General features: G+C 66.4%; 103 protein-coding genes and 1 tRNA gene (2 of these 104 cut by a window edge). 47 read left to right on the forward strand and 57 right to left on the reverse strand.

The annotated features are described in order from the left end of the window. Both WDM86_04820 and prfB read left to right on the forward strand, forming a co-directional pair. Positions 1-578, forward strand: partial view of a ParA family protein gene (locus WDM86_04820; protein ID MEI9989342.1) — the 3' portion only. It extends 475 nt beyond the left edge of the window; only the last 578 of its 1053 coding nucleotides appear in the window; its start codon lies beyond the left edge, outside the window; the stop codon is at positions 576-578. Between the two features lie 115 nt (positions 579-693). Then, positions 694-1825 (forward strand): peptide chain release factor 2 gene (gene prfB / locus WDM86_04825; GenBank protein MEI9989343.1). Its coding sequence is split into 2 segments (ribosomal slippage): positions 694-762 and positions 764-1825, totalling 1131 coding nucleotides; the frame shifts between segments, so codons are not numbered across the junction. Between the two features lie 28 nt (positions 1826-1853). Here prfB and WDM86_04830 read toward each other — a convergent pair. The 4 genes from WDM86_04830 to WDM86_04845 form a co-directional block, all read right to left on the reverse strand. Further along, complete coding sequence (locus WDM86_04830; protein MEI9989344.1) at positions 1854-2954, reverse strand: hypothetical protein; 1101 nt, start codon at positions 2952-2954, stop codon at positions 1854-1856. Between the two features lie 281 nt (positions 2955-3235). Further along, a complete protein-coding gene (locus tag WDM86_04835; protein MEI9989345.1) occupies positions 3236-3775 on the reverse strand; it encodes a polymer-forming cytoskeletal protein in 540 nt (179 codons plus the stop codon). Continuing rightward, positions 3762-5201, reverse strand: coding sequence for a peptidoglycan DD-metalloendopeptidase family protein (locus WDM86_04840; GenBank protein ID MEI9989346.1), 1440 nt, complete (start codon positions 5199-5201; stop codon positions 3762-3764). The genes WDM86_04835 and WDM86_04840 overlap by 14 nt, the downstream gene beginning before the upstream one ends. Positions 5202-5347: 146 nt before the next feature. After that, positions 5348-5815: a peroxiredoxin gene (locus WDM86_04845; protein ID MEI9989347.1), complete on the reverse strand. Its 468-nt coding sequence runs from the start codon at positions 5813-5815 to the stop codon at positions 5348-5350. Positions 5816-5948: 133 nt separating this feature from the next. Here WDM86_04845 and WDM86_04850 point away from each other — a divergent pair, with 133 nt between their 5' ends. After that, complete coding sequence (locus WDM86_04850; GenBank protein MEI9989348.1) at positions 5949-9416, forward strand: AsmA-like C-terminal domain-containing protein; 3468 nt, start codon at positions 5949-5951, stop codon at positions 9414-9416. A gap of 191 nt (positions 9417-9607) precedes the next feature. Here the strand turns inward: WDM86_04850 and tyrS are convergent, their stop codons facing one another. Further along, entirely contained in the window at positions 9608-10867 is a 1260-nt protein-coding gene (tyrS, locus tag WDM86_04855; protein ID MEI9989349.1) for a tyrosine--tRNA ligase, read from the reverse strand. 144 nt (positions 10868-11011) lie between these two features. Between tyrS and WDM86_04860 the strand changes: the two genes are divergently transcribed. Next, positions 11012-12130: an anhydro-N-acetylmuramic acid kinase gene (locus tag WDM86_04860; GenBank protein MEI9989350.1), complete on the forward strand. Its 1119-nt coding sequence runs from the start codon at positions 11012-11014 to the stop codon at positions 12128-12130. Positions 12131-12222: 92 nt separating this feature from the next. Here the strand turns inward: WDM86_04860 and WDM86_04865 are convergent, their stop codons facing one another. Both WDM86_04865 and WDM86_04870 read right to left on the reverse strand, forming a co-directional pair. Then, positions 12223-13005, reverse strand: a complete 783-nt coding sequence (locus WDM86_04865) for a tetratricopeptide repeat protein (GenBank protein ID MEI9989351.1) — start codon at positions 13003-13005, stop codon at positions 12223-12225. Positions 13006-13029: 24 nt separating this feature from the next. Continuing rightward, positions 13030-13686, reverse strand: coding sequence for an alpha/beta hydrolase (locus tag WDM86_04870; protein ID MEI9989352.1), 657 nt, complete (start codon positions 13684-13686; stop codon positions 13030-13032). A 244-nt stretch (positions 13687-13930) separates the two neighbouring features. Here WDM86_04870 and WDM86_04875 point away from each other — a divergent pair, with 244 nt between their 5' ends. From WDM86_04875 to WDM86_04920, 10 genes are all read left to right on the forward strand, one after another. Next, the gene (locus WDM86_04875) at positions 13931-14410 is read left to right on the forward strand and encodes an Rrf2 family transcriptional regulator (GenBank protein ID MEI9989353.1); all 480 of its coding nucleotides are present in this window, start codon (positions 13931-13933) and stop codon (positions 14408-14410) included. A gap of 10 nt (positions 14411-14420) precedes the next feature. Further along, positions 14421-15569, forward strand: a complete 1149-nt coding sequence (locus WDM86_04880) for an aminotransferase class V-fold PLP-dependent enzyme (GenBank protein ID MEI9989354.1) — start codon at positions 14421-14423, stop codon at positions 15567-15569. Next, a complete protein-coding gene (gene sufB, locus WDM86_04885) occupies positions 15569-17020 on the forward strand; it encodes a Fe-S cluster assembly protein SufB (GenBank protein ID MEI9989355.1) in 1452 nt (483 codons plus the stop codon). The genes WDM86_04880 and sufB overlap by 1 nt, the downstream gene beginning before the upstream one ends. 153 nt (positions 17021-17173) lie before the next feature. Then, positions 17174-17923 (forward strand): Fe-S cluster assembly ATPase SufC, encoded by a 750-nt coding sequence (gene sufC / locus WDM86_04890; GenBank protein ID MEI9989356.1) that lies wholly within the window; start codon positions 17174-17176, stop codon positions 17921-17923. Next, complete coding sequence (gene sufD, locus WDM86_04895; protein ID MEI9989357.1) at positions 17920-19038, forward strand: Fe-S cluster assembly protein SufD; 1119 nt, start codon at positions 17920-17922, stop codon at positions 19036-19038. Before sufC ends, sufD begins: the two co-directional genes overlap by 4 nt. Continuing rightward, positions 19035-20279, forward strand: a complete 1245-nt coding sequence (locus tag WDM86_04900) for a cysteine desulfurase (protein MEI9989358.1) — start codon at positions 19035-19037, stop codon at positions 20277-20279. The genes sufD and WDM86_04900 overlap by 4 nt, the downstream gene beginning before the upstream one ends. Before the next feature lie 3 nt (positions 20280-20282). Further along, positions 20283-20738 (forward strand): SUF system NifU family Fe-S cluster assembly protein, encoded by a 456-nt coding sequence (locus tag WDM86_04905; GenBank protein ID MEI9989359.1) that lies wholly within the window; start codon positions 20283-20285, stop codon positions 20736-20738. After that, positions 20735-21097 carry an SUF system Fe-S cluster assembly protein gene (locus WDM86_04910; protein ID MEI9989360.1) on the forward strand — a complete coding sequence of 121 codons (363 nt, stop codon included), beginning with the start codon at positions 20735-20737 and terminating at the stop codon, positions 21095-21097. Before WDM86_04905 ends, WDM86_04910 begins: the two co-directional genes overlap by 4 nt. Positions 21098-21099: 2 nt before the next feature. After that, a complete protein-coding gene (locus WDM86_04915) occupies positions 21100-21495 on the forward strand; it encodes an iron-sulfur cluster assembly accessory protein (GenBank protein MEI9989361.1) in 396 nt (131 codons plus the stop codon). 25 nt (positions 21496-21520) lie between these two features. Continuing rightward, positions 21521-21898, forward strand: coding sequence for a TfoX/Sxy family protein (locus tag WDM86_04920; protein ID MEI9989362.1), 378 nt, complete (start codon positions 21521-21523; stop codon positions 21896-21898). Positions 21899-21908: 10 nt separating this feature from the next. Here the strand turns inward: WDM86_04920 and WDM86_04925 are convergent, their stop codons facing one another. From WDM86_04925 to WDM86_04945, 5 genes are all read right to left on the reverse strand, one after another. Then, on the reverse strand, positions 21909-23951 hold the full coding sequence (locus tag WDM86_04925; protein MEI9989363.1) for a M13 family metallopeptidase: 2043 nt from the start codon (positions 23949-23951) through the stop codon (positions 21909-21911). Between the two features lie 25 nt (positions 23952-23976). Next, complete coding sequence (locus WDM86_04930) at positions 23977-26013, reverse strand: M13 family metallopeptidase (GenBank protein MEI9989364.1); 2037 nt, start codon at positions 26011-26013, stop codon at positions 23977-23979. Positions 26014-26076: 63 nt separating this feature from the next. Then, positions 26077-28128: a M13 family metallopeptidase gene (locus WDM86_04935; GenBank protein MEI9989365.1), complete on the reverse strand. Its 2052-nt coding sequence runs from the start codon at positions 28126-28128 to the stop codon at positions 26077-26079. A 133-nt stretch (positions 28129-28261) separates the two neighbouring features. After that, positions 28262-29047, reverse strand: a complete 786-nt coding sequence (locus WDM86_04940) for an enoyl-CoA hydratase/isomerase (GenBank protein ID MEI9989366.1) — start codon at positions 29045-29047, stop codon at positions 28262-28264. Positions 29048-29131: 84 nt separating this feature from the next. Continuing rightward, the gene (locus WDM86_04945) at positions 29132-30181 is read right to left on the reverse strand and encodes a GGDEF domain-containing protein (GenBank protein MEI9989367.1); all 1050 of its coding nucleotides are present in this window, start codon (positions 30179-30181) and stop codon (positions 29132-29134) included. 149 nt (positions 30182-30330) lie between these two features. On the opposite strand from WDM86_04945, the gene WDM86_04950 reads away from it, so the two are divergent. Then, the gene (locus WDM86_04950; GenBank protein ID MEI9989368.1) at positions 30331-31776 is read left to right on the forward strand and encodes a coniferyl aldehyde dehydrogenase; all 1446 of its coding nucleotides are present in this window, start codon (positions 30331-30333) and stop codon (positions 31774-31776) included. Positions 31777-31808: 32 nt separating this feature from the next. On the opposite strand, the gene WDM86_04955 is transcribed toward WDM86_04950, so the two are convergent. The 5 genes from WDM86_04955 to WDM86_04975 form a co-directional block, all read right to left on the reverse strand. Then, positions 31809-32594 (reverse strand): 3-hydroxybutyrate dehydrogenase, encoded by a 786-nt coding sequence (locus tag WDM86_04955; protein ID MEI9989369.1) that lies wholly within the window; start codon positions 32592-32594, stop codon positions 31809-31811. A gap of 12 nt (positions 32595-32606) precedes the next feature. Continuing rightward, positions 32607-33350 (reverse strand): acetoacetate decarboxylase, encoded by a 744-nt coding sequence (locus tag WDM86_04960; protein MEI9989370.1) that lies wholly within the window; start codon positions 33348-33350, stop codon positions 32607-32609. Continuing rightward, on the reverse strand, positions 33347-34483 hold the full coding sequence (locus tag WDM86_04965; GenBank protein MEI9989371.1) for a patatin-like phospholipase family protein: 1137 nt from the start codon (positions 34481-34483) through the stop codon (positions 33347-33349). The genes WDM86_04960 and WDM86_04965 overlap by 4 nt, the downstream gene beginning before the upstream one ends. Before the next feature lie 85 nt (positions 34484-34568). Continuing rightward, positions 34569-35405 carry an aminoglycoside phosphotransferase family protein gene (locus WDM86_04970; GenBank protein ID MEI9989372.1) on the reverse strand — a complete coding sequence of 279 codons (837 nt, stop codon included), beginning with the start codon at positions 35403-35405 and terminating at the stop codon, positions 34569-34571. A gap of 6 nt (positions 35406-35411) precedes the next feature. After that, a complete protein-coding gene (locus WDM86_04975; protein ID MEI9989373.1) occupies positions 35412-36962 on the reverse strand; it encodes a DEAD/DEAH box helicase in 1551 nt (516 codons plus the stop codon). 256 nt (positions 36963-37218) lie between these two features. Between WDM86_04975 and WDM86_04980 the strand changes: the two genes are divergently transcribed. Continuing rightward, on the forward strand, positions 37219-38061 hold the full coding sequence (locus tag WDM86_04980) for a sterol desaturase family protein (GenBank protein ID MEI9989374.1): 843 nt from the start codon (positions 37219-37221) through the stop codon (positions 38059-38061). 50 nt (positions 38062-38111) lie between these two features. After that, a complete protein-coding gene (locus tag WDM86_04985) occupies positions 38112-40400 on the forward strand; it encodes a M20/M25/M40 family metallo-hydrolase (GenBank protein ID MEI9989375.1) in 2289 nt (762 codons plus the stop codon). Between the two features lie 9 nt (positions 40401-40409). On the opposite strand, the gene parE is transcribed toward WDM86_04985, so the two are convergent. Then, positions 40410-42377, reverse strand: a complete 1968-nt coding sequence (parE, locus tag WDM86_04990; GenBank protein MEI9989376.1) for a DNA topoisomerase IV subunit B — start codon at positions 42375-42377, stop codon at positions 40410-40412. A 165-nt stretch (positions 42378-42542) separates the two neighbouring features. Here parE and WDM86_04995 point away from each other — a divergent pair, with 165 nt between their 5' ends. Together WDM86_04995 and WDM86_05000 are read left to right on the forward strand one after the other, a co-directional pair. Beyond that, entirely contained in the window at positions 42543-43949 is a 1407-nt protein-coding gene (locus WDM86_04995) for an ATP-binding protein (GenBank protein MEI9989377.1), read from the forward strand. Positions 43950-44077: 128 nt separating this feature from the next. Further along, complete coding sequence (locus tag WDM86_05000) at positions 44078-45481, forward strand: HAMP domain-containing sensor histidine kinase (GenBank protein ID MEI9989378.1); 1404 nt, start codon at positions 44078-44080, stop codon at positions 45479-45481. 77 nt (positions 45482-45558) lie between these two features. Here WDM86_05000 and glnA read toward each other — a convergent pair whose 3' ends face one another. From glnA to WDM86_05015, 3 genes are all read right to left on the reverse strand, one after another. Continuing rightward, complete coding sequence (gene glnA, locus WDM86_05005) at positions 45559-46971, reverse strand: type I glutamate--ammonia ligase (protein ID MEI9989379.1); 1413 nt, start codon at positions 46969-46971, stop codon at positions 45559-45561. 51 nt (positions 46972-47022) lie between these two features. Then, a complete protein-coding gene (locus tag WDM86_05010; protein ID MEI9989380.1) occupies positions 47023-47361 on the reverse strand; it encodes a P-II family nitrogen regulator in 339 nt (112 codons plus the stop codon). Between the two features lie 167 nt (positions 47362-47528). Continuing rightward, positions 47529-47771, reverse strand: a complete 243-nt coding sequence (locus tag WDM86_05015; GenBank protein MEI9989381.1) for a hypothetical protein — start codon at positions 47769-47771, stop codon at positions 47529-47531. Positions 47772-47916: 145 nt separating this feature from the next. Between WDM86_05015 and WDM86_05020 the strand changes: the two genes are divergently transcribed. The 3 genes from WDM86_05020 to WDM86_05030 are packed head-to-tail and all read left to right on the forward strand — an operon-like array spanning position 47917 to position 49754. Next, on the forward strand, positions 47917-48336 hold the full coding sequence (locus WDM86_05020; protein MEI9989382.1) for a putative toxin-antitoxin system toxin component, PIN family: 420 nt from the start codon (positions 47917-47919) through the stop codon (positions 48334-48336). Further along, positions 48333-48581: a hypothetical protein gene (locus tag WDM86_05025; protein ID MEI9989383.1), complete on the forward strand. Its 249-nt coding sequence runs from the start codon at positions 48333-48335 to the stop codon at positions 48579-48581. Before WDM86_05020 ends, WDM86_05025 begins: the two co-directional genes overlap by 4 nt. Further along, positions 48582-49754: an aminotransferase gene (locus WDM86_05030; GenBank protein ID MEI9989384.1), complete on the forward strand. Its 1173-nt coding sequence runs from the start codon at positions 48582-48584 to the stop codon at positions 49752-49754. A gap of 10 nt (positions 49755-49764) precedes the next feature. Here WDM86_05030 and WDM86_05035 read toward each other — a convergent pair whose 3' ends face one another. The 9 genes from WDM86_05035 to WDM86_05075 all read right to left on the reverse strand — a co-directional run bounded on the left by WDM86_05035 (position 49765) and on the right by WDM86_05075 (position 60158). Next, positions 49765-51129 (reverse strand): SH3 domain-containing protein, encoded by a 1365-nt coding sequence (locus tag WDM86_05035; GenBank protein MEI9989385.1) that lies wholly within the window; start codon positions 51127-51129, stop codon positions 49765-49767. A 108-nt stretch (positions 51130-51237) separates the two neighbouring features. Then, positions 51238-53694 carry a DNA topoisomerase (ATP-hydrolyzing) subunit B gene (gene gyrB, locus WDM86_05040; GenBank protein MEI9989386.1) on the reverse strand — a complete coding sequence of 819 codons (2457 nt, stop codon included), beginning with the start codon at positions 53692-53694 and terminating at the stop codon, positions 51238-51240. A 45-nt stretch (positions 53695-53739) separates the two neighbouring features. After that, positions 53740-54942 (reverse strand): DNA replication/repair protein RecF, encoded by a 1203-nt coding sequence (gene recF / locus WDM86_05045; protein ID MEI9989387.1) that lies wholly within the window; start codon positions 54940-54942, stop codon positions 53740-53742. A 2-nt stretch (positions 54943-54944) separates the two neighbouring features. Beyond that, on the reverse strand, positions 54945-56066 hold the full coding sequence (gene dnaN, locus WDM86_05050; protein ID MEI9989388.1) for a DNA polymerase III subunit beta: 1122 nt from the start codon (positions 56064-56066) through the stop codon (positions 54945-54947). A gap of 282 nt (positions 56067-56348) precedes the next feature. Beyond that, the gene (dnaA, locus tag WDM86_05055; protein MEI9989389.1) at positions 56349-57761 is read right to left on the reverse strand and encodes a chromosomal replication initiator protein DnaA; all 1413 of its coding nucleotides are present in this window, start codon (positions 57759-57761) and stop codon (positions 56349-56351) included. Positions 57762-57915: 154 nt separating this feature from the next. Beyond that, positions 57916-58347 (reverse strand): rhodanese-like domain-containing protein, encoded by a 432-nt coding sequence (locus tag WDM86_05060; protein MEI9989390.1) that lies wholly within the window; start codon positions 58345-58347, stop codon positions 57916-57918. A gap of 445 nt (positions 58348-58792) precedes the next feature. Further along, the gene (rpsT, locus tag WDM86_05065) at positions 58793-59059 is read right to left on the reverse strand and encodes a 30S ribosomal protein S20 (GenBank protein ID MEI9989391.1); all 267 of its coding nucleotides are present in this window, start codon (positions 59057-59059) and stop codon (positions 58793-58795) included. Positions 59060-59122: 63 nt separating this feature from the next. After that, on the reverse strand, positions 59123-59902 hold the full coding sequence (locus WDM86_05070) for an enoyl-CoA hydratase (GenBank protein ID MEI9989392.1): 780 nt from the start codon (positions 59900-59902) through the stop codon (positions 59123-59125). A 10-nt stretch (positions 59903-59912) separates the two neighbouring features. Further along, a complete protein-coding gene (locus WDM86_05075) occupies positions 59913-60158 on the reverse strand; it encodes a helix-turn-helix domain-containing protein (GenBank protein MEI9989393.1) in 246 nt (81 codons plus the stop codon). Between the two features lie 193 nt (positions 60159-60351). Here WDM86_05075 and WDM86_05080 point away from each other — a divergent pair, with 193 nt between their 5' ends. Next, positions 60352-61983, forward strand: coding sequence for a SulP family inorganic anion transporter (locus tag WDM86_05080; GenBank protein ID MEI9989394.1), 1632 nt, complete (start codon positions 60352-60354; stop codon positions 61981-61983). Here WDM86_05080 and WDM86_05085 read toward each other — a convergent pair. Then, positions 61980-62561: a GNAT family protein gene (locus tag WDM86_05085; protein ID MEI9989395.1), complete on the reverse strand. Its 582-nt coding sequence runs from the start codon at positions 62559-62561 to the stop codon at positions 61980-61982. The genes WDM86_05080 and WDM86_05085 overlap by 4 nt on opposite strands. A gap of 168 nt (positions 62562-62729) precedes the next feature. After that, positions 62730-63599: a bifunctional DNA-formamidopyrimidine glycosylase/DNA-(apurinic or apyrimidinic site) lyase gene (mutM, locus tag WDM86_05090; GenBank protein ID MEI9989396.1), complete on the reverse strand. Its 870-nt coding sequence runs from the start codon at positions 63597-63599 to the stop codon at positions 62730-62732. 125 nt (positions 63600-63724) lie between these two features. On the opposite strand from mutM, the gene ubiE reads away from it, so the two are divergent. Genes ubiE through WDM86_05110 form a run of 4 tightly spaced genes read left to right on the forward strand, consistent with a single transcriptional unit; the run spans position 63725 to position 66660 of the window. Continuing rightward, positions 63725-64483, forward strand: coding sequence for a bifunctional demethylmenaquinone methyltransferase/2-methoxy-6-polyprenyl-1,4-benzoquinol methylase UbiE (gene ubiE, locus WDM86_05095; GenBank protein ID MEI9989397.1), 759 nt, complete (start codon positions 63725-63727; stop codon positions 64481-64483). Continuing rightward, complete coding sequence (gene ubiB, locus WDM86_05100) at positions 64480-66045, forward strand: 2-polyprenylphenol 6-hydroxylase (protein MEI9989398.1); 1566 nt, start codon at positions 64480-64482, stop codon at positions 66043-66045. The genes ubiE and ubiB overlap by 4 nt, the downstream gene beginning before the upstream one ends. A gap of 37 nt (positions 66046-66082) precedes the next feature. Next, a complete protein-coding gene (locus WDM86_05105; GenBank protein ID MEI9989399.1) occupies positions 66083-66301 on the forward strand; it encodes a CopG family transcriptional regulator in 219 nt (72 codons plus the stop codon). Then, positions 66295-66660, forward strand: a complete 366-nt coding sequence (locus WDM86_05110) for a type II toxin-antitoxin system VapC family toxin (protein MEI9989400.1) — start codon at positions 66295-66297, stop codon at positions 66658-66660. The genes WDM86_05105 and WDM86_05110 overlap by 7 nt, the downstream gene beginning before the upstream one ends. Here WDM86_05110 and WDM86_05115 read toward each other — a convergent pair whose 3' ends face one another. The 6 genes from WDM86_05115 to WDM86_05140 form a co-directional block, all read right to left on the reverse strand. Then, entirely contained in the window at positions 66661-67092 is a 432-nt protein-coding gene (locus tag WDM86_05115; protein MEI9989401.1) for a hypothetical protein, read from the reverse strand. Between the two features lie 120 nt (positions 67093-67212). Continuing rightward, entirely contained in the window at positions 67213-68619 is a 1407-nt protein-coding gene (locus WDM86_05120) for an MATE family efflux transporter (protein MEI9989402.1), read from the reverse strand. 368 nt (positions 68620-68987) lie between these two features. After that, positions 68988-69440 carry a hypothetical protein gene (locus WDM86_05125; GenBank protein MEI9989403.1) on the reverse strand — a complete coding sequence of 151 codons (453 nt, stop codon included), beginning with the start codon at positions 69438-69440 and terminating at the stop codon, positions 68988-68990. Positions 69441-69642: 202 nt separating this feature from the next. Further along, positions 69643-70968: a TROVE domain-containing protein gene (locus tag WDM86_05130; GenBank protein ID MEI9989404.1), complete on the reverse strand. Its 1326-nt coding sequence runs from the start codon at positions 70966-70968 to the stop codon at positions 69643-69645. Between the two features lie 153 nt (positions 70969-71121). Further along, positions 71122-71198: transfer RNA gene (locus tag WDM86_05135), tRNA-OTHER, on the reverse strand. Positions 71199-72346: 1148 nt separating this feature from the next. Then, positions 72347-73588, reverse strand: coding sequence for an MFS transporter (locus WDM86_05140; protein ID MEI9989405.1), 1242 nt, complete (start codon positions 73586-73588; stop codon positions 72347-72349). Positions 73589-73897: 309 nt separating this feature from the next. Here WDM86_05140 and WDM86_05145 point away from each other — a divergent pair, with 309 nt between their 5' ends. The 6 genes from WDM86_05145 (at position 73898) to WDM86_05170 (ending at position 78821) form a co-directional block, all read left to right on the forward strand. Further along, positions 73898-74392 (forward strand): PAS domain-containing protein, encoded by a 495-nt coding sequence (locus WDM86_05145; protein ID MEI9989406.1) that lies wholly within the window; start codon positions 73898-73900, stop codon positions 74390-74392. A gap of 87 nt (positions 74393-74479) precedes the next feature. Further along, positions 74480-75751: an acyl-CoA dehydrogenase family protein gene (locus tag WDM86_05150; protein MEI9989407.1), complete on the forward strand. Its 1272-nt coding sequence runs from the start codon at positions 74480-74482 to the stop codon at positions 75749-75751. A 64-nt stretch (positions 75752-75815) separates the two neighbouring features. Continuing rightward, positions 75816-76316: a PAS domain-containing protein gene (locus tag WDM86_05155; protein MEI9989408.1), complete on the forward strand. Its 501-nt coding sequence runs from the start codon at positions 75816-75818 to the stop codon at positions 76314-76316. Positions 76317-76343: 27 nt separating this feature from the next. Beyond that, positions 76344-77282 (forward strand): glycerophosphodiester phosphodiesterase family protein, encoded by a 939-nt coding sequence (locus WDM86_05160; protein ID MEI9989409.1) that lies wholly within the window; start codon positions 76344-76346, stop codon positions 77280-77282. 31 nt (positions 77283-77313) lie between these two features. Next, positions 77314-78399: an NADH:flavin oxidoreductase/NADH oxidase gene (locus tag WDM86_05165; GenBank protein MEI9989410.1), complete on the forward strand. Its 1086-nt coding sequence runs from the start codon at positions 77314-77316 to the stop codon at positions 78397-78399. Continuing rightward, complete coding sequence (locus WDM86_05170; protein MEI9989411.1) at positions 78396-78821, forward strand: GNAT family N-acetyltransferase; 426 nt, start codon at positions 78396-78398, stop codon at positions 78819-78821. The genes WDM86_05165 and WDM86_05170 overlap by 4 nt, the downstream gene beginning before the upstream one ends. Before the next feature lie 10 nt (positions 78822-78831). On the opposite strand, the gene cysK is transcribed toward WDM86_05170, so the two are convergent. The 4 genes from cysK to coaBC form a co-directional block, all read right to left on the reverse strand. Then, positions 78832-79794, reverse strand: a complete 963-nt coding sequence (gene cysK, locus WDM86_05175) for a cysteine synthase A (GenBank protein MEI9989412.1) — start codon at positions 79792-79794, stop codon at positions 78832-78834. Between the two features lie 10 nt (positions 79795-79804). Beyond that, the gene (locus tag WDM86_05180) at positions 79805-80257 is read right to left on the reverse strand and encodes an Rrf2 family transcriptional regulator (protein ID MEI9989413.1); all 453 of its coding nucleotides are present in this window, start codon (positions 80255-80257) and stop codon (positions 79805-79807) included. A gap of 2 nt (positions 80258-80259) precedes the next feature. After that, positions 80260-80718 (reverse strand): dUTP diphosphatase, encoded by a 459-nt coding sequence (gene dut / locus WDM86_05185; protein MEI9989414.1) that lies wholly within the window; start codon positions 80716-80718, stop codon positions 80260-80262. 223 nt (positions 80719-80941) lie between these two features. Beyond that, positions 80942-82144 (reverse strand): bifunctional phosphopantothenoylcysteine decarboxylase/phosphopantothenate--cysteine ligase CoaBC, encoded by a 1203-nt coding sequence (gene coaBC, locus WDM86_05190; protein ID MEI9989415.1) that lies wholly within the window; start codon positions 82142-82144, stop codon positions 80942-80944. 104 nt (positions 82145-82248) lie between these two features. Between coaBC and WDM86_05195 the strand changes: the two genes are divergently transcribed. The 4 genes from WDM86_05195 (at position 82249) to WDM86_05210 (ending at position 86510) form a co-directional block, all read left to right on the forward strand. Continuing rightward, complete coding sequence (locus tag WDM86_05195; protein ID MEI9989416.1) at positions 82249-84120, forward strand: AMP-binding protein; 1872 nt, start codon at positions 82249-82251, stop codon at positions 84118-84120. Positions 84121-84269: 149 nt separating this feature from the next. Further along, on the forward strand, positions 84270-84494 hold the full coding sequence (locus WDM86_05200) for a hypothetical protein (protein ID MEI9989417.1): 225 nt from the start codon (positions 84270-84272) through the stop codon (positions 84492-84494). A 97-nt stretch (positions 84495-84591) separates the two neighbouring features. Beyond that, positions 84592-85530, forward strand: a complete 939-nt coding sequence (locus WDM86_05205; protein ID MEI9989418.1) for an alpha/beta hydrolase — start codon at positions 84592-84594, stop codon at positions 85528-85530. Between the two features lie 32 nt (positions 85531-85562). Beyond that, positions 85563-86510: an alpha/beta hydrolase gene (locus WDM86_05210; GenBank protein ID MEI9989419.1), complete on the forward strand. Its 948-nt coding sequence runs from the start codon at positions 85563-85565 to the stop codon at positions 86508-86510. Between the two features lie 145 nt (positions 86511-86655). Here WDM86_05210 and WDM86_05215 read toward each other — a convergent pair whose 3' ends face one another. From WDM86_05215 to WDM86_05225, 3 genes are all read right to left on the reverse strand, one after another. Further along, on the reverse strand, positions 86656-88329 hold the full coding sequence (locus WDM86_05215; GenBank protein MEI9989420.1) for an FAD-binding oxidoreductase: 1674 nt from the start codon (positions 88327-88329) through the stop codon (positions 86656-86658). 160 nt (positions 88330-88489) lie between these two features. Continuing rightward, positions 88490-89428 (reverse strand): diacylglycerol kinase family protein, encoded by a 939-nt coding sequence (locus WDM86_05220; GenBank protein MEI9989421.1) that lies wholly within the window; start codon positions 89426-89428, stop codon positions 88490-88492. Then, positions 89425-91053, reverse strand: coding sequence for a glycerol-3-phosphate dehydrogenase/oxidase (locus WDM86_05225; GenBank protein ID MEI9989422.1), 1629 nt, complete (start codon positions 91051-91053; stop codon positions 89425-89427). Before WDM86_05225 ends, WDM86_05220 begins: the two co-directional genes overlap by 4 nt. A 181-nt stretch (positions 91054-91234) precedes the next feature. Between WDM86_05225 and WDM86_05230 the strand changes: the two genes are divergently transcribed. After that, positions 91235-91633, forward strand: coding sequence for a VOC family protein (locus WDM86_05230; protein ID MEI9989423.1), 399 nt, complete (start codon positions 91235-91237; stop codon positions 91631-91633). A 104-nt stretch (positions 91634-91737) separates the two neighbouring features. Here the strand turns inward: WDM86_05230 and rpmG are convergent, their stop codons facing one another. From rpmG to topA, 5 genes are all read right to left on the reverse strand, one after another. Continuing rightward, positions 91738-91905, reverse strand: coding sequence for a 50S ribosomal protein L33 (gene rpmG / locus WDM86_05235; protein ID MEI9989424.1), 168 nt, complete (start codon positions 91903-91905; stop codon positions 91738-91740). A 57-nt stretch (positions 91906-91962) separates the two neighbouring features. After that, positions 91963-93108, reverse strand: a complete 1146-nt coding sequence (locus WDM86_05240) for an MFS transporter (GenBank protein ID MEI9989425.1) — start codon at positions 93106-93108, stop codon at positions 91963-91965. 45 nt (positions 93109-93153) lie between these two features. Then, entirely contained in the window at positions 93154-93846 is a 693-nt protein-coding gene (locus WDM86_05245; GenBank protein ID MEI9989426.1) for a hypothetical protein, read from the reverse strand. 170 nt (positions 93847-94016) lie between these two features. After that, positions 94017-96233 carry a ribonuclease R gene (gene rnr / locus WDM86_05250; GenBank protein MEI9989427.1) on the reverse strand — a complete coding sequence of 739 codons (2217 nt, stop codon included), beginning with the start codon at positions 96231-96233 and terminating at the stop codon, positions 94017-94019. 3 nt (positions 96234-96236) lie between these two features. Next, positions 96237-98873 carry a type I DNA topoisomerase gene (gene topA / locus WDM86_05255; GenBank protein ID MEI9989428.1) on the reverse strand — a complete coding sequence of 879 codons (2637 nt, stop codon included), beginning with the start codon at positions 98871-98873 and terminating at the stop codon, positions 96237-96239. Between the two features lie 253 nt (positions 98874-99126). Here topA and WDM86_05260 point away from each other — a divergent pair, with 253 nt between their 5' ends. Beyond that, positions 99127-99321: a hypothetical protein gene (locus WDM86_05260; GenBank protein MEI9989429.1), complete on the forward strand. Its 195-nt coding sequence runs from the start codon at positions 99127-99129 to the stop codon at positions 99319-99321. On the opposite strand, the gene dprA is transcribed toward WDM86_05260, so the two are convergent. From dprA to WDM86_05290, 6 genes are all read right to left on the reverse strand, one after another. Then, the gene (dprA, locus tag WDM86_05265; protein MEI9989430.1) at positions 99303-100403 is read right to left on the reverse strand and encodes a DNA-processing protein DprA; all 1101 of its coding nucleotides are present in this window, start codon (positions 100401-100403) and stop codon (positions 99303-99305) included. The genes WDM86_05260 and dprA overlap by 19 nt on opposite strands. Beyond that, positions 100400-101020: a glycerol-3-phosphate 1-O-acyltransferase PlsY gene (plsY, locus tag WDM86_05270; protein ID MEI9989431.1), complete on the reverse strand. Its 621-nt coding sequence runs from the start codon at positions 101018-101020 to the stop codon at positions 100400-100402. The genes dprA and plsY overlap by 4 nt, the downstream gene beginning before the upstream one ends. Before the next feature lie 221 nt (positions 101021-101241). Beyond that, positions 101242-102537, reverse strand: coding sequence for a dihydroorotase (gene pyrC, locus WDM86_05275; GenBank protein MEI9989432.1), 1296 nt, complete (start codon positions 102535-102537; stop codon positions 101242-101244). After that, a complete protein-coding gene (locus WDM86_05280; GenBank protein MEI9989433.1) occupies positions 102534-103505 on the reverse strand; it encodes an aspartate carbamoyltransferase catalytic subunit in 972 nt (323 codons plus the stop codon). The genes pyrC and WDM86_05280 overlap by 4 nt, the downstream gene beginning before the upstream one ends. A 256-nt stretch (positions 103506-103761) precedes the next feature. Beyond that, positions 103762-104226 (reverse strand): Holliday junction resolvase RuvX, encoded by a 465-nt coding sequence (gene ruvX / locus WDM86_05285; protein ID MEI9989434.1) that lies wholly within the window; start codon positions 104224-104226, stop codon positions 103762-103764. A 148-nt stretch (positions 104227-104374) separates the two neighbouring features. Further along, on the reverse strand, positions 104375-104767 hold the full coding sequence (locus WDM86_05290) for a VOC family protein (GenBank protein MEI9989435.1): 393 nt from the start codon (positions 104765-104767) through the stop codon (positions 104375-104377). 95 nt (positions 104768-104862) lie between these two features. Here WDM86_05290 and gatC point away from each other — a divergent pair, with 95 nt between their 5' ends. The 5 genes from gatC to WDM86_05315 all read left to right on the forward strand — a co-directional run bounded on the left by gatC (position 104863) and on the right by WDM86_05315 (position 109723). Then, positions 104863-105150 carry an Asp-tRNA(Asn)/Glu-tRNA(Gln) amidotransferase subunit GatC gene (gatC, locus tag WDM86_05295; protein ID MEI9989436.1) on the forward strand — a complete coding sequence of 96 codons (288 nt, stop codon included), beginning with the start codon at positions 104863-104865 and terminating at the stop codon, positions 105148-105150. Between the two features lie 3 nt (positions 105151-105153). Further along, positions 105154-105633: a GNAT family N-acetyltransferase gene (locus WDM86_05300; protein MEI9989437.1), complete on the forward strand. Its 480-nt coding sequence runs from the start codon at positions 105154-105156 to the stop codon at positions 105631-105633. Then, positions 105630-107117, forward strand: a complete 1488-nt coding sequence (gene gatA, locus WDM86_05305) for an Asp-tRNA(Asn)/Glu-tRNA(Gln) amidotransferase subunit GatA (GenBank protein ID MEI9989438.1) — start codon at positions 105630-105632, stop codon at positions 107115-107117. The genes WDM86_05300 and gatA overlap by 4 nt, the downstream gene beginning before the upstream one ends. After that, complete coding sequence (gene gatB, locus WDM86_05310; GenBank protein ID MEI9989439.1) at positions 107114-108607, forward strand: Asp-tRNA(Asn)/Glu-tRNA(Gln) amidotransferase subunit GatB; 1494 nt, start codon at positions 107114-107116, stop codon at positions 108605-108607. Before gatA ends, gatB begins: the two co-directional genes overlap by 4 nt. Before the next feature lie 843 nt (positions 108608-109450). Beyond that, positions 109451-109723 (forward strand): hypothetical protein, encoded by a 273-nt coding sequence (locus WDM86_05315; GenBank protein ID MEI9989440.1) that lies wholly within the window; start codon positions 109451-109453, stop codon positions 109721-109723. A gap of 116 nt (positions 109724-109839) precedes the next feature. Here the strand turns inward: WDM86_05315 and WDM86_05320 are convergent, their stop codons facing one another. Next, positions 109840-111966 carry a lytic transglycosylase domain-containing protein gene (locus WDM86_05320; protein ID MEI9989441.1) on the reverse strand — a complete coding sequence of 709 codons (2127 nt, stop codon included), beginning with the start codon at positions 111964-111966 and terminating at the stop codon, positions 109840-109842. A 176-nt stretch (positions 111967-112142) separates the two neighbouring features. Here WDM86_05320 and dapA point away from each other — a divergent pair, with 176 nt between their 5' ends. From dapA to WDM86_05335, 3 genes are all read left to right on the forward strand, one after another. After that, positions 112143-113036, forward strand: a complete 894-nt coding sequence (gene dapA, locus WDM86_05325; GenBank protein ID MEI9989442.1) for a 4-hydroxy-tetrahydrodipicolinate synthase — start codon at positions 112143-112145, stop codon at positions 113034-113036. 166 nt (positions 113037-113202) lie between these two features. Next, a complete protein-coding gene (gene smpB, locus WDM86_05330) occupies positions 113203-113676 on the forward strand; it encodes an SsrA-binding protein SmpB (GenBank protein ID MEI9989443.1) in 474 nt (157 codons plus the stop codon). A 134-nt stretch (positions 113677-113810) separates the two neighbouring features. Continuing rightward, positions 113811-114332, forward strand: the 5' portion of a protein-coding gene (locus WDM86_05335) for a sulfite oxidase-like oxidoreductase (GenBank protein MEI9989444.1). The gene runs 147 nt beyond the window's last position; 522 of the gene's 669 nt are visible here — the first part of the coding sequence; it begins with the start codon at positions 113811-113813; its stop codon lies beyond the right edge, outside the window.

Below are 114332 nucleotides of genomic sequence, written 5' to 3' on the forward strand. Positions count from 1 at the left end.
ACACCGTATTTTTCGACTGCAATCCGAGCTTTACGATCTACACAGAGCTTGCGATGTCGGCATCCGATCGCTTGATAGTCCCATTCACGGCAGATGGATCGTCAAAGCGAGCGGTGCGCGCATTGTTGGCGCTACTTTATGGAGTTAGAAGAAATCCTGGTGTTCAGCAGTCTCAATTCTTCATAAACTCAAATAATTCGCGAATGACGATACCCGGTATTTACTCCTACGTTGGCAACAGGCTCACACAAAACTTGGGTCCGGCAAGTGCATTTCGAACTGTGGTGAACGAGATTGGCAGCGAAATTTTTCAAATATGGCAGGCGAACCCGAACCGATTTGTGATACATCCGAGCGGGTCGCCGCCGCCGCGTTCTCCGCAGGAATTTCGCCGTATGTTTCAAGCAGAAATCAATGACGCCAACACGGCATCAGTGGTGTCTGGAGCGCTCGGAATCCCGATTCGCGGTCTTGTAGCCGGCCCGAAGGACCTTGCTGGTAGATCCGTCATGGTCAATCAAACTCAATTGGATCGGCTGGTCCCAAATCTTGCGGACTTTGTTCAAACTATTGAATAGATTCTAGGTGCTTTTGGAACGCGGGGTTGTGTCAGTCGGCAAGCATTCCCTGTGGACTTGACGCTACTTTACGAATTCGGTCGCGATCCCTATATCCCGTCCCCGGAGAATCCCCATGCGCCCCGAGATCACCTGTACCGTCGAAGACATCCAGCAGGCCATCGCCCTGCTGAGGAGGCATCTTTGACTGGGATAACGCGCTGCGTCGCCTCGACGAGCTGAACGCCAAGGCCGAAGACCCTTCCATCTGGAACACCCCCCAGGCCGCGCAGAAGATGATGCGTGAGCGCCAGAAGCTCGACGCCTCGATCGGCGCCGTGCGGGCGCTCGACAATGAGCTCGCCGACGCACTCGGTCTGCTCGAGATGGCGGAGGGCGAGAACGACGCCGCCATGGTCGCCGACGCCGAGAAGACCATCCAGGCCCTGGCGACCCGCGCCGAGCAGCAGCGGCTGCAATCGATGCTCTCGGGCGAGGCCGACGGCAACGACACCTATCTGGAAATCCACGCCGGCGCGGGCGGGACGGAGAGCCAGGACTGGGCCGCGATGCTCGAGCGCATGTACACGCGCTGGGCCGAGAAGCACGGCTACAAAGTCGAATATCTGGAAGAGAGCGAAGGCGAGGGCGCCGGCATCAAATCGGCGACGCTGATGATCAAGGGCGATAACGCCTATGGCTGGCTGAAGTCGGAGGCCGGCGTGCACCGCCTGGTGCGCATCTCGCCCTTCGACTCCAACGCCCGGCGTCACACCAGCTTTTCCTCGGTCACCGTCTATCCAGTGATCGACCAGTCGATCGAGATCGACATCCCGGAGAAGGACGTGCGCATCGACGTCTATCGCGCCTCGGGCGCCGGCGGCCAGCATGTCAACAAGACGGAGAGCGCGGTGCGCATCACGCATCTGCCGACCGGCATCGCGGTCGCCTGCCAGACCGAGCGGTCGCAGCACCAGAACCGCGCCAATTGCTGGGAAATGCTGAAGTCGCGGCTCTACGAGATCGAGCTCAAGAAGAAACAGGACGAGACCGGCGCCTTCATCGGCGAGAAATCGGATATCGGCTGGGGCCACCAGATACGCTCTTATGTTCTGCAGCCCTATCAGCTCGTGAAGGACCTGCGCACCGGCGTCGAAAGCCGCACGCCGTCCGACGTGCTGGACGGCGACATCGACCCCTTCATGGCCGCCGCCCTTGCGCAGGCCGTCGGCGGCAAGCCGAAAGAGAAGATCGAAGACCTGGAATAACCTCTCCCGCAGAGCGGGAGAGGGACAATCAAAACCGCGTCTCGCTCACCCGCGTCCCCGGTAGCAGTCCCGCCTCGCGGTCGTCTTCCCAGCGCGCCGACACGGATGCCGCCACCGCGACCACCGCGCCGAACAGGAGCGCCAACGCCGTCCACAGGCTCGCATAGGCCGCCGCCTTGCGGGCCGTCTCCGCCGCCGCGACTTCGTCGTCATGGATGCGCCGCGTGACGTCCTCGACCCGCCGCTCGGCCGCCGGCCGCGACAGGCCGGTGTTGCTGGCGACCAGCATCGCGAGCTGTGCGCGATCCTCGCCGGAAAGCTGTTCGCCGTTCGCCATGCCGACCGTCAGGATGCGGCCCGCTTCCGCCTTGTCGGCGCCGAGCGGACGCAAGGTCGCCAGCGGTGCGGTCGCCACCGGCGTGACCGGAGCGCTCGAGGGTCCGGCGCCGAGGAAGACGGGATTGGCGCTGCTTCTGTCGGGCTCGGGCGGCGGCGCCGTCTGCGTGTCGATGGGTGTCATGGTCGTCGTATCGCTCGCCGGCGGCATGTCGGTCGTCGTGCCGTTGTCGGCCTGCGCGTATTGCCGCCAAGCCAGAGACGCCGATTGCGCCGTCGCCGGACGAAACAGTTTGTCGACCCAGTAGGAGGTGGTTGTGGGCTGCGCGTTGTCGCCGCGCGCACCGTTCGCCGAGGCGAGCGCGCCGTTTACCGCGCCATTGGCCGTCGCCGAACCGGCGGCCAGGGCGGACAAGGCGACGATCGTCGCCGTCGCCACCACCGCGATCGCCCAGGAAACCAGGCCGTGCGACCCGGCGCGGAAATCCTCTTCGCGACTGGTTTCGATCGCCGGCCCGATCAGGCGGCCGACGATGTGTCCGCCCGCGGCGAATCCGAAGGCCTGCGCCACGAGGAAATAGATCGCGCCCAGCGTCAGGAACGTGGTCGCGCCGCCGGTTGTCGCATGTCGCACGGTGACGAGCGACAGTCCGACGCCGGACCCGAGCGTCACGAGCAGGAACGTCACGCCCGCCGCGACGAAGGCGCCGGCAAAGGCGGCGCTCCAGGAAAACCGGCGCGGCGCCTCGCTGACGATGGTGGCGCCTTCGTCGACGATTGTGGTGACAGACATGGGTGTTCCCCGCGGGTGACAGCGCTCCAACGTCCGGGCGAGGAACCTGTTCCTTCGCTGCCGCGCGAATGAGCAGGCGGAACTCAAGGGAGCCTCGGGGATTACCTCGCCGATCTCATTCGGGGACCTGCATGCGCTCATTGATCCTGTGGCTGATCGGCATTCCGATTCCGATCATCATCATCCTGTGGCTGGTCATCGGCCACGCTTGACGGCCTGCAAACGAAAACCCCGCCTCGATCGCTCGAAGCGGGGTTCGTCTTGATCGAAAAGTCCGGCGCTTAGGGCTTGGCGGTCGCCAGGCCGGCGGCGGCCGGGGCATTGGTCATCGGACGCGACACCATCGAGGAGATGGCGGACGGCGCGCTCGCGGGGGCGGCCGGCGCGGCACGGAATTCGCTCGGCTTCTTGGCGACGGCGTCATCGGCCAAAGGATTGTCGGCGTGACGGCAATTGCCTTCGAAGAAGGCGCCGGTCTCGACCGCGAAGGCCTCGTGCAGGATGTTGCCTTCGACATGGCTGGTGGCGCAGAGCAGCACCTTGCGGGCGCGGATCGAACCCTGGACCCGGCCGCGGATGGTCAGTTCCTCGGCGAGGATCTCGCCATGGATGAACGCCTTGTCGCCGATCACCAAGCCGGCGGAGCGCACATCGCCCTCGACGCGGCCGTCGATCTGGATGTCGCCCGTCGAGATCAGCGTGCCGTTCACAACGAGATCGGCGCTGATGATGGAGGGTGCCGAGGAGCGGGCCGCGCGCTTGGCGGGCGGAACGTTCGCGGGCGGGGGCGGTGGGGCGGTGTCCTTCTTACTCGAAAACATGTCGGCCTGCCTCGATAAAGGTGCTCGGGTTTCTCATCACGTTGTCGTACCAGACCTCATAATGGACATGCGGTCCGGTACTGCGCCCCGTCGATCCGAGTCTGCCGATGGGCGATCCTTTGCCTACTCTAGCGCCGACATGGACGAGAATCGATGACATATGGCCGTAGCGCGTATGGATTCCGAAACCATGGTCAATTTCAACCATGTTCCCATATCCGCCGCGGTCGCCGGCGAATACGACCGTGCCGGGCGCCGTCGACTCGATGATCGAGCCCCAGGGTCCGGCGAAATCGACGCCGGGATGGAAGGAATAGCGTCCGGTGAACGGATCGATGCGGGCGCCGAAGCCGCTGGTGCGCTCGAATTGCGGGCCGGCGACCGGCGTGGTCAGCGGGATATGGCGCATCGCGCCGAGCAGCGAATTCATCTGGTCGAGCACGGCCGAGGCGCGCAGATAGGCGTTGGTGAAGGCCTGGTCGGCGATGCCGTCGACGCGCACGTCGGAGAGCGGCATTTCGGGTCCGCCGACACCTTCCACCGCGGCGAGGCGGCGGGTGTAGTCGTCGGGATTGATGCCGGTGTGGCGGATGACGTTCTGGATACGGGAGACGCCCTCGGCGACCTCGCTCTGCGTCCGCGACATCAGCTGGGTTTCGACGAGGCCGATCTGCGCCACGCGGGTGGTCTGCTCGGCGAGCACGCGCAGGGCCGGATGCTGGGCGAAGGCGGCGGCCGAAGGCGCCGCCTGGCTGGCCGGTCTGGAACCGAACAGAAGCCCGGTGATGTGGTCCATGGCGCCGCCGAAATCCAGGAAGCTCGCCTTGGTCGGCTTGGCGGTGCGCGGCTGCGGCGCCGGCGGCTGCGGCAGGACGGAGAGCTCGGAGGAGCCGCCGGCGTCGATCGGAGCGGCGTCGGCGGGCGGCGGCGAGTTGTCGATGCTGTCGCTCGGCGCGCCCGTATCGCCTGTGTCGGCGGGCGCCGGGCCGCCGGTCCGGATGCCGGTATTGGCGAGGCCGGCGATCGTGGAATCGACCTGCCGGCGGCGGTCGAGGAATTTCTGGATCGTGTTCTGCTTGATCTGCAGCTCGTCGGCGGTCGCCTTGAAGCGGTCCTCGGCGCTGACCAGCGCGCCGTTCAACTCGTCGTAGGAGAGCTGAAGGTCGGCGACGCGGTTCTCATAGGCCGAGGTGAGCTGCTGGGTGCGCCGGTCCTTCGCCGCGATGATCCGGTCCTTGAAGATGACGTTGACGGTGGCGAACGCCACCCAGCCGAGAAAGATCAGGGAGAGGCCGGCGAGGGTGGCCTGGAGCGTCGGCCCGAAGGTGAAGAACTGAACCCGCCCGTCGCTGCGGATATAGACCTGCCGCTCCGGAAACGTTTCATGGAGCCAAGCCCAGACGCGCTCGACGAGCGTCCCCGCCATGCCGACATTTCCCTTGTTTGCGTCTTTTTCACCAAACCCAACGGGGCGCATTTCACTTAAGTGGCGGCGTCGAATCAAGCTCTTACCCCAGAAAAACGACCTTGAGGTTAACCTTGGGCCGATCCCCCGGCGCGGTTGGTGCGGTTTCATACGAGCTTTTTCGCCTCGGCCAGTACATCCTCGACGTGTCCGGCCACCTTCACCTTGCGCCAGATATGGCGGATGACGCCCTTGGCATCGATCAGGAAGGTCGACCGCTCCATGCCCATGTATTTGCGGCCATACATGCTTTTCTCCACCCAAACCCCGTAATCCGCCGCCGTCTGGGTCTCCGGATCGGAGGCCAGGGCGATCTTGAGCTTGTATTTGGCCTTGAACCGGTCGTGGCTCGCCACCGTGTCCTTCGATGCGCCGATCACGGCGACGCCCAACGCCTCGAACTTCTTGAGGCTGTCGGAAAATCCGACCGCTTCCTTGGTGCAGCCCGTCGTGTCGTCCTTGGGATAGAAATAGAGGACGAAGGGTTTTCCTTTCAGAGCGGCGGTCGAAACCTCCCCGCCGGTGTCGCTCGCAAGACGGAACTTCGGTGCCTTGTCGCCCGGTTTAAGGTCCATGATGTCCCGTCGGTGAGATGAGGCGTTTACCCGGCCCTTAACTATGGGCCATAAGCTGATACCTGAATCGAGATCGCGGGCCAAGCGCCGGTCCGCTTTATCCGCGTTCTTCCGGGGGTTAGAGGAAGGTCCGTTGACCCAAGACCGCCCCGTCAGCGCCGATCGAGCCGCTGTCCGCACGACCCTGGCCGAGGCCTGGAACGCGTCCTTTGTGGGCCGCTACGTGAAGTCGCACCACATCAGCCGCACCGCGCTGATCGTGAGCGCGCTGGGTGTTGCCGTTCTGTTCTTCGCGGTGGGTGCGGCACTGCGGCTTTTGGTCGGCCCGATCTCGCTGGGGCCCCTCTCGGGACAGATTTCCGACGCCCTGGCCCAGGCGCTGCCCGGCATCACGGTCAAATACGACCAGGCCGCCGTCGAATGGTCGCGCGACCAGGGCCGGGTCAACCTCGTCGTGCTGGGGGCCAGGGTGTTCGATTCCAAGGGCCGCATCATCGCCCAGGCGCCGCAGGCCGACATCGACCTCGCGGCCCAGCCCTTTTTGCGGGGCGATGTCGTCGTCACCCGCATCACGCTGGTCGGCGTGCAGCTCACCATGGTGCGCAACGCCGACGGCACGCTGCGCCTGGGCGTCGAGCACGACGACAGCCAGAAGGACATCATCAGCCGCATCACCGACGCCATCAACAAGAGCAGCTCCAGCGCCTCCTCGCTCGAGGCCTTCGCGGTGCGCGACGCGCGCGTCGCCTTCCTCGACGAGACCACCGGGCTCTTCCTGGTGGCGCCCAAGGCCGATGTCCGCATCGCCAATTCGGGACCCGACCTCGTCGCCTCGATCGAGGCCGACATCGAGGTCAGCGGCCGCGCCGCGCATATCGCGGGCGAGCTGCGCCTGCCGCCGCGCACCGGGCCGGTCAAGGGCCATATCGAGGTCCATCATCTCGACGTCGCGGCCCTCGGCCGCAACGCCAAGATGTTCGCCTTCCTGCAGAGCGTCGCGATGACGGCGGACTTCTCGTCCGACTTCGCGGTTTCGGGCTCGCATCTGCTGAACGCCGATTTCTCGCTCGACGGCGCGGGCACCGCCGCGCTGGTCGGCCTGCGCAACCCGGTGCGCGTGTCCTCGCTGCACCTGTCCGGCCGCTACGACCGCACCACGGCGCGCCTGACGCTGGCGGACGCCTCGCTCGTGTCGGACCGGCTGCGCGCCCATGTCGTGGGCGGCATGGACCTGGTCTACGATCCAAGCGGCGCGATCGCGCGGCTCGGCGTCGATCTCACCGCCGACAAGACCGCGCTCCAGGTGCCCGGCACCTTCGCGCAACCGGTCTTCGTGCCGCTGGCGCAGTTCAAGGGCAGCTATGTGCCGGCGACGCACGACATCCTGATCGACAGGCTGAGCACGACGGGCGGCGCCCTGGTGCTCGCCGCCTCGGGCCGGATCACGCTGGTGGACAAGCAATCGCCGGTGATGGACCTGACCGGCCGCATCGAGCCGCTCGCCATTCGCGACATGCTGCACTACTGGCCGCTCGACATCGGCGGCGGCGCCCGCGACTGGATCGCGAGCAACATCTTCGCCGGCACGCTCGGCCCCGTCGTGTTCGAGACCCATCTGCCGGCCGGCGCGCTCGACCTTCCGGTCGTGCCGGATGGCGCGCTGCTGATGACCTTTCCGATCACCAATGCCGAGCTGAGCTATATGGAGGGCCTGACGCATATGACGGGCGTCACCGCCAATGCGAAGCTGACGGGAAACTCCTTCGGCGCGGACATCCTGCGCGCTCGCATCGGCCCGCTGGTGCTGTCGAAAGGCCGCGCCGTCATCCCCGATCTCAGCGCGCCGAGTTCGCCCGGCGACATCGCGGCCCATATCGACGGCTCGATGACCGATCTGCTCAAGCTGACCGATCTGAAGCCGCTGAACTACGCCACCCGCTTCGGCATCGATCCCAACGCGACGGCGGGCAAGGCGGCGATCGATCTCACCGTCCATCTGCCGATGCGCAAGAATCTGAGCATCGACGACATCGCGATCGCGATCAAAGCCGTTTCCACCGGCTTCGGCATATCGCTCGGCAAGAACACGCGGCTGAGCGACGGCGCGGTGACCTTCGATGTCGACAACACCCATCTGCACGCCTATGGCAGCACCAATCTGGCGACCTCGCGCCTCGCCATCGACTGGGTGGAGGACTTCAAGTCCACCGGCGCCGTCACCACCGTGGTCGGCATCAAGGGACCGCTCGACCAGGCCGGCCGCGAGGCGCTCGGCTTCCATGCGACGGACTATCTGAAGGGGCCGATCGGCGTCTCCGGCACGCTGACCGGCAAGCGCGGACAGCTTATCGCCGGCGATCTCGCGCTCGACCTCACGCCCGCGACGCTTTCGCTCGACCTCGTCGGCATCAGCAAGCCGATGGGCTTTCCGGCCTCGGCGCACGCGCTCCTGACCTTCGGGCCGGGTAGCCTGCTGCGCGGCGCCAATGTCACCATCGCGGGGCCGAGTCTGCAGGCCGCGATGACCGCCGTCTTCGACGACAATGGCCGGCTGGTATCGCTGAACGCGCCGTCGGTCAAATCGGGCGCCGCCAACGATTTCGCCTTCAGCCTGACGCGCAATGCCGCCGGCGTCGATATCGCCGTGCACGGCCGTTCCCTCGACGGCACCCAGATCGCCCGCCGCGGCAGCAGCAGCGGCGCCGGCGCCAAGGACGCGGCGGCCGCGAGCAACGCCACCTTCGCCGAGCCTTTCCATATCAATGCCAAGCTCGACCGCCTCGCGCTGCGCAACGGCATCGCCATCGCGCCCTTTGCGCTCGATGTCAGCGGCACGGCGGAGCGTCCGGCGGCGATGACGCTATCGGGCCGGCTCGGCAAGACCGGCACGCTTTCGGGCAGCATCGCGCCCGCCGGCAACGACCGCCGCCTGACGCTCCAGACCAACGATTTCGGAACGCTGGCCCACGGTCTGTTCGGCTTCGCGAGCATCAAGGGCGGCAAGCTCGATCTTCAGGCGACGCTGCACGGCCCCGCCGCCGCGCCGCCCACGACGGTGGTCGACCCCGCCAACGACTATGAGGGCACGGTGCGCCTCAAGGATTTCCGCCTCCTCAACCAGCCCTTCCTGGCGCGGCTGTTCAGTGCCGGCTCGCTGGTCGGCTTCGGCAATCTGATGCAGGGCGGCGGCATCGAGGTCGACGACTTGAAAGTGCCGTTCACCGCCAAGAACGGCGTCCTGGGCATCCTCAACGCGCGCGCCAGCGGCCCGGCGATCGGCGTCAGCGCCGAAGGCTATATCGACCGGCCCAAGAACGAGATCGCGCTCAAGGGCACGTTGGTGCCGCTGTTCGGCATCAACAGCGCGCTCGGTTACATCCCGCTGCTCGGCGACATTCTCGTCTCCAAGCCGGGCGAGGGCATCATCGGCATGGTCTACAGCGTCGAGGGCAACGCCGACGAGCCGCAGGTCAGCATCAATCCCTTGTCGATGGTGACACCCGGCTTCTTCCGCCGCATCTTCGAGGGCAACATGCCCAGCGCCGCGAACGCCCCGTCGAACGCGGCGCCGGCCGCACCGACAAACGCTCCGAAGCCTTAAACCTAAGACATGCTGTCATCCCCGGCGAGCCGTGCGCGCAAAGCGCGCACGGCGAGGGAAGGGGACCCAGGCGGTGAAACCCGGAAAGCTCTCGCAGAATTATCGCAAACAGTTGCCGATAGCGAACGCGCCGCATCGCCTGGATCCCCTTCCCCTCGCATCGCTTCGCGATGCTCGGCCGGGGATGACAGCTATGATTTTGGTCTCACCAACATATGTTTTTTTCGTCCAATTGAGAGCTTCACGACGCCGTCTCGAAAGTCCCCCTTTTCTATCTTGTGAGCCGGGTCCGTAATCACAACGTCATTCACCCGGAACCCTCCGCCTTGGATGAATCGACGAGCCTCGCTTAGTGAGGACACAAGGCCGCTCTCCTTCGCGAACTCGACGGCTGCTTTTCCATATCGGAAGTCCCACGGTGTTATGTGTGTGGGAAGTCCTTCTGCTACTTCGCCTTCCTCGAAGGTGCGCCGCGCCGTCTCCGCCGCCGCATCGGCCGCCGCGCGGCCGTGCAGCACCGCCGTCGCCTCGGTGGCGAGGATCTTCTTGGCGTCGTTCAGCTCGGCGCCCTCGAGCGCCTCCAGCCGCGCGATCTCGCCCAGCGGCATGTCGGTGAAGATGCGCAGGAAGCGGCCGACATCGCCGTCCTCGGTGTTGCGCCAGAACTGCCAGTAATCGTAGACGCTCAGCATCTCCTTGTTCAGCCACACCGCGCCCGACACCGACTTGCCCATCTTGGCGCCCGACGCGGTGGTGATCAGCGGCGTCGTCAGCCCGAAGAGCTGCACGTTCTCCATCCGGCGGCCGAGATCGATGCCCGACACGACATTGCCCCACTGGTCCGAGCCGCTCGACTGCAGCCGGCAGCCAAAGCGCTTGTAGAGCTCGACATAGTCATAGGCCTGCATGATCGAGTAGTTGAATTCCAGGAAGCTCATCGGCTGCTCGCGGTCGAGGCGCAGCTTCACGCTGTCCATCGTCAGCATGCGGTTGACCGAGAAATGCCTGCCGACCTCGCGCAGGAACGGGATGTATTCGAGCTTGTCGAGCCATTCGGCGTTGTCGACCATGATCGCGTCGCTCGGCCCGTCGCCGAATTTGAGCAGGTGCCGCACGCCCGACAGCATGCTGTTCTTGTTGTCCTCGATCTGCTGCGGCGTCAGGATCAGCCGCGTCTCGTCCTTGCCGGACGGATCGCCCGCCTTGGTCGTGCCGCCGCCCATCAAGAGGATCGGCCGATGCCCCGCCTGCTGCAGCCGGCGCAGGGTCATGAGCTGGACGAGATTGCCGATATGCATGGACTTGGCCGTGCAATCGAACCCGATATAGGCCGTCACCCGCTCCTTGAGGAACAGCGCGTCCAGGTCCTCCGGCGCCGAGCAGTCGTAATAGGCGCCACGCTCCACGAAAGTACGGAGGAAGTCGGAGCGGAAAGCGGGCGCGGCAGGCATGATGGTGGCTCGTTTGAATAAGAACTCTTACAATCCCGGCCGTCATCGCCCGGCTTGTCCGGGCGATCCAATTTTCTTCCCGAAGGAAGATGGATCGCCCGCATAAAGCGGGCGATGACGGCGCGGGGCAGGGTGTGTAACACAATGGCCGAGGTTCAGAAAATCATAGGTCTCATGAGCGGAACGTCGCTCGACGGCGTCGACGCGGCGCTGGTGGAGACCGACGGCGAGGGCATCGCCGTCCCCGGCCCGGCCCTCGGCATGCCCTATGACGCGGACATGCGCGCCCTGCTGCGCCAGGCCCTCGACGATGCCCAGACGGTCGCCGCCGGCGCGCCGGTGCCGTATTCCATCCGCGACGCCGAGCGCCGCCTGACCGAGGCCCATGCCGAGGCCGTGAAGGCGCTCCTGAGGAAGGCCGGCCTTTCGCCCGGCCAGGTGGCGCTCATCGGTTTCCACGGGCAGACCATCCTGCACCGGCCGGCGCAGCGCTGGACCTGGCAGATCGGCGACGGCGCGCTTCTGGCCAAGCTGACCGGGATCGACGTGGTCAACGATTTCCGCTCCGCCGATGTGAAGGCGGGCGGGCAGGGCGCCCCGCTGGTGCCGCTGTATCATGCCGTCCTTGCGCGCAACGCGCGCGGGCACGCCGCGTCCGAGCTTCCGATTGTGCTGGTGAACATCGGCGGCGTCGCCAATGTCACCTATATCGGCAAGGACAGCGTGCTCGCCTTCGACACCGGCCCCGGCAACGCGCCGATCGACGACTGGATGCACCGCCACAGCGGCCGCCCGGTTGATGAGAATGGCGACTTCGCCCGCACCGGCAAGGTCGACGAGGCCGCGCTGAACGCCATGCTCGAAAACAAATTCTTCGCCGTGGTGCCGCCGAAGTCTCTCGACCGTCTCGATTTCACGGCCGCCGCGGTCGAGCACCTGTCGCCGCAGGACGGCGCCGCCACGCTCACCGCGTTCACGGCGGCGTCCATCGCGAAAGCGCGCGAGCACTTCGCCGACACACCCAACGTCTGGATCGTCTGCGGCGGCGGGCGCCACAACAAGACGCTGATGGACGGCCTGCGCGCCCGCGTGAACGCGCCCGTGCTGGCCGCGGAAGACGCCGGCTGGAACGGCGATTTCATCGAGGCGGAGGCATTCGCCTATCTTGCGGCGCGGTCCGTGAAAGGCCTGCCGCTGAGCTTGCCGACCACAACCGGCGTGCGCGAACCGATGACCGGCGGGAAATTCCATGGAGCGCCGTGAGCGAGTGACCCGGAGGCGTGCTTGGGAAGACGTCGCTCCAGGTCTTTCATCGGACAGCGCAAACCGCGATTGCGTTTGGCTGCCGGCCATGGCTATGGGGCCACGCCAAAAGCCGCCATCTGATCCGCAATCCCGGCGTCCCTCGCCTTGGCTTTCGCAATATCGGCGTCTCCCGCGGCGGCATCTCCCAGTCGCCGCTCGACGACACCGCGCATGAAGAGCGATGGCCAGTAGTGGGAATCCCGATCGAGAGCCGAGTTGTAGTCGGACAATGAGTCCGTGAGGCGTCCGAGCTTAAAATAGGCCATCCCGCGCGAATCCAGAACGTCGGCGGAGCCTGGCTCGAGGTTCAATGCCGCGGTGCAGTCTGCGATCGCCTCATCGAGTTCGCGTCCCGACACCGCGCGCACCTGGCAGCGGTCCCCACGGAATTCCGTTTCGTGCACATCAAGTTGCGCGATTTCCGTTTCGTCCCGCATGGCATCGTCGAACCGGCCCAACACCGCATAGACTATCGCGCGCGATTGCAAGGCGGCGATGCGAACAGTCCTTTGGTAGGCTGGCAGCGACGAGACTCTGCCGTACCGATCCAGATATTTGTCCGCGGTCGCCAACGCTTGCGAATAGTCGTGATCGCGGAGATACAGGCTGGCCAGTTCGTACAGAGCGTCCGCCGCATCGTAAGGCCTTCCGGCTTTGATTGCCGCCTCGCAAGCTGAAATCCGTTCGTCGGTGGTTCGCCGCTCGTCGAGGCAATGGAGGTAGGGAAACCGTTGCCAATCAAGATCATCTAGATCGCCGCTGGCTTGCGCCCGTAACGCAATGGCCCACGCGAATAGAAAGACAAGTGCCAACGGATAACGAACTATTTTCACGGCGCCCCGCTCTGCCGCCGTCGCTTAACGCCCCTCGCGCGGCTTGCTCATCATCTCCTTGACATAGGTCTCGACCGCCTCGACCACTTCGGCTTCCTTCTTGTCGAAGAAGTGGTTGGCGCCCTCGATCTTGTCGTAGGTGATCTTGATGCCCTTCTGCGCCGTCAGCCGGTCGACCAGCTTCTGCACGTCCGGCTCGGGCACCACCTGGTCCTTGGTGCCGTGCACGATCAGGCCCGAGGCCGGGCAGGGCGCCAGGAAGGCGAAGTCGTACATCGAGGCCGGCGGCGCGATGGAGACGAAACCGGTGATCTCCGGCCGGCGCATCAGGAGCTGCATGCCGATCCAGGCGCCGAAGGAGATACCGCATACCCACACATTGGACGGATTGGGATAGAGGGTGTTCATCCAGTCGAGCACGGCGGCCGCGTCCGAGAGCTCGCCGGCGCCGGAATCGAACGTCCCCTGGCTGCGCCCCACGCCGCGGAAATTGAACCGGACCGCGGTGCAGCCCAGCCGGTGGAACATGTGAAACAGGTCATAGACCAGCGGATTGTTCATCGTGCCGCCGAACTGCGGATGGGGGTGCAGCACCAGGGCCATTGGGGCGCCGGGCGCCTTCTGGCGCTGATACCTAGCTTCGATGCGGCCGGAGGGGCCGGGCAGGATGATGTCAGGCATGGGACTTTCCGTGCGACGATCCGTAAGCGATTAACTCAGCTTTTGCTTGCCGCAACGTCCTGGGAAACAGCCAGAAATCCAACGAATTGCAGCTATGCGGCGAGTGCGTCACGCTAATACTTGACCGTCCTAGTGGGGATATCTATATCCGACTGGAAGATTCCAGCGCGGCGGGCCTGTTCTTACACCGGTGAGGCCCCTCGAAAGCAAGGCAAATCGCGCTCGACGCAGAAGGAGAACCGCCATGCGGCTCAGCACCAAAGGACGTTACGCCGTGATGGCGATGGCCGATCTGGCCCAGCACGAGGCGGCCAACAAGCCGGTTTCGCTGGCCGATATCGCCCAGCGGCAGGAGATTTCGCTCTCCTATCTCGAACAATTGTTCGCCAAGCTCCGCCGCGGCGGCCTGGTGAAGAGCGTGCGCGGGCCCGGCGGCGGCTACCGCCTCTCCCGGCCGGCCAGCGAGCTGCGCATCGCCGATGTGATCGTCGCGGTGGATGAGCCGATCGCCGCCACCCGCTGCAAGCCGGGCAGCGCCAAGGGCTGCACCGGCCAGGGCGCGCGCTGTGTGACCCACGACCTGTGGGAAGAGCTCGGCCGCCAGATCCACGTCTTCCTCTCCTCGGTCTCGCTGGCCGATGTGGTGGAGAAGCGCGTCCTCGGCCGCACCCAGCCCTGCACCGTGGCCGCGAACAGCGAACCGCCGCACGAAGAAGCGGCCTGATCGTTTCGCCATGCTGTACTGGGATCACAACGCGACGTCGCCGCTGCGTCCGGAAGCGAAAGCTTCGGTGCTGAGGGCGCTCGACCTTTGCGGCAGCCCGTCCTCGGCGCACGCCGCCGGCCGTGCCGTGGCCGCGATCGTCGAGGAGGCGCGCGAACAGGTCGCCGCCTTCGCCGGCGCCAAGGCGAGCGAAGTCGTGTTCACCAGCGGCGGCACCGAAGCCAACGCGCTCGCGCTGCGCGGCGCGGCGGCGGGCGCCCTGGCCTCGGGCGAGCGCATCATCCGTCTTTTCGTCGCCGCGACCGCGCATGACAGCGTGCTTGCCACGGCCGCCGCGCTCGCCGAGACGACGCCTGGCCTGAAACTGACCATGATCCCCGTGAACGAGAACGGCCGCATTGAGCCGGAACAGTTCCGCGCCCTGCTGATGAACGGCAAGGGCCGCGCGCTGGTCTCGCTGCTGTTCGCCAACAACGAGACCGGCGTGATCGAGGACATCGCGGCCCTGGCCGCGATCCTGCGCGCCGAAGGCGGCGCGGATTCGCTGCTGCACATCGATGCCGTTTCGAGCGGTTACAGCCCGATCCGCTTCTCCGCCTGGGGCGCCGACTATCTGTCGCTCGCAGCCCACAAGATCGGCGGCCCGCAAGGCGCCGGCGCGCTGGTCCTGCGCGAGAGCGCACCGCTGGCCCCGCTATTCGCCGGTGTCGAGGAAGGCGGCCGCCGCGGCGGCACGCAAAACGTGTCCGGCATCGCCGGCTTCGGCGCCGCCGCCCGCGCGCTGCAAGCCCATTTCGATTCCGAATGCGAGGCGGTGGCCTCGATCCGCGAGAATTTCGAGCGCGCGCTGCGCCTGCTTGCGCCCAACGTCGTGATCTTCGCCGCCGAAGAGCTGCGCCAGAAGAACGTCTCCTGTTTCGCCATTCCGCAATTGCAGGCCGAGAACGCGCTGGCGGCGCTCGACCGCGACGGCATCTGCATCGCCTCAGCGGCGTCCTCGCATGTCCTGGCCGCGATGGGCGTACCGGACAGTCTCGCGCATTGCGCATTGCGCGTCGGTTTCGGTCCCGACACGGGCCTGAAGGAGATGAGCGAATTCCTCGCCGCGTTGAAGGGATTGCTCGGCCGCAAACTGGCCCTGGCCGGAGGAGTCGCCTGATGTCCGCCGCGCCCGATACCAGGAAGCAGGTCGCCGAGATCGGCGAGAAGTACAAATACGGCTTCGTCACCGACATCGAGATGGAGCGCGCGCCCAAGGGCCTCTCCGAGGATACGGTGCGCTACATCTCGGCCAAGAAGACCGAGCCGGCGTGGATGCTCGAATGGCGCCTCGGCGCCTTCGCGCGCTGGAAGGAAATGCGCGAGCCGAGCTGGGCGCGTGTCCACTATCCGAAGATCGACTACCAGAACGCCTATTACTACGCCGCGCCGAAAAGCACGCCCCTGAAGCAGAGCCTCGACGAAGTCGATCCCAAGCTCTTGGAGACCTACAAGAAGCTCGGCATCCCGCTGCACGAGCAGATGGCGCTGGCCGGCGTCGCGGTCGACGCGGTGTTCGACAGCGTCTCGGTCGCGACGACCTTCAAGGCCAAGCTCAACGAGGCCGGCGTGATCTTCTGCCCGATCTCCGAAGCGATCCGCGACCATCCAGACTTGGTGCGCAAATATCTTGGCACCGTCGTGCCGGTGACCGACAATTTCTTCGCGACGCTGAACTCCGCGGTGTTCTCCGACGGCACTTTCGTCTATGTGCCCAAGGGCGTGCGTTGCCCGATGGAGCTCTCGACCTATTTCCGCATCAATGCGTCCGAGACTGGCCAGTTCGAGCGCACCCTGATCGTCGCCGACAAAGGCTCCTACGTGTCGTATCTCGAAGGCTGCACGGCGCCCAAGCGCGACGAGAACCAGCTTCACGCCGCGGTGGTCGAGCTCGTGGCGCTGGAAGGCGCCGAGATCAAATACTCGACGGTGCAGAACTGGTATCCCGGCGACGAGAACGGGCTGGGCGGCATCTTCAACTTCGTCACCAAGCGCGGCGATTGCCGCGGCAACCGCTCCAAGATCTCCTGGACCCAGGTCGAGACCGGCTCGGCGATCACCTGGAAATATCCAAGCTGCATCCTGCGCGGCGACGACACGGTTGGCGAGTTCTACTCCATCGCCATCGCCAACAATTTCCAGCAGGCCGACACCGGCACCAAGATGATCCATCTGGGCAATAACACGCGCTCGCGGATCATCTCCAAGGGCATTTCGGCGGGCAAGGCGCAGAACACCTATCGCGGCCTGGTCAGCGTGCATCCCAAGGCGTCGAACGCGCGTAACTACACGCAATGCGACTCGCTTCTGATCGGCGGCAAGTGTGGCGCCCACACCGTGCCCTATATCGAAAGCCGCAATCCGACCGCGCGCATCGAGCACGAGGCGACGACATCGAAGATCGCCGAGGACCAGCTGTTCTACTGCCTGCAGCGCGGCATCCCTCAGGAAGAGGCGGTGGCGCTGATCGTCAACGGCTTCTGCAAGGAAGTCCTGCAGCAGCTCCCGATGGAATTCGCGGTCGAAGCGCAGAAGCTCGTCGGCATCTCGCTTGAGGGGAGTGTGGGATGAGCCATCGCCATCGCCCCATCCACTGGTGTCATGGCCCGCGACTGCGGGCCACCCAGGTGATGCCCCGCGAAACCTTCAGCCGTTGTGGCTCCCCAACTGGATGGCCCGCAGTCGCGGGCCATGACAATGGGGTTTTTAAAGCGAACCTTCATCATGCTTGAAATCAAGAACCTCCACGTCGCCGTCGACGGCAAGGAAATCCTCAAGGGACTGACGCTCTCCATCGCGGCCGGCCAGGTTCACGCCATCATGGGCCCGAACGGCTCGGGCAAGTCGACGCTGTCCTATGTCCTCGCTGGTCGCGCCGGCTATGACATCACCTCGGGCTCGATCCTCTACAATGGCGAAGACCTGAACGCGCTGGCGCCGGAAGCGCGCGCCGCCAAGGGCGTGTTCCTCGCCATGCAGTATCCGGTCGAGATTCCCGGCGTCACCACGCTTACCTTCCTCAAGACCGCGCTGAACGCGCAGCGCCGCGCCCGCGGCGAAAAGGAAGTCGACGCCATGACCGTCCTTAAGACCGTGCGCAAGCGCGCCACGGCTCTGAAGGTCTCCGAGGAAATGCTCAAGCGCGCCCTCAATGTCGGCTTCTCCGGCGGCGAGAAGAAGCGGCTGGAGATTCTCCAGATGGCGCTGTTCGAGCCCAAGCTCGCCATTCTCGATGAAACGGATTCCGGCCTCGACATCGACGCGCTGAAGTTGGTCGCCGAGGGCGTCAACGCGCTGCGTTCGCCCGAGCGCGCCATGCTGGTCATCACCCATTACCAGCGCCTGCTCGACTACATCGTGCCCGACCGTATTCACGTATTGGCCGGCGGCCGCATCGTCGCCGAGGGCGGCAAGGAGCTGGCGCACGAGCTCGAAGCCAAGGGCTATGAGCACATCATAGGCAAGGCGGCATGAACGGACACGCGCACTGGCTGGACGATCGCCGCGCCGAAGCCGCCAACCGCTTCGCCGCGCTGGGCGTGCCGCATCGCCGGATCGAGGATTGGAAATACTCCGACCTCAAGACGGCCATCGGTGGCGCCAACGACGATGCGGCGGTGGCCTGGACCGTCGGCGCGCTGCCGGACGGCGTGGAGCTGTTCGACCTCGTCAATACCGATGACGCGCCGGATTGGGTGCGCGCCCATCTCGGCACGCTCCCCCAGAACGCGATGGCTTCGTCGTCCTTCGCGCATGCCCGGGTCGGTTTTGCGATTCGCGTCGCTCGCAACAAGGCGGCAGGTCCGCTCCCCGTCGCGTTTACCGGCGCCGGCAGCGCCCGCGCGCTGGTTGTCGTGGAAGACGGCGCCTCGCTGACCCTGTGCGAGACGCAAAAGACCGATGGCTTCTCCAATTTGGGCCTTGAATTCGTGATCGGCGCCAACGCCCAGCTCACCCATATCCGCATGGCGCCGCAGGCGGCCGGTGCGGTGCAGATCGAAGAATATGCCATACGCGTCGCGCGCGACGGTGCCTACCGCGCGCATCTGTTCAACGGCGGCGGCAAGCTCAGCCGCGCCGAATTCCAGATCGCGCTCGCGGGCCAGAACGCGCAGGCGCAGCTCTCCGGTGTTTCGGTCCTGGGTGCCGCCGCCCATGCCGACGTCACGACCCACATCATCCACGCCGTCGGCCAGACGACGAGCACGCAGCTCTTCAAGCACATCGCGGGTGGCAAATCGCGCGCCGTCTACCAGGGCCGCATCACGGTGGAACAGGGCGCCGACAAGTCCGATTCCCGCCAGACCGCCAAGGCGCTGTTGATGGGCGAGCGCGCCGAGGCCGATCTCAAGCCCGAGCTAGAAATCTTCGCCGACGATGTGAAGTGCGCCCATGGCGCCGCGGTCGGCGATCTCGACGCCAATTCGCTGTTCTATTTGCGTGCGCGTGGCATTCCCGAAGCCGAAGCCCGCAATATGCTGGTTCGCGCTTTTCTCGAAGAAGCCGTCGACGAGATCGCCGACGAATCCATCCGCGCGACGGTCTGGCAGGCGGTGGAAGACGCATTGCCGGGGGCGATGACGCCATGACCGCGCAAGGCAAGATCGACACCGCCTTTGATCCCGTCGCCGCGCGCGCCGATTTCGAAATCCTGTCGAAGCAGATTTACGGCAAGAAGCTGGTCTATCTCGACAACGGCGCCAGCGCCCAGAAGCCGCGCCAGGTGCTCGACGCCATGCGCGATTTCGCCTCCAGCGAATACGCCAACGTCCATCGCGGCGTGCACTATCTCTCGGCCCGGGCGACCGACCGTTACGAAGCGGCGCGGCGCACGGTACAGAAATTCCTGAATGCGGCGCACGAAGACGAGATCGTCTTCACCAAGGGCGGCACCGAGGCGATCAACCTGGTTTCCTACGCCTATCTCGCGCCGCGCATCCAGCCCGGCGACGAGATTGCGCTCACGGTGATGGAGCACCACTCCAACATCGTTCCCTGGCACTTCCTGCGCGAGCGTCAGGGCGCCGTGCTCAAATGGGTGGACGTGCGCGACGACGGCAGCCTGGATGTCGAAGCGCTCGACGCCGCCATCGGTCCCAAGACCAAGCTCGTCGCCGTGACCCACATCTCCAACGTGCTCGGCACCACCACGCCGCTGAAGGAGATCGCCGCCCGCGCCCATGCCAAGGGCGTGCCGGTGTTGGCCGATGGCTGCCAGGGCGCGGTGCATGAGATCGTTGACGTTCGCGATCTCGATATCGATTTTTACGCGATCACCGGCCACAAGCTTTACGGCCCCACCGGTATCGGCGCGCTGTACGGCAAGCGTGCGCTGCTCAAGACCATGCGCCCGTTCAATGGCGGCGGCGAGATGATCCGCGAAGTCACCCGCGATATCGTCACCTATGCCGATCCGCCGGCCCGCTTCGAAGCCGGCACGCCGCCGATCATCGAAAGCGTCGGTCTCGCGGCCGCGCTCGACTATATGAATTCCTTCGACCGTGTCGCGGTGAGGGCGCATGAGCACGATTTGCTCGCCTATGCCCGCGAAGGCGTGCGTCAGTTCAACTGGCTGCGCGTGATCGGCGATGCGCCGGGCAAGGCGTCGATCCTCTCCTTCGAGGCCGACAGCATGCATGCCCACGACCTCGCGACCATCCTCGACCGCGAAGGCGTCGCGGTCCGCGCCGGCCATCATTGCGCCCAGCCGCTGATGGAACGCTTCGGCGTCGCCTCCACCACCCGCGCCAGTTTCGCGCTTTACAACACCCGTGCCGAGGTCGACGTGCTCATCGCAGCGCTCGCCAAGGCGCGCAAGATATTGAGCTAGACGATGGACGATTCACTCCGCGAGCTCTATCAAGACGTAATCCTCGATCACTCCAAGCATCCGCGCCATTTCGGCAAGCTGGACGGCGCGACCAACACCGCACAGGGTTACAATCCGTTGTGCGGAGACCGCGTGACGGTCCAGTTGCTGCTCGACGCCGGCGACCGCATCGCCGACGTAAAATTCGAAGGCAAGGGCTGCGCCATCTCCCAGGCCTCGGCCTCGCTGATGACCGACATGATCGTCGGGCGCACCGTCGCCGAAGCCGAGAAGCTGATGGGCGGCTTCCTCAACCTGGTCAAAGGCGAAGAGGTCGAGGGCCTCGACGAAGACGACCGCGAGCGACTGGACGTGATGGCCGGCGTATCGGCGTTCCCGATGCGCGTGAAATGCGCCACGCTGGCCTGGCACACCATGAAATCAGCTCTGGAGGGCGGCGTGGCCGCCAAGTCGGAATGAACGCGCAACCCAACCAGGCCGATATCGTCGCATCCTCGCTCAGCGAGGCGGAGCTTGAGGATTTCACCCAGAAGCTCGTGACGGCGCTGAAGACCGTCTACGATCCGGAGATCCCGGTGGACATCTACGAACTCGGTCTTATCTACAAGGTCGATGTGGCGGACAACAAAGACGTGATCGTGGACATGACGCTGACCGCGCCGGGTTGCCCCGTTGCCGGCGAGATGCCGGGCATGGTGAAGGACGCGCTGGAAGGCGTTGAAGGCATCGGCGCGGTGACCGTGAACATGACCTTCGATCCGCCCTGGACGCCCGAACGGATGAGCGAAGAAGCCAAACTCGAACTGAACATGTACTGACCATGACCACGACCCAGACGACGATCCCCGCCAAGCCCCGCCGCGAACGCCCCAAGCCCGTCCGCCTGACGGACTCCGCCGCCGCGCGCATTCGCGACATCATGGCCGACGCCGAAGGCAAGTATCAGGGCGTGCGCGTCGGTGTCACCAATGGCGGCTGCGCCGGCATGGCCTACACCATGGATTATGCCGAGGACGTCAGGCCGTTCGACGAGGTGGTCGAGGACAAGGGCGTGAAGATATTCATCGATCCGAAGGCGATCCTCTTCCTCATCGGCACCGAGATGGATTTCGTGACCGAGAAGCTCGGCGCCCGCTTCGTGTTCAACAATCCGAACCAGACGGCGGCCTGCGGCTGCGGCGAGAGCGTGTCGATCACGCCGGCGATAGCTTCATAGCGCCAGCGTATGAAGGCGCACTGACGTGCCGGCCGACCCGCATCGCTTCGACGATCTTTTCGCCGAATTCGGCCCGATCCGCCTGCGCCGGTTCTTCGGCGGCGAGGGCATCTATGCCGGCGAGACGATGATCGGTTCAGTCTTCCGCGACGTGATTTACTTCAAGACCGACGCGGAAAGCCGCAAGCCCTTCGACGCGGAAAAGTGCAGGCCTTTCACCTTCATGAAGGGCACGGAACTGGTCACGACGACCTGGCTGGCAATTCCCGACCGCCTCTACGACGATCCGGAGGAACTGGCGCGTTGGGCCCGCGCCGCCCTGGCGGTCGCGCTGGCCTCGCCGACGGCAACGAAAAGGGCGCGCAAGGCGTCCAAGCCCGCGCGCCCTCGCAAGAAGCGTTAGGCCTTAGCCGCTACCAGAGCTTCACACGCTGGTCCGGCGCCAGATACATCTTGTCGCCCGGCTTCACGCCGAACGCGGCGTACCACGCATCCACGTTGCGCAGCGGACCGATCACGCGGAAATGCGGCGGGCTGTGCGGGTTGGACAGGATCTGCGCCCGCATTGCGCCGTCGCGATACTTGCCGCGCCAGATCTGCGCGAAGGCGAGGAAGAAGCGCTGATCGCCAGTGTAGCCGTCGAGCACCGGCGCCTTCTTCCCGCCGAGCGAGGCGTGATAGGCCTGAAGCGCGATGGAGATGCCCGACAGATCGCCGATATTCTCGCCCATCGTCAGCTTGCCGTTGATGTGCAGGCCCGGCAGCCCCTCATAGGAATCGAACTGCGAGCCCAGCATGGAGACGCGGGCCTCGAACGCCTTGCGGTCGTCGTCGGTCCACCAGCTCTCCAGGATTCCGCCGCCGGTGTATTTGCTGCCCTGGTCGTCGAAGCCGTGGCTGATCTCGTGCCCGATCACCGCGCCGATGCCGCCATAGTTCACCGCGTCGTCGGCGTTCGGATCGAAGAAGGGCGGCTGCAGGATCGCGGCCGGGAAGAAGATCGAGTTGAACAGCTGCGTGTAATAGGCGTTGATGGTCGGCGGCGTCATGTTCCATTCGTTGCGGTTGACCGGCTGGTCGATCCGCGCCAGGCGATACTGCCACTCGAATGCGTTCGCCCGCGTGATGTCGCCCGCCAGGTCGTCCTTCTTGATGACGAGGCCCGAGAAATCGCGCCATGTGTCGGGATAGCCGATATGCGGCGTGAAGGCGTGCAGCTTGTCCAGCGCCTTCTTCTTGGTGACGTCGGTCATCCACGCGATCTGGCGGATGTCGGCGTCATAGGCCTTCAGCAGGTTGGCGACCAGCGCCTCCGCCTTTGCCTTCGTCGCGGGCGGGAAATATTTCGCGACGTACAGCTTGCCGAACGGGTGCGGCAGCGTCTGGTCGATCAGGTGCACGGCGCGGGTTTCGCGCGGCAATTGCTGCGTCTGGCCGCCCAGCACCTTTCCGTAAAAGTCGAAATCGGCGTCGTCGACCGCCTTGGGCAGGAACGGCGCCATCGCATGCAGGTAATGGATCGTCAGATAGTCGCGCCATGCCGCGACCGACGTCTTGGCGAAGGTCTGCGCCAGCGCCGGGAAAGCCGTGTTCTCGCGCACGATCACCTTGCGTGTCGGCGCGATACCCTGCGCCTTGAAGAAGTCCGTCCAGTCGAAGCCCGGCGCGAAGGTCGCAAGGTCCGCGACGGTCATCGGGTTGTAGACCTTCTCCGCATTGCGCCGGTCGGCGGCCGGCCATTGCGCCGTGGCGATGTCGTTCTCCAGCGCATAGACGGCGGCGGCGCGCGCCTCGACAGCCTTGGTCTCGCCGGCCAGCGACAGCATCGTGGCGAGATACTTCTTGTAGGCGTCACGCGTCGCGGCCAGCGCCGTATCGTCCTTCAGGTAATAGTCGCGGTTCGGCATGCCGAGGCCGGACTGCCCGACGGTCACGACATAGACGTTGGAATTCTTCGCGTCCGGCGCGATGCCGTCGGCGACGATGCTGTAGCCGTCCGACGAGGAGGGGAACGCCGGATCGCCCATCAGCTTGGCAACATCCTCCGGCGATTGCAGCGCCGCGATGCGCGCCAGATCGGGCTTCGCGGGTGCAAGGCCGCGCGTCTCGATGTCTGCCGTGTCGATGAAAGCGTCGTAGAGGTCGCGGATTTGCTTTTCTTCCGGTGACAGCGTGGCGTAGCCCCGCGCTTCCAGCCCCGCGATCAGCTCCTTCATGCGGGTCTCGCTCAGGATCTGCAGGTTCTGGAACGAGCCGGTGCTGGTGCGGTCGGCGGGGATTTCGGTCCGCTTGAACCAATTGCCGTTGGCGTATTCGAAGAAATCGTCGCCGGGCTTCACGGTCTTGTCCATCCCAGTCAGGTCGACGCCCCAGGCGCCGAATTCCGGCGCCGTCGCGGCGACGGCGATGCAGGCGAAACCGGCCAGGCCGGCCAGAGCGAACGCGAACTTTTTCATGACTGTCCTCACTACCAATTCGAACTCACCACACCGGCACGCGCTTGTCGGGCGGCAGATAGAGCTTATCGCCCGGCTGCACGTTGAACGCGGCGTACCAGCCGTCGCTGTTGCGCACCACGCCGTTGACGCGGAATTCCGACGGGCTGTGCGGGTTGGACAGCACCTGGCTCCGGATCGCCGCATCGCGGTGCCGCTCGCGCCAGCTCTGCGCATAGGCGATGTAGAATCGCTGGTCGCCCGTCAGCCCGTCCAGCACCGGCGCCGGCTTGCCGGCGAGCGAGATGTGATAGGCCTTGAACGCGATCACCAGCCCCGCGATGTCGGCGATGTTCTCGCCCAGCGTCAGCCGTCCGTTGATGTGCAGGCCGGGCAGGGGCTCATACTGGTCGTACTGCGTCGCGATGGCGTCGCCGCGCGCCTGGAAGGCCTTCAGGTCTTCCGGCGTGAACCAATCCTGCAGCACGCCGCGGGCGTTGTACTTGGCGCCCTGGTCGTCGAAGGAATGGCTGATCTCGTGGCCAATGGTGGCGCCGATCTCGCCATAGTTCACCGCGTCGTCGGCATTGGGGTCGAAATAGGGCGGCTGCAGGATGCCGGCCGGAAACACCACCTCGTTGAGGTTGGGGTTGTTGTAGGCGTTGTTGGTCGGCGGCGTCATGCCCCACTCGGTGCGGTCGACCAGATCGTCGATGCGCTTGAGCTCGCGGTTCCACTCGAACACGCCGGCGGCCTGCGCGTCGGCCAGCAGCGTGCCGCGATCGATCGCGAGCGCCGTGTAGTCGCGGAACTTGTCGGGATAGCCGATCTTCAGCGCCGTGGCGTGCAGCTTCTCCAGCGCCTTGGTGCGCGTCGCCGGCGACATCCAGGCCAGCGTCTGGATGTCGGCCTCATAGGCCTTGATGAGGTTGTGCACGAGGTCGAGCGCCTTGGCCTTGGCGTCGCCGCCGAAATAGCGCTCGACATAGAGCTTGCCGAGCGCCTCGCCCATGGATTGGTCGAGCAGGCGGATGCCGCGCGTCGGGCGTTCGAGCTGCGCCGTCTTGCCGGCCAGCGCCGTGCCGTAGAACGCGAAGTCGGTGTCGTCGACCTTCTTGGGAAGGAACGCCGCCCAGCGATGCAGATAGCGCGTCGCCAGATAGTCGCGCCACACCGCGACGGGCGTCGCGGCGAACACCGCGGCGAGCTTGGGGAAAGCGGATTTCTCCGACACGATCACCTTGCGCGCGCCGCCGTTCTCCGGGATCGCCCCCGCCTGGAACATCGCGTCCCAGTCGAAGCCCGGCGCCAGCGTCTTCAGCTCGGCGACCGTCATCGGGTTGTAGATCTTGTCCGCGTCGCGGCGGTCGGCGGCCGGCCAGCTCGCCTGCGCCAGAGCGGCTTCGAGGTCGTAGATCTTCTGCGCCCGCGCCGCGGCGTTCGTCGCTCCGGCGATGGTCAGAATGTCGGCGAGATACTTCTTGTATGCCGCCTGGGTGTCGAGGATTTCCTTGTCGGTCTTCAGGTAATAGTCGCGGTCGGGCATGCCGAGGCCGGACTGGTAGAGGTTGATCGAATAGACGTCGGAATTCTTGTCGTCGACGCCGATATAGAATCCGAAGGGTCCGTCCAGGCCCAGCCGCGGATCGCCGATGGCGGCGGCGACGTCGCTCAGCGTCTTGTAGTGCGCGATCGTCGCCAGATCGGCCTTCGCGGGGGCAAGGCCGTTGGCTTCGATCTGCGCGGTGTCCATGAACGCGTTGTAGAGGTCGCGCAGCTTGCGCCCCTCCGGCGTCAGCTTGTCGTCGGGGGTCTTGGACAGATCGGCGACCAGTCCTTTCAGCCGCGCCTCGTTGTTGAGGTCGAGCTCGAGGTTGACGCCCGAATAGGTGCGGTCGGCCGGGATCGTGTCGTGCTTGAGCCAGTTGCCGTTGGCATAGGCGAAGAAGTCGTCGCCCGGCTTCACGGTCTTGTCGATATAGGAAAGATCGACGCCCCAGGGCTTGACCTGCGGCTCGCCGGCGAAGGCCGCGCCGGCCATCGCGATGGCGACCGCGCTCAAAAGAACAAGACTGCGTTTCATGCGACCGTCCTCATACGACAAGGAAAAATGCCGCCGGGCCCGGTCCCGGCGGCACGATTTCGATTACCACAGATGTACCCGCTGTTCCGGCGCCAGGTAGTACTTGTCGCCCGGCTTGGCGCCGAACGCGTCATACCAGGCGTCGGTGTTGCGCGTCGCGCTGATGGCGCGGAACTTGTCCGGCGCGTGCTCGTTGGAGAGCACCCGCGTGCGCAGCGCCGCGTCGCGGATCTTCGAGCGCCAGATCTGTCCGTAGGACAGGAAGAAGCGCTGGTCGCCGGTATAGCCGTCGATCACCGGCGCCGGCCTGCCGCCCAGCGACAGATGATAGGCCTTGAGCGCGACGGTGATGCCGGCGAGATCGGCGATGTCCTCGCCCAGCGTGTTGGGACCGATCACGTGCAGGCCGGGCAGCGCCTCATAGGCATCGAACTGGTCGGACAGCGCCTGGGTGCGCGCCTTGAAGTTCTTGAAGTCCTCCGCCGTCCACCAGTCGCGCAAGACGCCATCGCCGTCGTATTTCGCGCCCTGGTCGTCATAGCCATGGCTCATCTCGTGGCCGATCACCGCCCCGATGCCGCCATAGTTCACCGCGTCGTCGGCGTACGGATCGAAGAAGGGCGGCTGCAGGATCGCCGCCGGGAACACGATCTTGTTCGCCGACGGATCGTAATAGGCGTTCACCGTTTGGGGCGTCATGCCCCATTCGGCCTTGTCGACCGGATCGTCGAGGCGCTTGAGCTCGCGGTTCCATTCGAAGACGCCGCCCGCCTGCACGTCCGCCAGAAGCGCGCCGGGGACGACCTGGAAGGCCGAATAGTCGAGCCATTTGTCGGTGTAGCCGACATAGGGCGTGAACTTGTGCAGCTTGTCGAGCGCCTTCTGCTTCGTCGCGTCCGACATCCAGGTGAGCGTGCGGATGTCGGCGTCATAGGTCTTCATCAGGTTGTCGACCAGCTCCTTCGCCTTGGTCTTGGCGATGGGCGGGAAATATTTCGCGACATAGATCTTGCCCAGCGCATCGCCGAGGGTGTTGTCGAGCAAATGCACGCCGCGCGTCGCGCGGTCGAGCTGCTGCGGCTGTCCGCCGAGCACGGTCCCGTAGAAGGCGAAGTCCGCGTCGTCGAACGTTTTGGGCAGATAGGCCGAGAAGATGTGCAGATAATGCACCGTCAGATAGTCGCGCCACACTGCAACCGGCGTTTCGGCGAACACCCTCGCGAGGCCCGGGAAGGCCGATTTCTGCGTCACCACGACGACGCGCTCGCCCTTGGGTCCCGTCAGCGGCACGCCGGCCTCGGCGAAGAACCCATCCCAGGCGAAATCCGGCGCGAATTTCTTGAGGTCCGACACCGGCATCGGATTGTAGGTCTTGTCCTCGTCGCGGTTGTCGGCGCGCGACCAGTGGAGCTGCGCGATCTTCGCCTCGACGTCATAGATCGCCTGGGCGCGCTTGTCGGCATCGGCGTAACCGGCCAGCGTGAGGATCGAGACGAGATACTTCTTATAGGCCTCGCGCGCCGCGACTTCGCCGGCCTCGGTGCCGAGATAATATTCGCGATCCGGCATGCCGAGCCCACCTTGGCCCAGCACGATCGAATAGGCCTTGGGGTCCTTCTCGTCGACACCGATATACATGTTGAACACGCTGGAATCGGCCAGCTTGGGCGACGACATCAGCCGCGCGATGTCGTCGAGCGTCTTGGCGCCCGCGATGCGGTCGAGGTCGGCCTTGGCCGGCGTCAGTCCCTGGGCGTCGATGGTTTTCTGGTCGACGAAGGCGTTGTAGAGATCGACGAGTTTCTTCTCTTCGGTCGTCAGCGACGCGGCCGGCTTGGCCTGCAGTTCGGCGACGATATCCTTCATCCGCTTTTCGCTCAGGATGCGCAGGTTCTGGAACGCGCCGATGCCGCTGCGCTCCGGCGGGATCTCGGTCTTCTTGATCCAGGTGCCGTTCGCATAGGAGAAGAAGTCGTCGCCGGGCTTGACGCTCGGGTCCATCGCGGTGAGGTCGATGCCCCATGCGCCGAGTTCGGGTTTGCCGGCCGTGTCGGCGGCGGCGAAGGCGCAGGTCACGCTCAAGACTCCGGCCAAGAGAATAAGGCTGCGTCGCATCGCTGAAGTCTCCAGGGAGGGAGGCGCGGCGGATCGCCGGCCTGTCAGGAATTCGTCACCAATAGGTCAGAAACGACCGGCCGCGCGCAAGTCACGGACTCGCGAGTTAACCGATCCAGATCGAAGCGACGGGTTATTTCCCCTGGAACTTCGCCGGGCGCTTTTGCAGAAAGGCGGAGATGCCTTCGACGAAATCTTGTGTCTTGCCAGCGCGTTCCTGGCTCGCCCGTTCGAGGTCGAGCTGCTCCTCGTACGTGTTGAGCGGGCTCTGCCAGTAGAGGCTGCGGGTAATCGACAGCGAGGACGGACCGTCGGCGAGTTGGCTCGCCAGCCGCAGCGCCTCTTCCATCAGGGCGTTGTCATCGACAACACGATTGATCAGGCCCCATTCGAGCGCCTTCTCCGCCGGCAGGCGCTCCGCCAGCAGCGACAATTCCTTGGCGCGCGCCAGCCCGATGAGCCGCGGCAGGAGCCAGGTCGAGCCGCCGTCCGGCACCAGGCCGATGCGCGCGAACGCCTGGAGGAAATAGGCCGAGCGCGCCGCGACGATAAGATCGCCCATCAGCGCGATGCTCATGCCGACGCCGGCCGCGGCGCCGTTCACCGCCGTGACGATGGGAATGGAAAGGTCGCGCAGCCGGCGCAGGAAGGGGTGATAGACGGTCTCCAGCGACTGGCCGACGCCGCCGTCGTCGCTGCCGCGCTCGGTCAAATTGGCGCCCGAGCAGAAGCCGCGGCCCTCGCCGGTCAGGATCATGGCGCGAAAGCCGTGCTCCTTGTTCTCGATGAAGGCGAGCGCCGCCGCCGCGCCGCGCGCCAGCTTGGTGCCGGCCGCGTTCATCGCCTCGGGATGATTGAGCGTCAGCACCGCGACCTTGCCGTGCGCCGTCACATAAGCCCGATCGAATTCCGTCCGCATGCGTTTCTCCCATCCCGTGACCGGCGCGGAGCATACGCGGTTCGCCGATGATGGAAAGTCGTCACGCCAAAGCGCGAAAGCGGATTACGCTGCGTCAATATCCAGATCGGCGGCGAGCGGATCGTCCTGGGCGATCACGCGGTTGCGGCCGGCATGCTTGGCGCGATACAGGCACATATCGGCGCGCTGGATCAGCATCGTGCCGTCCTCGCCGCCCGAAAGCTCGGCCACGCCGATCGAGACGGTGATCGAGCCGAGCACGTCGCCGGTCGACTTCTTGACCAGCTTCTTGTTCTGCACATTGGCGCGGATTTGCTCGGCAAGCTTCCACGCCGCGACGATGTTGGCCTTGCGCACGATCACCGCGAACTCCTCGCCGCCATAGCGCGCCGCGGTGTCGCGGCCCTTGACGTTGTCGGAGATGCAGGCCGCGACCAGCTTGAGCACATGGTCGCCGGTCTGGTGGCCCCAGGTGTCGTTGAATTGCTTGAACCGGTCGATGTCGCACATGAAGAGCGCCATCGGCTCGCCGCTCTGCCGCGACTCGGCGATGGCGGTCGCGAGCTCGGTGTCGAAGGCCTTGCGGTTGGCGATGCCGGTCACCGGATCGGTCAGGCTCTCGCGGCGGACGTTCTCGAGCTGGGCGCGCAGGTCGCCGACCTGGTGGGAGGATTTCTGCAGCTCCTGCTCGAGCGAGCGGGTGCGCGATTCCATCGACTTGGTCGCCGCGACGAGGCTTCCGACCAGCTTGCTGACGCTTTCCGGCGACTGCTCGCCGCCAAGCTCGCCGCTCGCCGCCGACAGCGTGTTGCCGTATTCGCCGGCGAATTTCGCCGCCGACTCCATTTTCGCGATCGCCTCGTCGAGCGAGACGGTGACGGTCTCGCCGATCGCCTCGACCGCGCGCTCGGCGCGGTCGCGCGAAAAGCAGCGGTCGCGCAATTCCTTGAGAAGCGAGGGCGTGAACGGGCGCCGCGTCGCGATCATGTCGCCGATGACGCGGCCGACCGCCGGGCTTTCGCCGGCGGCATAGGTGTAGAACAGCTCGTAGTTGTCCGGCGTCGGCGAGACATCGCATTCGCCCATCAGGGCGAGTGTGGTCTTGGCCAGCGCCAGTTCCCGTTCGCTACGCAACTCCCCGCTCCACCGCCACGGCCCGCCGTTCGGGCTTTTGATCAGTGTGGCCGAGGGTTCGTAAAAAACTCTTAAGGGCGCCATTGAGGCGGTGCGGCGCAGCGACTAGATTGACAAAATATCAGGAAATTCAGGGAAAGGGACACAATATGAGCGCCGCCGAAGCGAGACCCGATCCGGCCGCCGAGATGCGCCGCGTCCTGGACCTGCAGAAGAAGGCCCATCTCAAGGATGGCGCGCCCAGCGCGGAGAGGCGCATCGAATGGCTCGATCGCGCCATCGCGCTTCTGGTCGGCCACAAGGACGCCATCACGGACGCGCTCCGCGAGGATTTCGGCCACCGCTCGGTCGAGGCCTCGCTGTTCACCGACGTGTCCGGCTCGATCGGCCCGCTCAAGCACGCCAGGGCGCATCTGAAGAGCTGGATGAAGCGCGAGAAGCGCAAGGTGACGCCGACCATCCTCGGCCTGTTGGGCGCCAAAGCCCATGTCGAGTATCAGCCCAAGGGCGTGGTCGGCGTGATCAGCCCGTGGAATTTTCCGTTCAATCTCACCTTCAGCCCGCTCGCCGGCATCTTCGCCGCCGGCAACCGCACGATGATCAAGCCCAGCGAGTTCACGCCGCGCTCCTCCGAGCTGATGGCGCGCATGTTCCGCTCCGCCTTCGACGAGAGCGAAGTCGCGGTCTTCACCGGCGGCCCGGATGTCGGCGCCGCCTTCTCGCGGCTCGCCTTCGACCATCTGCTCTTCACCGGCGCGACCTCGATCGCGTATCACGTGATGAAGGCGGCGGCGGAGAATCTCGTGCCGACTACGCTGGAGCTCGGCGGCAAGTCGCCGGTGATCGTCGGCGACAGCGCCGATCTGTCGCTCGCCGCCAAGCGCGTGATGTTCGGCAAGACGATGAACGCCGGCCAGATCTGCCTGGCGCCGGACTATGTGATGGTGCCTGAGAACAAGGCGCGCGACTTCGTGCACGAGGCGGCGAACGCCGTCAGCGCCATGTTCCCGACGCTGAAGGACAATCCGGACTACACTTCGGTGATCAACCAGCGCCACTACGACCGCCTGCAGGGCTATCTCGACGACGCAAGGTCCAAGGGCGCCGAGATCGTGGAGCTCAATCCGGCCAAGGAAGATTTCCGCCAGCAGCCCTATCACAAGATCCCGCCGACGCTGGTGCTCAACCCGACCGACGACATGAAGATCATGCAGGACGAGATTTTCGGGCCGCTCCTGCCGGTGAAGACCTATGGTGCGGTCGACGAGGCCATCGGCTACGTCAACGCGCACAGCCGCCCGCTCGGCCTCTACTATTTCGGCAGCGACAACGCCGAGCAGGAAAAGGTGCTGACGCGCACGACCTCCGGCGGCGTATCGGTCAACGACGTGGTGATGCATGTCGCGATGGAGGACCTGCCGTTCGGCGGCATCGGCCCATCGGGCATGGGCTCCTATCACGGCATCGACGGGTTTCGGACCTTCAGCCATGCCAAGGCGGTGTTCCAGCAGACCGGCCGCGACCTGACCGCGATGCTGCGGCCGCCCTACGGCGCCGGCATCCGCAAGATGCTGGCGGGCAGCATCAAGGCGTAGCTTCGACCCTCTTCTTGAGGGAGGGTAGGGATTTACTCCGCCGTCCAGCCGCCATCGACCGAGATATTCGCGCCGGTGATGTTCTTCGCCGCGTCGGAGCACAGGAACACCGCGATGCCGGCGACTTCCTCGACCGTCACGAACTGCTTGGTCGGCTGAGCGTCCAAGAGCACGTCGTTGATGACCTGTTCCTTGGTCAAGTTGCGCGCCTTCATCGTGTCCGGGATCTGCTTCTCGACCAGCGGCGTCCAGACATAGCCGGGACTGATGCAGTTGACCGTGATGCCGTGCGTCGCGGTCTCCAGCGCGATGGTTTTGGTCAGGCCCGCGATGCCGTGCTTGGCCGCGACATAGGCCGATTTGAACGGCGAGGCGACCAGCGAATGCGCCGACGCCGTCGAGATGATGCGTCCCCAGCCGCGCTTCTTCATGCCGGGCACCGCCGCGCGCATGCATAGGAAGGCGGAGGTCAGGTTGATGGCGATGATCTGCTGCCATTTCTCGACCGGAAACTCCTCGATCGGCGCCACGAACTGGATGCCGGCATTGCACACCAGGACGTCCGCCGCGCCGAAGGTCTTCTCCGCCAGCGCGATCATGCCGGCGACCTCGTCGGGCTTGGTCATGTCGGCCGGCGAGTAGATCGCCTTGACGCCGAAATCGGCCTCGATGCCGGCGCGCTCTTTCTCGATCGCCGCGGCGTCGCCGAAGCCGTTCAGCGTGATGTTGGCGCCTTCCTTGGCGAAGGCCCGCGCATAGGCGAGCCCGATCCCGCTGGTGGACCCGGTGACGACGGCGGATTTTCCCTTGAGCGACATGGCGATCTCCTTCTACGCGAGGTAGTCGTGCAGCACACGACCGTAAGGTAATACGAAATCGACGATCTGGTGCCGGCCGCCGACGATTTCCAGCACCGGCAGGTCGGCGACGCGGCAATTGACGTGCGGGATCAAGTGCAGCCGCGCCGGCCCGTCCCACGCCTCATGCACCACGATGTCTTCGAGATTGTAGCCGACGAGCTGCGCGATCTTCGGCCCGCCGTCGACGTCGGGAATCCATTTGAGATTGACGTTCAGCTTGGCGATGCCGGCCTTCACCTGGTCGAGCTTGTCGGCGAGGCTGACAGGCTTGTAGGCCATCGTGCCCAGCGCGACGCGCTCGTCGTCGTAGTGCAGCGTGCCGGTCAGCGTGTCCTTGATGACCGTCAGCCGCGGCACGCCGTATTTCTTGGGAAAGCCCCAGATCTCGCGCCCGCCGGTGATCGGCGGCTCGTCGTCGAGATACATCTGGACCGAGAAATTGCACGGCTCGCCCTTGTAGGACGCGAGAATGCCGGTGCCGCTCTCCTCATAGTCGCCGAAGCCCGAGGCATCGGGCATCTTCATCCACTCGTAATAGGCGAGGTCGCCCGGCGCCGGCTCCAGCGGTTCGGGCAGGGCGGCGCGGATCGCGGCCGGATCCGTTCGATAGGTGATAATCAAATACTCCCGCCGCACGAAGCGGAACGGCCCCTTGGGATAGCTCGGGCTGAACAGCGGCATCGAGCTGGCGCCGAGGATCGCGTCGCGGTTCATGGCATGTACTCCGCCGTCTCGATGGTCTTGCTCGCGATCTTGTCGCGTTCGCACAGCATCTCGCCGCGCTTCTTCATCGCCTGCCGAATATCGGCGAGCCCGGTGCGCCAATGCTCGAGCATGGTCTGGCGCGAGAATTCGTAATCCTTGGACGGCCCTTCATAGGGCTTGCGGCGATAGCAGAGCTTCACCACCGTCACCGCGTTCTCATAGGTCAGATCGCCCAGCAACGCCGCGTTCGGCGAGGCGCGCAGTTCCTCCGGCAGCTCGGCCAGCAGCGCGCGCAGCGCCACCTTGGCCGCGTGGATCTTCATGTCGAGATCGGTATTGTGATCGGTGCGGCTGGCATAGCGGATGTCCTTCTCGCGCTCCGCCGCTTCCAGCAGCGTGCGCGGCAGCGCCCCATGCGCGTTGAACAGATCGACCTGGAAGATCAGCAGATCGTCCTTCGGCTCGTTCTGCATCACATATTGCAGCGGCGTGTTGGAGACGACGCCGCCGTCCCAATAATGCTCGCCGTCGATCTCGACGGGCGGAAAGCCGGGCGGCAGCGCGCCCGAGGCCATCACATGCTCCGGCCCGATGGCGCAGTGTTCGTTGTCGAAATAGACGAGCGCGCCGGTGCGGATGTTCACGGCGCCCAGGCTGAGCCTGATCTCCTTCGCGTTGATGCGGTCGAAATCGACCAGCCGCTCCAGCGTCGCGCGCAAGGGCGCGGTGTCGTAATAGCTGAGCGCCTCCGGTGCGCCGGGCGGATAGAACACGGCGGGCGGAAGGCGCGGTCGGAAGAAGCCCGCGACGCCGACCGTCGCCGTCCACGCCGCCGCCGCCTCGCCGTACAGGGTGCGCAGCGTCGAGTCGGGCATGTTCACGTTGAACGGCAGGACGGCGCTCGCCGTCTCCCAGAATTCGCGCAGGCGCGCCAGCCGGTCCTCGCGCTTGTTGCCGGCGATGAGCGCCGCGTTGATCGCGCCGATGGAGATGCCGGCGATCCAGTCGGGCCGGAAATCGGCTTCGGCAAGGCCTTCGTAGACGCCGCCTTGATAAGAGCCCAGCGCTCCGCCGCCCTGAAGCACCAGAACGCGCCGCGCTCCGGCGCCTGTCCTGGGAGCTTGGGTCGTGACCGAATCCATCCCGCAAGCCTTATATTGCAGCGCAAAAAATATAGGCCTCGCGCGGAAAAATTGCACGCGCCGGCGGATGAATCTTTGTTCGGTTTCAACCGTCCAGGAGTGTGAGCGCCGTCAACGTCGCGGCCGCCCAGGTCGTGCCGCGCTCGGTCTGGGGCCGATGCCGTGCGTTCCACAATGCGGCGATGCAATTGCGCGCGACGCACCAGCCGAGCACCCGCTCGCGATCCAGGCCCAGCCGCTCGCAATAGATCCGCACGCGGCGGTCCATCTGAGTCTTCGATGCGAAGATATCGGGTCGCTCCGGCGGATTGCGCAGCGGCGCCGCGAGTTCGAAGGCGAGTTCGCCGCGCACACCTTTCGGGTCGATCGCCAACCAGCCCCGCGCCACGTCGCACAGGATGTTCTCGTGATGCAGATCGCCGTGCAGCAGGACCGGCGCGCTCTCCGTGGCATCGAGTTCGAGGAACAGCGCCCGGGCGCGGTCGACGATATCCTTGGTCAGCGGCGGATGGGCGACATGGCGGGCATATTCGGCCCTTTGCTCCTCATGCCCGGGCCAGTCGGCCGGATCGGCCCTGGCGCCTTGCAGATTCTCGATCGTGTCGCAGACGATGTGCGTTGCCTCGTCGTCGCGGCCCTCCAACACAAGCGTCTTGAGCATCGTGCCCGGCGCGATGCGCTCGACCAGGATGGCGCGGTCGTCGCTTTCCAGCACGCGCACCGTGCCATGGCCGTTATGCAAGGCGAGATAGCGCGCGCTCGGCGCCTCGTCGCTGTCGGCCTTGAATGCCTTGAGCAACGCGCGCTCGCGCCCCCGTGTCGCAAAGCAAAGCCAGGACGAGTGCGTTTCGAACGGCGCGCCATCCGGCGTCAGGCCCCACTGCTCGATATGTTCGCGCAGCGGGTCGGGCGGAGCGGCCATGACGCTCTACGCGTCGGCCTTCTTCGGCAGGTTCACGGGCCTGAGCAGAAAGGCCGGCAATTCGTGCTTCTCCGGCTTCACCGGCGCCGCATCGTTCTTGCGATCCTGATGCGCCTTGTGCGGCCGTTCGCGCTTTTGCTGAGCGGGCTGCTGGGCCTGCGGCTCGCGATGCTCGCGGCGCGGCTCCGGCTTCTTCTCGTGCCGGGGCTTCTCGTGACGCTGCGGTTCCGGCGCGCGCGCCTGTTCGACCGGCGCCGGCGCGGCGACCGCTTCGGTCGGCGCGGCGGGCTCCATCGGCGCCACATGGTCGTGGAATTTGTCGGGGCGGAAACGGTCGCGGCGCTCGCCGCGTCCCCGTCCGCCGCCCTTCTGGCCGCCGCGGCGCTCTTCGTCGCGGCGCGGCTTGCGGTCCTCGCGCACTTCGATGTTCTCCATCGTCTTGCGCGGGATTGTCGTCTTGGTGAGCTTCTCGATGGCTTCGACCTGGCGCTCGTCGCGCGGCGTCGCCAGCATATAGGCAAAGCCGCTGCGCCCGGCGCGGCCGGTGCGGCCGATGCGGTGGACATAGTCGTCCGGGTGGAACGGCACGTCGAAATTGAACACATGGCTGACGGCCGGAATGTCGAGGCCGCGCGCCGCCACGTCGCTGGCGACGAGGATCTTGAGGTCCCCGGCGCGGAAGCGGTCCAGCGTCTTGGTGCGCAGCGACTGGTCGAGATCGCCATGCAGCGGGGCGGCGTCGAAGCCGTGCTTGACGAGCGATTTGGACACCACGTCGACATCGCGCTTGCGGTTGCAGAACACGATGGCGTTGTTCAGCGTCGGCTCCGCTTCGCGGATCAGCCGGCGCAGCGCCTCGCGCTTGGCCCAGTCGTTGGCCGGGATGTTGACGACTTCCTGCGTGATGTTCGACGCGGCGGTCGCCGGGCGGGCGACTTCGACGCGCACCGGATTGTGCAGAAACTGGTCGGTCAGCCGCTGGATCTCCGGCGGCATGGTCGCGGAATAGAACAGGGTCTGCCGCGTGAAGGGGATGAGCTTGCAGATGCGCTCGACGTCCGGGATGAAGCCCATGTCGAGCATGCGATCCGCCTCGTCGATGACGAGGATCTGCACCTGGCTCAGCATCAGCTTGCCGCGCTCGAAATGGTCGAGCAGCCGGCCCGGCGTGGCGATCAAGACATCGACGCCGCGATCCAGCTTCTTCTCCTGGTCGTCGAACGAGGTGCCGCCGATCAGGAGCGCCATCGAAAGCTTGTTGTACTTGCCGTATTTCTCGAAGCTCTCGGCGACCTGCGCCGCCAGCTCGCGCGTCGGCTCCAGGATCAGCGAACGCGGCATGCGCGCCTTGGCCCGGCCGCGCGCCAGCATCTCGATCATCGGCAGGGTAAACGACGCCGTCTTGCCGGTGCCGGTCTGGGCGATGCCGATGATGTCGCGCCGCTGCAGCACATGGGGGATGCCCTGCGCCTGGATCGGGGTGGGGACGGTATAGCCGCTGGCCGCCACGGCCTTCAGCACCTCGGCCGACAGGCCAAGGCCTTCGAAGCCGTTCACCACGGCGGCGGCAGGGGGGCTGGGTTCGACAGAAGAAACCGGGGATTCAAGTACTTCTGCAATGCCGGCTTCCGCGCCGGCGGTCGTCTCGATGCTCGTCTTACGCTCCTGATGGGGCGCATTTCGAGCGCCCGAAGTCGATGGCCCCTATCGGCCCGACTCGATATGCAACGCAATGTAGGCGCAATTTTCTTACTTTTCAACCCGCGGCAATTGCGCCGAGAGTTCCGGCGACGGACGGCCGGGCGGAAGGCGTTTGACAGCGGTCGAGAACGGGAACCTCGGCGTGGGCCATGACAAGGAATTGCTGCGCCAAATCGTCGGTCTCGTCATCGCCTTTGGCGTGCTGACGATCCTCTATGGGATCCTCGCGCGGCTCTGGCCGTCGGTGCCGGGGCAGAGGGTCTTCCGCAAGGGCTTCTGGACCGATTGCGTCTACTGGCTATGGACCCCGATCATCACCAAGGCCGTCACGCCGCTTGCTATCGGCATCGTCGTCTTCCCGCTCGTCCTGTTGTTCGGGCTGCACTATCAGACCTTGGCGCAGGGCCATGGCGGCCTCAGCCGCCAGCCGCTCTGGCTTCAGGGCATCGAGGTCTTCCTGGTCGGCGATTTCTTTGGCTATTGGCAGCACCGGCTGTTCCATCGGGCGTGGCTGTGGCCGTTCCACGCCGTGCACCACTCCTCCACCGAACTGGACTGGCTGTCGTCCGTCCGCCTGCATCCGGTCAACGACATCGGCGCCAAGCTGATCCAGGCGGTGCCGCTGGTGGTGCTCGGCTTCAACCTGACGACGGTCGCGCTCTATGCTCCGGCCACCACCTTCTACGCCATCATGGTGCACGCCAATCTCGACTGGGACCTGGGACCGTTCCGCGCCGTTTTGGCGAGTCCCGCCTTCCATCGCTGGCACCACACCAAGGCGGACGAGGGCCAGGCCAAGAATTTCGCCGGCGCCTTTCCCGTCTGGGACATCCTGTTCGGCACCTACTATATGCCGCGCCGCCAGCCGACCGCGTTCGGCATCGACGATCCGATGCCGGCCGGCTTCATCGGCCAGATGATCCAGCCCTTTCGCGCGCGTCCACCCGCCGCCTGACGCGCCCGCGTTTCCGCGATACAGTCGCGGCCGGCGGGAGAGGGTGTTCCATGGATTTGAAATCGTCCGGCACGGGCTTGCGCCTCGTCGCGCTCGCGCTGGTCGCGGTCGCGATCTGGTTCGCCGGCGCCACCTTCGACGGTTTGCCGCGCCCACTCGGCGCCGACGCCCCGGCGACGGAATTCTCCGCCGCGCGCGCCTACGCAACGCTGGGCCGCCTGCTCGGACCGGAAGTGCCGCATCCCGTCTCCTCGCCCGCCAACAAGGCGGTGCAGGGCCGCGTCCGCGCCGAATTCGCCGCGCTGGGCATCAGGACGAGCCTCTATCGCGGCATGGGCTGCGAGGCCCGCGCGGATTACGGCTTCTTCGCCTGCGGCACCGCCGAGGACATCATCGCCGAGGTCGCGCCGGGCGCGGGCAAGGCCATCGTCCTGGTGGCGCATTACGACTCCGTCCCGGCCGGTCCCGGCGCCGGCGACGACCAGTCCAGTGTCGCCACCATCCTGGAGACCGTGCGCGCCCTGCAGGCGCGCGGCATGAAGACGAAACATCCGATCATCGCGCTGCTCACCGATGGCGAGGAGGCGGGCCTGCTCGGCGCTCACGCCTTTCTCGACAATCCTGTTCTTCGCGCCCGTGTCGGCATCGCGATCAATGCCGAGGGGCGGGGCAATCAAGGTCCAAGCCTTCTGTTCCAGACCAGTCCCGGCGACGGACCGCTCATCGATCTCTACGCCAAGAACGTCCCCGCTTACGCGACCGGTTCGCTGTTCGCGGTGATCTACAAGATGCTGCCCAACGACACCGACCTGACGGTGTTCCTCGACCACGGGTTGCCCGGCTACAATTTCTCGTTCCTCGGCCACGTCGCCGACTATCACACCGCGCAGGACCGCCGCGCCAATCTCAGCCAGGCGACGCTGCAGAGCCATGGCGACAGCGTGCTCGGCGTCGCCAGTGGGCTGATGCAGGCCGATTTCGTGACGCTGAAGGGCGGTGACGACATCTATCTCACCCTGTTCGGCAAGCTCTTGCCGCACCTTCCCGCCTCCCGGGCGGTGCCGCTCGCGATTCTCGTGCTGGCGATGCTTCTTGCGGCGGCGTGGCTGTCGCGCGTCGATGTGGCGGGCATCGGCCGATGGCTCGCCGCGTTCTCCATCCCGCTGGTGGCCGTTGCCGGCAGTGCCCTCCTCGGCTGGTTCCTGCATGTCGTTGCGGCGACGGTATCGGGCGGGCCCGATCCGTCCTACGCCTATCCCGCCTGGCTGCGGATCGCGCTGGCACTTGGCATCGCGGCGGTGATGCTGCCGCTCTCGCGCTGGGCGAGCGTGCGCCTGACGGCGCTGTCGGTCTGGACCTGGATCGGCGCCCTCGGTCTTCTCACCGCCGTCCTGGTGCCGGGCGTCAGTCCGTATTTCCTATTCCCGGGCCTGATCGGCGCCGCCATCCTGCTGGTTCAGACGCGCCTGCGAGGCGCCTGGTCCGGAGCGGCCGGCGAGATCGCGCTCTTCATCGCCGCGCTGCCGATGATGGCGGTTTGGCTGTCGCTCGCGAGCACGGCGGAAACGGTGCAGGGCCTCGCGCTGCATCCGCTGTTCACGGTTCCGGTCGCCTTCGGCGTCCTGCCGCTGGTGCCGTTGCTGGCCGCGCGGCCGTTGCGGCGCATCGAGAGAAACACCGTCGTGGCGGCGCTGGCTGCCGCCGCGCTGGCCTTCGCGATCGTCGCCGGTCTTTCCCCCGCCTATAGCGCCTACGCGCCGCAGCGCCTGAACATCGACTTCGTCGACGATCACGAAACGGGCGGGGCGTTCTGGGCCGCCGATGCCGGCGCGCCCTTGCCCAAGGCGCTGCGCGCGGTCGCCCCCTTCGGCGCCAAGCCCGTCATGGCGACGCCGCTCGCCTTTCAGAAGTCCTATGTCGCGCCCGCCGGGGCGCTGCGTTACGCCGAGCCGCGCGTCGCCGTGACGGCGCAGCCCGTCACCGGCGGCCGCTCGCTGACGCTGACCTTTCGCGGCTCGCCGCAAGCGGATCGCATGGTGATCCTGGTGCCGAAAGAAGAGGGGCTCCTGCGCGCCGAGATCGACGGCCATGTCTTCCTGCCGGCGGCGCGCAGCCTCAATCCTGTCGGCACGATCATCGCCTGCGTGACGGCGGACTGCCGCGACAAGTCGGTCAAGCTGGTCTTCTGGCGGCCCGGCCCCAAGCATCTTGTGCTCGGCGAACAGCATTTCGGCCTGCCGTCCGACGGCGCGAAATTTGAGGCCGCCCGCCCCGCCGAGGCGGTCGCCTCGCAGAGCGGCGACACCACCATCGTGTTCACCCGGTTGGTCGTGCGGTAACACCGCCCGTCACACGTCCACGCCGGTCGCGAATTGCGCGTTTTCCTGGATGTACTGGAAGCGAAGCTCCGGCTTCTTGCCCATCAGCCGCTCGACGATGCTCTCCGTGTCCTTGCGGTTGTCCTCGGCGATCTCGACCTGCAGCAGCGAGCGCGCGCCCGGCTTCATCGTCGTCTCTTTCAATTGCGCCGGCATCATCTCGCCCAGGCCCTTGAAGCGTCCGACCTCGACCTTGGCGTTGGCCTTGAACACCGTCTTGAGGAGCTGGTCGCGATGCTTCTCGTCGCGCGCATATTCCGTCTTGGCGCCCTGCGTCAGGCGGTAGAGCGGCGGCATGGCCAGATAGAGATGGCCCTCGCGCACGAGCTGCGGAATCTCGCGATAGAAGAACGTCAGCAGCAGCGACGCGATATGCGCCCCGTCGACATCGGCATCGGTCATCACGATCACGCGGTCGTAGCGCAGATCGCCCTCGCGGTATTTCGCGCCCGTGCCGCAGCCCAGCGCCTGCACCAGGTCGCTCAGCTCCTGGTTCTGCGCCAGCTTGCCGGCCGCCGCGCTCGCCACGTTGAGGATCTTGCCACGCAGGGGCAGCACCGCCTGGGTGGCGCGGTCGCGCGCCTGCTTCGCCGAACCGCCGGCGCTGTCGCCCTCGACCAGGAATATCTCCGTGCCGCCGCGCCCGTCGCGGGTGCAATCGGCCAGCTTGCCGGGAAGGCGCAGCTTGCGCGTCGCCGATTTGCGCTGGGTCTCCTTTTCCTGCCGCTTCTTGAGCCGGTCTTCCGCCTGCTCGATCACGAAATCGAGCAGCTTGTCGGCCTCCGCCGGGCTCTCCGCCAGCCAGTGGTCGAAGTGGTCGCGCACCACCGTCTCGACCAGGCGCTGCGCATCGGGCGAGGACAGCTTGTCCTTGGTCTGGCCCTGGAATTCCGGCTCGCGGATGAAGACCGAGAGCACGGCGCAGCACGCGCTCATCACGTCATCCGCCGTCACCAGCGCGGTCTTGCGGTTGTTGACCCGCTCGCCATGGCTGCGCAGCGCGCGCGTCAGGGCGTTGCGCAGGCCCTGTTCGTGGGTGCCGCCCTGCGAGGTCGGGATCGTGTTGCAGTAAGAGTGCACGAAGGGATCGATCTGCGGCGTCCACACCGCCGCCCATTCCACCGCGCCCTTGCCGTCCTTGTTCTCGGTGCGGCCGAAGAACTCGCGCTGGGTGACGGTGTTGCTGGAGCCGACCTCGCTCTTGAGGAAGTCGAGCAACCCACCGGGAAATTTCAGCGTATCCTCGGCCGGCGTCTCGCCCTTGATCAGCGCCGGATCGCATTTCCAGCGGATCTCGACGCCGCGGAACAGATAGGCCTTCGACTTGACCATGCGATAAAGCGTGGCCGGCGAGAAATGGCAGTCCTTGCCGAAGATCTGCGGATCGGGATGGAACGAGACGATCGTGCCGCGCCGGTTGACCGGCCCCATGTCCTTCAGCTTGCCGACCGCATGGCCGCGCTCGAAGCGCATCTTGCGCGAATGCTTGTCGCGAGCGACGTCGACTTCCATCCAGTCCGACAGCGCGTTCACCACCGAGGCGCCGACGCCATGCAACCCGCCCGAGGTGTCGTAGACCTTGCCGCCGAACTTTCCGCCGGCATGCAGCGTGGTCATGATCACTTCCAGCGCCGACTTGCTCTTGAACTTGGGGTGCGGGTCGGTCGGGATGCCGCGGCCATTGTCGCGGATCGTCAGCACGTCGCCGGCGTCGAGTTCGACCTCGATCCGGTTGGCGAAGCCCGCCACCGCCTCGTCCATCGCGTTGTCGAGGATTTCGGCCGCCAGGTGATGCAGCGCCCGCTCGTCGGTGCCGCCGATATACATGCCGGGCCGCCGGCGCACGGGTTCCAGGCCCTCCAGGACCTCGATGTCCTTGGCGGTGTAGCTTTTCCCCTGGGGGGCGTCGGAGTCGAAAAGATCGGGTGATTTGGCCATGGCCTGACGGTCCGGGAACTTTCGCGATTCGGGCAGGCGCTCATGATAACAGCGAAAGTTCCCGCGAAACCACTGTATCTGCTGAGCAATTCTTAACGTTGCTCTGCTTACAGTGATTGCCGGCCGTGCGGAAGATCGCCGCCCTGCGAGCGCGATGATATGCACATGGATACCGCATTCGGATTGAGGGGCGCGCGCTTCACCCAGGCGCGCCTTCAGGCGATTATTGCCGCCCTGCCGCTGTCGACCGGTCTCAACCCGCTCGGCGTGGCGGTCGCCTGCTTTCCTTTCTTCGAAGCCCAGTCGATCTTCGGCCATCTGCCCTGGAGCCACCTCGTCATCGCCCTTGTCCTGCAAGGCGTCGGGTCGCTTTGGGCGATGGAGCTTTACCGCCGCAACCGGGACGCGATCGCCGATCCCGGCCGCCTCGAATGGCAGCTCGGCGTCCTGCAGTTCGCCGTCAGTTCGGCCTGGGGCGCGACAATCTGGCTGTTCTGGGATCCCGCCTCGCAGGTCAACCACCTCTTTGTCGGGCTCATCGCGGTGACGGTGGTGTGGAACGTCCTCTTCACGCGCCTGTCGCACACCCCAATCTTCCTCGCCGGCGTTGTGCCCTTGATCCTGGCGCTCTGGGCCCGAACCTTGACCGGGACGGATTCGGCTTCCTTGGTGCTCTCCCAGCTCCTGCCGATCTGGGCGACCTATATCGTGATGATGGGCCTTGCCGGCCGGGTCCGCGTCGACGCCGCGTTCAAGACCGAATTCGCCAAGGAGGACCTCTCGATCGCCCTGCGCGAGAGCAAGCGCGAGGCCGAGCGCAAGCGCGTCGAGGCGGAGAGCGCGAACGCCTCCAAGACCGTCTTCCTCGCCAATATGAGCCACGAGCTGCGCACGCCGCTCAACGCCATCCTGGGCTTTTCCGACATCATCGCCCGCCAGGCGCTCGGCCCCGGCGAGACGGCGCGCTATTCGGACTACGCTTCCGACATCAACGCGTCGGGCGCGCATCTGCTCAGCCTGATCAACGACCTGCTCGACGTCGCCAAGATCGAGGCCGGCAAGATGGAGATCGACCCGCAGCCGCTCGAAGCGGCCCGCGTCATCGCCGAGATCGGGCGGCTGATGGCGCCGCGCGCCGCCGCGCGCGGCCAGACGATCGCCTATGACGTCGACGGCGCGCTGCCGCGCGTCCTGGCCGACGAGCGCGCCTTCAAGCAGATCGTACTCAATCTTCTCTCCAACGCCGTCAAGTTCACGCCCGAGCGCGGACGGATCGCCGTCGCCGCCTGCTGCGCGGCGGAGGGCGGCGTGCTGATCAAGGTCGAGGACAACGGCCCGGGCATCGCCCCCGAAAAGCTCGAAACCCTGTTCAAGCCGTTCAGCCAGATCGACAATCGCTACGGACGGCAGGCCGGCGGAACCGGTCTCGGCCTCGCCCTGGTGAAGGGTCTCGCGGTGCTGCATGGCGGGCGCTGCTGGATCGAAAGCACGCTCGGCCGCGGCACGATGGTTTTCGTTTACTTTCCGTTAGCGATCGAAGAGCGGAACAGCCGCGCCCGCGCGAACGGATAACCTTTATCCGTCTCAGAGAATTTTAAGAACCCATGCGTACGATCCTCGCTGCCCCGTGTGCCGGGGCGCAAGGCAGGGGTGGCCCAGTGGGTTTCGGACAGCAGCTGAGAGTCAGGCGTAGCGCCGATGTGCGCGTCCTGAACGCGCAGCTCGATCTCGTCGCCGGTGCGATGCGCACCACGCGCTTCACCTCGCCGCTCTGGGCGCTGGCTTTGGCGTGGCTCGGCTCCGACGCCTTCGGCTATCTCGGCAGCCGCCCGTTCGAGCAGGCGATCCTGCTTCCCATCATCGTGTCGATCACGATGTTCCTCGCCTCCAACGTCGTCTCCTTCTATCAGATGACGACGGCCGGCCAGACCGACTACGAGGCGGTGCGCCCGTGGTTCGCGCGCATGACGATCCTGCAGGTCGTCATCAGCACGATCTGGGGCCTGGTGCCCTGGCTGCTCTGGGATCCGGCGAGCGAGCTCAACCATATCTTCCTCGCCGGCGCGACGCTTGCGATGCTGTCCACGCTGATCGTCAGCCGCGCCACGCATATGGACATGTTCGTCGCCTGCCTGGCGCCGATCTCCGCGGTGGCGGCGCTGCGCTTCGCCTTCGGCGATTCGATGCTCGACTACGGCACCGCGCTGGTCATTCCGGCCTTCGCGGCGCAGCTCTTCTTCGACGGCCGGCGCCTGGCGCGCCGCGTCGACGAGGACGCCCGCCTGCGTTTCCAGGTCGAGGACCTGGCGCGCGAGCTGGAAGAGACCCGCGACGAGGCCCTGCGCAAGCGCTTCGAGGCCGAGACCGCGAATGCCTCCAAGACCGCCTTCCTCGCCAATATGAGCCATGAGCTGCGCACGCCGCTGAACGCCATCCTCGGCTTCTCGGAGATCATCGCGCAGGAATGCTTCGGCCCGGTCGGTTCGCAGCGCTACAGGGAATATGCCGGCGATATCCATTCCTCGGGCGCGCATCTGCTCAGCCTGATCAACGATCTGCTCGACGTCGCCAAGATCGAGGCCGGCAAGATGGAGATCGCGCCGCATCCGCTCGATGCCCGCCGCACCTTCGACATCGCGCTCAAGCTGATCGGCGCCAAGGCGCGCGAGCGCCAGCAGACGCTCGCCATCGAGGTCGATCCCGCCGCCCCGCCGCTCCACGCCGACGAGCGCGCCCTCAAGCAGATTCTGATCAATCTGTGCTCCAACGCGGTCAAGTTCACGCCCGAAGGCGGCCGCATCACGGTGCGCGCCGAGCTCGCGCGCTGCGGCGGCTTCCAGATTTCGGTGCAGGACAACGGCCCCGGCATCCCGCGCGAGAAGCTCGACAAGATCTTCACGCCCTTCAGCCAGGTCGACAACCGCTACGACCGCCAGGCCGGCGGCACCGGCCTGGGCCTGGCGCTGGTGCGGGGCCTCGCCGAGCTGCATGGCGGCCGCGCCTGGCTCGAGAGCGAGCCGGGCAAGGGCTGCTGCGCCTATGTCGTGCTCCCGGCCGTGCAGCCCGATGCCAAGCAGGACGGCGCTCAGCACGCCGCTGCTTAGCGAGACACCCGAAGTGACGAAAAGAGAAAGGGCGCGCCACCGGCGCGCCCTTTTTCCATTTCAAGTTTTCGGTCGGCTTAGACCGAGTAATACATTTTGAACTCGACCGGATGCGGGGTGTGCTCGAAGGCGTACACTTCGCTCATCTTCAGCTCGATATAGGCGTCGATGAAGTCGTCGCTGAACACGCCGCCCTTCTTCAGGAAGCCGCGGTCCTTGTCGAGATTCTCCAGCGCTTCGCGCAGGCTGCCGCAAACCGTCGGCACTTGCTTCAACTCTTCCGGCGGCAGCGCATAGAGATCCTTGTCCATCGGGTCGCCCGGATGGATCTTGTTCTCGATGCCGTCAAGGCCCGCCATCAGCATCGACGCATAGGCGAGGTAGGGGTTCGCGCCCGGATCGGGGAAGCGAACCTCGACGCGCTTGCCCTTGGGCGAGGCCGAGAACGGGATGCGGCACGACGCCGAGCGGTTGCGCGACGAATAGGCGAGCAGCACCGGCGCCTCGAAGCCCGGGATCAGGCGCTTGTAGGAGTTGGTCAGCGGGTTGGTGAAGGCGTTGATCGCCTTGGCATGCTTGATGATGCCGCCGATGTAGTAGAGGCAGGTGTCCGACAGGTCGGCATAGCCCGAGCCGGCGAAGAGCGGCTTGCCGCCCTTCCAGATCGACTGATGCACGTGCATGCCCGAACCGTTGTCGCCGAAGATCGGCTTGGGCATGAAGGTCGCCGATTTGCCGTAGGCGGCCGCGACCTGGTGGATCACGTACTTATAAATCTGCATGTAGTCGCCGCACTTGGTCAGCGTGTTGAACTTGAAGCCAAGTTCATGCTGCGCGGTGGCGACCTCGTGGTGGTGCTTTTCCGGCTGGATGCCCATGTCGCCCATGATGGCGAGCATCTCGCCGCGCATGTCCTGGGCCGAGTCGACCGGCGGCACCGGGAAGTAGCCGCCCTTGACGCCGGGACGGTGGCCGAGATTGCCCTGCTCGTACTCCGTGCCGGTGTTGTAGGCGCCTTCCATCGCGTCGAGATAGTAGTAGCCCTTGTTCATCCCCACCTCGAAGCGCACGTCGTCGAAGATGAAGAACTCCGCTTCCGGGCCGAAATAGGTGGTGTCGCCGACGCCCGACGCGTTGACATATTTCTCGGCCGCCTTGGCGATCGAGCGCGGACAGCGGCCATAGCGCTGGCCGGTGGTCGGCTCGACCACGTCGCAGATGATGACGAGCGTGGTCTGCGCGAAGAACGGATCGATCACCGCGGTGTCGAGGTCGGGCACCAGCGTCATGTCCGACTCGTTGATCGCCTTCCATCCCGCGATGGACGATCCGTCGAACATCGTTCCGTTCGTCAGGAAGTCCTCGTCGACCATGGATAGGTCGAAGGTGACGTGCTGCCACTTGCCGCGCGGATCGGTGAACCGCACGTCGACGAACTTGACCTCCTTGGCCTTGATCATCGCCAGAATGCTTGCCGGACTATTTGCCATGGTCGTACGTCTTCCCCTTCAAGAAGTTGAACTTACCCAACGCGGGATTCTTCAGATGGCGTCCGCGCCGGTCTCGCCGGTGCGGATGCGGATGGCTTCCTCGACATTGAGGACGAATATCTTGCCGTCGCCGATGCGTCCCGTGCGCGCAGCCTTCTGGATCGCCTCGACCGAGGCCTCGACCCGCGCCTCGTCGACCACGATTTCGATCTTCACCTTGGGCAGGAAATCCACGACGTATTCGGCGCCGCGGTACAGTTCGGTGTGGCCCTTCTGGCGGCCGAAGCCCTTGGCCTCCGTCACCGTGATGCCCTGGACGCCGACTTCCTGCAGCGCCTCTTTCACTTCATCGAGTTTGAACGGCTTTATGATCGCTTCGATCTTCTTCATTTATCTCTCCCGTGCGGTTTGGATACACCGCGTCGTTAACGAAGAAGCAGGGTCTGTGCCAAGCCTCTGGCCAAGCGAAATCAAGCGCTTATGAAATATCTTCTTCGCGGGCCGAAGGCAAAGGATCGATAAATAGGCAAACTGCCTGAAATAGCGCCGCCCGAAACTCACCCGAATTCGGGCCGCTCGGCCATGCCGCAATAGCCGTGATTGGCCATCGCGACGCCGGTTCCGGCCTTCAGATTGGAGACATGGACCTCGCGCCAGACCATGCATGCGCTGGCGATACAGTGATAGGGCGCGGGCGAGCCTTTGAAGCCGTCATTGAGGGTATTGAACACCCGGTTGCTGCCGTCGACCCTGGCGAACGGGCACCAGCGCTCCCGGGCTTCTTCCTCGCTCAAATACATTTCAAATTTTCCATGTGGACACCACGCGCGACTAGCGGCTCCGCGGCCTAACGGACCCTGAATCCGATCTCGTATTAGGGGTTCTACGGAGGCGCGCTTGCGGACGGCCTTTTCATATCGCATACGATATGATAGTTTTTTTGTCGTGCGGATCGTCCTCGATACGTCCTGCGTCGTTGCTGCGTTGCGGAGCCCCGCGGGGGCATCGGCGACGCTGCTGCGTGCGGCGCGCAAGGAACGGCTGACTCTGTTGGTGAGTGTCCCGCTGGCGATTGAATACGAGGCGGTCTGCAGCCGGGCCGAACATCGGACCGCGGCGGGTTTGGACGAGGAGGAGGTTCGGATTTTCCTCGACGCGTTGATCGCTATGGCCGAGCCGGTCGAACCTCACTATCTTTGGCGGCCGCAATTGCGCGATGCCGCCGACGAAATGGTGTTGGAGGCGGCGGCAAATGGGAGAGCGGACGCCATCGTGACGTTCAACATCGGCGATTTCGGGTCCGCTCCACGGATGTTTGGTATCGCGGTTCTGTTGCCGAGCGATGCCTTGAAGAGGATGGGATGAGCAAGGAAACGGCCGCATACGCGTTGCGCTTGCCGAAATCGCTGAAGAAGGCGGTCGAGAAATTGAGCAAGGAGGACGGCACGAGCATCAACCAGTTCGTGACGTCGGCGGTTGCCGAAAAGGTGAGCGCGTTGAAGACCGCGGAGTTCTTCGCCGAGCGCCGGGGGCGGGCCGACTTTCGTGCCTTCGACCGCATCCTGAACCGCAAGCGCGGCAAGAAACCGCGCAAAGGTGACGAGCTGTAAGTGAGCAGGCCGTTCAACCCCGTCTTCGCCTCGCTGCCGACCACCATCTTCACCCATATGTCGGCCCTGGCGGTCGAGCATGGCGCGATCAATCTCGGCCAGGGCTTTCCCGACGAGGACGGCCCGCTCGCCGTGCGCGAAGCCGCGGCGCGCGCGCTGATCGAGGGGCCCAACCAGTATCCGCCGATGAAAGGCCGGGCGGAGCTGCGCCGCGCCATCGCCGGCCACGCCAGGCGGTTCCATGACCTGGATTTCGATCCCGAGACCGAGGTGCTGATCACCTCCGGCGCCACCGAGGCCTTGACCGCCTCGATCATGGGCCTGGTGGGGCAGGGCGACGAGTTCGTGCTGATCGAGCCGTCCTACGATTCCTACCGCCCCATCGCACTGGCCGTCGGCGCCACGGTGAAAAGCGTGAAGCTTAGCCCTCCGCGCTTCCGACTCACCGAACCGGATCTGTGCGCCGTGGTCGGGCCCAGGACCCGCGCCGTCCTGATCAACACGCCGCTCAACCCGGTCGGCCGCGTCTTCGACCGCGAGGAGCTCGGGACGTTGGCGCGCGTGGTGAAGGACACCGACGCCGTGGTGATCTGCGACGAGGTCTATGAGCACCTCGTTTTCGACGGCAAGACCGTGCCGCCGCTGATCGCGCTGCCCGGCATGGCGGATCGCTGCGTGCGCATCGGCTCGGCCGGCAAGATGTTCTCGCTGACCGGCTGGAAGGTCGGCTGGGTCGCGGGCCCGCGCGCGCTGGTCGAGGTCGTGACCAAGGCGCATCAGTTCATCACCTTCACCACACCGACTGCGCTGCAGCTCGGCGTCGCCTATGGCATCGAAAACGAGATCGACTTCACGCTGAACCTGACGCGGGAGCTCGAGGCCAAGCGCGACAAGCTCGCCGCCGGCATCGCCAAACTGGGCTTCGATGTCTTGCCCTGCGAAGGCACCTACTTCCTCACCGCCGGCATTCGCGGCCTCACCAACGAACCCGACCGCGCCTTCTGCGAGCGCCTGGCGAAGGAGGCCGGAGTCGCGCTGATCCCGCTCAGCGTGTTCTTCGACGACGGCACGCCCGACCACATGGTCCGGTTCGCCTTCTGCAAGAAGCACGCGGTGATCGACGAGGCGCTGGCGCGGCTGGAGCGGTATTTCAGCGCGCCGCACGCGATCTGAGATTCGATGTCTACGGCCCTGGCAGCGTGACCTCGGAGGCGCGGACCCAGCCGAGTGGCTGCTTCTCGCCGACATGGAGCCAGGCGCTGCGCTGTTCGTAGACCTCGAAGATATCGCCGAGCCTGGCGCGCGCGCGGATCGCGGATGTTTCGCTTGGCGCGGCGCGGATGGTCGCGGTGCTCTGCATCACCAGCACGACGTCGTGCTTCGCCGCGGGCGCGGATTGCGGAAGGCTTGCGGTCGTCGAAGGGAGCTCCGTCGGCGCCGGCGGAGGGATATGCCGGATCACCACGGCACCGAGCGCCAGGCCGCACAACCCAAGCACGAACCAATCGGCGAAAAAGGAGGCGGGCGATGCCGGCGGCGTAAAGGCTTCCGGCGGCATGAAGTCCTCGTCCGTGATGGGATCGGGCATGTGCCAGGGCGCGGTGTCCTGCGCATCGCGCAGGGCGGCGCGGAATTCGTACCAGGCACTGCGGAAATAGCTGGTCCGCGCATAGCTGCTGACGAGATAGTTCGCATCGCCGCCGACCTCGCTGCGCAGCGCGACGCTGCCATAGCGCAGGATGGGAATCTGCCGGTTGCGGCTGGCGCGGCGGTCGCGCGTACCGTCGCGATTGGCGATGAGCCAGGTGTGGCCGCTCAGTTCGGTGTCGTCAGGCACCACGCCTTCCTCGCACAGGCTCAACGCCGAGATCGTAAAGCGGATGTCGCGGGCGTCGAACAGCGCGAAGTCGTCGGCGCTCCGCCACCGGATCGCGACCGTCGGATAGACGATCAGCGTCGAACCCTGTGCGCTGGGCAGGCGAAAGGCTCGCGCGTCGCTGCGCACGATGTCGAGGCCTTCGGCGGCGAAGACGATCGGCGTTCGCGGCATCTTCGCGCCGCGCCGGGCCTGCCGCTCCGATGCGGTGATGTCCCATATGCCGTCGCTTCGTCCCAGCGCCGCGAACGCGTCCACCAGCCCGTCGAACTTCTCCACGGCCTTGGTGCCGAGCCCGAAATCGATGTCCACGATGCAGGCCGCGAGATCGCCGTTCAGGCGCTCGCAGGTCTTGCGCGCCTCGAACGCCTTGCGCGCGATCGCGGCCAGGCGGCGGCGGAACACGAGGCGCAGGAGAAAGCACTGTGCCGCCGATAGCGCCAAGCGTGCGCGCCGCTCGCGCCGTCCCGCCCGCGCGAGCGTCTGGAGCAGTTCGGCCCGCTTGCGCAACGCCTGGTCGAGAATGTTCTGCAGCGCGAAGAGCCCGACGCTCGTCGCGGCGGCCGGCTCGTCTTCGATATCGCGCAGGCCGAGCGTGGTGCTGATGCCGCCGCTGCTTAGGTTGAGCCTTATCCCCGGAAACAGACTTGCACGCGAGAGGCGAAATCCCATGGAACGCCCGGTAGAGCAATGCAATCTTAAGTTGTACTTATATGTAATACACGTCAACACCACGAGCGCGGATTTGCGGTATCGGCGGACGGCGTTCCGTGGAGTTCCCTAAACGTCCAGCGTCGCGTTCAGGGCGTGGTCCTGGATGAACTCGCGGCGCGGCTCCACCACTTCGCCCATCAGCTTGGTGAAGAGATCGTCCGCCTCGTCGACATGCTCGACTTTTACGCGCAGCAGCGTGCGGGCGTTTTCGTCCAGCGTCGTCTCCCAGAGCTGCTCGGGATTCATCTCGCCCAGGCCCTTGTAGCGCTGCAGCGACAATCCCTTGCGGCCCCAGTCGAGCACGGCTTCCAGAAGCTGGCTCGGCGCGCGCACCTCCACCGTCTCGTCCTTGCGGCGAAGCTGGCCGGCCTTGAGATAGGCGTGCTGCAAATCCGGCGCCATGCGGTCGAGCTTGCGCGCGTCGGCGCTGTCGATCAGCGCGCCGTCGATCGCCACCGCCTCGCGCACGCCGCGCACCTCGCGCCAGAATTTCAGGCCGCCGTCGGAGGTCGGCTCGCCGTGCCAGCCCCGCTCGAACTCCTCGGAAAGCAGATCGAGGCGCTGCGCGATATAGGTCGCGGCGGCCGCGACCTTCTCCTTGTCCGCGACGATCTCGGGATTGAGCGCGCCGGCGATCGCCGCCTGCTCCAGCACGAAGCGCGGATAGTGCAGCGGAAAGCCGTTCAGCGCCGCCACCGCCTGCCGCGCCTTGTAGACCACCGCGTCGAAATCCGCGCCGGCCACCACCTCGCCCGAATGCAGCGTGAACACCGCGCCCTCCGAACCCTCGGAGAGGATGTAATCGTCGTATTCCTGCTGGTCCTTCAGATAGACCTCGGTCTTGCCGCGCGCCGCCTTGTAGAGCGGCGGCTGGGCGATATAGATGTGCCCGCGCTCGATCAGCTCGGGCATCTGCCGATAGAAGAATGTCAGCAGCAGCGTGCGGATATGCGCGCCGTCGACGTCGGCGTCGGTCATGATGATGATCTTGTGATAGCGCAGCTTGTCGGCGTTGAACTCCTCGCGCCCGATGCCGGTGCCGAGCGCGGTGATCAGCGAGATGATGGAATCGCTCGTCAGCATACGGTCGAACCGCACGCGCTCGATGTTCAGGATCTTGCCGCGCAGCGGCAGCACCGCCTGGTTCTCGCGGTTGCGCGCCTGCTTGGCGCTGCCGCCGGCGCTGTCGCCCTCGACGATGAAGATTTCGCATTTCGAAGGATCGCGCTCCTGGCAGTCGGCCAGCTTGCCCGGCAGCGAGGCGCCGTCGAGCACGCCCTTGCGCCGCGTCAGCTCGCGCGCCTTGCGCGCCGCCTCGCGCGCGAGAGCAGCCTCCATCACCTTGCCGACGACCTGCTTGGCCTCGCCCGGATGCTCCTCCAGCCAGCGGCCGAGCTGGTCGATCACGACGCTCTCCACCACCGGGCGCACTTCGGAGGAGACCAGCTTCTCCTTGGTCTGCGACGAGAATTTCGGATCGGGCACCTTCACCGACAACACGCAGGTCAACCCCTCGCGGCAATCGTCGCCGGTCAGCGGCACCTTGTCCTTCTTGGCGGTCGCCATCTCGTCGGCGTATTTCGTCACCACCCGCGTCAGCGCGGCGCGGAAGCCGGCCAGATGCGTGCCGCCGTCCTTCTGCGGGATGTTGTTGGTGAAGCACAGCATGCTCTCGTGGTAGCTGTCGTTCCATGTCAGCGCGACTTCCACCGTCATGCCGTCGCGCTCGGCGATGATCATGATCGGCGCGGAGATCAGCGAGGTCTTGGTGCGGTCGAGATACTGCACGAAGGCCTTGAGGCCGCCCTCGTAATGCAGCGTGGTCTCCTTCGCCTCGACGCCGCGCTTGTCGGCCAGGATGATGGTCACGCCCGAATTGAGGAAGGCCAGTTCGCGCAGCCGGTGCTCCAGCGTCGCGAAATCGAATTCGGTCTTGGTGAAGGTCGCGGTCGAGGGCAGGAAGGTCACTTCGGTGCCGCGCTGGCCCGGCTTGGCGTCGGCCACGATCCTGAGCGGCGCCTCGGGCTCGCCGTGGCGGAAACGCATGTAGTGTTCCTTGCCGTCGCGCCAGATGCGCAAATCGAGGAACTCGCTGAGCGCGTTCACCACCGACACGCCGACGCCGTGCAGGCCGCCCGAGACCTTGTAGGCGTTCTGCTCGAACTTACCGCCGGCATGGAGTTGGGTCATGATGACCTCGGCCGCGCTGACGCCTTCGCCTTCGTGGATGCCCGTGGGGATGCCGCGGCCATTGTCGCGCACGGTGACCGAGCCGTCGGCGTTCAGCGCCACGTCGACCCGCGTGGCATAGCCCGCCAGCGCCTCGTCGATCGCGTTGTCGACGACCTCGTAGACCATGTGGTGCAGGCCCGAGCCGTCATCGGTGTCGCCGATATACATGCCCGGCCGCTTGCGCACGGCATCGAGGCCCTTCAGCACCTTGATGCTGTCGGCGCCGTATTCCTCGGCGCCGTCGCCGGTGCCGCCGTTGAGTCCGTGACCGTTGGTGGTATCGCCTGACATCAATTCAAAGCCGTGCCGTGGATCGTGAGTGAAAGGACCAAAGTGCTACTCCTGACGGGCGAATTGGCCGTCGGTGACGTGGAACACGTCCGCGCGGCCGTTCAGGCCCGCGAACAGCGACAGGTCGGTCCCCGTCATCCAGGCCTGCGCGCCCAGCGCCGCGATCTCCTCGAACAGCGCCGCGCGGCGCACGACGTCGAGATGCGCCGCGATCTCGTCCAGCAGCAGCAGCGGCGCATGGCCGCCCCGCGCCGCGGACAGTTCCCAGGCATCGGCCAGCACGATGGAGATCAGGAGGGCCTTCTGCTCGCCGGTCGAACATTCGCGCGCATCGGCCCGCTTGGCGGTATGGCGCACCGAAAGATCGGTCAAATGCGGCCCGGCCGTCGTGCGCCCGGCTTCCGCGTCGCGCACCCGCGACCGCGCGAGTTTCTCGCGCAAGGCCTCCCGCGCGCCGTCGCCGAGCTCGGCCAGCAGCGCATCGGTCTCGCCGTCGAGGGCAAGCTGCGCGCTGGGGAATGCCCCGGCTTCGCCCCGTGCGGCCAGCGCGCGATTGAGCCGCTCGACGGTCTGCGCCCGCGAGACCGCCATCGCGATGCCGGCCTCGACCATCTCGGCTTCGAGCCCGTCGAGCCAGGCCGGATCGCGCGGCCCGAATTTCAACAGCCGCGCCCGCTCGCGCATCGCGGTCTCGTAGCGCGTCGTGGTCCGCGCATGGCCGGCATCGAAGCCGAGCACCAGCCGGTCGAGGAATTTGCGTCGCCCGCTCGCGCCCTCGATGAAGAGGCGGTCCATCGCCGGCGTCAGCCACAGCATCTGCACCAGCTCGCCGAGCTCGGATGAATTCTGCGCCGGCGCGCCGTTGAGGCGCACCTGCCGCCGCTCGCCGCCATTGGGCCCGAGCGTCAGTCCGGTGCCGACCTCGTACGCTTCGCCCTGGCGCATCACGGTCGCCGCCACAGCCCACAGCGCATCGGACGGCGCCGACGGCCCGCGCCGCACATGTTCGCCGAGCCTGGCGCCGCGCAGGCCGCGCCCGGGCGACAGCAGCGAGATGGCATCGAGCAGGTTGGTCTTGCCGGCGCCGTTCGGCCCCGCCAGCACCACGGGTGCGCCGCTCACGCCAAGCTCCGCTTCCGCATAGGAGCGGAAATTGCGCAAGGTCAGGCGCGTCACCGCCAGCCGCGCGTGCGTTGCCTCAAAGGCGGACGCCGCGCCGTCCGGGCGCTGTGTCGGCTGGGTGTTCAATCTCAGACCCGCATCGGCATGAGGACGTAGAGCCAGCGGGCGTCGTCGCCGTCCTCGATGATGGTGGGCGAGCCGGCGTCGGACAGCAGGAAGCGGATGTCCTTGCCCTCGATCTGGCTCGTGATGTCGAGGAGATATTTGGCGTTGAAGCCGATCTCCATCGCCGGCGCGTTGTAGGTCGCGCTCAACTCCTCCGTCGCCGTGCCGCTTTCCGGATTGACGACCGAGAGCGTCACCTTGTCCTTCGCCACCGCCAGCTTCACCGCGCGCGTCTTGTCGGCGGAGATGGTCGAGACGCGGTCGACGGAATGGGAGAACTCCTTGGCCTCCAGCGACAGCGCCTTGTCGTTGCCGGCGGGAATGATCCGCTGATAGTCCGGGAAGGTGCCGTCGATCAGCTTGGAGGTCAGCTCCACGCCGTTGAAGGTGAACTGGATCTTGGTGTCCGACAGCGAGATCTCGATCGCGCCGTCCGCGTCGTCGAGCAGCCGGCGCAGTTCCGTCACCGTCTTGCGCGGCACGATGATGCCCGGCATGTCGGCCGCGCCCTCGGGCAGGTCGAGTTCGAAGCGCGCCAGCCGGTGGCCGTCCGTCGCCGCGGCGCGCAGGACTTTCGCCTTGCCGTCCTTGGTGACGTGCATGTGGATGCCCATCAGGTAGAACCGCGTCTCGTCGCTCGCCATGGCGAAGCGGGTCTTGTCGATCAGCCGTTTCAAATCGTCCGCGGCGAGGCGGAAGCGGTGGGGCAGGGCGCCCGCCGCCATTTGCGGGAAGTCCTCCTTGGGCAGGCAGGCGAGTTCGAACCGCACCGAGCCGGCCGAGACTGCGAGCCGTCCGCCCTCGCTGGTCAGCAACTCGGCCTGCACCTGGGCGCCCTCGGGCAGCTTGCGCACGATGTCGTAGAGCATGTGCGCCGGCGCGGTCGCCGCGCCGTTGCGCAGCACGTCGGCCGGAATGGCCTCCACGATCTCGATATCGAGATCGGTGGCGGTCAGCTTGAGCTGGCTCTTGCCGGCCTCGATCAGGACGTTGGAGAGGATCGGAATGGTGTTGCGGCGTTCGACGACACTTTGGACGTGGCTCAGCGCCTTCAGGAAGGCACCGCGTTCGACGTTGATTTTCATCGTTCTCGCTGCAAGGTTTCGGGCCGCTTGAAAACTCCGGGTCCAGCCCCCGCGGACGGGTTTGTAAACCGTTGATTTCCTTAAGCTTCCAGGCGGCCGGGACTCAGGTTTCGCAGTATAGCAAAACCCCTGGAAAGGGCGAAGAAATAATGTGCGTGTTCCGCACCGCCCGGCGCGCCGATTCCGCGCCCCGTCCGGTTGAATCGGTTCCCGTTGAAGGACCGCCTTCCAAGGAAAAACGGCGCCCGGGGGAGCGCCGTTTTCCGTTTCAGGTTCCGCGGCTCAGTTGGTCCGCGACAGCACCGAGCGCAGGAACTCCACTTCCTGCTTGAAGGAGGTGTCCTCCAGGCACAGCGCCTCGATCCGGCGGCAAGCATGCAGCACGGTGGTGTGGTCGCGCCCGCCGAAGCGCCGCCCGATCTCGGGCAGCGAACGGGTGGTGAGCTGGCGCGCCAGATACATCGCGACCTGCCTGGGCCGCGCCACGCGGCGCGCGCGCTGCGGCGAATGGAAATCGCGCACGTCGAGCTTGTAGAACTCCGCCGTCTTCCTCTGGATGTCCTCGATCGAGGTCTTGGCGCCCGGCGCGCTGCGCAGGCCCACCACGTCCTCGATGGTCTCCAGCGTCACGGGCTTCTTGGTGAGGTCGGTGTAGGTCGCCAGCTTGGTGAACACGCCGATCAGCTCGCGCGGCGACGCATCGTCCATGTCGGCGATGTGCTCCAAGACGTCGTTCGGCAGCAGCGCCTGCGGCTTGTGCCGCGCGAATTCGGCGGCGCGGGCCTTCAGGATCGCCAGCCGCGTCTCGCGGTCCGGCTTGTCCAGCGTCACCACGAGGCCGCCGGCCAGCCGCGACTTCACGTCGGCGCCGAGGCCTTCGAGCGCCGCCGGGGAACGGTCGGCGGCGATCACCACGCGGCGGCGCAGATCGGCGAAGGCGTTGACGGTGTAGAGGAACTCCGACGCCGTCGCGGTCGAGCGGCAGATGTGCTGCAGATCGTCGATCAGCAGCACCTCGGCGGTGCGCAGCTCCTCCTTGAAGGCCAGCGTGTCCTTGCGATAGAGCGCGCCCAGGAAGTGGCGCATGAAATCCTCGGAGCGCAGGAACAGCGCGCGCTTGCCGCGCTTGCGGAATTCCAGCGCGGCGGCGTTCAGCAGATGGGTCTTGCCGAAGCCGAAGCCGCCATGGATGTAGAGCAAAGTGAGGTCGCTCTGCGCGCCCTCCGCGAAGCTCCTGGCGGCCGACAGGCCGAACTCGTTCGCCGGACCGGCGACGAAGCTCTCGAAGGTCTGCTGCGGATGCAGCATGCGGGTCCACAGACCCTTGGTCGCCTCGGTGACCGGCTCGTCGTCGGCATGGTCGACGGCGACGCTCTGGGCCTCGGGGCGCGGCATCTCGCGCACCAGCCCGCCGCCCACGACCGGCTTGGGCGTGACGAGGATGATGGCGATGGATTGCGGCTCGGCGCCTTCGCCGCGCAGCGCGCGCTCGATCCGGGTGACATAGCGTTCGGCGACCCAGTTGCGGATGAACGATTTGGTCGTCCCGATCCGGATCTCGTCCTTGTCGAAACCCTCCAGCGTCAAGGGGCCGATCCAGGCGTCGAACACCGCATCGCCCAATTCCCGGCGCAGCCGCTCGCGCGCACCCGCCCATGCCGCCGGCCAATCGGGCCGCATCGGCTTATTCGTCATCTGTCCCACTACCATTCTACCCGCCTCGCTTGTCCGGCGTCTTGTGCGCCGGCGTGCCCTTGTTCGGTCCGGGCTTTGCGCCCGGTTCGTCGTTCGTGCGGCCCTTTCTAGGCCGCTGGCCCTCGTCGCATACGTCGGATACCCCCGTGTCTGGTCATGTCTGCTTCCAGGGAAGGCCCGAGGCCTTCCAGCCGTTCTTGAGGCCGCGATGGCGCTCGCCGTCGAGGTCGCCCTCGAAGCCGCCCGCGATGTTGTAGGCCTTGGCGTAGCCGGCCTTGGTCAGGGCGATGGCCGCGGCGCGCGAGCGCACGCCCGAGCGGCAGAGCAGCAGGACCGGCGCGCTCTTGTCGGCGCCTTCGGCCTCGGCCACGAAGGCCGGATTGACCTGCATGGTGGGGAAGACCTGCCACTGCACCAGCGCGGCCTCGCGGCCGAGTTCGCTGAGATCGGGAATGCCGACGAAATTCCATTCCGCGTTGGTGCGCACGTCGACCAGCCGCGCCCTGGGGTCGGATTTGAGGAGCGCCCAGGCGTCCAGCGCGCTCAAGTCGCCGGCATAGTCGGAAGAAGGATTATCGGCAGCCATCGGTCGAAAGTCCCGGCAAAGTTCCACGCCGACCGGGCAAAGCCCAGTCTGGGTAGGTCACAATTTAGAGGATTTAGCGGTTACAGTACTTGCAGTCGGTGCAGCAATACTGGGTCGAAGTCCCGAATACTATTCTTTTATTGGGCGATTTGTTCGACATCTTTTTCTCTTGCCACCGAACGAAGGTTAATCTCACGCATTTCCGAATCGCTGACAAGTGAACGAATGGGGAACTTTGACGATTCTGCATCAATTGGATGTCGAGCTAAGTCTTTCGTCCGTATAAGGATTTTCGGATTAAGGACGTTGGCCCGCCGAATCAGACACTTACGCGACAGTTCCGTGTCGCTGCGCCGCAGCAATGCGCCTGTACAAGGAATTTCAGTCTACGGACAATAAAACGCCCGCCGCAATGCAACAGTTTCGAATCCGCCAAAGGACTCAGCTATTTGCCGAGCTTGGCGAGCCGCTTGGCCAGGCGCGAGACCTTACGGGCGCCGGTGTTCTTGTGCAGGATCCCCTTGGAAACGCCGCGCATGATCTCCGGTTCCGCCGCCTTGAGGGCCGCCTGCGCCGCCGCCTTGTCGCCCTTGGTCAGCGCTTCCTCGACCTTGCGGACGAAGCCGCGGACGCGGGTCTTGCGCGCCTGGTTGATCTGGGTCCGCTTGGCCGTGGTGCGGACGCGCTTCTTGGACGAGGCGATATTGGGCATCAGGTCTTCCTGCTCGAAATCGGAGGCGGGCGTATAAACCCGTACGGGGCGGGGGTCAAACCCCTATTTGTCGGTGAAATTCGCTTTACGCTTTTCGGCGAAGGCGGCCATGCCTTCCTTCTGGTCGGCGGTGGCGAACATCGAATGGAACAACCGCCGCTCGAACCGCACGCCCTCGGTCAGGGTGGTCTCATAGGCGCGGTTGACCGTCTCCTTGGTCATCATGACGATGGGGAGGGACTGCTCGGCGATCTTGGCGGCGGCCTTCATCGCCTCGGCCAGCAGCTCCGCCGCCGGCACGACCCGGCTGACGAGGCCGGCGCGTTCGGCCTCGGCGGCGTCCATGGTACGGCCGGTCAGGCACATTTCCATCGCCTTGGACTTGCCGACGAAGCGCGTCAGCCGCTGGCTGCCGCCGATGCCCGGCATAACGCCGAGCGTGATCTCGGGCTGGCCGAATTTGGCGGTGTCGGCCGCGATGATGAAGTCGCACAGCATGGCAAGCTCGCAGCCACCGCCCAGCGCCCAGCCGGCGACGGCGGCGAGGATCGGCTTGCGGATCGCCGAGATCCGGTCGTTGGCCTCGGCGAAGAAGTTCTCGCGGTACATGTCCATGTAGGATTTGGGCGCCATCTCCTTGATGTCGGCGCCGGCGGCGAAGGCGCGTTCCGAGCCGGTCAGCACGATGCAGCGCACCGCGTCGTCGCGATCCCAGGCTTCGAGCTGGGTCACCAGTTCGCCGATCAGCTCGGAATTCAGCGCGTTGAGCGCCTTGGGCCGGTTCAGCGTGATGACGCCGACCTTGCCCTCGATCGCGGCGACGATGTTGAGATGATTGGTCATGGATGGCTCCCTACTCGCGCAACCTTACACCGCGTCCGCCGCCCGTGCTTGGCGTTCCCGCGTCGAGCAGGACGATGCCCAGCGCCTCGATCGCGCGCACCAGCTTCATCAGCGAATCCACATTGCCGCGGATCACGCCCTCGCTCGCCTCCATCCGCTGGATGGTGGGAACCGACAGTTCCGACTTCTCGGCGAGCTGGCGCTGGTCGATTCCGGCCAGAGCCCGGGCGGCCCGCAACTGGGCGGCGGTGATCATGCGGTTCCCCCGAAGTCGGGTGCGACAGTAGGTTTACCACGTGTCAAATCAATAAATTGATGTTTAAGACATGACATCTTATGTATGAGAAGCATATTCAAGTGGCGCAAACGTGGATTCCGCAGCGGATTTCAAGCCTCCCCACAGTGTGGAAACACCCGCCCCGGCGCAAGCGGGCGGTTGGCATCTTTTCGTGCCCAAGCTTTACACCGCCCTGCACGAGGGCTACCGGCTCGCCGATCTGCGCGCCGATGTCTTCGCCGGGCTGACGGTCGCCATCGTCGCCCTGCCGCTGTCGCTGGCGCTCGCCATCGCGAGCGGCGTGTCGCCGGAGCGGGGCCTGTTCACCGCCATCGTCGCCGGCTTCTTGATTTCCGCGCTCGGCGGCAGCCGCTACCAGATCGGCGGACCGACCGGCGCCTTCGTGGTCGTGGTGTTCAACGTCGTCGCCAAATACGGCTATGACGGCCTTGCCGTCGCCACCCTGATGGCGGGCGTTCTGCTGGTGATCGCCGGCCTGGCGCGGCTCGGCAGCTTCATCAAATACATTCCCTATCCGGTGGTGACCGGCTTCACCTCCGGCATCGCGATCATCATCTTCTCCAGCCAGGTCGGCGACATCCTCGGGCTGACGCTGCACGGCGTTCCGGGCGACGTCTGGGGCAAATGGCAAGCCTATGCCGGCGCGATCGGCACGCTCAATCCGGCGGCGCTGGCCGTGGCGGCCGTCGCGCTCGCCCTCATCGTGCTGATGCGGCGCTATACGCCCAAGGCGCCGGCCTTCCTTATCGTGCTGATCGCCGCCGCCGTCGCCGTCTGGCTGCTCGGCCTGCACGTCGCGACCATCGGCACGCGCTTCGGCACGCTGCCGAACCTGCTGCCGGCGCCGCACCTGCCGCGCACCAGCTTTCAGCAGACGCGCGAGCTTCTGCCCTCGGCCTTCACGATCTTCATCCTCGGCGGCATCGAATCGCTGCTGTCGGCGGTGGTCGCCGACGGCATGACGGGACGGCGCCACCGTTCCAATTGCGAGCTCGTGGCGCAGGGCATCGCCAATGTCGCGAGCGCCTGCATGGGCGGCATTCCCGCCACCGGCGCCATCGCGCGCACCGCGACCAATATCCGCTCCGGCGCCCGGACGCCGGTCGCCGGCATCGTGCACGCGCTCGCGATCCTCGCCACGCTCGCCGCGCTGGCGCCGCTCGCCTCCTATGTGCCGCTGGGCGCGCTCGGCGCGGTGCTGGCCATCGTGTGCTGGAACATGGCGGAGTTCGAATCCTTCCGCCGCATCCTGTCGGGTCCGACCGGCGATAGGGTGATCCTCGTCCTCACCTTCGCGCTGACCGTGTTCGTCGATCTTTCCGTCGCCATCGGCGTCGGGCTGGTGATGGCCTCCTTCCTCTTCATGCACCGCATGGCCGGCGTGGTGGAGACGCGGATGAACATGTCGCTGATGGAGGACGACGTCGACGACCTCCTCTTGCCCGACGGCACGGCGATCAACCGCCGTTCGCTGCCGCCGGGCGTCGAGGTGTTCCGCCTCAGCGGGCCGTTCTTCTTCGGCGCGGCGGCGACCTTCGAGGAGGTGCTGGCACGCGCCGGCGGCCGGCCCAAGACGCTGATATTGACGATGGACGCGGTGCCGCTGATCGACGCGACCGGCGCGGCGACGCTGGCGAAGTTCGTCGCCACCGCGGCGGCCCGCGGCACGCGCATCATCCTGTCCGGCCTGCAGGCCGATCCCGCCAAGGTGCTCGACCAGATGCAGGTCGCGGTGCCGCGCGCCGCCGACCTGGCGCAGGCGCTGGCCGCCGCGCGCGCCTAGCAGGCCTTGTTGCCGGCTTCGCGCGGATTGACCGCCGCCATCGTCATCATGTCGTGCCAGGCGCCGCCGAGATAGACCGCGTTGGCATGGCGGCCCTCGGCCGCGAAGCCGGCCCGGCGATAGGCGGCGATCGCCCGTTCATTGTCGGCCAGCACGCGAAGCTGCACGCGCATCAGGTTGAGATGGTCCCAGGCATAGTCGAGGCCGAGCGACACTGCCGCAGCCCCGATGCCCTTGCCGCGATCCTGCTCGACGCCGATGCGGATGCCGAGGTCGGCGCAGCGATTGACGGGATGGATGCCGCTCAGCATCAGCGTGCCGACCGCCTGCGCCCGCCCCGCCGCGCGGATCGCGAACACCACGCGGCTCTGGTCGGACGCCGCGGTGGCGAGCCAATTGGCGAACGCGACGCCGTCGATCGGCCGGTAGGGCAGGTCCAGGCCCGCGGTCTCGATGTCGTTGGTCCACAGGAAGAGATTGCCGGTGTCCTCCGGCATGAGCGGTCCCAGCGCGACGCCGCCGCGCATCATCAGCGTGCGGACGATGGAATCGGGGAATGGCTGACGGGCAACGCTCATGCGCAGACTCCTGCTCAGGCGTGAACCCATCGTTCCCCAAAACGACGACGTTCCGTTTCATATGCCGCGCCGATACGGCGCGACGCCGCGCAATCTGCGCGCCGCCGCCTAAGGCGAAGTAAAAACCGGCGGCCTGTAAGGTTAATTCGGCGTCATTTGCCGGAGAGACTATCGCTGACACTTCGGACAATAGAACGTCGACCGCCCTGCCTGCACGATGCGCTTGATCGTTCCCTTGCCGCCGGAGCAGGGCTCGCCCTCGCGGCCATAGACCGCGAAATTGTGCTGGAACATGCCAAGTTCGCCGTCGGTGCGCTTGTGGTCGCGCAGGGACGAGCCGCCGGCCTTGATCGCCTCGCGCAGCACCGCCTTGATCGCCGGCACCAGCAGCGCGACCTGGTCGGGGCGCACCTTCGCCGCCAGCCGCGTGGGCGAGATGCCCGCCCGGAACAGCGCCTCGCACACATATATATTGCCGAGCCCCGCGATCACCCGCTGGTCGAGCAGCGCCGACTTGATCGGCGTCTTCTTGCCCTTGAGCGCCGCGGCCAGATACGCCGCGTCGAATTCGCCCGACAGGGGTTCGATGCCGAGGCCCTGGAACAGCTTGTGCTCGCCCAGCTGATCGGTCTGGACCAGCAGCATCAGGCCGAAGCGGCGAGGGTCGTTGAACACGATCCGCGCCGGCGCATCGGTGTCCATCACGACGTGATCATGCTTGTCGGTGCCGACCGTCGCGTCGCCGAGATCGTGGACGTAAGTGCCGAGCTTCCTGGCGGCGCCCGCGACATGCACGCTCATCCGCCCGCTCATGCCCAGATGGATGACCAGCGTCTCGCCGTCGTCGAGATCGCCCAGGATGTATTTCGCCCGCCGCCACAGCCGCGTCACGCGCCGCCCCGTCAGCCGCCCGGCGAAGTCGTTCGGGAACGGCACGCGCAGACCGCCGCGCCGCGTCTCGACATGGGTGAAGCGGTGGCCCTCCATCACGGGCAAAAGCCCCATCCGGACGGTTTCGACTTCGGGCAGTTCGGGCATGCCTTAATCCTGTCATCCCGGCCGAGCGAAGCGAGAGCCGGGACCCATGGCGAAACGTCACAATAGGTCCCGGATCGCTTCGCTGCGCTACGCGTCCGGGATGACAATATTGTATGGTTCGGTCAATGAGTGACAGCAACACCACCGCCAGCTTCGGATTTCGCGACGTCCCGGAGGCCGAGAAGGAAGCCCTCGTGCGCGAGGTGTTTTCCTCCGTCGCCTCGAAATACGACCTGATGAACGATCTGATGTCGGCTGGCGTCCACAGGCTGTGGAAGGACGCCTTCGTCGAATGGCTGAACCCGCGCCCCGGCTGGCGCGTGCTCGATGTCGCCGGCGGCACCGGCGACATCGCCTTCCGCATCGCCGATGCCGTGCGCGCCAAAGGCGGCGCGGCCGAGATCGTGGTCTGCGATATCAATGCCGACATGGTGGGCGAGGGCGTGCGCCGCGCCGAGGCCAAGGGCGAACGCGCCATCGAATGGGTCACCGGCGACGCCGAGGCGCTGCCGATCCCGAGCGCCAGCATGGACGCCTATACGATCGCCTTCGGCATCCGCAATGTGACGCATATCGACAAGGCGCTGGCCGAGGCACGGCGCGTGCTGAAGCCGGGCGGGCGCTTCCTCTGCCTCGAATTCTCGCGCGTCGACGCGCCGGGGCTCGATGCGCTCTACGACGCCTATTCGCTGAACGTGCTGCCGAGGCTTGGCGCGATGGTGGCCGGCGACGCCGAGGCCTATCGCTATCTCGCCGAAAGCATCCGCCGCTTCCCGCCGCAACGCGCTTTCGCCAAGATGATCGAGACGGCGGGCCTTTCGCAGGTGAAGGTCCGCAACCTCACCGGCGGCATCGCGGCGATGCATTCGGCCTGGAAGATATGAGCGCCCTCGCCGACTACCGGCGCCTGTGGCACGCCGCGCGCGTGCTGGCGCGCAACGACGCACTGTTCCCCAAGGAATACGAAGCCCTGCTGCCGCCATCGGCGCGGCTGGCGCGGCGGTTGCTCGGCAGCGGACGCGCCAAGAACGACACGGCGCCGCCCGGCGTGCGGCTGGCGCGCGCGTTGGAGAGCCTCGGCCCCGCTTACATCAAGCTCGGCCAGGTGCTGGCGACGCGGCCCGACATCGTCGGCGACGAGGTCGCGACCGCGCTCGAACAACTCCAGGATCGCCTGCCGCCTTTCCCCACCGCACAGGCGCGGGCGGTCATCGCCGATGCGCTCGATCGCCCCGTCGACAGCCTGTTCGCCGCGCTGTCCGAGCCGGTGGCCGCCGCCTCCATCGCCCAGGTGCATGACGGGCTGACCGCGACCGATCCGCCGGTGCGCGTCGCGGTGAAGGTGCTGCGCCCCAACATCGTCGCCGATTTCGGCCGCGACCTGTCCGCTTTCGCACTCGCCGCGCGCCTCGCCGAGCGCTGGATCCCGGCGTCGCGCCGCCTGCGCCCCCGCGCGGTGGTGGACATGCTGGCCGCGTCCGTCGCGCTCGAACTCGATCTGCGGATGGAAGCCGCCGGCGCCTCGGAGCTGGAGGAGCGCACGCGGTCCGATCCCGATTTCCGCGTGCCGCATATCGACTGGAACCGCACCTCCGACAAGGTGATGACCAGCGAATGGATCGACGGCATCGGGATCCGCGACCGCGACGCGCTGATCGCCGCCGGCCACGATCCCAGGCGCATCGCCATGCTCGTGATCCGCAGCTTCCTCAACCAGGCGCTGCGCGACGGTTTCTTCCATGCCGACATGCATCCGGGAAACCTGTTCGTCGACGCCGAGGGCCGGCTCGTGGCGGTCGATTTCGGCATCATGGGCCGGCTCGACGAGACCATGCGCCGCTTCATGGCGGAGACGCTGGCCGGCTTCCTCGCGCGCGACTACCGCCGCGTGGCGCAGGTGCATTACGATGTCGCCTTCGTGCCGGCGCATCATCCGGTGGAGACCTTCGCGCAGGCGTTGCGCGCCATCGGCGAGCCGATCTTCGGCCGCCCGGTGAAGGACGTTTCGATGGCGCGGCTGCTGCAGCAGCTCTTCGACACCACGCGCCGCTTCGAGATGGAAGCGCAGCCGCAGCTTCTCCTGCTTCAGAAGACCATGGTGGTGGTCGAGGGCGTGGCGCGTTCGCTCGATCCGGATTTCGACATCTGGGAAGCGAGCCGTCCCGTGGTCGAGAAATGGATGATTGAGCGCATGGGTCCCGAGGCGCGGCTGCGCGACGCCGCCGACGGGCTGACGGCGATGGGCAGGGTGGCACAGAACCTGCCGCAGCTCCTGCGCAATGCCGAGATCGTCTCCGCGATGCTGGCCGACGGGGGCGTCAGGCTGCATCCGGATTCGGTGAGGCTGATCGCCACCGCCCAGGTGTCACAGACACGGCACGTCCGCATCGCGATCTGGATCGCCGCCGGCGCCCTCGGCGTGCTGGCGGTTCTGCCGTTCCTCTAGGATTGATATACAGGGGCGATATCACTATGATATCGTCATGCGAACGCTGGTCGACATCCCGGACAAGCAGCTCAAGGAGCTGACACGCCTATCGAAGGCGCGCAAAACCTCGCGCGCCGCGATCATCCGCGAGGCGGTGACCGACTATCTCGGCCGCAAGCGGTCCTTTGGCGCGGACGATCCCGCGTTCGGGCTGTGGGGCGACCGCAAGATCGACGGGCTGGAATACCAGCGCAAGATCCGTTCCGAATGGTAGGCGTGCTGGTCGATACGAGCATCCTGATCGACTATCTCAATCGCGTTCCGCCGGCCATCGCGGAGCTTTCGCGCCATCCCACGGCGGCGATAAGCACGATCGGATGGATCGAAGTCATGGTCGGTGCCACGCCCGCCTCGGAAGTCGGCACGCGGGCTTTTCTCGATCGCTTCGAACGCATCCCGTTGGACGATGCCGTGTGCGAGCGCGCCGTTCGTCTGCGCCGGGTGTATCGGTTGAAGCTCCCCGACGCCATCTCGTTGGCGTCGGCGCAAGTCACGGGCCGTCTCTTCGTCACGCGCGATGCAAAGGACTTCGCAAAGATCGATCCGACGATCCGTATTCCCTACAAGCTCTGATCAGACGATCCGCACCCGGCCCGCGTCGCAGGCCTTGGTGCCCTTCGCGTCGGTGACATAGACCCGCACATTCACCGTGTGGTTCGCCAGATCGGGAACGTCCGGCACCTGCACCTGTACCGTATGGCGCGCCACGGTCTGCCGTGTCGCCAGCACCGCCGAATAGCCGGTCGGCGCGTCGCCCGCCTTGGCGTCCAGCGACATCACCACGCGCACATCGGCGCCGCTCGACCGGATGCCGTCGCAGGCGATCGCGAATTGCGTGCCGCGCGTCACGGTCGGGATGCCGTCGCCGCCCGGATCGGCCGGGGCATAGCTCGTGATCCGCGCCGTGATGGTCGTGATGCCGTTGGCGAAGGCCGGCGCGGCCGTGGCCAGCAGGACTGCGAAACCGATCCCCAAGGCGCGCATGGCGTAGTCCTCGAACCTCATCGAATCCAATCCTACTCCGGTCTTATGAACTTACCAATAGTGGTTGGCGGCGCCGGCCCGCTCAAACCGGCAACCGGCGGCATTTCCGCGTGAAACTTCCGACAGAAATGCCGCCGCGCCTTACCGATCCCGCGACATGTACCAGAACCGCCAGCACAGCAAGACGGCGGCGACCAGGAGCCCGAAGGCGAGCCCGATCCAGATCCCGAACCCCTGCATCCCAAGGCCGAAGCCCAGGAAAATGCAGGTCGGGAAGCCGGCCAGCCAATAGCTCGCGCCCGCGATCCACATCGGCGCGCGGGCGTCCTTCAACCCGCGCAGGCTGAGCGCCGCCGCGACCTGCACGCCGTCGAACAGCTGGAACGCCGCCGCCACGTGCAGGAACGTCACCGCCAGCGCCAGCGCCGGCAGGTTCGCCTGCGTCGCCGGCAGGATCAGCGAGGCGATCTCGAACGGCCAGAGCGCCAGCACCACCGCGCAGAGCGACATGAACAGCGCCGCGACCAGGATCGCCGTCCAGCCGGCGCGCCGGATCGCCTCGCGGTCGGCCGCGCCCGCCGCCAGGCCGACGCGCACCGTCGCCGCCATCGCCACGCCCAAGGGCACCATGAAGGTCACCGACGGGATGTTGAGCGAGACGATATGCGCCGCCAGCACGTCCTTGCCGAGATGGCCCATGATGAAGTTGGAGGAGAAGAACAGCAGCGCCTCGAACAGCATGGTGAAGCCGATCGGCAGGCCGAGCACGTAGATCTCCTTCAGCTTCGACCAGTTCGGCGTCAGCGCGTCGATGAAGATGCGGTATCGGTGCAGCTTCGGCGTCAGGCGGACGACCGTCAGCATGGCGAGGAAGGTGAAGGCGAACGAGGTCGCGCTCGCGATACCGGATCCCATGAGCCCGAGGCGCGGCGCCCCGAAATGGCCGAAGATCAGCGCATAGTCGAACAGCCCGTTGAACAGCACGGCCAGCGACACCACGATCAGCGAGGCGCGCGGCTTGGACAGCGCCGTCGAATAGTTGCGCAGCACCTGGAAGCCCAGGCTGAAGGGCAGGCCGAAGGACAGCGGCACGACGAATTTGCTCGCCGCCTCCGCCAGCTCCGGCGTCTGGCCGAGCAGGATGAGGATCGGCCGGGCGCACCACAGGAACACCATCAGCGGCGTCGCCACCATCACCACCGACCAGAACCCCATGCGGGCGACCACGCGCACGTCGCGCGTGTTGCCCGGGTCGGCGCCCAGGATGTGCGCGATCATCGGCGATACCGCCGCGGTGGGCCCGCTTCCCAGGATCCAGCAGAAATAGAACAGCGTGTTGCCCAGGACGGCGCCGGCGAGCGCGGTGGTCGAGAACCGCGCCAGCATGGTGGTGTCGGTCACGCCGATCGCCATCTGCGCGAGCTGGGTGAGGATGAGCGGGCCGGCGAGCTTGAGCAGCTCGCGGCCTTCGGCGATCCAGGCGTCGAGACCGTGCCCCGTTACCGGAAGGCCGGCATGTTCGAGATCGAGTTCGGCAATATCGGTCATGATACGGACTTGTCTTTATTAGACCCGAACCCGACACGAAGGTGGCAGCAAGCCAACAAAAAACCCTCCGGAGCTGGGCTCGGGAGGGTGGACGTCTGCGCCGGGGCGTATCCCTAGCGCGCGGCTGCCTCGCGAGCGACGAAAGCGGTCTTCCCGCCCTGCGGGCGGAAAGGCGCGGTCGTGATGACCTTGGACATGGAACTGTGCATCAGTCTCGCTCGGTTGCTTCCGCAGGCCCCATGCCCGCGAACACTTGTTGGGGTTACGCCCCGAATCTTTCGAAGTCAACACACCGAATTGTGTCGTCACGCAAAGGTTCAATGCGTGACCGCGAAGTCACGTTCGCGCGTGCACAATACCCGATACGCTCAATTGAATACGGCGCTCGCTTCGGCCCGGCAGCGCGACCTCCACAGGCCTATGACATCGCCGGACTTCCAGTCGCTTGGCCTCTGGCCGGGCAAAGCCAAGCCGGGCAGGTTCGCGCTGAACGAATATTCGTAGTTTCCCGGTACGCCGGATCGTGCGGCATCGAACGTGACGACGTAGCCGTCTCCCGGCCGTTCGGTGGCCCTGTACGACACAAGCGGATGAAGCCAACTCGGGCCGCCGTTGAAGACGCTCTGTGAGTCGGTCAGGGTCAGCCTGACGTGATCGACGCCCGGAAGGCGTTTCGCAGTCCGAATCATGCAGGCGACAATGCGCTGCAATTTGGGGTCGAGATCGCGCACGTTCGACGCATGCGCACCGACGCCCAAAGCCAACAGGACGACAAGGCCTGCCCAAAGCAGACGGCAAGGGTAGGTCAGCTTGTTTGTCATGCCAGCCCTTATTATCGGAAGGATATCACCGGTCGCCTCAAAAGAAAAAAGCGCCGGCAGCTTTCGCCGCCGGCGCCTCTCTTCACCCCTTCACGCACACCACCTGACCCATGAACACGACCGCCGATCGTGTGCATGGATGGCCGCCACAAGGGCAGCCATGACGGTTGTGGGGTGTTGAAGTGCGGCCCCAACCGCTGCTTCAGACGCGCTCGTCCTCGAGCGCGGCGATCCATGCGATCACCGCTTCGGAGAAGCCGTCGACGCGCCGCCAGTCGCCGTGGCCCACACCGTGCTGGTAGGAGGCCACGTTGACCATGTATCCGGTTCCCTTGGGCGCCGGCACACGGTCATGGCTCTGCTCGTCGGTGAAGACGATCAGGCGCATCGCCTTGGCGTCGATCTGTCCGATCGCCGCCCCGAGCTGCGTGCTGCCATGCGGCTGGCTGCCCACGATCGCGTCGCGCAGCGCGAAGCCGCGGCGGGGCGGCACCTTCACGGTCTTGTCGGAGAACGTGAAGATATCCACCTCGTCGCACACCTCGCGCGCCAGGATCGCGAGGCCACACGCCGCTTCCGCGCGCGTCATCTCGGACTGCGCGGAGAGCGGGTAGAACATCGATCCCGACACGTCGATCAGGAGCCGCGTGCGGCCGGCGAGCCGCGCGTAACCCTTGACCGACTTCAGCATCGCGGATTCGAGCTCGGGCTCGAAATCCGGCGCATAGCGCGCCGCCGTGATGAAGCGATAGGGAAGGACACGGTCCGTCCGCATCGCCTCGATCGCGCCGGCGATCGTCTTGCGCTCCACGCCCGCTTTCTGCATCAGGCGCAGATTGCGCAGCAGCGCCAGCCCGCCAAGCTTCTTGTCGGCGATCAGCCGCTCGAAGGTCTCGGCCTTGTCCTTTCCGCCTGAGAGCGACACTTCCCAGGTGTCGGGCGAGGTCAGCGTGCCGTCGACAAGCTGCTTCCACACCTTTGCCTGGTCGGCGTCCCTCGGCTTGGCGTGCGTCAGGAACAACACGTCCCGGATGCGCACCGCGCCGTCGCGGTCGTACTTGGCGAGCCGATAGGCGTCGAACTTGGCGATGGCGCGCGCCAGGCCCTTCTTGATCTGCGCCGAGACCGGCTGCTTCTTGCGCTGCTGCATGGGTCCGAGCGCGTCGGCCCAGTAGATCGCGAGAAACTCCGTCATCTCGTCGGGACGCTGGATCACGCGCGCCAGCGTATCGGCGACCAGCACGCGGTGCTTTTCGTGCCGCGCCATCTCGCGCACGACCAGAAGCGGCGCATGGCGCAGCTTCATGTCCTCGCGCGCCGCGATGGCGAGCTGCGCCACGCGCGCCGGCTCGACCAGCGGCACGAGCGCCTTGATGCGGTCGGCGATGGTGACGCCGTCCTCGTAGAACTGGTCCTCCCACAGGAGGCAGTTCATCAGCGCGCGCTTCAGCTCCTGCTCGGGCGTGAAGCGCTTGGCGCGCGCCCCCTCATGGGTGAACGCGCGCAGGATCTTGTTGAGCTTGGCCATGACGGGCCCCCTCTGGTTGAATGAGATTAGTCGGATGGACGGGATTTCAAATCCCCTAGGTGAAAAATGCACGCGATCCGGGAACGGGCGATGCTGGGACGCTTCCGGGCTTGCGCCCTTCGGCCAGTGCTCTACCGCTGAGCTACGGGTGCATGGAACACCCGACGGGATTCGAACCCGCGACCTCTCGTTTAACAGACGAAGTAACAGCAATCTTCACCACGGATCGCGTGGGACAAGGCGCCGGGGAACAGTCGTCGCCCGAGACGGTGCTTTCGCACCACCGCCGCGCAGGTTTCGCCCCGCCTTGCGGTACCCGAAGAAACGGACGACTTCACCACCGGCAAAGGATTGGCGGGGAACGGACGATGCTGTCGCTGCCCGAAGGCTGAGCTGAGCTACGGCCTTGCGGCCGGCAGGCATTGAACCCTGCGCCTCCGCGCTTTCGCGCGGCGCTCTATCCGAAGTAACAGGCATCTTCACCACCGCCTTCGCCCGTGCGGGCGAATGGATGAAATACCGGGGAACAACCGAGCCTGTAGAGCCTCTTGCGAGGCAGTGACGCTCTGCCGCTGAGCTACGGCGGCGCTTGCGCGCCGCCGGGCGGGAGTCGAACCCGCCGGCCTTCACCGTGGCGATGCAACAGGGCTCTTCACCACCGGTATGTATGAAAGAAAGCACGCTGGGGAACGGGCGAAATCGGTTTCAGTGACGACAACGCAAGTCCATCCCTCGCGGAAAGGACCGGAGCCCGCGACACACCGCCCCTCGCGGAGGCGATTCCACGGTACGTGCCGTCAAAGGCGAGATTCGAACCCGCTATCCCATTGGCGCGAAGTATCCGAAATCTTCACCACCAGCGTTCGTTGAGCCCGCTTCCGCGGGCAAATCGAAAAACAAATTCAGTCGCGGCGCTCTGGACAATGGCGCGCCGCCGAAGCGAACCCTCTTTGGTTCGCCCTGCTATCGGTGGACCGCGATCGCTCGCGCCGTTCCCTCCAGCAGGCCCCGCGCTCGCGGCGCGCGCGCGTCTCCGCGCGGGCGCCCGGGATCCGGGTCTCCCGTGCCGGCTCCGCGCCGGCGGTTTTGGTTTTCGAACGGGGCGCCGCGAAGGAAACAAAAAACCCTCCGGAGCGCGGCTCGGGAGGGTCTGCGGTAAGCAGATGTCGGGCTCGCTTTACGCGAGTCCGCTCCCATGAGCCGGGCGTGCGCCGTCAAACGGCCGATAGCCGCTTGGCAGTTTCGCGGTGCGATTCAATTCGCGCTGCATGGCCTTGCTCATGTTCGATTCACGCGCACGATTGCCCGTGAGGACGCGGCTTCTAGGCGCGCGAAAAAACCAAGTCAAGGGACCTCGCGAAAAGAATTCGCGCCGCGATTACTTTGCCACGGCCGGCGCGGTCTCGCGCAGGTCGAACGCGAGCAGGCCACCGGCCAGGCACAGCCCGATCATGATCCATAGCGGCGCGCCGAGCCCCGCCGCGTCGGCGGCATAGCCGGCCAGCGCCGGCGCGAGCACGCCGCCCACGATCTCGCCCACGCTCATCACCATCGCGATGGCGGTCGCCATGTGATGCGGCCCCACCGATTCGCTCGGCACCGTGCCCATGAACAGCGGGAACAGCCCGGTCAGGACCCAGCCGACCGCGAACAGCGCCGCCAGGATCCAGACCGGGCCGTCGAAGAAGAGGGCGCCCAGGGGCAGGATCACGCCCATGAAGGAGGCGATGATCATCACCGGCTTGCGGCCGATGCGGTCGGAGATGCCGCTCACCGCGAAGCTGCCGATCGTGGCGGAGACGCCGAGGATCGCCATCAGCCAGCCCATCGCTTCCGGCGAGAAGCCGCGCACCGCGGTCAGGAACAGCGGCATGAACGCCCAGCACACCACGAGATAGGACACCAGCAGGATCGACAGCAATCCGCAGATCACGATGTTGCGCTGGGCGAGGATGAAGCGGAAGCGCTGGGCGAAGGTTTCGCCGGACGCGCCTTCATGCGCCTGTGCCTGCGGCTCGCGCACGAACAGCCACAACAGCAGCGCCGACAGCAGGCCGGGCAGGGCGGTGATGTAGAACGCCGTGTGCCAGCCATAGGCGGTCGCGAACATCACCAGCAGCACCGGCGCGAAGATCGAGCCGAACAGGTTCGAGCCGAGATTCTGCATGATGCCCATGGCGAGGCCGCGCCGTTCCGGCGCCACCGCCAGCGCCGTCATCGATTGCGAGATCGGCGCCACGCCGCCATCGGCCACGCCCATCAGGAGGCGCGCGCCCATCAGCGTCAGGAACGACGCGGCCAGGCCGCTCAGCAGCGAGCACAGCGAGAACGCGATCGTCGCCGCGATCAAAAGCGGCTTGCGCCGCCCGCTGCGGTCGGAGGCGGCGCCGATCAGGATCGTGGCGATCGCCCAGGTGAAGGACAGCGCCGAGGCGGTCAACCCGACCTGCGTGTTCGAAAGGCCGAGATCCGGCTTCACGAACGGCATCAGGAAGTTCAGCGCGTTGCGGTCGAAGAACAGGATGCCGAAATTCAGGCTGAGCAGGCCGACCAGCAGCGTCTGGTATCCGGGGCTTTCCGCCCGTGCCGCCGGCCGGACCGTATCGTCGAATACCGCCATGAAAACCCGCTCTCCGTTTCGCGCAGGCGCAAAGTGTGGCGGACGCCGACGGCGGCGACAAGCCGGCGCCTTCGCTCATCGCGGCTTGTTCTTCGCGCGAACTCAACGCGTTCCGCTCGCGAACAAAAGGTTGCCCACGCGCTCGGTACGATGGGAAACACTTTCGCATCCGCACACGCGAAAATCGTCGCGGCCGTTGAGGCGGAAGCCGTCACGACTCTGTTATGGTTGGGTGACCGAGCGGTCGTTGATGTGTTGGAGTGATCCGCGGTGACGCCAGAAGACCGGCACAGATATTATTCCGAACCCGTGCCCGCGGACATCTTGCCGGCCGCCAGCGTCGAGGACGCCAATCTGCGCTTCACGCTCGACTATTGGAGCAGGCTGAAGGGCGAGCGCCGCATGCCTGCGCGCGCGGAGGTCCTGCCCAAGGACCTCAAGCATTGCCTGCGCTATATCCACATCTACGACGTGGTCGACAACGGCGCGGACTTTCGCGCCCGCCTCGTCGGCACCAGCGTGTTCCCCGGCCTCGACGACGACCAGACCGGCAAGTTCGTCTCGCAGCATCCCGATCCGGGCATCCGGCTTCGCTTCGGCGCCGTGCTGCGCCATGTGCTGATCACCGCCGAGCCGGCGCGCAGCATCTCGCGGCGCATCACGGGAAGCCTGCTGCACGATCTGTACACGGAGGGTCTCTGGCTGCCGCTCGGCGAGGGCGAGCAGGTGCGCCATATCCTGGCGCAGTCCTGCCTGCGCCAGATCGTGCCGGGCGCGTCGCAACCGGGTGCCCGCTCGCCCTGACGACTTCCGTTGCGTCACCGCCCGCTCGACCGCGCGCGCGCCGTCGCGCTACGCTTCGTCCAACCGCTATCCCGGAAGGACGCCGCCATGGACTTCACGATTCCCGAACACATCAAGACGCTGCTCGCCGACATCGACGCGTTCATCGAGCGCGAGATCGTTCCGCTCCAGAAGCAGGACGACAACGACCGCTTCTTCGATCACCGCCGCGAATGGGCCCGCACCGATTTCGAGCATGGCGGGCTGCCGCGCAAGGAGTGGGAACTGCTGCTGCGCGAAATGCGCCGCCGCGCCGACGCCGCCGGCTTCCTGCGTCTCGCGCTGCCGGAGGAGTTCGGCGGCAGGAACATCGGCAATCTCGCCATGGCGATCATCCGCGAGCATCTCGCCGCCAAGGGTCTCGGCCTGCACAACGATCTGCAGAACGAAAGCTCGGTGGTCGGCAATTTCCCGCAAGTTCTCATGTATCGCGATTTCGGCACCGAGGAGCAGAAGAAGACGCTGCTGCCCGGCATGATGAACGGCACGATCCGCATCGCCTTCGGGCTCACCGAACCCAAGCACGGCTCCGACGCGACCTGGATGGAGACCCGCGCGGTCAAGGACGGCAATGGCTGGCGCATCAACGGCGAGAAGATGTGGAACACCGGCGTGCATGTCGCGACCCACGACATGGTGTTCTGCCGCACCTCCGGCCCGGACGGCGACGCGCGCGGGCTCACCTGCCTGATCGTGCCGATGGACGCCGAGGGCGTGAAGATCGAAGAATACCTGTGGACCTTCAACATGCCGACGGACCACGCGCGCGTCAGCTTCACCAATGTCTGGGTGCCCGACAGCGCGGTGTTCGGCCCGGTCGACAACGGCCTCGTGCTCGCGCGCCATTTCGTGCACGAGAACCGCATCCGCCAGGCCGCCTCCGGCGTCGGCGCGGCGCAGTATTGCATCGACGAGAGCATCGACTACGCCAATACGCGCAAGCCCTTCGGCAAGCCGCTCAGCCGGAACCAGGCGATCCAATGGCCGCTGGTGGAACTCAATACCGAGGCGGAGATGATCCGCTGGCTGATCTACCGCACCGCCTGGGAGATGGACCGCATGACGGGGCCGGAGATCCAGCTCTATCTCTCCGACAAGGTGTCGATGTGCAATTACCGCGGCAACCGTCTGGTGTGCGAGGCGGCGGACTGGGCGATGCAGGTGCATGGCGGCTGGGGCTATTCGCGCCACAAGCAGTTCGAGCACATCTACCGCCACCACCGCCGCTACCGCATCACCGAGGGCTCGGAAGAGATCCAGATCCGCAACGTCGCCGGCCACATGTTCGGCTTCATCGGCAAGAACCGCAAAGCGGATTGAGCAGGCCGCCGGCGCCATCTCGTTCGCCCGCGCGTTATACCTTCAAAGGAGAGGGCGCGGGACCATGGCTTCAGCCTTGCAGCACGCTCCGATCAACGAGATCGGGCTCGTCAACGATTTCGCGCGCGTTCCCGAGCCGCGCCATCCCAGCGCCCGGCGGCTGCTGGACTATTGGCAAGCGGTGATGGCGCGGGGCGACGGCTTCCTGGTCGGCCGCGACGTTCCGGCCCGCGAGATCGCCCCACTCCTGTGCAACATCATGGTCAACCAGCCGCTCGCCGACGGCACCGATATCCGGGTGCGCCTGGCCGGAACCTCCGTGCGCCGCCGCTTTGCCACCATCGGCAAGGACACCCGCCTGTCGGCGCTGTTCCCGGCGGAGGATTTTCGCCACCATCTCGCGGCGGGTCACGAGGTCGTCGCCACGGGACGGCCGATCATCGTCGATTCGAGCCTGAAGCGCGCTTCGGTCGAGGAACTCCATATGGAGGTCATCATCCTGCCGATCCTGGACCGCGACCGCGCGACGCCGCTGCTTCTCGTCGGCGTCTTCTATTTCGGGTAAAAGCGCCTCTCCCCAAGAGGCCGCGACATGCCCACCCTGAATTTCGCCCATCGCGGCGGCGCCGGCCTGTATCCCGAGAACACGCTCGCCGCGTTCCGCGACGCGGTGGCACGCGGCTGCGACGGCGGCGAGCTCGACGTGCAGCTTTCCAGGGACGGCGAAGTCGTCGTGTTCCACGACTACCGGCTCAAGCCGGAGATCTGCCGCCTCGGCGGCAAATGGCTCACCAAGCCAACGCCGCGCATCAAGGATCTGACGCTGGGCGAATTGCGCGCCTTCGATGTCGGCCGCCTCGATCCCGCCAGCCCCTATGGCAAATCACATCCGCATACGATGCCCATGGACGGCGAGACGATCCCGACGTTGGCGCAGGTGCTGGAAGTTACATCCGCCGCCAAGAAGCCGTTCAAGCTTCAGGTCGAGTTGAAGACCTCCTTCTTCGACCGCGACCTGTCCGCCGATCCGCTCGCGCTCGCCGAGGCCACGGTCGCCGTGTTGAAGAAGGCGGATTATCTCGACCGCACCATCTTCGTCGGCTTCGACTGGTCCGGCTTGATCCATACCAAGAAGATCGCGCCCGGCGTTGAATGCTGGTTCACGACGATGGAACTCGACACCTTCCTCGGCCCGGCCAAGGAAGGCGACAAGCCCGCCAACCTCCTCTTGCGCCATTGGGCCGAGACCGGCACCTCGCCCTGGGCGGCCGGCTTCGACGCGGTGAACTATGGCGGTTCCATCCAGCGCGCGATCAAGGCGGCGGGCGGCGACGGCTGGTTCGCCGATTTCATCGACGCAACGCCCGAAGCGGTGGCGCATGCCAGATCGCTGGGTCTCAAAGTTGGCGCGTGGACGGTGAACGACTCCGCCGACATGAAGCGCCTGATCGCGCTCGGCCTGGACGGCATCTGCACCGACCGGCCCGATCTGTTGGCCAAGGCCTTGAAAGCCGCCGGACCCGTCTCATAAGGAAATTCAGCACCAACGTAACGGAGTACCCATGCCCAACCTCTTCGATCCCTTTACGTTAAAGGACGTCACGCTCAAGAACCGCATCGTCGTGGCGCCGATGTGCCAATACTCCGCCGAAGACGGCTGCATCACCGACTGGCATCTGGTGCATCTGGGCTCCCACGCCATCGGCGGGGCAGGACTGATCATCGCCGAAGCGACCGCCGTTTCGCCGGAAGGGCGCATCACGCCGGGCGACACCGGCATCTGGTCCGACGACCGCGGCGCGCAGTGGGAGCGCGTCACCGCGTTCCTGAAAGCGCGTGGCGCCGTGCCGGGCATCCAGATCGCCCATGCCGGCCGCAAGGCGTCCGCCAACCGCCCCTGGGAGGGCGACGACCACATGAAGCCGGACGATCCGCGCGCCTGGGAGCCGATCGGCCCCTCCGCCGAGGCCTTCGGCGGCAACCTGCCGCGCACGCCGCACGCGATGACCAAGGACGAGATTATCCGTGTAAGGAATGACTTCGCCGCCGCCGCCAGGCGCGCCGCGGCCGCCGGGTTCGAATGGCTGGAGCTGCATTTCGCCCATGGCTATCTGGCGCAGAGTTTCTTCTCGCCCATCGCCAACAAGCGGACCGACGAATATGGCGGCGGCTTCGAGAACCGCATCCGCTTCATCCTGGAGACCTTCGCCGCGGTGCGCGCGGCATGGCCGGCGAACCTGCCCTTGACCGCCAAGCTCGGCATCTCCGACTTCATTCCCGAAAGCCAGACGGTCGAGGAATCCATCGAGCTGGTCCGCCGCCTGAAGGCGCTGGGCCTGGACCTCGTGGATGTCAGCCTCGGCTTCAACACGCCCGACATGTCGGCGGTGCCCTGGGGCCCGGCCTTCATGGTGCCCTTCGCCGAGCGCTTCAAGAAGGAGGCCGGCATCCCGGTCGGCGTCGGCTGGTTCATCAGCGAGCCGAAACAGGCCGACCAGATCGTGCGCGACGGCAAATCCGATCTCATCATGCTGGCGCATTCCATGCTGGACGATCCGCAATGGCCCTATCACGCGGCGAAGGCGCTGGAGGTGAAGGACTTCAAATGGACGTTGCCCGCGCCCTACGCCCATTGGATACGGGCGTGAGCATCGAGGTCCGCCTGCTGGAAAAGGGCGAGGAGGCCGTCCTCGCCCACATCGCGCCGGCCGTGTTCGACAACGACATCGAGCCCGAGCTGGCGCGCGAATTCCTCGCCGATCCGCATCACCACATCGCGGTGGCGATCGACAAGGGCGTGGTCGTCGCCTTCGCCTCGGGCGTCGACTACATCCATCCCGACAAGGCGCGCGAATTGTTCGTCAACGAGGTCGGCACGGCGCCGACCCATCGCGGCCGCGGCCTCGCCAAGGCGGTTCTCTCCGCGCTGCTGGACCGGGCCCGCGCCGTCGGCTGCAAGATCGCCTGGGTGCTGACCGACACCGACAACGCGCCGGCCCGCGGTCTCTACGCCGCCCTGAACGGCAAGGAGCTGACGCTGGACACGGTCCACATCGAATTCGATCTGTAGGCGCGGGCGGCTACAGCCCCTCGAACAGCGCCGTCGAGAGATAGCGTTCCGCGAAGCTCGGGATGATCACCACGATGGTCTTGCCCGCCATTTCGGGCCGCGCGCCGACTTCCAGCGCCGCGGCGATGGCCGCGCCCGACGAGATGCCGACCGCGATGCCTTCCAGCCGCGCCGCCCGGCGCGCGGTCTCGAACGCGGTCTCGTTGGAGATCGTGACGATCTCGTCGATGACTTTGCGGTCGAGGATCGCCGGCACGAAGCCCGCGCCGATGCCCTGGATCGGATGCGCCCCCGGCGGCCCGCCGGACAGCACCGGCGAGTCCTCGGGCTCCACCGCCACCATCCGCACGCCCGGCTTCTTCTCCTTCAGCACATGGCCGACGCCGGTGATCGTGCCGCCGGTGCCGACGCCGCTGATCACCGCGTCCACCGCGCCCTTGGTGTCGTTCCAGATCTCCAGCGCCGTCGTCTTGGCGTGGATGTCCGAGTTGGCGGGATTTTCGAATTGCTGCGGCATCACCGCGCCGGGCGTCGTCGCGACGATCTCGTGCGCCTTGGCGATGGCGGCGCGCATGCCGCCCTTGGCCGCCTCGGTCAGCACGATCTCCGCGCCGAGCAGGCTCAGCATCTTGCGCCGCTCCAGCGACATCGAATCCGGCATGACGAGGATCAGCTTGTAGCCCTTGGCGGCGGCGGTGAAGGCCAGCGCGATGCCGGTATTGCCGCTGGTCGGCTCGACCAGCGTCGACTTGCCGGGCGTGATGAGGCCCTGTTTCTCAAGCGCTTCGATCATGCCGACGCCGATGCGGTCCTTCACGCTCGACAGCGGGTTGAAGAATTCGAGCTTGAGGAGGATGTCCGCCTTGACGCCCGCCTCCTTCGGCAATCGGTTCATCCGCACCAGCGGCGTATCGCCGATGGTCTCTGTGATCGAATCGTAGATGCGGCCGCGCCCGGGCTTGCCTTGTTCCATGCGTGCTCTCCTAAATGGTAAAATCCGCCGTCGCCCCGCCGCCGCAATCCACGCCGGCCGTGCGCGCGCGCTGGCACAGATCCTCGATCGAGATCGCGTCCAGCCGCGCCATCACCTCGTCCTGCAGCGTCTGGATCAGCGGCCCCACGATCCGCATGCCGAGCTCGGAGCGCGGATCGATCGGCTCGGCGTCCTCGTCCTCCAGGCTTTCGGCCACGCGCACCACGTCGCCGACCGAGATGCGCCGCCGCTCCCTTGCGAGGCGATAGCCGCCCCGTGGCCCGCGCACGCCCTTGAGCACGCCGGCGCGCACGAGCTGCTGCATCACCTGTTCGAGATAGCGCTGCGGCACGCCCTGGCGGGCGGTGATCTCCTTGGCCTGCACCGGCTCGGGCCGCGCGTTAAACGCGATGTCGATCACCGCTTCGAGCGCCAGCAGGGTCTTGCGCGAGAGTTTCAGCATCGTCACGTCTGTTTCGCTGTGTGGAGTCCGGTGGAGCCGTGCCCGCCGGCGCCACGCGCGGTGTCGGACAGCGCGGTGGCCTCGACGAGTTCGACATGTTCGTGCCGCGCGATCACCATCTGCGCGATGCGCATGCCGCGCGAGATCGCGAACGGCGCCTCGCCGAGATTGATCAGCACGACCTTGAGTTCGCCGCGATAGTCGGAATCGACGGTGCCCGGCGCGTTGAGCACGGTGATGCCGTGATTGGCCGCGAGGCCGGAGCGCGGCCGCACCTGCGCCTCGAAGCCCGGCGGCAATTCGATGGCGACGCCGGTGGGTACGAGCAGGCGCTTGCCGGGGGCGAGTTCGTAGTCTTCCGGAATGGCGGCGACGAGATCCAACCCCGCCGCGCCCTGCGTGGCATAGGCGGGCAAAGCGAGGTCGCGGGCATGGGGCAGGCGGAGGATATTGATTTTCATAAGCGGTTATTTCGCTCCGACAACCTCTCCCGCTTCGCGGGGTCCGTAGCGACAGCGTGCGGACGCGGAGCGAAGCGGAGCAGGAGGTCGAAATTCGCGCAGCGAATTTCGGGTGAGGGGTCGTTCGCGGCAGGCATCCCCTCACCCGAAAAATGCTGACGCATTTTTCGACATCTCCCGCAAGCGGGAGAGGTAAGGGGGCGTGCAACCAATGGGGGCGCCATCACGCCGCCCCCTTCAGCGCATCCGCGATCCGCGCCGCCAGCCGCGTGCCGACATCGGTCTTCGCCATCTCCGGCCAGTCCTCGACGCCGTTCGCCGTCACGATATGCACCGTATTGCGGTCGCCGCCCATGATCCCCGTCGCCGGGCTCACATCGTTCGCCACGATCCAGTCGCAGCCCTTGCGCGTCCGCTTCTCGATCGCGTGCTTGATTACGTCGTCGGTCTCCGCCGCGAAGCCGATCACCAGTCGCGGCCGCCGCGCATGGCGCGACAGCGTCGCCAGGATGTCCGGGTTCTCGACCAGCCGGATGGCCGGCGCCGCCGCGTCCTTCTCCTTCTTGATCTTGCTGTTCGCCACGACCTCCGGCCGCCAGTCGGCGACCGCGGCCGCCATCACCGCGACATCGGCGGGCAGGGCGCTCTCGCAGGCCGCCAGCATCTCGCGCGCGGTCGTGACCTTGAGCAGCTTCACGCCCGCCGGCGCCGCCAGCTCCACCGGCCCCGACACCAGCGCGACCTCGGCGCCCGCGCGCGCCAGCGCGTCGGCGATGGCATAGCCCTGCTTGCCCGACGACCGGTTGGCGATGAAGCGCACCGGATCGAGCGGCTCCTGCGTCGGCCCCGCCGTCACCAGCGCCTTGAACCCATCCAGCGCGCGCGACGCGGAGAGCGCGCGTTCCACCGCATCGGCGATCTCCTCCGGTTCGGCCAGCCGGCCGAGGCCGGTCTCGCCGTCGGCCATCTCGCCGTCATTGGGCCCGACGAAAGTCACGCCGTCCGCCGCGAGGCGCTCCAGGTTCCGCTGCGTCGCCGCGCGATGCCACATCTGCACGTTCATCGCCGGCGCCATCAGCACCGGCTTGTTGGTCGCCAGCAGCGTCGTGGAGGCCAGATCGTTCGCCAGCCCGTTCGCCGCCTTGGCGATCAAATCGGCTGTCGCCGGCGCCACCACGACCAGATCGGCCGAGCGCGACAGCGCGATATGGCCCATCTCCGCCTCGTCGGTCAGGTCGAACAGGTCCTGATAGACCTTGTCCTTGGTAAGTGACCCAACGGAAAGCGGGGTGACGAACTCCGCCCCGGCCTTGGTCAGGATCGCGCGCACGCCGATGCCGCGCTTCTGCAGCAGGCGGATCAGCAGCAGGGACTTGTAGGCGGCGATCCCGCCGCCGATGATGAGCAACACGCTTTTGCCGCGCATGCGGATGAAACCTCGCCGGAGACCGGCAATTATACCGGTCCTTGCGGGGAAATATAATGATTCACGGACCCGAAGTGTAGTTCGGGCCGTCGGGGAGCAAGACCATGAATATCCAGGTGAAAAACACCGACCTGCCGCCGTTCCGGCCGCTGCCGCAGAAGCCGCCGGCGATCGATCTGCGCAAAATGCCCGATGGCACGGTGTATATCGCGCAGACTCACGCGCTGGGGCCGATGCACCGCTCCATCGCCCATCTGTTCGCGGACCGGGCGAAAAAGCATCCCGAGCGCAACTTCATCGGCGAGCGGGTGCCGCTCGAAGGCGGCAAGACCGGCGACTGGCGCTTTATCACCTATGGCGAGATGTACGAACGCGCCCAGGCCGTCGCCCAGGCGCTGCTCAGCCGCGGCATGAATGCCGACACGCCGCTGATGATCCTGTCGGGCAACTCGATCCGGCACGCCACGATGATGCTGGGCGCGATGTTCGCCGGCGTTCCCATCGCGCCGGTCTCGGTCGCCTATTCGCTGATGTCGGGCGATCACTCCAAGCTCAAGCACGTCTTCGCCGTCGCCGAGCCCAAGATGATCTTCGCCGAGCAGGGGCCGCTCTACGCCCGCGCCCTGGCCGCGCTGCCGCTGGGCGGTGTCGAGGTCGTGACCGCGATGCCGGTTCCCGGCCGCGAGACGACACCTTACGAAGACCTGATCCGCACCAACCCCTCGCCCGACGTCGCCCGGGCGACGGAGGCGCTGCATCACGGCACGACGGCGAAATATCTCTTCACCTCCGGCTCGACCGGCATGCCCAAGGGCGTGGTGCAGACCCATGGCATGATGTGCGCCGTGATCGCGGCGCAGGAGGCGCTGCGCACCGAGCCGCCCAATCCCGACGAGATCCCGCAGAGCCTGGAATGGATGCCGTGGAACCATATCAGCGCCGGCAATATCGGCTTCAACAACCAGATCAATGCCGGCGGCACGATCTATCTCGACGCCGGCAAGCCGATCCCCGGCCTGTTCGACGAGACGATCCGCAATCTGCGCGACATCACCCCGCTCGGCATCGGCACCGCGCCGATCGCCTTCGGCTGGCTGTGCGACGCGATGGAGCGCGACGAGACCCTGCGCGACCACGTCTTCAAGAAGCTGCGCATGGCCGGCTATGGCGGCGCGACTCTGAGCCAGGACATCTATGAGCGCTTCCAGGCGCTCGCCATCGCCTCGACCGGCGAGCGCATCCCGATGACGACGATGTACGGCGCGACGGAGACGCAGGGCGTGACCGTGGTCCACTGGATCACCGAGCGCGTCGGCCTGATCGGCCTGCCGCTGCCCGGCATCACGCTGAAGCTCGTGCCCAACGGCACCAAGCTCGAAGTGCGGGTGAAGGGTCCGACCGTCACGCCCGGCTATCACAAGCGCCCCGACCTGACCGCCGCCGCGTTCGACGATGAAGGCTTCTACAGCCTCGGCGACGCCGCGAAGTTCATCGACGAGAGCGATCCGGCGCAGGGCCTGGTCTTCGACGGCCGCGTGACGGAGGATTTCAAGCTCGACAGCGGCACCTGGGTCTCGGCCGGCACGCTCCGCGCCCACGCCGTCGCCGCCGCTTCGCCGCTGATCTTCGATTGCGTGGTGTGCGGGCAGGACAAGCCCTTCGTCGGCCTGCTCGCCTGGCCGGTCGCCGCGGCGGCGGCCGCGCTCAGCGGCAAGTCCGATCCGGCCGAGATCGTGAAGGACGAAAAGGTCCGCGCCTTCGTGCGGGAGAAGTTCGCCGCCTATAACCGCGAGCAGACGGGCTCGTCGTCGCGCATCCGGCGCGTCATCCTGATGGCCGAGCCGCCCTCGGTGGACGGCCACGAGATCACCGACAAGGGCTATGTCAACCAGCGCGCCACGATGGACCGCCGCCGCGTGCTGGTCGACAAGCTGTTCGCCGCCGCGCCCGATCCGGAGGTGATCGAGATTTCCTAGAAGCGGTCTCGCGAAATTTCCCCGCTTTGAGCGCTTTCGAGCCCGCGACACGGTTCCGGGACGTGTTTCTACGTGCGTAGACAATGCGTATTTCCCGGCGCGCGCGACCCGTTAACGTGGCGCTCAGGTCTTTTTGCTGAGATGACGCCATGCATGCGACAAGCCTCCTGACAGCCGACGATCTGTGCCGCATCGCGGCCGACCTGGTCGATGAGCACGGCATCGACGCGCGCGACTACGCGCGGCGCGCCGTCCTGTGCCTGGAGGCCGAAGGCGCCCGCGACCGCGCGCAGTTCTGGCAGACCTTGTGCGTCCTGCTCGACGACATCGCCGAAAACCGCCTGGACCCGCTGAGCCCGGTGACGCTGCATTGAATCTACCTTCCCCTTGAGGGAGGGTAGGCTCACCCCATCTTGCGTCGCGCCCGCGCTTGCCCTCACACTCCCGGTCCCAACCAACACCCGGATACCCATGCCGCTCGATCCCATCGTCAAGGGCCTGCTCGACCAGATGAAGGCCGCGAGCATGCCCAAGCTGCAGCACATCGGCGCCGTCGCCGGCCGCGAACAGATGTACGCGATGATGCAGATGGTGGGCCCGCGCGACGTGCCCGTCGGCAAGACCGAGAACCTGACGGTGCCCGGCCCCGGTGGCCCGATTCCCGTGCGTGTCTATACCCCGGTCGCGGCGGGCAAGGAGGCGATGCCGACGCTCGTCTATTATCACGGCGGCGGCTTCGTCATCGGCAGCGTCGAGGTGGTGGACGGCCTCTGCCGCATCATGGCGAACGAGGGTGGCCTGCGCGTGATCTCGGTCGATTACCGCCTCGCGCCGGAGCACAAATTCCCCGCCGCGCTGGACGATGCCTTCGCCGTCGTCGCCTGGATCGCGCAGAACGCCGCCGAGATCGGCGTCGACGCCAACCGCATCGCGGTGGGCGGCGACAGCGCCGGCGGCGCGCTGGCGGCCGAAGTGGCCCAGCTCGCCAAGGCCAAGGGCGGCGTCAAGCTCGCCGCCCAGATGCTGCTGTTTCCCGTCGTGCAGGTGGGCGAGGAGACCGCCTCGATGCGCGAATTCGCCGTCGGCTATTTCCTCGAAAAGGAAACGCTCGACTGGTTCTATGCGAGCTACCTTCCCGCCGGCGCCGACCTTAGCGATCCCAGGATTTCACCCCTGCGCGCCAAGGATCTGTCGGGCCTGCCGCCCGCCTATGTCATGCTCGGCGGCTACGATCCCTTGCACGACGAGGGCATGCAATATGCCGACAAGCTGCGCGCCGCCGGCGTGAAGGTCGAGATTGCCGATTTCGCCGACATGGTCCACGACTTCATCTATTTCCAGGCGATCGTGCCCCAGGCGCGCGAGGCGCTCGCCAGCGCGGTCAAGGCCATTGCGGCGATGCTGGGATAAGCTTCGTCAATCGACATAAGGGAAGATCCGCCATGTCCCTCGACGTCCATGTCCGCAACATCCTCGACCAGATGGCGGCGCTGAAGCTGCCCAAGCTGCACGAGATCGGGCCGCAGGCGGCGCGCGCCGCGATGCGCGCCAGCGTCTTCCGCGGCGGCGAGACACCGATCGGCCGCGTCGAGAACCGCACTATCCCCGGCCCCGCCGGCGAGATCGCGCTGCGCGTTTACACCCCGCTGGGCGAAAGCGCCGACGTGCTGCCCGGCTTGATGTTCTATCATGGCGGCGGCTTCGTGATCGGCGATCTCGACAGCCATGACGATCTTTCCCGTTGCCTGGCGAACGGCAGCGGCTGCCGCGTCGTCTCGGTGGATTATCGCTTGGCGCCCGAACATCCCTTTCCGGCGGCGGTGGACGACAGCTTCGCCGCGACGCGCTACGTCGCCGCGCACGCCTCCGAGTTCGGCATCGACGCGACCCGCCTCGCGGTCAGCGGCGACAGCGCCGGCGGCAACCTCGCGGCCGTGGTCTGCCAGCTCGCCAAGATCGCGGGCGGTCCGCGCATCGCCTTCCAGCTCCTGATCTATCCGGTGACCCAGCTCGGCGCCGATGCCGAGACCCGCTCGATGCGCGAGAACGCCAAGGGCTATTTCCTGGAGAAGGACAGCATGGACTGGTTCACGCGGCTCTACGCGCCCGACGCCGCGCATCGCAGCGACCCGCGTCTCTCGCCCTTGCTGTGCACCGACCTGAGCGGCCTGCCGCCCGCCTATGTCGTGACCGCTGGCTTCGATCCCTTGCGCGACGAGGGCAGGGACTATGCCGACAAACTCGACGCCGCCGGCGTGGCGGTGACCTATGTGAACTATCCCGGCATGGTGCACGGGTTCTTCAGCATGCGCAGCCTGATCCCCAAGGCGCGCGAAGCGGTCGCCGCCGCGGCGGCGTCGGTGAAAGAAGGCGTCGCCGTTCCGGCGTGACCGTGCAGTTCAGACACTTGGTGTCATCCGCCGCGAATGCGGCGGACCCAGGTGAAACCTGCAGCCACGGAGCGGTATCAACTGGGTGGCCCGCATTCGCGGGCCATGACAACCTTTTTGGGCCCGCGAATTTCCGACTGGGGCCCTAGGATGGAATCAGCTTCCCCGGATTCATCACGCCCTTGGGGTCCAGCGCCATCTTCACCGCGCGCAGCACGTCGATCCCGAGCGCGCCTTTCTCCTTGGCGATCCAGGGCAGGTGATCCTCGCCGACGCCGTGGTGATGGCTGATCGTGCCGCCCTGCGCGAGGATCGCGTCCGACGCCGCCGCCTTGATCGCGCGCCATTGCCCGACCTCGTTCTCCAGCGCGCGCGCGAAGATGTAGGTGAAATAGAGGCTCGCGCCGTCGGGATAGGAATGGCTGATATGGCATTGCACCACGCCATGCGCGCCGTCGCGCGGCGCGGTCTCGCGGATCGCCTTCTCCAGCGCGTCGCGCACCGCGACATGCAGCGTCTCGATGTTCGACCAGCGCGTCGCGGTCTCCAGCGTGTCGACGCCGGCGCCGCGCTCCAGCATCGGATCGCGCAGATAGGGCCCGTGGAACCGTCCCGCCAGCCAGCGCTTGCCCTGGCCTTCGCCCAACGTCATCGCGCGATGGCGCTTGGCGATGGCATCGAACGCCTTGCGCGCCGCCTCGACTTCGCCGCGCGGGCCCTCGAAGCCGGCGATCAGGGCACAGGCCTTGTCGTCGAAGCCGCGTGAATCGAGCACCATCTGCGCGATGCGGTCGGAGAGCCCGCGCTTCTTCCCGACGCCGCCGAAGGCGCGATAGAACCGCGTCTCCGCCGCATCGGAGAGCCGCAGCATCGTGAAGGCGAGGCCGGCCTGCACCGCCTCGCGGATCGCGGCCGCGCCGCCCGCGAAGTCGCGGAAGAGATAGCCGCGATAGTCGCGCGCGGCCGGCACCGGGCGGATGCGCACCGTCGCCTCCGTCACCACGCCGAACGCGCCCTCCGAGCCTAACGCGAGATCGACAAGCTGCGGCCCCGCCGCCGAAGACGGAAAGCCGCCGACCGTCAGCACACCGCGCGGTGTTGCCAGCTTCGCGCCGACCAGCCAGGTCTCGCTGCGGCCGTAGCCGCTCGAACTTTGGCCGGCGCCGCGATGCGCGATCCAGCCGCCCAGCGTCGAAAACTCGAAGGATTGCGGATAGTGCCCCAGCGTGAAGCCCTTGGCCGCCAGCGCCTTCTCCAGCGCCGGGCCGTAGATGCCGGCCTCGACCGTCGCGGTCATCGCGACCGGATCGATCTCGATCATGCGGTCCATGCCGGTCAGGTCGAGCGTCACCACCGATTTGAACGCGCCCTTCGCCGCCGTCACGCCGCCGACCACGCTGGTGCCGCCGCCGAACGGCACCACCGCGACGCCGAGTTCCGACGCCGCCTGCAGCACGCCGAGAACCTCCTCGGCGCTGCGCGGATAAAGCACCGCGTCCGGCGCGCTCGACAGTTCGCCGGCGCGCAGGCGCAACAGGTCGTGATAGCTCTTGCCGAGCGCATGGGAACCGCGTTCGAACGGATCGCTCGTGATGCGTTCGGCGCCGAGCACGCGGGCGAATTTCTCCGCCGCTACCGCCGGCAGCCGCGACGGCGCCAGCGCGATGCTGTCGAGCGGCCGCGCCGGTGTCGCCAGCAGCGCCGGCATGCCAAGCTCGCCCGCGAGCCAGCTCCAGACTTCCTCGCGCCCCGCGAGTTCGTCCTTATGCGCCGTCCAGCCCCAGCCGTTCCAGCGGATCTTGCCGCGTTCGATGGTCATGATGCGCCCCAGGCAGGTCCCACTTTATACCTAACCGTCATCGCCGGCCTCGTGCCGGCGATCCATGAACACAACTGCCGTTCGTGATCATAGATGGCCGCCACGGGGGCGGCCATGACGGGTTTGGAGTTGGGAAGATCAATCCTGCGGAAGAGGACGCTCAACATCGCAAATTCAACGCCCCCGGCAATATGTCGAACGTCGCCGGCAGGCGCCCCGCCGTTTCGCCGTCGGTCTCGATCCACACCGGCCGCCCGCCGGTCTCGGCCACCGGCGCCGCCACGACATGGGTGCCGCGCAGCACCCGCACATGCGGCTGGTGCACATGCTCGCCGCTATAGATCAGCTTCATGTTGGCCAGCGACGTGCCCCTGGGTGCGGCCTCCATCACCACCACGTCGAACAGCCCGTCGCGGGGCTTGGCGTCGGGCGCGACGCGCATGCCGCCGCCGAAATACTGCCCGTTGGCGATCGCGACGGTGGAGACCGCCGCCTTCGCGTCGTCCTTGCCGTCGACGATCAGGCGCACCGGCGCGTCGCGGTAGCGCAGCATGCTCAGCACGCTGTGGAACGCGAAGGCGAAGGAGCCGCCGAACAGCTTGGCGATTCGCGCCCGGTTCACCGCCTGCACGATCTGCCCCGACATGCCGAACGAGGCGATGTTGATGAAATAGCGCGAGGTCGGCTCACCCCTGGCGCTCAGGCACGACACGCGCCCGATATCGACCGCGCGCACCGGCGCCTTGGCCAGCCGCGCCACCGCGGCCCGCGCGCCGGCCTCGATCCCGAAGCTCTTGCGGAAATCCCCGCCGGTGCCGCTGGTGACGAAGGCGAACACCGCGTCGGGCGCGAGCGCGCCCTCGCAGTCGAACATGCCGTTGACCGCCTCGTTGATCGTGCCGTCGCCGCCGACCGCGACGATCTCCTCATGGCCCTCGGCCAGCGCCTGGCGCACCTTCGCCATGGCGTCGCCGCGCCCCTCGCTGAACGCCACCGCCAGCCGCGGATAGAGCGGGCCGAGCGCGCGCGCGATCTCCTTCCACTCGCGTCCGGTGCGCCCGTTGCCTGAGTGCGGATTGACGATGGCGAACGCGCTCATGCCGCCTCGTGCGTGGCGAAGGACGGCGCCAGCGCCGCGATCTCCGCCGCCTGCCGCTCCGCGCTCCAGCCCAGTTCGCCGGCCATGATCCGCGCCGCCGCTTCGAGCGCCTCGCGGGGCGGGGCGCCGATCTGGCCCATGCAAGTGCGCCGCATCACGACGTCGGACAGCGTCAGCGCCATCTCCTCGCGCACCGCGAACAGCACCTGTGCCCCGATATCGCCGGCCTTGCCGATGGCGCCGCGCAGCTCCGGCCGGTTGTTCGCTTCCGCCAGCATGTCGGGAAGGCGCGAGCCGTACATCCGCGCCAGATGCTCGATGCTCGGAAGGTCGCCATGCTCTTTCTTCTGCGCCGAGAGGAAATCGGCGAAGCGCCCGACATCGCCGCCGGCGGTCGGCTCCTCGTCGGTCTCGCATTCGGCCGTCTTCAGCGACAGCTTCTCGACGATGGTATCGACCACGTTCTGCGCCAAATCGCGCGAGGTCGTCCATTTGCCGCCGATGGCGGAGAACAAGCCGTCCAGCCCGTCGCCTTCGCCGTGATCGACCAGTTCGGCGCGGCGGCTCGCGCCATAGGTATCGCCCGAACCGTCATCGACCAGCGGGCGCAGCCCCGCGTAGAAATGCTCGACTTCACCGCGCTTCAATTTCGCGCCCGGGAGATATTCGTTGATGAAGGCGAAGAAGCCCTCGATGTCGCTCTCGCTCACGCCGACCGAACCGGGATCGCTGCGGAACGCGGTGTCGGTGGTGCCGAGCAACGTATGCCCATGCCAAGGCAGCACGAAGAAATGTCCGCCGCCCGCCGCGACGGTCAGCGCATTGATCTTCGTCATCGCCGGCACCAGCACATGGATGCCCTTGGAGCGCAACAGCTTGTGCGACGCCGGCTTGCCCAGCGCCTGTTCCAGGAAGATGTCGGCCCACGGCCCCGCCGCGACCAGCGTCGCCTCGGCGCGCACGTCGAACGCTGCGCCGCCGAACGCGTCGCGCACCGTGCAGCCTTCGACCTTGCCGTCGCGCTGGAGAATTTTCTCCGCCGCGACATAGTTCGCGATCGCCGCGCCGTCGCCGTCCGCCTCGATCAGGCATTCCAGCGCCAGTCGCTCCGGCGCATACATCTGCGCGTCGTAATAGCGGTACGCGCCCGTCAATCCCGGCCCGTCCAGCACCGGCTCCGCCGCCAGCGCCTCACGCGCGTTCAGCCAGTCGTGATTGGGCAGCCGCTGGTCGGGATCGCTCAGCCAGCCCTTGTCGAACGACAGCACGTCATAGAGCGTCAGCCCCGCGCCCAGCGTCGCGCGCGCCTTGAACCCGCCGCCATAGAGCGGCACCAGGAAGGGCAGGGGATGCACCAGATGCGGCGCGATGCGCTGCCAGATGCGCCGCTCCTTCAGCGACTCGCGCACCAGCCCGAGCTCGAAATTGCGCAGATAGCGCAGCCCGCCATGCACCAGCTTGGAATTGTGGGCGCTGGTCGCGCCGGCGAAATCGTTCTTCTCGACCAGCGCGACCTTCAGGCCGCGCATCGCCGCGTCGCGCGCCACGCAGGCGCCCGTCACGCCGCCGCCGACGATCAGCAGGTCGAACGTCTCATTGGCCAGTCTGTCGAGGGCGCGCCGCATGGCATCCATGGGTGTTGGGGCGGTAAGCTCCGTTTCGCACCACGGCTTGTCAAGGAACCGTCTTGCGGACCGGGCCTTGACCTCAAGTTCGGTTTAGCTTGCACTAACCTGGTGTCCGATGTGACGTCGTTTCGATCGGGAGAGGCCGATGCCGGCGATAGGTCAGAAGATCGAATTGTTCGTGGCGGATCTCGCCGTCGCGGAGGATTTCTACAAACGCGTGCTGGGCTTCGAGGCGCACGAGACCCGGCAGGCCGAATTGGCGGGCCGGATGTTGGTGCATACCGCCATGCAAAGCGGTCCCGTCATCATCGGCCTCGGACTGATAGACCGCCTGGCCGACGGGCATCATCTGCGCCGCGCGCCTGCCGCGCCAAAAGGCATCGGCTTCGAATTCGTTATCTATGTCGCCGGCGAGGAGTTGGAAGCGTGGTACGAACGGGCGCGCCGGGAGAGCACGCTGAGCATCGAACCGTTAGGCCTAAAACCTTGGGGCGCCCGCGATTTCAGGGTCGTGGACCCCGACGGCTATTACATCCGGATCAGCGAACCGGACCGCGATAGCGTGCCGGCGGCGTAGGGGCCGTCCTCCTTCGAGGCTCGCCGCGCTCGCGCCTCAGGATGAGGCCGGGGCGCAGTCGTCGTGCTGAGGTAGCCGCGTAGCGGCCCCCCGTAGCATGCCGGTTACTTGATCTTGCCTTCGTTGAACTCGACGTGCTTGCGCAGGACCGGATCGTATTTCCGGATCTTGAACTTCTCGGTCATCGTGCGCGTGTTCTTCTTCGTCACGTAATAGAATCCCGTGCCGCCGCCCGAATTGAGCTTGATCTTGGCCGTGGTGGGCTTCGCCATGGGAGGCTCCTGAATACCGTCGAGAGGGCGGGGAATTACGGCGGCGGGCCGGCGAAGTCAAGCCCCGCGCCGCCGTCTAACCATAAGAAAAGCCACATAAATCAGGCTGATCGCGGCCAAAGCCGCCATCAACCCGGTCGGATTCCAGGCGTCCAGCGCCACCCCCTCCACCGGCGGCGCCGCCAAAAGCCCGAGCGCGTAGAGCATCACATAGGCGGCATTCGCCCCCGCCAGCTCCGGCCCCTTGAAGCGCTCGCCGACCAAGGTGAGCCCCACCGTGTAGACCCCCATGACCAATCCGCCCCACACGAACAGCAGCCCATAGGTCGCGGCCGGCGTGCCGATCGCGAACGGCATCAGCGCCGCCCCGGCGATGCCCGACGCGGCGCACACCGCCAGCAGGGCGCGGCGGTCGAAGCGGTCGGCCAGCATGCCCAGCGGATACTGGAATACCATGCTGCCCAGCGAGGTCGCCGCCACGGCCAGCGCGGCATGCGCCTCGCTGAACCCGGACCGCACCGCATAGACCGGGAACAGGCCGTACAGCCCCGCATCCAGCGCCCCGAACACCAGCGCCGCCGATAGCAGCGCCGGCGCCGTGCGCAGCGCGCCGCGTACGCCGCCGCTTTTCTCCTCCGTCAGTTGCGGCGCCTCCTTGCGCGCGATCAGCACCGGCACGATGGCGAGGCACAGCATCGCGGCGCCGGCCGCGAAGGGACCGACGCCCTGCGTGCCCACGACATAAAGGATCGCCGGTCCCGCGCCGAACCCGCCCGAGATCGCGATGCCGTAGAGCGCGACATAGCGCCCGCGATTGGTCTCGTCGGCGAGTTGGTTGATCCAGAACTCGGAGGCGACGAACAAGCCGTTCAGCCCGAGGCTCAACAGGAAGCGCAGAGGAAACCACAGCCACAGTGACGGCGCCGCATAGAGCCCGATCAGCGCCGCCGCCGATACTATGAGCGACGCGGTCAGATAGGGCGCGGTCCCGAACCGCCGCAGCAGTCGCGGCACCTGCGGCGTGATGACGAAGGCGGCGAGGCCCGCCGTCGCCAGGTTCAATCCGTTGACCGTGCCGGGATAGCCCTGCCGCTCCAGGATCAGCGACAGCAGCGGCAGCGTCAGCCCGATCCCGACCGCGAACGCGCCGCAGGTCGACAGGATGGCGAGCAGGCTGAGGCGTTTGTGGAGTTCGCCAATCACTTTCCTACCCTCCCCTTGAGGAAGGGTAGCTCTGTTTTGTGATGGTCAAACATGCACCAGCGACGGCTTGCCGCGCGCGAAGCGGTAGAACGGCACCGGCCGCGCCGTGTCGCCGGCGATCCGCGCCTCGACTTCGTCCAGCACCGTGCGGGTGATGCTCGGCATGTCCAGCGCGCGCGCCTCCGCCAGCGTCAGCCAGGTCGGCGTCAGCAACTCTTCGTTCCCGGACGCATCGATCCGGTGCGCGATGGCGCTCGCATCGGCCATGAAGAAGCGGGCATCGAAGCGGCGCGTGCGGTTGGGCGGCGTGATCGCGCGCGCGATCATCTCCAGCACGTCGAGCCTGGGCATCACCTTGTGTGCGAAGAATTTCGCCCAGGCCGGCGCGCGCGTGCGCGGCACTTTTTCGGCGCGTTCGCCGACCAGGATGCCGGTTTCCTCGAAGGTCTCGCGGATCGCCGCCAGCGCCAGCCCGCGCGCCCGCGCCGGCCCGACGCCGGTGCGCGCCGCGACCTCGGGGCGAAGTTCGGCGGCGACGCGGATTCGCAGGTCGCCGGGATCCAGCCGCCCGCCGGGAAACACGTATTTGTTCGCCATGAACGCCATGGAGCCGGGGCGCAGCCCCATCAGCACGCGCGGCGAACCCCCATCGCGCTTCACCAGCACAAGCGTCGCCGCATCCTTGGGGCGCAACGGTTGCTGGATGATTTTCTCGTTGTCGGAATCGAAAATGGCCATGCGAAATAGTCTAAGGCATTTTTCAATACACTCCATTGTCATGGCCCGCGAATGCGGGCCACCCAGTTGAGAACGGCACGCTGTGTGAGAGGTTAGGGCTCTCAATCTGTGGGAAGGTGCCGGCATCACCTGGGTGGCCCGCATTCGCGGGCCATGACAGCGGGGTGAAGCTAACGCCGCTTCTTCCCGCGATGCGGCTGCACCTTGAACCGCGGCTTCTCCCCACGCGGCGTTGACGCCTCGGCAAGATCGAAGCGCAGCCCGCCGGTCAGCGGCGCTGCTTCCGCCAGCCGCACCGCGACGATGTCGCCGAGCTTGTACGCCGTGCGCGTGCGGTCGCCGACCAGCGCATGCGCCTTCTCGTCATGCTTGAAGAACTCCGCGCCCAGCGCCCGGATCGGCAGCAAGCCCTCCGCGCCAGAGTCCGCCAGGCGAACAAAAAGCCCGAACCGCGTCACGCCGGTGATGCGTGCGTCGAACTCAGCGCCGACCCGGTCCTGCATGAACGCGGCGACATAGCGGTCGGTCGAATCGCGCTCCGCCGCCATCGCGCGGCGCTCGGTCATCGAGATGTGCTCGGCGATCTCGCCGAGCCGACCTTCCTCGCGGTCGGTCAGCCCGCCTTCGCCGAAACCGTGCGCCTTCACCAGCGCGCGATGCACGATCAGATCGGCATAGCGCCTAATCGGCGAGGTGAAATGCGCGTATTTCGCGAGGTTCAATCCGAAATGCCCGACATTCGCCGGCGCATAGATCGCCTGCGCCTGGGTCCGCAGCACCACGTCGTTCATCACCGCCTCGTGCGGCCCGCCCTTGGCTTGGCCCAGGATGCGGTTGAACACGCCGGGCTTCAATACCTGGCCCTTGGCGAAGGTAAGCCCGATGGTGCGCAGGAAATCGGAGAAGCCGAACAGCTTCTCCTGCGACGGCCGGTCATGGATGCGATAGATCAGCGGTGTCTTGCGCTGCTCCAGAACTTCCGCCGCCGCCACATTGGCGAGCACCATGAATTCCTCGATCAGCTTCATCGATTCGAGACGTTCGCGGAAGGCAATCGACGCGACCTTGCCGTCCGGCCCCAGCACGATGCGCCGCTCGGGTAGATCGAGATCGAGCGGATCGCGCTGTTTGCGCTCCTGCGTCAGCACCTGATAGCAGGCCCACACATCCTTCAGCGTCGCTTTCGCGATGGCCGACATCGCCGCGTCCGGCTTGCCGTCGAATGCGAGTTGCGCCTGCCGGTAGGTCAGCCGCGCCGCCGAGCGCATCACGCCGCGCAGGAATTCCTGCCGCCGCTTCTTGCCGTTCTTGTCGAAGGTCATCCGCACCGCGAGGCAGGCGCGGTCGACGCCCTCCTTCAGCGAGCACAGATCGGCCGACAGATGCTCGGGCAGCATCGGCACGACGCGGTCGGGGAAATACGCCGAGTTGCCGCGCTTATAGGCCTCGCGGTCCAGCGCCGACCCCGGCGTCACATAATGCGCGACATCGGCGATGGCGACGAGGGCGACATAGCCGCCCGGATTCTTCGGATCGCTGTCCGGCCCCGCCCACACCGCGTCGTCGTGATCGCGCGCGTCCTCGGGATCGATGGTGACAAGCGGAATGGCGCGCAGATCGGTGCGCGTGCGCGGATCGGGCGGCGTCGCCGCCTTCGCCTCGTCGATGACCTCTTTCGGAAACTCGGTCGGAATGCCGTGGGCGTGGATCGCGATCAGGCTGACGGTCTTGGGCGCATTCATGCTGCCCAGCCGTTCGAGCACCTTGGCGCGCGGAAAGCCGGACGAGCGCCCCGCCAAGGGTTCGGCCAGCACGAGTTCGTTGTGCTCTGCCCCGCCGCGGTCGCGGTTCTCCACCGCGAAATCGGTGCGGCTCTTGCGGTCGATCGGCGCGATGCGCAGGCCCTCGGGCCGCACATGCAGCACGCCGAGCACGCGATGCACGCTGGCGCCCAGCCGCTTGATGACCCGCGCCTCGTAGCCGTGCTCGGCGCGCTCCAGCCGCGCCAGCACGCGCTCGCCGGCGCCCAATGCAGGCCCCTTGTCGTCCCGCGCGGGCACGACATAGATCGTCGGCGGCTCCTCGTTGGATTCCCATTTCTGCGGCCGCGCCAGCAATTCGCCGTCGGCGTCCTGGCCGGTGATCTCCAGCACCGCGACATCGGGCAGCGAGCCGGGCGTGGCATAGCCGCGCCGCCGATTGCCCGCGATGGCGCCGTCTTCTTCCAGTTCCTTCAGGATGCGCTTGAGTGCGATGCGGTCGGAGCCCTTCACGCCCAGCGCGCGCGACAGGTCGCGCTTGGTGGCATTGGGCGTTTCGTTCAGAAGCGCGAGCACGCGCGCCTTGTCGAGACGAGGCGCGTTACCGGGCTGTGGTTTCTTCGCCAAGGTCTACTCGCCGGCCACCGGTTCGGGCTTCTTCTTCGCCGGGGCTTTCTTCTTGGGCGCCGCCGGCTTTTCGGCCTTGGCCTTCGGCTCCTTCTTAGCCTTCGCTTCCTTCTTCGGCTTGGCGGCGGCGCGGGTAGGCTTCTTCTTCTTGCCGCCACCTTTGGCGGCACGATCATTGATCAGCGCCAGCGCCTGTTCCAGCGTGATGGCCTCGGCATTGTCGGCATCGGGCACCGTCGCGTTGACCGAACCGTCGGTGACGTAAGGCCCATAGCGGCCCTTCATCAATTTGATCTCCGTGCCCGACGAATCCTTGCCCAGTTCCTTCAGCGCCTGCGGCCCGCGCCGCACGCGCGGATTGGCCTTCTTCTCCGCGATCAGATCGACGGCGCGGTTGAGCCCGACGGTGAACACGTCCTCCGGCGATTCCAACGACGCGTACATTCCATCATGCGCGACGTAAGGCCCGAAGCGGCCGAAATTCGCGGTGATCGGCTTGCCCGACTCCGGGTGCAGCCCGACCTCGCGCGGCAGCGCCAGCAGCTTGAGCGCATAGGGCAGGTCGACGTTTTCGACTTCCGTCCCCTTCGGAATGCCGGAGCGCTTCGGCTCCTTGCCTTCGCCGAGCTGGACGTAGGGCCCGAAGCGGCCGCTGCGCAGCGACACCTTCTCGCCGGTCTCGGGATCGAGCCCGAGTTCGCGCGGCTGTGCCGCCGCCGCCGCCTCGTTGCTCTGGCCGAGCTGGCGGGTGAAGCGGCACTCCGGATAGTTCGAACAGCCGACGAAGGCGCCGAACCGTCCGAGCTTCAAGCTCAGCTCGCCCTTGCCGCAGCTCGGGCAGACGCGCGGGTTCGATCCGTCGGCATTGGGCGGGAAGATATGCGGCCCCAGGATCGCGTTCATCTCGTCGATGACGTTCTTGATCTTGAGGTCCTTGGTGCCGCCCACGGCCGCCGAGAAGTCGCGCCAGAAATCGCGCAGCAACTGCTTCCAGTCGAGCTCGCCGGCCGAAACCTCGTCGAGCTGTTCTTCCAGGTCGGCGGTGAAGCCGTATTCGACATAGCGCGGGAAATAGGTGGCGAGGAACGCCGTCACCAGCCGCCCCTTGTCGTCGGGATAGAACCGCCCGCGGTCCAGCCGCACGTAAGTGCGGTCGCGCAGCACGGACAGGATCGTGGCATAGGTCGAAGGCCGGCCGATGCCGAGCTCCTCCAGCTTGCGCACCAGGCTCGCTTCGGAATAGCGCGGCGGCGGCTCGGTGAAGTGCTGCGCAGAGGCGACGTTCTCGACCTTCGCCGGTTCGCCAGCCGCGACCTTGGGAAGACGCGACCCATCCTCGTCGGACTCGTCATCCTTGCCTTCCTGGTAGAGCGTCAGGAAGCCGTCGAACAGCGTCACCGTGCCGGTGGCGCGCAGCATGATCTTCTTGTCGGCGCTGGCGACGTCGACCGTGGTGCGCTCCAACTCGGCGCTTTCCATCTGGCTGGCGATGGCGCGCTTCCAGATCAGCTCGTAGAGCTTGGCCGCGTCGCCATCGATGTATTTGCTCACCGCTTCCGGCGTGCGCTCGAACAGGGTCGGGCGGATCGCCTCATGCGCTTCCTGCGCATTCTTCGCCTTGGACGTGTAGAGCCGCGGCGTGCTCGGCACATATTTCTGGCCATAGCGCGAACCGATGGTCGCGCGCGCTTCCGCGATCGCCTCGGGCACCATCACGATGCCGTCGGTGCGCATATAGGTGATGAGGCCCACGGTCTCGCCGCCGATGTCCACGCCTTCGTACAGCCCCTGCGCGATCTGCATCGTGCGCTTGGCGCCGAAGCCGAGCTTGCGCGAGGCCTCCTGCTGCAAGGTCGAGGTGATGAACGGCGGGGCAGGGTGGCGCTTGACCGGCTTGCTCTCGACGCTGTCGATGGTGAAGCTTTGCGCGTTGATCGCCGCGACCGCCGCGCTCGCCTCGGCTTCGGCCTTCAGCGATAGCTTGTCGAGCTTCTCGCCATTGAGCTGGGTCAGCCGCGCCTTGAACGTGCCGTTCGGCACCAGCACGTCGGCGTCGATGCTCCAATATTCCTGCGCCTTGAAGGCCTCGATCTCGACCTCGCGGTCCACCACCAGGCGCAGCGCCACCGACTGCACCCGCCCCGCCGAGCGCGCGCCCGGCAGCTTGCGCCACAGCACCGGCGACAGGGTGAACCCGACCAGATAGTCGAGCGCCCGGCGCGCCATATAGGCGTCGACCAGTTCGGCGTTGATCTCGCGCGGATGGGCGATGGCTTCCAGGATGGCGGACTTGGTCACCGCGTTGAACGCGACGCGCTCCACCTTGGCGTGGCCGAGCGCCTTCTTCTGCTTGAGCACCTCCAGCACATGCCAGGAGATCGCCTCGCCCTCGCGGTCCGGATCGGTGGCGAGGATCAGCTTGTCGGCGCCCTTCACGGCGTCGGCGATATCCTTGATCCGCTTGGCGGCCCGCTCGTCGACCTCCCAGATCATGGAGAAGTCGTCGTCCGGCTTGACCGAGCCGTCCTTGGAGGGGAGGTCGCGGATATGCCCGAAGCTGGCCAGGACCTTGTAGTCCGAGCCGAGGTATTTGTTGATCGACTTAACCTTGCCCGGGGATTCGACGACGACGACGTTCATGAGATCGGGGGTACTCGGCTTGTTCGCCCGGCTGATTTAGCGCCGGATCGTGAAAAACGTGCCAAATCGGGGTCCGGCCCCGAAAGGCGGCGGGACACTGATAGGAGCGGGAGACGAGTGTCAACGCCGAAGGGCCCGACGGGATGAAACTAAAGGTTGCACAGGCGCGATATTTCGCTATTTACTACACTTCAGGTTGTACACCTTCGGCGGCGCCTCCTGCCTCCGCTCCGCCAGCGGAACGCGCGATCCCATGGTTTCCTACGCAAGGGGCGGCGGCCTGCCTCCCACCCCCGTCAGCCCGGAAGACTCGGCGCGCTACACCCGCGAAATGCTTGAATCGCTTCGGAAAATCGCCGTCAACCAGGGCCAGGGCCTGCTTGCTCATCTGCTCGGCCTGGCCGCCGTCGAGGCCAAGCATCTGAGCGATCAGGCCCAGGACACCTGATTGCCGGCATGGCGGACGATCCGGCCCGCCAGCTCCATTTCCAGCAAAATCGTGAGAATCACCGCCACCGGCGCCCCGCAGACCCGCACCAGCTCGTCCACCGGGACCGGCGCCGGCCCCAGCGCCTCCTCGACTCGGGCCCGGATCTTGTCGGCCTCGGCCTCGCTCGCGACACCCGGCGGCACGGGTTCCCCGCGGCCCGGCTCGCGCAAGTCGTGGCCCAGGATCGGGCGCAGTCCGGCCAGCACATCCTCGGCGCTTTCGGTCAGCGTCGCGCCCTCGCGCAACAGGCGGTTGGCGCCCTTGGCGCGCGGATCGAGCGGCGAGCCCGGCACCGCGAAAATCTCGCGGCCCTGTTCCAGCGCGAAATTCGCGGTGATCAGCGAGCCCGATCCTTCCGCCGCCTCCACCACCACGACGCCGCGCGCGAGACCCGAGATGATGCGGTTGCGGCGCGGGAAGTGGCGCGCCTGCGGCGTCTGGCCGAGCGGCATTTCCGACACGACGCAGCCCTGCGCGCGGATGGACTCGTACAGCTTCGCGTTCTCCGGCGGATAGATATTGTCGACGCCGCCCGCGACCACGGCGCAGGTGCCGCTGTCGAGCGCGCCCTCATGCGCCGCCGCGTCGATCCCGCGCGCCAGCCCCGACACGACGACAAGGCCGGCCTTGCCGAGGTCGCGCGCCAGCGTGCTCGCAAGTTTGCGCCCCAGCGCCGAGGCGTTGCGCGCGCCAACGATGGCGATCGCCTCGCGCCCGAGCAGCGTCGCGTGGCCGAGCACGGAGATGATCGGCGGCGGCGGCTCCGCGGCGGCAAGGCCGCGCGGGAAATCGCTCTCGCCGCTCGCGATCATCCGTCCGCCGAGCTTCGCCAGCGCCGCGATCTCGCGCGCCGCCTCGTCGGCGCTCGGCGTCCGCAGCGTGTCGCCGCCGCCGCGCCGGACGAGGCGCGGGATTTCCTTCAGCGCCTCGCTCGCACTGCCGAAGCGCGCGATGAGCTGTGCGAAGGTGACGGGCCCGACATTCTGGGTGCGCGACAGCCTGAGCCACGCCACGCGTTCCGCATCGGAAAGCGCCGTCACGCCGGCTTGCTTTGGCCGACCCGCGGCTCCTCGCCGCGCGACAGGCGGCGGATGTTTTGCGCATGCACGATGAAGACCAGCACCGCCAGCAGCACGGCCAGCACCGCCTCGTGCACCCGGCCGAACAGCGCCATGTAGACCGGCGTGAACACGGCGGCGACCAGCGCCGACAGCGAAGAGATGCGGAACAGCGCGAGCATCACGCCCCAGGTCGCGAAGGCCAGCAGGGCCGCCGGCCAGTAGAGCGCGAGCAGGATGCCGAGCGAAACCGCCACGCCCTTGCCGCCCCGAAAGCCGAGCCACACCGGGAAGAGATGGCCGAGGAACGCGCCGAACGCCGCGAACAGCGCCGCGTCGGGACCGTACCACTGGCGCATGATGAGCACCGCGACCGCGCCTTTCAGCGCGTCCCACAGCAGCGTCAGCCCCGCCGCCATGTAATTGCCGGTGCGCAGCACATTGGTCGCGCCGATGCTTCCGGAACCGATCTTGCGGACATCGCCTTCGCCGAAGATGAAGCTGAAGATGAGACCGAACGGGATCGATCCCAGAAGATAGCCGAACCCCAGCGCGATCGCGGCGCCTGTCCAGGTGGCGGTGAGGAAGGGGAGGGGCATGGGAGACGGCTACCGAAATGGCGTGCGAGGACAGTATCTCAACTATGTTTCATCTGAAACGCCAGTTGGATGCATTTGCCATTTTGCTTTCCTCCCCCGCGTTTGCGGGGGAGGGGGACCGCGAAGCGGTGGAGGGGGCGGCCACGCGTTCCGCTGTCCGCGCTGGCCCCCTCCGCCTCGCTGCGCTCGGCACCTCCGCCGCAAACGCGGGGGAGGAAAGTTCAGCGCTTCCTCTCGAACACGCAAACCCCGCCGACGAACGTCTTTACCGCCCGCCCATGAAACCGCCGCCCCTCGAACGGCGTATTCCGCGCGCGGCTTTTCAGCTCCGCCTCCCGCACCGTGAACGGCTCGTCGGGATCGATCAGCACCAGGTCGGCCGGCGCGCCCTTGGCCAGCGTGCCCGCGTTCAGCCCGAAGATCCGCGCCGGCGACGCCGTCAGCGCCTTCAGGACATGCGAAAGATGCGCCCGCCCGTCGTGATGCAGCCCGAGCGCCACCGGCAGCAGCGTCTCCAATCCGATCGCGCCGAACGCGGCCTGCGCGAAAGTCTGGCGCTTGGTGTCGGCGGCCTGCGGATCGTGGCTCGACACCACGATGTCGATCAGCCCCGACGCCACGCCTTCCACCATCGCCGCGCGGTCGGCCTCCGAGCGCAGCGGCGGCTTCACCTTCATGAAGGTGAGGTACGATCCGACATCCAATTCGTTCAGCGCCAGGTGATGCGCCGCGACCCCGCAGGTCACCGCCACGCCGCGTTCCTTCGCCGCCGCGATGGCGTCCAGCGCCGCGCGCGTCGAGATCTGGCCGAAGTGATAGCGCGCGCCCGTCATCTCCACGAGGCGGATGTCGCGCTCGACGACGATCGCCTCGGCCGCCGACGGCGCCGCGGGCAGGCCGAGCCGCATGGCGAACTCGCCCTCGGTCACGGCGGCGCCTTCGGTGAGGTCGGGGTCTTCGGCATGGCCGACGATCAGCGCCCCGAAGGTCGAGGCATAGGCCAGCGCGCGGCGCAGCACGCGTGCGTTGGAGATCGTGCGGTCGCCGTCGGTGAACGCCACCGCGCCGGCCTCTTTCAGGAGGCCGATCTCGGTCATGGTCTCGCCGCCGAGGCCCTTGGTCAACGCCGCCATCGGCGCCACGCGCACCTTCGCGGTCGCCGCGGCGCGCCGCAGGATGAAATCGACCAGCGAGGGCTCGTCGATCACCGGCTCGGTGTTGGGCATGACGACGATGGTCGTGATGCCGCCCGCCGCCGCCGCCTGGCTCGCCGATTCCAGCGTCTCGCGATATTCGCTGCCCGGCTCGCCGGTGAAGACGCGCGCGTCGATCAGGCCGGGCGCCAGCACCAGGCCCTTGGCGTCGATCACTTCGGGATCGTTCGGCTCGGCATCGTTGAACAGGCGCGGCCCGACATCGGCGATGCGCCCGTTCTCGACCAGAAGGCCGCCCTTCACGTCCAGCCCGCTCGCCGGATCGATCAGCCGCGCATTGCGGAAGGCGATGCGTTTGGTCATGGCGCGTTGCGCCCTTCGATGGCGAGGCCCCGCGACAGCGCGTCGAGCACCGCCATGCGGATGGCGACGCCCATCTCGACCTGTTCCTGGATGACGCTGACCTCGATGTCGTCGGCGACGGCGGAGTCGATCTCGACGCCGCGGTTCATCGGCCCCGGATGCATGACCAGCGCGCCAGGCTTGGCGGCTTTCAGCTTCTCGTGGTCCAGGCCATAGAAGCGGAAATATTCCCGCGTCGAGGGCACGAAGGCGCCCGACATCCGCTCCAGTTGCAGCCGCAGCATCATCACGATATCGGCGCCGGCAAGGCCCTGGCGCATGTCGTGGAAGATCTCGACGCCGAAGCGGTCGGCGTCACTGGGCAGCAGCGTGCGGGGCGCGATCAATCGCACCCGCGCGCCCATCTTGAGCAGAAGATGGATGTTGGAGCGCGCCACCCGCGAATGCAGCACGTCGCCGCAGATCGCCACGATCAGCCCCTCGAACGCGCCGCGCCGGCGGCGGATCGTCAGCGCATCGAGCAGCGCCTGGGTCGGATGTTCGTGCGAACCGTCGCCCGCGTTCACCACGCAGCAATCAAGCTTGCGTGAAAGCAGCTCCGCCGCGCCGGAATCCTGATGCCGCACCACGAGGATGTCGGGCCGCATGGCGTTCAGCGTCGTCGCGGTATCGATCAGCGTCTCGCCCTTGGAGACCGACGAGGTCTTGACGCTCATGTTCATGACATCGGCGCCGAGCCTTTTGCCGGCCAGCTCGAACGAGCTCTGGGTGCGGGTGGAGGATTCGAAGAACAGGTTGATCAGGGTGCGGCCCTTGAGCAGATCCGTCTTCTTCTTGGCGCCGCGATTGAGCGCGGCATAGGTGTCGCCCAGATCGAGCAGGGCGCCGATCTCGGACACCGAAAGGTGCTCGATGCCAAGCAGATGGCTGGATTTGAGGAGAGGTTCGGCGGCGGCCGGGCTGGTCATCAAAGATCGGTGTATAGGGTTGCGGGCGCGAGGGGGCAAGATGGTCGCCGAGATTGTTGTGGAGCGACGGCCGAAATCGGCAAGTGGTCGATTAATCCCAAGCTGTCATGGCCCGCGACTGCGGGCCACCCAGGTGATCTCCGTTCAAATCCCTCCATTTGGGCGAAGAGGCCATTCAAATTTTAGATTGTCGCGCGCTTCAACTGGGTGGCCCGCAGTCGCGGGCCATGACACCGGGTTGGTGCGGGAGCAACTCCTAAAGCCGCCGCAACCGTTCCAGCGCCCCTTGCAGGATGTACGCCGCCGCCATTTTGTCCACCACCTCGCCGCGCCGCCGGCGCGAGGCGTCGGCGTCGAGCAGCGTCCGCGTCACCGCCGCGGTCGACAGCCGCTCGTCCCACAGCAGCACCGGCAGCGGCGAGCGGGCCGCGAAATTCCGCGCGAAGGCCCGCGCCGATTGCGCAGCTGGCCCGTCGGTTCCGTCCATGTTGAGCGGCAGCCCGACCACCAGCCCGCCGGCGCCCTGTTCGGCGGCGATCTTCTCGATCCTGGCGGCATCGGCGGAGAACTTGCCGCGCTTCAGCGTCTCCATCGGCGTCGCCACGGTGAGCAGCGTGTCCGACAGCGCGATCCCGATGGTCTTCTCGCCGAGGTCGAGCCCGATCAGCCGGGCGCGCGGGGGGAGGGCAGGTCGCAACGCTTCGATGGCGACGATGGCCATGTTTACCTCTCCCGCTTGCGGGAGAGGTCGGAAATGCGAAGCATTTCCGGGTGAGGGCCTGACCGCCGCGAGCACCCCCTCACCCGAAATTCGCTGCGCGAATTTCGACCTCTCCCGCAAGCGGGAGAGGTTGTCGGCGCCGACCCCCTCACCGCTGCCCGATCTCGATCCGGTTTCCCGCCGGATCGCGCACAAAGAACCGCGCCAGCCCCTCGGCCACGCTCTCCTCCTCGATCGCCACGCCGGCCCGCAGTACCGCCGCCTTCGCCGCCGCCAAATCCTCGGTCAGGAAACAGATATGCCGCTTGCTCTTGGGCCCCGCCGGCGGAGGCCGGCCTTCGAATGACTCCTCCGGATCGACCCCGACATGCATCTGCAGCGCTCCCACCTGGAACCACGCCCCGCCGCGCGCCTTCAGCGCCGGCGGCTTCTCCAGTTCGGGAAAGGCGAACACCTCGCGATAGAAGGCCAGGCACTGCGCCTCCAGCGCGCGCGGCACGGCGATCTGGACGTGATCGATCCCGGTGATTCCGAGCGGCATGGCCGTCACGCGCCTCTTGCGGCTTCACGATCCTTGCCAGTCCGCCCCCCGGTTGCTAGCAAGAACCTCGGTTTCTCAAGCCTATAGGCCGCCCCATGACCGTCGGCAAGGACGACGTTCGCAAGATCGCAAAGCTCGCCCGGCTCGCCCTCGACGAGAGCCGCGTCGCCCCCATGGTCGACGAGCTGAACGGCATTTTCACCTGGGTCGAGCAGCTCAACGAGGTGAATGTCGAGGGCGTGCCGCCGCTGACCAGCGTGGTCGAGCAGACCCTGAAGATGCGCGACGACGTCGTGACCGACGGCGGCGCCGCCGACGCGCTGATGGCCAATGCGCCCGAGGGCGTCGATCATTTCTTCGTCGTGCCGAAGGTGGTGGAGTAGGCCATGGCCGTCACCATCGCGGTCGAGAGCCCGCTTGCCGACGACATCCGCGCCCTGATCGCCGCGCTGAACGCGACGCTGCTGGAGCTCACCCCGCCCGAGCACTGCTACCACATGACGGTGGACGAGATGGCGCTGCCGCACACCACCGTCTTCGTCGCGCGCGAGAACGGCGCCGCCATCGCCTGCGGCGCGCTGCGCCGGCACGGCGGCGGCATCGCCGAGGTCAAGCGGATGTACACCGTCCCCGCCGCCCAGGGCCGCGGCATCGGCGGCCAGATCCTCGGCCGCATCGAAGACCTCGCGCGCCGCGAAGGCGTCAGCCGCCTGGTGCTCGAAACCGGCGACCGCCATCCCGCCGCCTGGCGCGTCTATGAGCGCGGCGGTTTCAACCGCTGCGGCGCCGTGCTGGATTATCCGGACAGCAAATGGTCCGTCTTTTACGAGAAGGCGCTCGCCAACCGCGAGCAGTCCGTCGCATGAGCAATCTCACCGATTTCACCCTCGCCGAGGCGCGCGACGCCGTTCACGCGCGAAAAGTCTCTTCGAAGGAATTGACCACCGCCTTCGTCAAGGCGGTCGCCGACGCGCGGCCGCTCAACGCCTTCGTAACCGAGACGCCGGAACGCGCCCTGGAGATGGCCATCGCCTCCGACGTGCGCATCGCCCATGGCGACATCCGCCCGCTCGAAGGCCTGCCGCTCGCGATCAAGGACCTGTTCTGCACCAAGGGCGTGCGCACCACGGCGGGCAGCCGCATCCTCTCCTCCTTCGTGCCGCCCTACGAATCCACCGTGACGCAGAACCTGTGGGATGCCGGCGCGGTGATGCTGGGCAAGACCAATATGGACGAGTTCGCCATGGGCTCGTCCAACGAGACCAGCCATTTCGGCCCGGTGTTCAATCCCTGGCGCGCCCGCAATTCGAACGCCAACCTCGTCCCTGGCGGCTCGTCGGGCGGCTCGGCGGCGGCGGTTGCCGCCAATCTCTGCCTCGCCGCCACCGGCACCGACACCGGCGGATCGATCCGCCAGCCCGCCGCCGTCACCGGCACGGTCGGCATCAAGCCGACCTATGGCCGCTGCTCGCGCTTCGGCATCGTCGCCTTCGCCTCCTCGCTCGACCAGGCCGGCCCGATGACCCGCACCGTCCGCGACGCCGCGATCCTGCTGAAGCACATGGCGAGCGTGGACCCCAAGGATTCCACCAGCGTCGACCGCCCGGTTCCGGACTACGAGGCCGGCCTCGAAGCCGGCGTGAAGGGCCTGCGCGTCGGCATCCCGAAGGAATACCGCATCGCCGGCGCCCCGCCCGAGATCGAGGCGATGTGGACCAGGGGCGCCCAGTGGCTGAAAGAGCAGGGCGCCGAGATCGTGGAGGTCTCGCTCCCCCACACCAAATACGCGCTCCCCACTTATTATATAGTGGCCCCGGCGGAGGCCTCCTCGAACCTCGCCCGCTATGACGGGGTGCGCTTCGGCCACCGGGCGGCAGGCGCCCGGGACATCGTGGACCTCTATGAGAAAAGCCGTGCCGAAGGCTTTGGCAAGGAGGTCCAGCGCCGCATCCTGATCGGCACCCATGTGCTGTCGAGCGGCTATTACGACGCCTATTACGCCCGCGCCCAGAAGCTGCGCACCCTGATCCTGCGCGACTTCACGCAGGCCTATGAGAAGTGCGACGTGCTGCTGACGCCCGCCACCCCCGGCCCGGCCTTCGGTGTCGGCGAGAAGACCGCCGATCCGGTCGAGATGTACCTGAACGACGTCTTCACCGTGACGGTGAACCTCGCCGGCCTTCCCGGCATCGCGGTGCCCGCCGGCCTGACCGCCAACGGCCTGCCGCTCGGCCTTCAGCTCATCGGCAAGGCGTTCGACGAGGCGACGCTGTTCCGCGCCGCCCGTGCCATCGAACTCGCCTCCGGCTTCGATACCAAACCCGCGCATTGGTGGAGGGCCGCGGCATGAGCGCGACGATCCTCAAGGGCACGACCGGCGATTGGGAGATCGTCATCGGCATGGAGGTCCATGCCCAGATCCTCTCGGAGTCCAAGCTGTTCTCCGGCGCCGCCACCGCGTTCGGCGCCGCGCCCAACAGCCAGGTCTCCTTCATCGACGCCGGCATGCCCGGCATGCTGCCGGTGATCAACAGGAAATGCGTCGAGCAGGCGGTGCGCACCGGCCTTGGCCTCAAGGCGCAGATCAATCTCACCAGCGTGTTCGACCGCAAGAACTATTTCTATCCCGACCTGCCGGCCGGCTATCAGATCAGCCAGTACAAGAGCCCGATCGTCGGCGAGGGCGAGATCCTGCTCGACATGAAGGACGGCGAAACGATCCGCGTCGGCATCGAGCGCCTCCACATGGAGCAGGACGCCGGCAAGAGCCTGCACGACCAGCATCCCGACCATTCCTATGTCGATCTCAACCGCGCCGGCGTGGCGCTGATGGAGATCGTGTCCAAGCCGCATATGCGCTCGGGCGAGGAGGCGTCGGCGTTCCTCAGGAAATTGCGCGCCATCGTCCGTTATCTCGGCACCTGCGACGGCAATATGGACGAAGGTTCCATGCGCGCCGATGTCAACGTCTCGGTGTGCCGCGTCGGCGGCTATGAAAAGTTCCGCGCCGACGGCAGCTTCAAGCACCTGGGCACGCGCTGCGAGATCAAGAACGTCAACTCGATGCGCTTCGTGGCGCAGGCGGTGGACTACGAAGCGCGCCGCCAGGTCGATCTGATCGAGGACGGCGGCACCGTCGTCCAGGAAACCCGCCTCTACGACGCCCGCGAGGGCAAGACGCGCTCCATGCGTTCCAAGGAAGAGGCGCATGATTACAGGTACTTCCCCGATCCCGACCTCTTGCCGCTGGTGCTGGAGCAGGCCTTCGTCGATGCGATTCAGAAATCGCTGCCGGAACTTCCCGACGAGAAGAAGGCGCGGCTGATCGCGGCCGGTCTTTCGCCCTACGACGCCTCCGTCCTCGTCGCCGAGAAGGAGAATGTCGACTATTTCGAGGAGATGCTCGCCGCCGGGGCCGAGACCAAGGCCGCCGCCAACTGGCTCAACAACGAATATTTCGGCCGCCTCAACAAGGCCGGCGCCTCCATCGCCGAAGGTCCGGTGAGCGCCAAGGCCAACGCCGCCATCGTGAAGATGGTCGCCGCGAGCACGATCAGCGGCAAGATCGCGAAGGATGTTCTCGACATCCTGTGGACCGAAGGCGGCGATCCGGAACAGATCGTCGAGGCGCGAGGCCTGAAACAGGTCACCGACACGAGCGCGATCGAGAAGGCCGTCGACGCCGTCATCGCCGCCAACCCCGACAAGGTCGAAGAGGTGAAGGCGAAACCGAAGATGGCGGGGTGGTTCGCCGGTCAGGTGCAGAAGCAGCTCGGCGGCAAGGCGAACCCGCAAGCGGTCAACGCGGTCCTCAAGCAGCGACTCCAACTGCCCGACTAGAGACGCGATGCGCGGAAATTCGCGCGCGCGCGAATCCGAATCACTTCGAGCTTCGGCGGTGATTCGCACAATTTCGCGAAATCGGGCTTGACGCGCGGAAAATCGCGGTCCAAATATCCGTGTACGGATCGATCAATTTAAGCCAATGAAACCGGGGGTTTTATGAACTTTGCGTGAATCGCTCGATTCATGCAACACCCGCACGTATTGCAATTGAAAATGCAACCCACTCATATTGCTGACGTTTTGGGGGGTGATGCGAATCATCCGACCTGAACGAAACGTTAGAGGAGTTGCATCTCATGCCGAAGGCAAAGAAGAAGAAGGTCGTGAAGAAGAAGGCCAAGAAGGTGAAGAAGAAGAAGTAAGCGGCGTTGATCAGGTCAACGCTGTCGTTATCGGAGCGGACGGTCGACTGACCGTTCCTCCGCCAGCGAGGCAAGGCCGCGGCTCGGATGCCTTGAACATTCGCCGCGGCCCAGCCCGCTCTCCAAGCCGCCCCTCGGGGCGTTTTTTTTTATACCTCTCCCGCGGGAGCGGGGTCCGTAGCAGCCGCGTACGGACGCGGAGCGAAGCGGAGCAGGAGGTCGAACGGCGCGAAGCGACGTTCGGGTGGGGGCAAGCCGGCCGCAGGACAATTCCCTCACCCGGCTCGCTGCGCTCGCCGACCTCTCCCGCAAGCGGGAGAGGTTATTCCGTCCGTACACGGACCAAGCCGCCTAGGGAGTTAACCGTATATTAAAGTCAGGGTTAATCGCGTTAACCGTGGCTTAGCTTCTCCTGCGCAACCATCGGGAGCGCGCGAGGGGCGTCTTCCTCGCAACCGAGGAGATGAAACGTGTCATGGCATGCATAGACGTCGATGCCCTGTCGCAGTTCGAGACCGAAGCCAGAACCGGCCGGCCGGACGCGATGTACAATCTGGGGCTGGCCTATTCCACCGGGCAGGGGGTCGAGGTCGACTTCATCTCCGCCCACAAATGGTTCAACCTGGCGGCCCTGAAGGGCAGCGACGAGGCCAAGTCCTGGCGCGCCTCCATCGCCCGCGAGATGAACACCAGCCAGATCGCCGAGGCCCAGCGCCTCGCCCGGGAATGGCTGTCGGTTTTCCGCTGAACGACCCGGCGCGGCAGCGCCGCATTTGGCACGCGGAGCCGCGGAGAACGCGGAGTTCTTTATGAATCTCCGCGTTCTCCGCGGCTCCGCGCGAGTCCAATCTTCCCGCGAAGACGCTATCCGGGATAAGGCGAAATCACCTTCACCGCCGGCGCGTTCGGCGCATACAGATCGATCAGGATGCGCGTCTGCACGTCGCGCCCCGCCAGCCGGCCGCGATAGATCTGCGAATTCTCCAGCACCCGCATCACATAGTTCCGCGTCTCGTTGAACGGGATCGTCTCGATCCAGTCGATCGGATCGACGCTCGGGCTGCGCGGATCGCCGCTCGTGGCGATCCATTTCTTCACATTGCCCGGCCCCGCATTGTACGCCGCGATGGCGAGCACCAGCGAGCCGCCGAAATCGCTCACATCGCCCGCGAACTCGGTCATGCCGAGCTGGATGCTGTAACTGGGCACCAGAAGGTCGTTCGGCCGGAAGGGAATGCCCGCCCGTGCCGCCGCCGCCCGCGCCGAGGCCGGCATCATCTGCATGATCCCGCGCGCCCCCGCATGGCTCACCGCGTCGGGATCGAACTCGGTCTCCTGGCGGATCAGCCCCAGCACATAGGCCGGCTCGGGCGCCGTGCCCGCGCCCGGAAAGGGCGGCAGCGGGATGACCGGATGGGTGAAGGCGAGGAACGTCGTGCCGGTATAGCTCGCGGTCTTCGCAACGCGGACCGCGACTTCGCGGAAGCCCAGATCGGTCAGGGTCTGCGCCAGATATTTCACCCGCTTGGGTTCGGGATGCAGCTCCTGGTCGCGCAGCGCGAAGATGCGCACGAAATTCACCTGTCCGAGATCGGCCAGCACGCGGATCGGCCGCGACAGGGGATCCTTCTCGAAATCGTCGGCCGCGTCCCGCGCGTCCAGCGCGAGATCGTTGACATGCAGCACCGGCGTCGCATCGATCCGCGCCAGCGCGATCTGGCCGTAGAAGCTCTCCGGCACCTGCGCCGCCAGCTTGTACTGGGCATAGGCGTCCGCCGCATTGCCCTGCGCCTCGAAGCAGCGGCCCTTCCAATAGCGCGCCCGCGCCAGGCTGATCGGCCGCGACACGCCGGCCTCCAGCTTCTTGAAATGCATCAGCGCCACCGACGGCCGGCTCAGGTGGCGCAGCGCGATCCATCCCGCGAGGAACTCGGACTCGGAGAACTCCGTCCCGCTCGACAGCCCGGTATCGTCGATCACGTCATAGGCGCTCCTGTAATTGCCGCTCGTCACCAGCCCGCGCACCACGAGGTTCGCCTCGGTCCACCAGCGCGTGGGATGCGCCATGGCGAAGGCCTTCAGCGGCCCGCGCTGCAACAGCGCCGCCGCCGCCGCGTTGTCGCCCGCGCGCCGCGCCGCCCGCGCTCGGTCGAACAAAAGGTCCGGATCGCCCGCGAGGCCGGCGGGCAGGGCGGCGGCCAGCCGCTCCCCCACTGCCCGGCTGCTGCGCAAGGCGAGCCGCGCCCGCCCCAGCTTCTGCACGTCGTCCTCGACCCGAGACAGCTCGCGCTCAGCCGCCGCCGTCTCGTCGCGCGAGATCAGGCTGGAGAGCCGCGCCCGGTCGATGTCGGGCGTCAGGATCCCGCCGTCCCGGCGCACGATGGCGAGTTCCTGGTCCGGCTGGAATTCGCCGACGATCCAGCCCTTCTGCACCAGGTCGCGCCCGGCCGAGGTCCGCCCCGCCGCGATCATCGCATCGCCCAGCCGCACCATGCCCATGCCGGTGACCGGATTGCGCCCGCCATACCAGGCGATCACCGCCTGCGGCGCCATCGCCGGATCCATCGCCGCCTCGGCGCGGGCCAGCAGCGTGTCGTGCAGCGGCCAGTCCGGATTGGTCTTCGCGAAGCCGTCGATGTCGGAAAACCCCGCGCCGCTGGTCTTGTCCAAGAGATAGCGCCAGGTAACGAGCCGCGTCGCGGTCGCGTCATGGCCCTGCATCGCGAGGCCGCGCGCCGCCGTCCAGTCGCCGCGGTCGGCCGCGTCGAAGGCGCGGCTGTAGACATCGTGGTCGCCGGCGCTCAGCACATGCACCGGGCTGGGATGGCGCTCGCGGTCGGGCGTGAAGCCGGCATCGGTCGAGCCGTCCGGGATGGGCTGCATCATGATGACGTTGCCCATCTGCGTCAGGCCGCCGGGCAGGGCGGTCTGGGCGGCGGCGCCCGCCAGCGACGTTCCGATCACGAACAGGACGGCCCTGGCCAGAGTCATGGGATGAATCGCCTAGGTTGGATGCCGTTCAGGGACCACAGCCATATGGCGAAGTCGAGGCCGGGGCGCACGCATGGAATGCTTTTTACTTTACGCCCGAGGTTCATTAGGAGTTCCCGCCTTGCCGCCGCGGCTGGCGGCCCTGTAGTTTCCCTCGATCAACCCGGCAGGCCGTCATGGCGTTCACGCGCGAAAGCATCAAAGGCTCGATCCCCGCCCTCATCACCCCCATGCGGGGCGGCAAGGTGGACGAGGCCGCGTTCCGCAAGCTGGTGTCCTGGCAGATCGCCGAAGGCAGCCACGGCCTGGTGCCCTGCGGCACGACCGGCGAGTCGCCCACGCTCAGCCATGAAGAGCACATGCGGGTGATCGAGATCTGCGTCGAGGAAGCCAACGGACGCGTGCCGGTGATCGCCGGCGCCGGTTCCAACTCGACGGACGAGGCCATCGCGCTCACCCGCCACGCCAAGGCGGTCGGCGCCGACGCGGTGCTCTCGGTCACCGGCTACTACAACAAGCCGTCGCAGGAGGGCATGTACCGCCATTTCGCGGCGATCGCGGAGGCGGTGGACATCCCGATCCTGCTCTACAACATCCCCGGCCGCGCCATCGTCGACATTTCGGTGGAGACCATGGCCCGCCTCTCCAAGATCGCGAACATCGTCGGCGTGAAGGACGCGACCGCCAATCTGATGCGCCCGACGCGCGAGCGCGCCGCCTGCGGCCTCGACTGGCGCCTGCTCTCGGGCGAGGACGGCACCGCGCTCGGCTACATGGCGCATGGCGGCCATGGCTGCATCTCGGTCACGGCGAACGTGGCGCCGAGGCTCTGCTCGGAGTTCCAGACCGCCTGCATGCAGGGCGCCTTCGAGCGCGCGCTGCAACTCCAGGACCGGCTGATGCCGCTGCACGACGCGATATTCTGCGAGCCCAGCCCCGCGCCGGTGAAATACGCGGCCTCGGTCCTGGGCCTGTGCACCGACGAAGTCCGCCTGCCGCTGGTGGCTGCGACCGATGCCGCGCGGGCCACCGTGAAGGCGGCGCTGGCGAAGGCGGGGATTGCACCCTAACCCCCACTCGGTGTCATCGCCCGCGAATGCGGGCGACCCAGTTGAAATCCACATCGATGGCGCCCATTTGGCTGCGCTCCGTTCTGCGAGTACAGAGTAGGTGTCACCTGGGTGGCCCGTTGATACGCTGTCGCTATCAACTCGCGGGCCATGACAAGAAGAGAACATGGCCAAGAAAAAAGACGACGGCACGAAGATCGTCGCCGACAACAGGAAGGCGCGTTACGCCTACGCCATCGACGAGACGCTCGAGGCGGGGATCATGCTCGTCGGCTCGGAGGTCAAATCGCTGCGCAGCGGCAAGTCGACGATCTCCGAATCCTACGCCCACGCCAAGGACGGCGAGCTGTTCCTGGTCAACGCCTATATCCCCGAATACACCCAGGCCAGCCGCTTCAACCACGAGCCCAAGCGCGCGCGCAAACTGCTGGTGCACAAGCGCGAGGCCGCCAGGCTGGCCGCCGCCATCCAGCGCGAGGGCATGACGCTCATTCCGCTCCGGCTTTATTTCAATCCCAAGGGCATCGCCAAGATCGAGCTCGGCATCGCCAAGGGCAAGAAGCTCCACGACAAGCGCGAGACCGAGAAACAGCGCGACTGGCAGCGCGACAAGGCGCGGCTGATGCGGACGAAGGGATAAATCCTCTCATCGTCATCGCCCGGCTTGTCCGGGCGACCCATTTTTCCTGCAGCACAAGAAAATTGGGTCCCCCGGACCGCGCGAAGGGCGCGGCCGTGGGATGACGGGATCTGGAAATCGTATAAACTTCACGCATGAGCGACGACGAACCCACTCTCCTAGGCAAGATCAAGGACAAGCTCATCCGCTCCAAGCAGGAATGGGCCGCCGAGGGCCGTCTGATCACCGGCCGCCCCGACAGGGGCCATGTGAACCGCCTGCCGCCCGGCCAGAAGGAAGTGAAAAATTGGCCCGTGCTCGACCTCGGCGTGCAGCCCGACGTCAAGCCGGAGAACTGGCGCCTCCAGATCATGGGCCTCGTCGAGAACCCCGTCGCGCTGACGCTGGACCGGTTCAAGGCGCTGCCGCAGGAGGAGGTCGTCAGCGACATCCACTGCGTCACGTCCTGGAGCCGCTACGACAATCACTGGCAGGGCGTCTCCTCGAAGACGCTGCTGGACCTCGTCAAGCCGAAGGCCGACGCCCGCCACATCGTCTTCCACGCCTATGACGGCTACACCACCAACGTGAAGACGGACGTTTTCGCGGACGCCAATGTGCTGCTCGCCCATTCCTGGGAGGGCAAGCCGATCCCGCGCGAGCATGGCGGCCCGGTG

The organism is Rhizomicrobium sp., from assembly GCA_037200045.1.
Taxonomy (GTDB): domain Bacteria; phylum Pseudomonadota; class Alphaproteobacteria; order Micropepsales; family Micropepsaceae; genus Rhizomicrobium.

Bases quoted from the DNA above. Each gene is read 5' to 3' on its own strand.
- WDM86_04830 (MEI9989344.1), bottom strand. From the start codon at position 2,954: ATGTCTGTCACCACAATCGTCGACGAAGGCGCCACCATCGTCAGCGAG.
- WDM86_04835 (MEI9989345.1), bottom strand. From the start codon at position 3,775: ATGTTTTCGAGTAAGAAGGACACCGCCCCACCGCCCCCGCCCGCGAAC.
- WDM86_04840 (MEI9989346.1), bottom strand. From the start codon at position 5,201: ATGGCGGGGACGCTCGTCGAGCGCGTCTGGGCTTGGCTCCATGAAACG.
- WDM86_04845 (MEI9989347.1), bottom strand. From the start codon at position 5,815: ATGGACCTTAAACCGGGCGACAAGGCACCGAAGTTCCGTCTTGCGAGC.
- tyrS (MEI9989349.1), bottom strand. From the start codon at position 10,867: ATGCCTGCCGCGCCCGCTTTCCGCTCCGACTTCCTCCGTACTTTCGTG.
- WDM86_04860 (MEI9989350.1), top strand. From the start codon at position 11,012: ATGGCCGAGGTTCAGAAAATCATAGGTCTCATGAGCGGAACGTCGCTC.
- WDM86_04870 (MEI9989352.1), bottom strand. From the start codon at position 13,686: ATGCCTGACATCATCCTGCCCGGCCCCTCCGGCCGCATCGAAGCTAGG.
- WDM86_04875 (MEI9989353.1), top strand. From the start codon at position 13,931: ATGCGGCTCAGCACCAAAGGACGTTACGCCGTGATGGCGATGGCCGAT.
- WDM86_04880 (MEI9989354.1), top strand. From the start codon at position 14,421: ATGCTGTACTGGGATCACAACGCGACGTCGCCGCTGCGTCCGGAAGCG.
- sufB (MEI9989355.1), top strand. From the start codon at position 15,569: ATGTCCGCCGCGCCCGATACCAGGAAGCAGGTCGCCGAGATCGGCGAG.
- sufC (MEI9989356.1), top strand. From the start codon at position 17,174: ATGCTTGAAATCAAGAACCTCCACGTCGCCGTCGACGGCAAGGAAATC.
- sufD (MEI9989357.1), top strand. From the start codon at position 17,920: ATGAACGGACACGCGCACTGGCTGGACGATCGCCGCGCCGAAGCCGCC.
- WDM86_04900 (MEI9989358.1), top strand. From the start codon at position 19,035: ATGACCGCGCAAGGCAAGATCGACACCGCCTTTGATCCCGTCGCCGCG.
- WDM86_04905 (MEI9989359.1), top strand. From the start codon at position 20,283: ATGGACGATTCACTCCGCGAGCTCTATCAAGACGTAATCCTCGATCAC.
- WDM86_04910 (MEI9989360.1), top strand. From the start codon at position 20,735: ATGAACGCGCAACCCAACCAGGCCGATATCGTCGCATCCTCGCTCAGC.
- WDM86_04915 (MEI9989361.1), top strand. From the start codon at position 21,100: ATGACCACGACCCAGACGACGATCCCCGCCAAGCCCCGCCGCGAACGC.
- WDM86_04925 (MEI9989363.1), bottom strand. From the start codon at position 23,951: ATGAAAAAGTTCGCGTTCGCTCTGGCCGGCCTGGCCGGTTTCGCCTGC.
- WDM86_04930 (MEI9989364.1), bottom strand. From the start codon at position 26,013: ATGAAACGCAGTCTTGTTCTTTTGAGCGCGGTCGCCATCGCGATGGCC.
- WDM86_04935 (MEI9989365.1), bottom strand. From the start codon at position 28,128: ATGCGACGCAGCCTTATTCTCTTGGCCGGAGTCTTGAGCGTGACCTGC.
- WDM86_04940 (MEI9989366.1), bottom strand. From the start codon at position 29,047: ATGCGGACGGAATTCGATCGGGCTTATGTGACGGCGCACGGCAAGGTC.
- WDM86_04950 (MEI9989368.1), top strand. From the start codon at position 30,331: ATGAGCGCCGCCGAAGCGAGACCCGATCCGGCCGCCGAGATGCGCCGC.
- WDM86_04955 (MEI9989369.1), bottom strand. From the start codon at position 32,594: ATGTCGCTCAAGGGAAAATCCGCCGTCGTCACCGGGTCCACCAGCGGG.
- WDM86_04960 (MEI9989370.1), bottom strand. From the start codon at position 33,350: ATGAACCGCGACGCGATCCTCGGCGCCAGCTCGATGCCGCTGTTCAGC.
- WDM86_04965 (MEI9989371.1), bottom strand. From the start codon at position 34,483: ATGGATTCGGTCACGACCCAAGCTCCCAGGACAGGCGCCGGAGCGCGG.
- WDM86_04970 (MEI9989372.1), bottom strand. From the start codon at position 35,405: ATGGCCGCTCCGCCCGACCCGCTGCGCGAACATATCGAGCAGTGGGGC.
- WDM86_04985 (MEI9989375.1), top strand. From the start codon at position 38,112: ATGGATTTGAAATCGTCCGGCACGGGCTTGCGCCTCGTCGCGCTCGCG.
- parE (MEI9989376.1), bottom strand. From the start codon at position 42,377: ATGGCCAAATCACCCGATCTTTTCGACTCCGACGCCCCCCAGGGGAAA.
- WDM86_04995 (MEI9989377.1), top strand. From the start codon at position 42,543: ATGGATACCGCATTCGGATTGAGGGGCGCGCGCTTCACCCAGGCGCGC.
- glnA (MEI9989379.1), bottom strand. From the start codon at position 46,971: ATGGCAAATAGTCCGGCAAGCATTCTGGCGATGATCAAGGCCAAGGAG.
- WDM86_05010 (MEI9989380.1), bottom strand. From the start codon at position 47,361: ATGAAGAAGATCGAAGCGATCATAAAGCCGTTCAAACTCGATGAAGTG.
- WDM86_05015 (MEI9989381.1), bottom strand. From the start codon at position 47,771: ATGTATTTGAGCGAGGAAGAAGCCCGGGAGCGCTGGTGCCCGTTCGCC.
- WDM86_05025 (MEI9989383.1), top strand. From the start codon at position 48,333: ATGAGCAAGGAAACGGCCGCATACGCGTTGCGCTTGCCGAAATCGCTG.
- WDM86_05035 (MEI9989385.1), bottom strand. From the start codon at position 51,129: ATGGGATTTCGCCTCTCGCGTGCAAGTCTGTTTCCGGGGATAAGGCTC.
- gyrB (MEI9989386.1), bottom strand. From the start codon at position 53,694: ATGTCAGGCGATACCACCAACGGTCACGGACTCAACGGCGGCACCGGC.
- dnaN (MEI9989388.1), bottom strand. From the start codon at position 56,066: ATGAAAATCAACGTCGAACGCGGTGCCTTCCTGAAGGCGCTGAGCCAC.
- dnaA (MEI9989389.1), bottom strand. From the start codon at position 57,761: ATGACGAATAAGCCGATGCGGCCCGATTGGCCGGCGGCATGGGCGGGT.
- WDM86_05060 (MEI9989390.1), bottom strand. From the start codon at position 58,347: ATGGCTGCCGATAATCCTTCTTCCGACTATGCCGGCGACTTGAGCGCG.
- rpsT (MEI9989391.1), bottom strand. From the start codon at position 59,059: ATGCCCAATATCGCCTCGTCCAAGAAGCGCGTCCGCACCACGGCCAAG.
- WDM86_05070 (MEI9989392.1), bottom strand. From the start codon at position 59,902: ATGACCAATCATCTCAACATCGTCGCCGCGATCGAGGGCAAGGTCGGC.
- WDM86_05075 (MEI9989393.1), bottom strand. From the start codon at position 60,158: ATGATCACCGCCGCCCAGTTGCGGGCCGCCCGGGCTCTGGCCGGAATC.
- WDM86_05085 (MEI9989395.1), bottom strand. From the start codon at position 62,561: ATGAGCGTTGCCCGTCAGCCATTCCCCGATTCCATCGTCCGCACGCTG.
- mutM (MEI9989396.1), bottom strand. From the start codon at position 63,599: ATGCCCGAACTGCCCGAAGTCGAAACCGTCCGGATGGGGCTTTTGCCC.
- ubiE (MEI9989397.1), top strand. From the start codon at position 63,725: ATGAGTGACAGCAACACCACCGCCAGCTTCGGATTTCGCGACGTCCCG.
- ubiB (MEI9989398.1), top strand. From the start codon at position 64,480: ATGAGCGCCCTCGCCGACTACCGGCGCCTGTGGCACGCCGCGCGCGTG.
- WDM86_05105 (MEI9989399.1), top strand. From the start codon at position 66,083: ATGCGAACGCTGGTCGACATCCCGGACAAGCAGCTCAAGGAGCTGACA.
- WDM86_05110 (MEI9989400.1), top strand. From the start codon at position 66,295: ATGGTAGGCGTGCTGGTCGATACGAGCATCCTGATCGACTATCTCAAT.
- WDM86_05115 (MEI9989401.1), bottom strand. From the start codon at position 67,092: ATGAGGTTCGAGGACTACGCCATGCGCGCCTTGGGGATCGGTTTCGCA.
- WDM86_05120 (MEI9989402.1), bottom strand. From the start codon at position 68,619: ATGACCGATATTGCCGAACTCGATCTCGAACATGCCGGCCTTCCGGTA.
- WDM86_05125 (MEI9989403.1), bottom strand. From the start codon at position 69,440: ATGACAAACAAGCTGACCTACCCTTGCCGTCTGCTTTGGGCAGGCCTT.
- WDM86_05130 (MEI9989404.1), bottom strand. From the start codon at position 70,968: ATGGCCAAGCTCAACAAGATCCTGCGCGCGTTCACCCATGAGGGGGCG.
- WDM86_05140 (MEI9989405.1), bottom strand. From the start codon at position 73,588: ATGGCGGTATTCGACGATACGGTCCGGCCGGCGGCACGGGCGGAAAGC.
- WDM86_05150 (MEI9989407.1), top strand. From the start codon at position 74,480: ATGGACTTCACGATTCCCGAACACATCAAGACGCTGCTCGCCGACATC.
- WDM86_05155 (MEI9989408.1), top strand. From the start codon at position 75,816: ATGGCTTCAGCCTTGCAGCACGCTCCGATCAACGAGATCGGGCTCGTC.
- WDM86_05160 (MEI9989409.1), top strand. From the start codon at position 76,344: ATGCCCACCCTGAATTTCGCCCATCGCGGCGGCGCCGGCCTGTATCCC.
- WDM86_05165 (MEI9989410.1), top strand. From the start codon at position 77,314: ATGCCCAACCTCTTCGATCCCTTTACGTTAAAGGACGTCACGCTCAAG.
- cysK (MEI9989412.1), bottom strand. From the start codon at position 79,794: ATGGAACAAGGCAAGCCCGGGCGCGGCCGCATCTACGATTCGATCACA.
- WDM86_05180 (MEI9989413.1), bottom strand. From the start codon at position 80,257: ATGCTGAAACTCTCGCGCAAGACCCTGCTGGCGCTCGAAGCGGTGATC.
- dut (MEI9989414.1), bottom strand. From the start codon at position 80,718: ATGAAAATCAATATCCTCCGCCTGCCCCATGCCCGCGACCTCGCTTTG.
- coaBC (MEI9989415.1), bottom strand. From the start codon at position 82,144: ATGCGCGGCAAAAGCGTGTTGCTCATCATCGGCGGCGGGATCGCCGCC.
- WDM86_05195 (MEI9989416.1), top strand. From the start codon at position 82,249: ATGAATATCCAGGTGAAAAACACCGACCTGCCGCCGTTCCGGCCGCTG.
- WDM86_05200 (MEI9989417.1), top strand. From the start codon at position 84,270: ATGCATGCGACAAGCCTCCTGACAGCCGACGATCTGTGCCGCATCGCG.
- WDM86_05205 (MEI9989418.1), top strand. From the start codon at position 84,592: ATGCCGCTCGATCCCATCGTCAAGGGCCTGCTCGACCAGATGAAGGCC.
- WDM86_05210 (MEI9989419.1), top strand. From the start codon at position 85,563: ATGTCCCTCGACGTCCATGTCCGCAACATCCTCGACCAGATGGCGGCG.
- WDM86_05215 (MEI9989420.1), bottom strand. From the start codon at position 88,329: ATGACCATCGAACGCGGCAAGATCCGCTGGAACGGCTGGGGCTGGACG.
- WDM86_05220 (MEI9989421.1), bottom strand. From the start codon at position 89,428: ATGAGCGCGTTCGCCATCGTCAATCCGCACTCAGGCAACGGGCGCACC.
- WDM86_05225 (MEI9989422.1), bottom strand. From the start codon at position 91,053: ATGCGGCGCGCCCTCGACAGACTGGCCAATGAGACGTTCGACCTGCTG.
- rpmG (MEI9989424.1), bottom strand. From the start codon at position 91,905: ATGGCGAAGCCCACCACGGCCAAGATCAAGCTCAATTCGGGCGGCGGC.
- WDM86_05245 (MEI9989426.1), bottom strand. From the start codon at position 93,846: ATGGCCATTTTCGATTCCGACAACGAGAAAATCATCCAGCAACCGTTG.
- topA (MEI9989428.1), bottom strand. From the start codon at position 98,873: ATGAACGTCGTCGTCGTCGAATCCCCGGGCAAGGTTAAGTCGATCAAC.
- WDM86_05260 (MEI9989429.1), top strand. From the start codon at position 99,127: ATGGTTTCCTACGCAAGGGGCGGCGGCCTGCCTCCCACCCCCGTCAGC.
- plsY (MEI9989431.1), bottom strand. From the start codon at position 101,020: ATGCCCCTCCCCTTCCTCACCGCCACCTGGACAGGCGCCGCGATCGCG.
- pyrC (MEI9989432.1), bottom strand. From the start codon at position 102,537: ATGACCAAACGCATCGCCTTCCGCAATGCGCGGCTGATCGATCCGGCG.
- WDM86_05280 (MEI9989433.1), bottom strand. From the start codon at position 103,505: ATGACCAGCCCGGCCGCCGCCGAACCTCTCCTCAAATCCAGCCATCTG.
- ruvX (MEI9989434.1), bottom strand. From the start codon at position 104,226: ATGGCCATCGTCGCCATCGAAGCGTTGCGACCTGCCCTCCCCCCGCGC.
- WDM86_05290 (MEI9989435.1), bottom strand. From the start codon at position 104,767: ATGCCGCTCGGAATCACCGGGATCGATCACGTCCAGATCGCCGTGCCG.
- gatC (MEI9989436.1), top strand. From the start codon at position 104,863: ATGACCGTCGGCAAGGACGACGTTCGCAAGATCGCAAAGCTCGCCCGG.
- WDM86_05300 (MEI9989437.1), top strand. From the start codon at position 105,154: ATGGCCGTCACCATCGCGGTCGAGAGCCCGCTTGCCGACGACATCCGC.
- gatA (MEI9989438.1), top strand. From the start codon at position 105,630: ATGAGCAATCTCACCGATTTCACCCTCGCCGAGGCGCGCGACGCCGTT.
- gatB (MEI9989439.1), top strand. From the start codon at position 107,114: ATGAGCGCGACGATCCTCAAGGGCACGACCGGCGATTGGGAGATCGTC.
- WDM86_05315 (MEI9989440.1), top strand. From the start codon at position 109,451: ATGGCATGCATAGACGTCGATGCCCTGTCGCAGTTCGAGACCGAAGCC.
- WDM86_05320 (MEI9989441.1), bottom strand. From the start codon at position 111,966: ATGACTCTGGCCAGGGCCGTCCTGTTCGTGATCGGAACGTCGCTGGCG.
- dapA (MEI9989442.1), top strand. From the start codon at position 112,143: ATGGCGTTCACGCGCGAAAGCATCAAAGGCTCGATCCCCGCCCTCATC.
- smpB (MEI9989443.1), top strand. From the start codon at position 113,203: ATGGCCAAGAAAAAAGACGACGGCACGAAGATCGTCGCCGACAACAGG.